This is a genomic window from Prosthecobacter sp. Pr1, from assembly GCF_057652315.1.
Window position 1 is genome coordinate 400,287 of record NZ_JBYFBS010000003.1, and the last position, 115,343, is coordinate 515,629.

Here is a 115,343-nt window from a genome sequence, read left to right on the forward strand (position 1 = left end):
TATTACAGCCTGAAAATCGGTGGCGTGCTGCACCAGCGGCTGTCGCGGTTTCATGTGTTTCCGAATGACTCCAACCGCTTGGACAACAGCACCGAGCAGCCGCTCTTCACGCAGAAGGATGAAGCGAGCAATCACAACGGCGGAGATCTCCACTTCGGCCCGGACGGGTATCTCTATGTGAGTGTGGGCGATGGCGGTGCTGGGGATGACAAGTTTGACAATGCCCGCTTCATCAACAAAGGCTTTCACGCGGCGATTCTGCGCATCGATGTGGACAAGAATGCTGGCAGCCTGCGGCCGAATCCGCATCCTGCCATCTCGCTCGACACGAATGGCGCGGCCTTTTACGCAGTGCCTGCGGACAATCCCTTCATCGGTCGCAGCAGCCACCACGGCGAAAGCATTGATCCCAAAACGGTGCGCACTGAAATTTGGGCCACGGGGCTGCGCAATCCCTGGCGCATTTCCTTTGACGGTCCCACCGGCCGCCTGTTCTGCGGTGATGTAGGCCAGAATCTCTATGAAGAGATCGACATCATCATCCGCGGTGGTGACTACGGCTGGAGCTACCGCGAGGCGCTGCACCCCTTCACAAGCGGTCCCGGTAAAGATCAAGAGCCGCCCGGTTTCCAACCCGTCGCGCCCATCTTTGAATACTCCCATCTCGTTGGCCTTTCTGTGACGGGGGGAATCGTGTATCGAGGAAAGAGTTTCCCGCAGCATGGCGGAAAATACTTCTTCGCCGACTACGTCTCAGGCCGTGTCATCGCACTTAAGGATGAGGGCAGGGCCATCTGGGCTGATGAAATCCTCGCCCAAGATCCTGGCATCGCGGGCATCGGTTTTGATCCACGCAATGGCGAGGTGCTGTTTGCCAATCTTGCCTCCGGCCAGATCAAACGTCTTCAGCAGAAGGCCGGTGCTGCTCCGTCCAATTGAAGGCTGTCAGATGCAGGCTAAGGCTTCCAGGCCTTGCTCCAGAGCACGTAGATTTCGTGCATGGCGCGCTGCTCCAGCGGGGTCCATTCGAGGGTGCGTTCCAGCAGGGTTTTGGCGCTGCCGAGGCGGGGGTCTTTTTCCACGGCGAGCTGGTAGTTCTCGATGGCCTTCTGGGTGTCGCCGGTGCCCCAGTAGGCGAGGACGAAGGAGTAGTAGTCATAATGAGCCTGAAAGCCGCTGAGTTTGCTGGAGATCTCAAATTCGCGCACGGCATCGGTGTAGTCGCCAAGATTGAAGTAAGCCCAGCCGGCGCGGTTGTGCATGGGGGCCTTGTCATTGAGAGAGAGCGCTTTTTTCAGATCGGCACGCGCCTCGTCTTTGCGTCCCAGCAGTGTCAGCACATACCCGCGATTGGAATAGGCCTGGGCGTTTTCGGCGTTTTCCGCGATCTGCTTGTTCAGGATTTCCAGCTTGGGCGTGGTCTTCACGGGAACTGGTGCATCTGCGGCAGCGGCGGACAGTGCCAGGGCGAGAAAAAGGAAGGCAAGGCGGGGGTGAGTCATGGGAGGGGCGTGTAAGGGGTGGAATCAAAGAACGTTCGAGATGCCGGGTACATTCCAGCGAACGAATCATGTGGGAGGGAGCGTTCTGGCTGAAGTGGCTGTTGTCATAGTGAATATTCATCTGCACGTATCCCCATGAGCTGGTTCCAACTCGACCCCCCAAGCATCGCCAAACGCGCCCGTGCGACAGGTTCTCCGGTGCCTTCACTCGGGGCTTCGCTCAAACGCGGCATCATTGGGTTCACGGTGGTCAGCGTGGCTGGATTTGTGCCGTGGGCGGTCTTTGGCAATTGGTTCCACAGGCAGGGAGGGGAAGCTGGCATGTATGCAGCCTGTGCGGTGGTGTTCCTCGCTTTGACTTCACCGCTGCTGCATCGTCTGATCATCGGGCCGGGTTCGATGTCGCGATTTTACAAGGTCTTCTGTCCGGCGTTTGCCGCATATTCGGTGGCGTGGATTGTGGGCTGGATGACGCTGCGCGGTCACCTCGGCAGCATCGCGGGTTTGGCCGCAGGTACGATGGTGATGGCCTGCATGCTGGTGGCCGCCTTTGATGCATTGCGGGTGGTGGTCAAAGTCTTCCTGGCGTTGTTCGTGTTGAACTCGATTGGTTATTTCGTCGGCGGCATTTCGGAGGCCGCGTTCATCAAGCAGTATCCGTTGTACGCGAAGCTGAGCTGGGGTGTCTTTTACGGCCTCGGTTTCGGTGCCGGTCTGGGGCTGGCCTTCCACATCTGCCAGGAGCGTGCGCGGAAGCTGCTGGCAGGCGGCTGATGGGGACGATTTTCTGCAGAGTGAATGGTTTTAATTATATATATGCCAATATGCGCAAATAGACGCACATCATTCGCCCGCATGCTTTTCCTCATCACCATCGCTGTTGTCGTCGTGGCTTATGCCAACGGAGCGAATTCCAATTTCAAAGGGGTGGCGTCGTTGTTCGGAAGCGGCTCAACGAGCTACCGAACGGCGGTGATCTGGGCGGCTGTCACCACCGCCGCAGGTTGTGTTGCGGCTATGTACTTGTCTGTGGGACTTCTGAAAACCTTCTCTGGCAAGGGCCTAGTGCCGGAGGCGCTGATCGCGCAGCCATTGTTTTTGTTCGCAGTGTCGGCGGGCGCGGGAGTCACGGGTCTTTTGGCGACCCGCTTTGGTTTCCCAGTCTCGACGACGCACGTGCTTACGGGGACATTGCTGGGAGCGGGATGGATCGCCGGAGAGGTGAATGTGGAGGCTCTCTGGGGGAGCTTTATCAAGCCGCTGCTGCTAAGCCCGGTGCTAGCGGTGATTGTGGGCGCGGTGATTTATCTGGTGCTGAAAATGCTTCGGCTCGCGCCGGATCATCGTACACGCACGCTGGATGCTCTGCACTTTCTGAGTGCGGGTGCCGTGTGTTTTGCGAGGGGCATGAATGACACGCCCAAGATGGCGGCGCTGCTGCTTGGCGTGGGCTGGCTGCATGGCAGCACTGGCATGATCTTGATCGCCGTGGCAATGGCGGCGGGTGGGTTGATCAGCGCGCGGCAGGTCGCTGAGACGCTGGCGCATAAAATCACCGACATGAATCCCGGACAGGGCTTCGCGGCGAATCTCGCCACGGCGCTGCTCGTGACGACGGCCAATGTGAGCGGCCTGCCGGTTTCGACCACGCACGTTTCCGTCGGCGCGCTGCTCGGTATCGGCATCACCACCCGTCAGGCGAAGTGGCATACAGTCATTCCAGTGCTCACAGCGTGGGTCATCACCCTTCCGCTCTCGGCGCTGGTCGCGGCGGTGCTTTTCCTCCTCGGTCGCTTCCTGTTCCCATGATCAACTACGTCTTCACCTTCTAATTTACGCACCCACCAACCACATGAAATCCATCCTCTCATTCGTCACTGTTGCCCTGCTGAGTTCAGCGGCACAGGCCGAGATCGGCCTCATCACATGCGCCGCAGCCAAGGCCTTGATTGAAAACGCTGACGCCTCCAAGCGACCCATCGTGCTCGACACACGCGGCGGCTACAAAGACTACTTCCGCGGCCACCTGCCCACGGCGCACCACATCAATTTCGACACGCTGCGCGGCACGAACGAAGCTGTGCCAGTCCAGTACCTGCCGGATGATCTCACACAGGCGCTGCTCATTCGTGCCGGTGTGGACAAAGACCGCCTGCAACTCATTTATGCCACCGGCGATGTGCTGCCGAACGATGAGATCCTCAGCAGCAGCATGGTTGTTTACGTGCTGGAGAAGTTCGGCGTTCAGAACATCAAGATCGTTGATGGAGGACTCGCGGAGTGGAAGAAGCAGGGCTTTGCGCCGGTTCAGGATTATTTCGGCAATCCCAAGGGAACGCTGCCGGAGAAATGCATCACCACCATCACGGCCAATGTCACTGAGGTGCAGGCACATGTGGGCAAGCCGGGCAACATTCTGGTAGATGCGCGGCCGATCAATGAATTCCGTGGTGAGGACGATGTCTGGCTGCGCAAAGGCCACATTCCCGGTGCGATCAGTTTTCACTGGGCACGCCTGATGGAGAAAGACAACACGCACAAGTTCAAGCCCTTCGCCGAAGTGAAGGCCGAGTTGGAGAAGGCCGGCATCACGCCGGACAAAAACATCATCGCCTACTGCGGCACCTCGCGTGAAGGCAGCCTGCTGCAGTTCTATCTCAAGCATGTGGCGGGTTATCAGAACGTGCGCCTCTACGAAGGGGCATGGAAGGAATACGTCTGGCTCAATGGAAAATCACTTCCTGCTGAGACGGGTGGTGATCCAGCGGGGACGAAGTAATTTTTGGTCAGGTTGAATACAGCGTCGTCGTCTGCGGGTGGCGGCGCTGTATGCTTTAGGGTTTGGCGGCCCGCCGAACCTCGATCTTGATGACTTGACGCACCCAGCGAGCGTGGCGCTTTTCCTTGGCCAGAATGATGCGCAGGGGGCCGATGGCGGCATCAAGGGGCCTGCCGTTTTTTTGATCTGCCAGGATCACCGGGCCTTCGTTGGCAAGCGGGTCAAGTTCAGGCAAGGCATAGACGGCCTGATAGCCGTCCGAGGCGATGACAACGATATATAAAGACAGTGCCGGGCCGCGCAGCTGCTCGCCCATGGGCACACCGGCGCTTTTGAGGATCTGGTATACTGGCACTCCGGTGTACTGCGCTTTTTCTCCCGAGTGCTCCACGACATCAACGGTTTGATGAGGGAGGAGTTCAAGTTCGGCGAGGGAGAGCTTGAGCGGCTTTTCCACCTCGCCGGAAACCTCCAGGGTTTGGGCGGTGAGCTGGGTGGCGAAGAAGAGGAGCAGAAGCAGACGCATGAAGAAGTGGGATTAGAATTTGATCTGCACGTTGGCGAACAGGGTCCGTCCGGCGAGATAGTAGCCTTCCGTGAGGGCGTAGTTGCGGTCGCAGAGGTTGTTGGCCCCAAGGCTCAGCGTGGTCTGGCCGGGGAGTCGGATGGCGATCTTGAGATTGAGCAGCGCATAAGCACCGACACCCTGCCCCGTGGTGAGCGACCAGCGGGAGCTGTTGTATTCGGCACTAGGAATGATGCTGAGCCATTCGACGGGGCGGATATCGGCCCAGCTGAACAGGGAATGACGTGGCGTATCAATGAGCTTCACATTCGGCTGGCTGATGTTTTTGCGGTCGAGGTAGGTGTAGTTGGTGCCGAACTCGATGGCGCTGTGCGGCTTGTAAGTGAAACCAAGCTCGGTGCCGAGATTGCGTGATTTGCCGATGTTTTGAAGCTGGAAGACTCCGGGTGTCACGTTGTCCACACGCTGGATGGTGTTATCAACAGTGGTGGCAAAGAGGCTGGCGTGGATGGAAAGTTTTTTGGTGAGATCGCCGTCGTAGCCGATGTCGTAATGGATCGCGTGTTCCGGCTGCAGGTTGGCATTGGGTATGGCAGCGCCGAGGCGGTAGGAGTAGCGGTCCTTGATGGTGGGGAAGCGGCTCTTGCGGGCGATGGTGGCGTGGAAGGTGCCATGCTCGGGCAGCTTGTAGAACAGGCCGATCTGAGGATTGAGGGCGGAGAAGGTCTTGCCGCCGAGTGCGGCACCGGTGTTGGTGTCCACGGCTTCGATGACGCTGCGGCGGTCATAACTGCCGCCGACTGTGGTACTGAAGCGGCTGGTGAACTGATGAGTGTCTTCGAGCCCGAGGGAATAGGTGGTGTCTTCAAAGGTGTAGTAGGGCGCTCCAGCGTTGTGTTCTTTGTGACGATCAAACTTGCCGTGCAGCGCGGCCTTCAGCGTGTTTTTGGTGCTCAGTTTTGTGCCGAATTCCACGCTGCCGCCGAGCGTGTAATCATTGTAGTAGCTTTGGAATCCTGCAGGCGGGTTCTGCGTGTTGTAACTGGCGTTGTTGTAGGCAAAGAGCGAGTTGATGAACTGGTCAAAGTACAGACGCTCTTTGATGTAGGTGTTCTCGGTGAGCTGGGTGTGGCCGATGAAGTAGATCGTCTGCTTGTCCCACTGCGGCCACTGCCAGAAACGACGTGGCTGCTGGGCGGCTGGCAGGGTGCCGGCATAGACGGGATTTCCCTTCTCACCGCGCTGGAAAATGTAACCGAGGGCGTATTCGTCCGTCTTGTTTGGCATGTAACCGAGCTTGGCGCTGATGCGCCAGTCCTGACGGTAGGCATTCTTACGCGAGCCGCCGTTCTCATTGGGAGTCGGCACAAAGTCCTTCGACATGGGGTAGCTGTGCACGCTGAGGAAGGAGCCGCCGAGCTGCAAATACCAGTGTTCGCTGCGGAAGCCGGCGTTCAAGGCGGACTGATAGCCGCCCTGCTGCATCCAGCCGCCGAGGAGATCGCCTTCGAAGGACTTCTCCGGCTTGCGTGTGACGATGTTGATGGCTCCGCCAAGGGTGTTGGCGCCGTAGGTGGCGGAACTGAAACCTTTGGAAACACGGATGCCTGCGACGTCTGCCGTGGTGAAGCGCGCCAGATCGACGTAGCCGTCATAGGGAACATAAACAGGAATGCCGTCGATGAAGACGGGCGTCTGGCGCAGGTCGAAGCCGCGCACATAGACACCGGATTCGTTGCGCGGTCCGTTGCTGTTGGTGACGACGCCGGGGCTGAGGCGCAGCGCGTCAGAAAGATCATTGCGCTCGAATTTGCGGATACTCCCCGCGCTGATGCGGCTGGCCATCGTGTCCGCCCCCGTTTCGGCGTTTGCAGTGATCACCACTTCGCCAAGTTCGAAAGCTTCAGGCTCTGCGGCATGCTGAGTCGAAACAAGGAGGACTGAAAAAATGAGCGGGAAGAGGGTGTGCTGAGACATGATAATGTCATAAACATGACATCATCATGTCACAAGCCAAAAACACAGACTCTGTATGCGGACGATTCATGAGTTTGATGAAAACCAATCCGCAATGATGGGGCTGTTGGAAGGCCTCGGGCGGTGTCAACCAACGGGGCGGAGGAGATAGCCGAGCACCTCACCCATCAATGCATTGATGCGGTCATACGCAGCAGGCTCCGCAGCACGAAGCGCGGCTTCGGATTGAACGAACGTGTCCTCGATCAATTCGTCCCTACAGTTTGTGATGATGGCGTCTGCGCTTGTGGGCGTGGTCTCCAGATGAAACTGGAGGCCCATGACGTTTGAGCCGATTTGAAATGCCTGATTCTCACACGCGGCGCTGCTGGCCAGCCTGATGGCATGATCCGGAAGATCGAAGGTTTCTCCGTGCCAGTGGAACACTCTTGTTGTGTGCGGGAATTGAAACGTGGGTTCAGGACTTGGGACTGCCGTAATGTCAAACCAACCGATCTCGCGCCGCCTGCCTGCATAAACGCGTGCCCCGAGTGCGCTGGCGATGAGTTGTGCACCGAGGCAGATGCCGAGCACGGGAATGCCTCGCTGGATGGCGTAGCGGATGAACTGCTTTTCATTCACCAGCCAGGGCAGCTCGGCTTCGTCGTTCACACTCATGGGCCCGCCCATGGCGATGACGAAGTCCACAGTGGCAATGTCCGGCAGGCTGCGCGACTCGAAAAAGCGGGTGCAGGTGATTCGCGAGCCGCTTGCCAGCAGCCATGGCTCCATGCTGCCAAGCCCTTCAAACGGGACATGCTGAAGAATGTGGACGTTCATGCGGGTTTTTACGCGAAGTTCGCGCTGCTGCAAAATCAGAGTTCTGAAGTTGGATGGTGCAAATATGAAGCGGGTCTCATGCTGGTTTGACTGTGCTGCTATTCCACCGCACTTTGACAGCATCATGTCACGAGCCCAATCTCAGCAGCATCCTGTGGCGGCGCGGCGCAAAGCTCTCGGCTGGTCGCAGGATGACCTGTCACTGCGGGCAGGGGTCCCGCGCAGTTCAGTCAGCGCGATCGAGGCCGGGCGGCTGACACCTTCCGTGACTGCGGCACTGGCCGTGGCGCAGGCGCTGGAATGCAGCGTGGAAGAGCTGTTTGGTCCGGGTGACAAGAAAGCGGAGACGGAGTGGTCATGGGCCTGGAGGCCGCAGGCGGATTCGGGTCGCTATTGGGAGGCCGAGGTCGGAGGTTGCAAGTGGCTGTATCCGGTGGAGACGTTGCCGGGCAGCACGTGGGCGCACGATGGCCTCTGCCGTGAGAAGGTGCTGCATGAACGCAGCGACTGGGAACCCAAGCAGACACTTGTGCTGGCAGGCTGTGATCCGGCGGCGGGGCTGCTTGCGGCAGAGTATGCGGCGGCATCGGGGTTTCGGCTGCTGGCTTTTCCACGCGGCGGGGGGGCTGCACTGGAACTATTGCAACAGGGACTGGTGCATGTGGCGGCGCTGCACCGCTCCACTGTGGAGCAGCCGGACCGCAATGCGGAGACGGTGCGCGAGAAACTTGGCGGCGGCTACCGTTTACTCCGCAGTGCGGACTGGGAGGAGGGTATAGCCCTGCCTGCGCAGGATCACACGCGGAGCATCGCGGCCTGCGCCCGGCAGGTGCGCCACTGGGCCATGCGTGAGCCAGGCTCGGCGGCGCGTGAGTGCCTGGATGAACTGCTGGGGAAGCCGCATGCTTCAAAGCGCATCCTGCTGAGCCACCAAGCTGTGGTGGAGGCCGTGCGTGGTGGCTGGGCGGAGGCAGGGGTGTGTGTGAGGCTCTGCGCCGAGGATGCCGGGCTGCGCTTTCTGTCCGTGCGCAATGAATCGCTCGATCTATGTTTCTCGGCCTCCATGGAGCGCGATCCGCGCATTCAGGCGCTGATTCGCCTGCTACGGAGCCGGGCGCACCGTAGGCTGATTGATGAACTGCCGGGGTATGACGCGAGCCATACTGGCGATTTAATCACGGTTTGACGGCTTCGGGAGCTGCGGCAGTCGGCTTCATGGAGACCAGGCGGGTGGTGACCTGCTGGTGCACGGGCATGGGCTTGCCCTCCACTTTGAGCTGAATCGCGGCGGAAAAGACTGCCAGGGAGATGGTTTTACGTTCCAGATCATAGAAGACGTGTCCGTTGACCTTGGAATTGTCCCCGAAGGTCACGGAGCGCTCGGTGTCGAGTTCGCGGCCAGTGCTGTCTTTGTCGGGTTTGGATTTCATGGTGCCTTCGAAGGCGATCTGGGCCTGACGGCGACCTTCGCGGTCAACGACGCCGTCGAATTTGGCGTTCAGCTTCACCTGAACCGTGCCGGCCTGGGGGAAGGGGACGAGCTCGTCGGAGATCCACTTGTCACCCGGGCGGACGGGGATTTTGGGCAGGCCCATTTCCAGCGAGCGGCGATAGAGCGTGGCCAGCTGACGGGCGGTGGCGATGGAGTTCAAGTCGGGTTCGACGTCACCTGTGACCATGGAGCCGATGTCTTTGGCATCGACGAAATTGTCCTTGGCATCATAGACGAGGGTGAAGCCTTTGCCTGCAGTCCCGCCGAGAGTTTGCTGCAGCTGGGGGCTGGATGAGCCGGGGTTTCTGGAATCAAAGACATAGCTTTTGCCTTCGAAGGTCATTTCTCCCAGAAGGGCTGCGATGAGCACTTTGGCTTCGGTCTGGTCTGCGGGCGTCTTGCTGACAGTGATGGAAGTGATCTGATGAAGGCGCATTTTCTGGTCGGTGGTTTTGCCGAGAGCCGTCAGAAAATTGGTCGTGTCGGTGTCTGATTCCTGGATGTAGGTCACACCGGGTTCCCAGTGCAGCTTCAGCTCCACAGGAGAATCCTGGGCGGGATAAGAGAGGGGAAGGCAGAGAAAAGAAGTGGCCAGAAGCGCAGCGGTGCGGAGCATGGCCCGAGGTAAGCGAAAGACCGTGGGTTTGCAATACGGCTCTCCTCTAAGAGCTGGTGGTTTCTGGCATGGGGAGGAAATCAATTGGGAAGTTGGCACGGTTTCGGCTTTAACCTATTTTCGCAAAAGATTGGGCCAGGAAATTTCATCTTCCCAAGGTTCTGATCGTTGCAATTCGTGAACCACACTACTAATTGCCGTTAACCATGAAAAAAGTCGAAGCGATCATCAAGCCGTTCAAACTGGAGGATGTCAAAGAAGCCCTCTCCGAAGTCGGAGTCGAAGGCATGACTGTTGTTGAGGTCAAGGGATTTGGCCGCCAAAAGGGCCACACCGAGATCTACCGTGGCAGTGAATACACCGTCGATTTCCTCCCGAAGGTAAAGATTGAGGTCGTCGTTGACGACAGCCGTGCTGACGCAGTGGTTGATGCCATCGTCAAGGCGGCAAACACGGGTAAAATCGGCGACGGCAAAGTCTTCGTCAGCGCCGTGCTTGACGCCATCCGCATTCGTACCGGCGAGCGTGGTGCCGATGCTGTTTCCAGCAGCTAGTTTTCCACCCCCCAAAACTGCCAATCATACATAGAACCCATCTGCGGCGTGCCGTTGGTGGGTTTTTTGTTGCCTTGGTTCAAGCAGCATTGTGACAGTTTCGTCACATAGTGGTGGTCTGGTTGCCTTGACAGCACCCATGCTGCTCGCTCTAAATGGCGGCCCCGTCCCACTGACGGGTTCTCCCAATGATTTCATTCCAAAAGATTTTCGGCAAATCGGATGTGTTTTACGATCTGCTCGAATCCAGCGCCAGTCACGCCCGGCAGAGCGTCCAGTCCCTGCACAAGCTGCTTTCAGACCCAGCCGCACCTCAGAATCTCGATGCCTTCATCGCCGCGCGCCGCGAGGACAAGAAGATCACGCAGCAGATCGACGAGGCCCTGTGCAAAACTTTTGTCACCGAGCTTGAGCGTGAGGACATCGAGTCGCTGGCCAATGCGCTGTACAAGATTCCCAAGACGGTCGAAAAAATCGCCGAGCGCCTCCTGATATGCTCGGAGCGCCTGGTTGGAGTGGATTTTTCCCGTCAGGTCAAACTGATGGACGCTGCCGCTGAGATCGTCCTCACCATGGTGGTCGAGCTGCGCAAAAAGATGCATCTCGAACGCGTGAAGGTTTTGAACGACAAGATCCAGCAGGTCGAGGGGGATGCGGACAAGCTCATGATCGAGTGCCTGCGGACGCTCTATACGGCCGAGAAAGACGCGGTGCTGGTCGTCATCCTCAAAGATCTCTACGACCTGATGGAAAAGGTCGTGGATCGCTGCCGTGACGCGGGCAACGTCGTGGCCCACATTGTCTTGAAGAACTCCTGACCGCCCGCCGCGCATGACCCTCGTTCTTACCGTGGTGCTGGTGGCGTTGATCTTTGAGTATATCAACGGTTTCCATGACACCGCCAATTCCATCGCGACCGTGGTGTCCACGAAGGTGCTCACGCCGCGCATGGCGATCGTCCTGGCCGCTGTGACGAACCTGGTGGGTGCGTTGTTTGGTACGGCGGTGGCTAAGACCATCTCCTCGGGGCTGGTGGATTCGGCATTTGTCACCACGCAGACCATCATTTGTGCGCTGCTGGGAGGCATCATCTGGAACCTGATCACCTGGTGGTTTGGCATGCCCTCGAGTTCGAGCCATGCTTTGGTCGGCGGGCTTACCGGGGCAACACTGGCGACAGCAAGCGGCAACTGGTCAGTGCTTATCTGGTCCAAGGCACCTGCAGCCGGGAAGCCATGGTTCGAAGGCGGAGGCCTGCTCTACAAGGTCGTGGTGCCGATGATCAGTTCACCGATTGCCGGACTGTTGCTCGGGTTCCTGGTGATGTCGTTTCTCTATCTGCTGATCTCGACCTTGAACCACCTGTTTGGTGTTCTCAAACCGCACATGGTCAGCGGCGTTTTTGGCAAGCTGCAGATCTTTAGTGCGGGCTTCATGGGTTTCAGCCATGGCTCGAACGACGCGCAGAAAACGATGGGCATCATCGCCCTGGCCTTGCTCGCTGGAACGAAGTCCGGGGATCTGGCCCAGATACCCGACTGGCTCGGCTTTTTGCGCATCGAGTCGCTGGGGGAGAAGAGCGATCAGATTCCCGCCTGGATCAAGGTGGCCTGTGCCCTGACCATGGCTGCCGGGACAGCTGCCGGGGGCTGGCGCATCATCAAGACGCTGGGGCACAAGCTGGTCAAACTGCAGCCCGTGCATGGTTTTGCGGCTGAGACGACCGCCGCCACCGTGCTGCTCACAGCGGCACATTTTGGCATGCCGGTTTCTACGACGCATGCCATCACGACCAGCATCATGGGGGTCGGTACGGCAAAGCGGTTAAACGCGATCAAGTGGAACGTGGTCACGCGGATTATCTGGGCCTGGGTGCTCACCATTCCGGCCACCGGGCTGATGGGTTATTTGCTCTTTAAGCTGTTCGGCACTCCGGTGTCGTGACTTCATCCAAGGCGGACCTCAGTGCACCCACCATGCGCTGGATTTCATCGAGCGTGATGCAGAGCGGCGGCATCAGGACGATGGTGTTGCCGATGGGGCGTGTTAGCAGGCCGTGTTTGCGGGCGGCGAGGCAGACTTTGGAGCCCAGGCTCAGATCGGGTGAGCCGATGGTCATCGCTGCGATCATGCCGCACTGGCGGTAGCCGGGAAGATCTGCCATGAGCGCGCCTAAACGGGCAATTTTGTCAGGCAGTTGCTCAAGCACGTGTTCGTCACGGAACACCTGCAAACTGGCGAGTGCAGCGGCGCAGCCGAGCTGGCTGCCGGCGAAGCTGTGACCGTAGAAGAAAGTGCGACCTTCGTGTGGCTCGCCCAAGAAGCCTTCAAAGACACGTTCCGTGGTCAGAGTGACGGCCAGGGGGAGGTAGCCACCGCTGAGCCCCTTCGCGAGGCAGAGGAAATCCGGCACGACGCCTTCATGCTCACAGGCAAACATTTTCCCCGTGCGGCCGAAGCCGGTCATCACTTCGTCGAGGACTAAAAATACATCCTTTTCGGCGCACCACTCATCCAGCTTTCTCAGCATGCCCTGCGGCCAGAGGCGCATGCCTGCGGCACCTTGAATGAGAGGTTCGATGATCACGGCGGCGATTCGGTTGCGGTCATCGAGGGGCAGGGAGTCCAGAGAGTCCAGACTGGGGACGGTGATAACACGGTAGCCAAAGTCGTTGCCGCTGCCTTTGAAGAGAGGGATACCACCCAGGCTGGCGGCACCGAGGGTGTCGCCATGGTAGGCACGGTCAAAGGCGATGAGGGTGTCACGCTCCGGCCTCCCGTTCTGCTTCCAGTACTGCAAGGCCATGCGCACGGCAGACTCGATGGCGGTGGAGCCGTTGTCGGTGAAAAAGGCGCGGTTGATTTTGCTGCCGGGCAGCAGATCGACGAGTTCCTTGGCCAGCCGGATCGCGGGTTCATGGGTAAAGCCAAGAAAGGAGGTATGGGCCACTTTGCCCAGTTGCTCAATAATGGCGGCATTGATGACCGGATGGGTGTGACCATGGGCGTTCGTCCAGATGGAGGCGTTGCCGTCGAGGTACTCATTGCCAAACTGGTCACGCAGGGTGCAGCCATGTCCTGCCACCAGCATCAGCGGAGTATGCTCCGGCGCACACCACTGCCGCATGGGGGTGAAAGGGTGCCAGAGATGTTGTTGATCGAGGCTGGTCAGGTCGGGAAGATGTGGCATGGGGTTTGCTTTCTTTTTATCTTACAATCCTTTCTTCATGAACTGGCGTTGTTAATTTTTGATTAAAGACTGCCCATGCCATGGCTGATCACAAAATGCAGGCAAGCAAATAGCATCAGGCACAGAGCCACCGTGCAAAAAACTGGCACCGAATGAAGTCTTGCCGGTTGAAACATTGCATGACCAACCAGGCGTGATCACGATCACTTCTTCATCAGCTTTTTCACCATCTCCGCGACTTCCTTTGCCCCTGCGGGATCATATCCGGACTTCACATACGCGACCTTGCCATCCGGGCCGATGACGACGGTGTGGGGAATGCCTTCGACACCGAAGTTCTGGCCGACGCGCTGATTGGCATCCAGGGCGACTTCGAATTTCCAGCCACGGGTTTCGAGAAAGGTTTTCACGGTCTCTTTGTCTTCGGCCTGATTGATGCCGATGAAGCGGACCTGTTTCGGATCAAAGGCCGACATGGCATCGATCATCTGCGGCAGTGATTTGATGCAGGGGCCGCACCAGGTGGCCCAGAAGTCGAGGACGATGACTTTGCCTTTCTCCTTCGTCAGATCAAAATCGTCACCGGCAAGCAGCGGCAGTTTGAACGGCTTGGCGTCCTGATTGAGCAGCGGCGAGCTTTGTCCGCCGGATTCGGGGAGCACGGGTTCGGGAGCGAACTTCAGTTTCCATTCACGCAGGGCCAGCATGGTGGCGCTCTCCGGTGGCGTGGTGGTGCGAATCACATAGATCTGCGGCAGCGGCACGCGGCAGTTGCCGAGGAGCGGGCTGGTGCCAAACACAGCATCTTCGGCAAAACGATCCACCTTCAAGCCAAGGCGTCCGCCATTGTTCAGCTGCAGCCAGTGCGTGATGACGGGCGGCACACCGGCTTTGTCCTGGGCTTCGAAAGCGGCGCTGACGGCGTCTGCCGGTTTGATCAACCACACGGCCGCCTTCACGCGGTCGCGTGGCACTTGAATCGTTTCCATGCCTGAGCGGATGGCAAAGTGATTGGCCGTGGCCGCTTCGATCACACCTCGCAGCAGATCACCGTTCGCGGCCAGCAGCGCGTGCCGTGGCGGATCCTCTTTGCGGAAGCGCGGGACGGTGAGCGCATTCTCCTTGGCCCGTGCATCCACCAGCGGCACTGCCACACGTCCGGGTGCGATGCGCGCGCTGAAGGCATTGATCTTGACCGCACGCTCGCCATTCCCCCACAGGCTGAAGGGCTCGATGATGATGCCGCTGCCGGAGCGCATTTTCGGAGTGAGCTGAATTTTGCGTGCGGAGACGCCTTTGAAAAAGACTTCGATGGAGTTCTCCCCGATGGCGATGCGGACGGGCATGGATTCGCTGGTGCGCAGGCGGAACTGCCGGTCCATCTGCTCATCGCTGGCTTCGAGGCCAAAGCACACCTCGCTGCCTATGTGGCCAAACAGGAGATTTGTGCTCGGTGCGGCGGGATTAACGCCATCGCAGTACAAACGCATTCGCAGTGCGGAGAAGCCGTTGTTGACCAGGGTGAAGTTGATTTCATTCACCTGCATGAAGGCCGGATGCCCCCAGGAGCCACCGGAGTTGAAAGCGATTTCCGCCTTGCCGTTGCGTTTCACCTGCTCGGCGTTGCCCCGCACACGCTGCCAGCCTGGATCTTCGAAACCATCGAGATTCAAGGAGGCGCCTCCGAACTGGATCGCCTGGATCTTGTCGGCGGGCAGGTGCTTCACCTCAGCCACGTCAGATTCCAGATCCACCTGTTTTGCGTCAATGGCCCGCAGCCTGCCGGGGAGCACATCACCATCTTGAAGATAAAACAACGCTTCGCTGCGCATGCCTGCCGGCTGGTCTGCCACCGCACGGGTGATGTCCATCTCGCCGGTGCTGGCCATGGCGACGGGCTTGAGAGCGCCGACCGGCTTCCAGCGCGGCTGGGCCTCGCCGCCCGCCGCGAGTGTGCCGTGCAGCACGTTGTTGTTGATGGAGAGTGTGTCGAGCGTTGCCAGGTCGATCTTCTTCTCAACGCTCTCGAAGCCTTTGAAGTCCAGGTGATGCAGCGTGGTGATCTTGAAATTCACCGGCGCCTCAGAAAAGGTGGTTTTGAACGCGGCCACTTCATTGCGGACCTGCATCAGCGTGCCATTCACCCATTCACCATCCGTGAACCAAATCTCCGTCAGCGGGGGCGCGGCTTGGAAAAACGGTGAAACCTCAGCGACCATCTCCACGGCAAGCACCTTGTCCCATGGCAGGCGGGTCTCGCTGCCATCCAGCATACGTAGCGTGAGAGAGGCGGCGTCGGCACTCACGGCTTTCGCTTTGAGATAGCGCCCGTCTGTCAGTTCAATGCGTGGCCGCACATTGGTGATGTCTGCAGGCAGTGAGCCATCCCATTCACGGATGCGCAGCGCCTCCAGGGTCAGATCGGGCCCTTTGTTGAGAAGCGTGAGGCCGGTGGGGCTGGATTCTTTAGCTTCACCGGCAGCATTCGCCTGCGCCTGCTTTACAGCCTCTGCCCGGACCTGCACCGCGCCTTGCACCACGCCCAGCAGCGCTCCAAAAAGACCGCCGCCGCCAGCGGCTCGCGCCGCCGGTTTTTTTTTCTCGGTCTTCACGTCTTTCGACGGCTCCGCTGAGTCCACCGGCGGTTTGGTTGTCTGGGCCAGCTTTTTGCCATCGGCACCATAGATCGAGCACAGGCCGGTTTTACGATTCCAGAATAATGTCAGCGTGACGCGCCGTGTCTCGTCGCCGAGCTTTTGCACGCTTTCAAACACGCGGCCTTGCAGTACGACGTCATCCGCCCAGGTCTCCACGATCACACGCTCGTCATCCGGCGCCTTGAGTTCGATTTTAAATTCCGGCCTGACAGTTGAGCTCAGGGTAAACTGCATTTCCACCTGCTCTGGTGCTTCGATGGGAAGAGTGGCTCGGTGATTCCAGCCCACCTGCTGCAAGGCCGCGCCCGGCACCATGCGCCAGAGCTTGCCATCGGTGGAAACGCTGCTGTTCGAACTGGATTCAATCCAGCCGCTGGTCCCTGCCAGGGCGGGGAGTGGCATGCCTTCAGCCTTCAGGCGCTGCACACTCACCACAGCTTCACGCAGCACCTGGATGCTGCCAAAGCGCGCGGATTTTACGCTCAAGGTCTTCGCATCCATTCCGGTGACCGTGCCATACAGGCGGCTGCCGTCTGCAAGACGAATGCTGAAAGCTTCCTCCGTTTTGGCATCCGTTTTGAACCGGTTCACGCGCTTCAGCACATCCATGCTGACTTTGAAATCTTCGCTGAACATGGGCGTGCGCCAGATCACATGACTGTCTTCGACGCCCACGAAGTGGCCACCGACCCACTCACCGTTCTGCCAGTGCAGCTCGGACGCACGGTTGCTGCTGCCCACCAGCATCAGCGCAATGATGAAGTGTCTAGCGTTCATAGATCGGCAGGAAGCGGTAGTTCAAAGCCAGGGCCAGCAGCGACATGCCGGTCTCATACGCACCCGTGCCAAAACTGCCGTCAGGAGCCTGGCTTTCGCCCAGCGCACGTGCGGTGGCGGTGTTCCATTTTTGCCAGGAGGCGTAGTCACCCTGAAACAAGGCCTGCGCCATGTAGTAGCGGAAGTACTCTTTGTAGCTGCCTTCGTTGTGCTCCAGACGCTCGGTGATGTGCTTGAGCGTGGCCTTGAACTCCTCGCTGTCCTTGTGCTTTGAAACGGCGGCCACCAGCGTGGCGATGGCGCTGCGGTTCATGGACTCGCCAAAGCCGCCGAACCCCCCTGCATAGGCCACGCTGCCATCCTTGCCGGTGCTGCGCCTCATGTAGTTCAGCGCATTGTCGATGACTTCATCGGAGACCGCCATGCCGGCGTTGCGTGCGGCGAGCAGTCCCATCAGCACCGCGCCGGTCACCGAAGTGTCCGCGTCAGTCGAGTTTGGCATGTACCGCCATCCGCCCCAGCGGTTCGCTTTCTGCGCGGTGCCGGCACAGCGGATCGCCAGTTCGAGCGCCTGCCCGATCGTGCGCACCGGCTTTCCGCCCTCCCACAGCAGGGATTCGTCCACCGCACCATAGGCTTCCGAAAGCGAGAGCATGGCAAAGCCATGATGATACATGCTGTTTGGAAGGTAGCCACTGGCCGCATCCTGGCTGCGGATGATCGCACGTAGTGCGCGGCGTATGTTGGGTGCATAACGTCCAAAGTTCGGATCTTCACCGCTCGCGAGAAAGGCCATGAGGCAGATGCCATCGATGCCGGCGCCATCGTGCCCGCCCTGCCAGTTTCCTGCATCGCTTTGCTTGGAGGCCAGCCACGCCAGGCCGCGCTCATACACGGTTTCAACTTCCTGCGGGATCGCGCCGCCGAAACGCAGGGCGGGATCCTGTGAAAAAGCATTTGTAGTGATCAGCAGGCAGGAGAGCAGGAAGGCCAATGCTCCGCCCAAACTGCGGCGGGCATCTGAGCCGCATGCAGCTGTCAGTGCGGTCTTCACCATGGATGGTTCGTTTTTCGTCATGTTCGTTTCGTCACTGATCAATCATGAGCCCGCCGTTGAAAAGGATCTGGGGTCCGTTGGCCTGCCCCCCCTGCTTCTTGCGCTGTTCGTGATTGTTCTTGATGCCCTCCCAGTACTGCATCGCGTCGGGCAGGTCGCGTTCCTTGCACAGCTTCCACTGCTCAGGAGTGAGGATGGCCTGCATCTCTTTTTCCGCCACGCCCGCCAGCGGGACCAGGGCGTAGTAGTATTGCAAAAACCACTGCGCGGACATGTAGCGTTCGATGTCCGGAAGGTACTCGGCCAGCACCTGTTGGACGGCGGTTTCGATTTTGGTGCTTTGATCGGGCGAGAGCTTACGGCGGCGGTCCAGTTCGGATGTGCACATCGCCGCCATGGCCTTCAGGCGGTAGTCCTGCCGCTCATCGGCCACGTGCTTGAGCTTTTTCAGCTGGGCTTCATTCAGGGTGGTTTGCAGCGCTGTTTTCCACAGTTCTGTGTTTTGCGGCTTGGTATCAGTACGGCTGAAGTTCGCGCGTGCGGTGCCTGCCAGCGTTTGCAGCAGGTTCTTGGGTGTCGCGGTCTGCACACTCTGGCGCACGAAGTTTTCAGTGAACTGGCGCCAGTATTCCAGGCTGGTCTCCACCGCTCCCTTTGCCGCCGTGGTGAGTTTTGCGACAGCGGGTTCGGGAAGGGACAGCAGGCGTGAGGCTTCCTCGACCTGCGGCATCATCGCCGCCATGGTCCTGCTCCGTTCCGCGACAAACATCTTGTAAAGGTGCTGCGAGATCGCCGCCTCCATGTCCGGCGCCTCGGGGAAGGTGCCGTTCATGTCGGGCATGATGTTGCGCGATGAATTGTTGGTGGAGACGATCAGTTCCTTCCAGTGTTTCAACTGCACATCGTCCAGAATGGCGCGCGCCATCTCCTCCTTCACTTTGCCTGCGTTTTGGAACAACTGGGTGACATTGTAGCTCCAGTACTGCTGACGACGCTGATCCATGAGCGGCTGCATCAGCTCAACCAGCAGCGGTTCCAGCTGCGTGCGCTGCTCCTGGGAGAGTGCAAGCATCTTGTCCATTTCGGCCAGGCAGATGCGCGAGATCGCCAAACTGTTGCGCTGCTCGCGCTCCTTGTTTTCCGTCGACATGCGTGTGCGCTCTTCTTCGGTCAGCAGCTTCTTGATCCCCTCTTTCCAGATGGGCAGCTTGATGGCCTGGAGGTCTTCGTTGACGCCAAAATACACGTTGCCGCGGATGCGCTTTCGCTCTGTGACCGAATAATTCCTTGCCTGCTGCAGCCAGCCCTTGCGCGCCTGTTTCAGCGATTCTTGAATCGCTTCCTTCGACAGCTGCTCCAGCGCCTTTTGCCGCTCCTTGTTCAAATTCAGCGCCATGACGATGCCGTCGATCTCCGTCCCCATGGTCAGCTCCATTTGCTGTTCCGCCTGCTGCTCGGAAGGCTTGATCATGTCGGCCACCTCGGATTCCGCCTTGCTGCGTTCTTCCTTGTCGGTCTTTTGCCATTGGGAGATCTGCACTGCTGGCAGCACACCGGCCACTGCTGCTTCCCAGGCCTTGTCCCAGGCTTCGCCACGTGGACGATCAAAGCGGATGTAGAAGTAGTTGCGGGCCATCATGGTCTCACGAGCAGCGGGCGGCAATGTGCGCAGCATGCTGGTGGCCCGTTTTCTCTCGGCGTTGCTGAGCCGGTCCAGCAGAGTTTCCGCCGCCTTGTTCAAGGCCGTGGTCTGCGCGTCCGAGAGTTCGAGCTTCTTCTTCATCAGCTCAATCTTGGCCCGCAGATCTTCATTCATCGGTCCGCGTGATTCACGCACCCAGCGTTCAAGATAGGCGGAGATCTCCTTGTCCACCTGCTGCCCGGCCTTCACATCTGCCGCATGCCAGGTGGCGTAGCGCGCTTCGCCGAGTGTTGCTTTCAATGCAGCAAGCCATGCCGCATCTTCATCGGGTGGCGTCCAGTCTTCGATGGGCTCGTTGGGGCCTGCCACGTCAGGCTTCCACATGCCGATGTGCCGGATCGCCGCTGAGTCAGAAGTGCGTGACAAATAGGTGCGCATCATCATCACGGCAAGCGGCTGCCAGGATTTCACCGTCGTCTCCACAGCTTTCTTGGACTCCGCCTGCAACTTTGTTTTTTCCTCCGGCGAAAGTTTGACCTCTGTGTCGATGGTTTTGACCACCTCCTCCATGTGGGCGGTGAGCTGCTTCTGTTTCTCAGGCACGCACGCTTGAACAAAGTCAGCCAGCACCTTCTCGACCGCTTCTGAAAGCGGTTTCTTCAGGTCGGCCCGCGATGGCGCCTGTGCCTGCGTCCCACCGGGACTGGTGAGAACAATTGCCAGCAGCATCAGCTTGATCATTTCGCCCCGCCTCCTGCTTCCAGTTTGTTGAAATACGCATCCAGCCCGGTCTTGAATTCTTCCGGCAGCTCACGCCCTGTCTTGCCGGTCGCCTGGCCCACCGGACGTGCGTTCACATTCGTTTCTGCGTCCGAGCCCGGTCCAAGATCCGAAAGCGCTGCTTCAGCGCTTTCTGCGCCTGCACCGCCACCACCCCCGGGATTTGAACCGCCTCCGCCGCCACCCTTGCCCTGACGTTTCGCCTGCAGCAGCAGTTCGATGGCTTCCGTCTCCGCAGCGATCGCTGGTGCTCCGGTGTCTGGTTTGTCGAGAATGCCCGCCGCCTCATCCATCACCGTCATCACCGCGCTGAGCAGCTTGAGTTCCTTGCCAAATTTTTCATTCCCCTGCGGCAGATGCAGGATGTCATCAAAGGCACCGCGCGTGTTGGCCTGGATGCCAAACTGCTTTGAGGCAAGCATGGCCGATTTTTTGCCATGCTCTCCCTCTTTGAGCGCGGCCTTCGAACTTTCCAGCTCACGTGTTTCGTCGCGCAGCTTCATCTCATCGCGCAGGGATTTCATGACCTTGAGCACGATCTCCGGCGGCAGGCTGTCTGCGCTGCAGCTGCTGCATGATTTACACTCACTTGCAGCGACCATCTCCTCCGCCCAGCGGTCCAGCGTGTCGGCCCAGAACTCCGCGCCGGCCATGCTGTTGCCGCTCAAGTTCACCGCCGCCTGATCTCCCAGATATGTCAGCATTTTCACCACCTGCGTGTCCTTCATCTGACCGATGATGTTCTTGAAGTGCATGTCCGGTTTGCGGGCGAAGTAGGCCTCCAGGTCGCTTTGGATCACGCGCACGGTTTCGCTCTGCGTCTTCTCGTGTTCAGCGATCGCCGCGGCATCCTTCACCGGCTTGCGCTCCAGACCGAAGGCGCTGAGAGTCTTCGTGTTCAAATCCTTTGCCACCACTAGCTGCTGGCGCGAGGCCGCCTTGAGCCGCTTCACAAACGTGCTGGCCTCCAGGCTGGCCAGGATCGTGCCCAGTTCATCCGAGACACGCGCAAACTCGGCCAGCAGCAGCTTCTGCTCATCAAGCGCATCCTGCATTTTTTTCTGTGCCTGTGATGCCGGCGGCTCCTGCGGCTTTTCTTCTGGTTTATCGTCTTTCTTTTGGCCCGGTGCCGCCGCCATCTGTGTCGTCGGCAGTTTCATCGTGCTGGGCTTGGGCGGCGAAGGCTTGGCATTGGGGTCGGCCGACTGCTGCTCCGCCTTGCTCATTGAGCCTTCTTTGTCGGTGATGCTCGGCATGTTGTCTTTCTTCTGCTCCTCTGTGGAGGACTTGCCGCCCTGCTTCGTTCCGGGAATGTCCGGCCCGTTGGCAATCTGAGGCGCGCTGGGCTTGTTCTGGCCCGCTTTGCCTTCACCCTGCTTGCCTTCCTTCGGAGGCTGCTGGGATGAATTCGAGGGCGGATTGGCGGCAGTGGGCTGACTTGGTTTGCCGCTCTGTGCATTCGAGCTCTGCTTCAACAAATCCGCCACGCTCGGCATCCGCTTGGCCGCAATGTCCTGCAGTGACTTCAGCATCGTCGCCCAGGATTCAAGACGCTTGGCATCAAACTCATCATTCCGCGTCGCCTGCTCCACCAGACTGCGCCCGCTTTGATTCAGCATGCCCAGCCGCGCCGCATTCGCATTCTCTGCACTCGCCTGCTGAGCGATCTTCCGCCGGTTTTCCGGGCGGTCCAGTTCAGCCGGAGTCAATGCGCGCAGTTCCTTGTTCGTCGCATGCAGCTGCTGCTCGCGCTCATAGCTCTCGCGGGCTGCCTCAAGCCATTTGCCGAACTGCTCCGTCAGCCACAGCGCGTGGTCTGACTTGTTCAGCACGTGCAGCAGGAATGCCGTGGAGTAGGCGCGCTTGCGCTGGGGCAGGTAATCTTCGGCCCAGGCGCGGATCTCCAGCGTCTGCGGTGCCACGCCGTCGCGGTCCGCACAAAAGGTTGCCTTGGCTGCCAGTGTCTTTTTCTCGGGCTCTCCTGCTGCCGCAATCTTGTCGCCTTTCGTCTTGTCGTCATTCACGCTGCGCCATTCGAGGCCCGTGCGCTGGATGCCGAAGTCATCCTGCACGTCCACATCGAACACGACGACTTCCGAATCGAGCACCACCTGCTCCTGCGTCTCGCGCCGTGCGGCCAGCCGTGGTGCTTCATCGTCGATCGCGTTGATCTTCAAAACCAGCGGCTCGCGCGGTGTCAGGCCGTCGCGGTCCTGCCACATCACATGCTTTTCAGCGTTGGCTGTGATTGGATGGAAAGGCGTTGTCACTTTGGTGCCCGAAACTTTTTCGGCTTCACCATCCACCTCTGCCAAGGCCAGTTCACGCGATGCCGTGGCTTCCAGCGAGGCCTGTGCTCCTTTCAGCACGCTTACCGAACCGCCACGCACTTCGGTCATCGGCTCCGTCTGGTACTTCAAATAGTCCGGGAGCCGTGTGCGCACAGAAAGCGCGGTCAATTCTGGCCGGGTGCGCGGCAGCACGTTCACTGTCTTGCGCACATCCCCGAGCGAGAGGGACAGTGCCGCATCTTCCTTTTGCGGCGGAAACGCCAGCGGATAGGCGCCCTGCTGCAGGCCGCTCACCACGGCGGGCTGATCGCTGATCTGGGCCTTGGCCGAAGCTGGAGACCAGAGTGTGTCCTTGTTGAGCAGCACCTTCAGATCAAACGGTTCCGCATAGGGCACCACGAGGCGGTTGGGGAGCTTCTCGATCTTCGCGAAGGTGAAGCGCTCCACATCACGCCATGGCGTCGCCCAGCGTGCCAGCGCATTCCATGCGGCGTCTGGAACCAAGGTCAGTGCCGTCACGGCAAGAAGAGCCGTCACACCTGCCGCCCAGCCCCACTGAAAATGTTTCGCCTCCGGCACGGCATGCGAGAAGTCCTTGTCCTTCACGGCCTCTGCGGCCTGATCCATCGCCGCTTGCACGAGGCGCTCGCTGCGACCTGCGGAACCCGCCTCCACATGCGCCAGCTCGACGATGCCGAGCAATTGATCCCCGAGCCGTGGAAAGGTGCGCTTCAGCAACCGTGCCGCATCCTCCAGACTGCGCTGACGCCACACCCAGCGGTGCCACTTCAGCGGCAGGCCGAGTCCTAGAACCGCTGCGCCAGAGATCAAGAGCGTGGCACGCAGCCACACCGGCGTCTCCATGACACGATCCAGCGCGAAGACCAGAATGTAGGAGAACACGATCCCGAATGCCGCTGCCAGCAGGCCCTCGGTGAGCTTGACGATCCAGACGCGCTTGCGAAAATCCGCGAGCTTTGATTCGAGGATGACAGGCAGTGCTGTTTTCATAATAGGCGAATGTTATCCTGATGAAACGTCTCTGACGAGCTTTTGATTGGGTGTTTAGAACGTCCCGGCGGCCTTTCTTCCGACCCAGAAAAGGCTCATCAGCAGCACCAGCAGCCCCGCCCAGGCGGGATGCGACCAGATTTGCAGCCGGCGCTCCTGCACCGCCGGCTCCGGCATGGCGGAGATCGCAGCGAGGATGGCGGCGGGGTTGCTGGCATCGAGCACTTCGCCTTTGGTGAACCGGGAGATCTCACGCATCACGTCGAGCCGCGCTGGCTGACCGCGTTTTTCCCGGCTGGTGCCTTGGATCGAAATCTTCGTTTCCAGCGTCGAGCCTGCCTCCGCGCAACTGAGTTGCACCACGTGCTCTCCCGGCTCCACGGGGCTGAAGACGCCGTTGAACAACCCCCAGGCTTCTTCCCCGGCGGGCATGAGGCGCACGCTGCTGACCTTGCCGCTGGGCGCGGCGATTTGGGCGATCACAACACCGTCGCGCAGGGGCTCACCGGTGAGGCTTACGACGTTCGCGTTCAGTGTCAGCACATCGCCGGTGCGCGGACGGTCGGGGGAGTAAAACAGGCGCATTTTGTCGCCGCTGCTCATGTTGCGCTGGTAGGCCATCCAGCGCACCACCTGGCCCCAGAATCGGTAGTGGTATTTGTCCTCCACGCCTTTGCGCCAGCGCCACGCGCCGTCGGTGCCCATGAAGAGGATTTTGCCCGCGCCATAGGTCTTCGTCACGATCAGCGGCACGCGGCCAAACTGATTGGATTCGGTGCCGTGCGTGGCCAGCACCTCGCTGCCAGCTTTGGCACGCAGGGCGGGGGCATACCACTGAAAGCCCGGCAGATTGCCCCACACACGGGCGCTGGCCTCGTCGCTGTCTTCGAGCTTGGTCAAAAGACTGTGCGTGCCTGCTTCGGTGAGTGCAAACTTGCCCGGCGAGGACGATCCCCAGCCGCGTGGCTGCGCGGCGTCCCAGATCACCGGCAGGAGTTCGGCCAGCGGTGTGTCCTGCAGGGTCGATTGGAAACCATGGAAGCCCGGCATGAAGACGAGGCCGCCCGCCTGATCACGCACCAGCTTTTGCAGTGAAATGCATTGGTCTGCAGTGAGCTGGCCTTTCGCCAGACCGACGTCGCCGAGAAACACCACGTCGTATTTCGTCAGCTCTTCATCCTTCGGAAACGCTTTCAAATAACCGCGCCCATCCCCCACTTTGCCGAGGCCGGGATGCAGCAGCAGGCAGCTCACGTCCACGCCCGGATCACGTTCCAGCGCATTGCGCAGGTAGCGATACTCCCAGCGCGGGAAGGACTCGATCACCAGCACTCGGAGCTGTTCCTTGCGGATCGAAAGCGGTGCCTCCTGTGAGTTGTTTTCAGGGTAGCGTTCACTCGATGTCTTGGGGATCGTGAGGGTGAGCTTCACCTCGCCGGGTTTGTCCGGTTTCCAGGCGATGGCGTCCTGAAAGCGGCTCATGGCAGGCAAAGTGACCTCTTTGGTGATGATCTCGCCGCTGGAGGACTTCATCTCCAGCACCACGACTTCATCACGTGGCAACGAACTTTCAATGGTGAAGGGAATGCGCAGGGGCTTGCCGGCCACCGCGAAGGTCGGCACGTCGAAGCTGCTGAGCTCGACATCCGGCAGCCGCGTCTCCGCACCCGTGGGCACGGCAAACACCGGCACCTCGCGCATCCGCAGACGCGTGGTGGCCTGCGATGGAGCGGCCCCCGTGTTCCAGTCGCCATCGCTGATCAGCACGACCGCCTTGAGGTTCGGCTGCTTCTCCAGCGCATTGGCCAGCGCCGCGTGGATATCAGTGCCTTCGGTGGGAGGTGTCTGCGCCGAAGAAAAGGGCTCGATCACCACATCCATGCGCTCTTTCAGTGGCTCCCACAGCTTGGCATCGATCAAAGGTTTGGCCATCTCTTCACGCGACTTTGGCTCCGCATTCGGCTGTGTCTTGTCGATGACATCCTTGGTCGTCATGCTGCCTGAGACATCATGCAGCACTGCGAGCGTCGGCTTCGTCTGCGGCTTGAAAGTCTCCAGCCACTCCGGCTGCAAGAGAGTGACCGCGATGCCGATGGCGATGATGAAGCGCAGGAACTCCAACCAGCCCACGATCACTCGATAGCCGCTGCGCCGCCATGCCATGAACGCGAGGCCGCCCATCGCCACGACAAACGCCACCCCGACACCGAAGGCGGCCGGCGTGGGATTGAAGACGAGCTGTGAGGTGGTGGGTGTCATCGGGCAGGAGAAACTTGGGGGGCACGCTTGGCCGGCATGCAAAGCAATGCCTCACCAAGAAGCGCGAGAGCCATCACGAAGAGGAAAGTGCGCCAGATTTCGCTGGCGAGGCTGGCGTCATTTTCCACCTGGTCTTCGATGACGTGGTAGTCGAGTCCGGCGAACAGCTCTGCGAGGGCCGCTTTGCCCAAAGCTTCGGGTTGGTCTTCCCGCAGCGGTCGATTGAGCGCGACGAGCCTGTCGCCGTTTTCGACGATGCCAGCCCGCAGTGGCTGCTCGGAGCTCAGCACGGTCTGGCCATGGCGTTTCCACGCACTCAGATCGCCGCTGCCCAGAGCACTGGCACCTGCTTCGCGCTGCTGCGCTTTGCCGAGGCTGCGTGCGCCTTCATTCAGCGCGCGATGCAGCATGGCAAACATCACCACGCCATCGCGGGCGAGGCTGGAGGAGCCGGAACCGGGCAGCGTGCCGAGGAACCAGGCATTGCCATCACCGGGAATATCGGCGCGCATGAGCAACGGCAGATTGCCCGTGAGACGGGCCAGCGGCGTGCCTTCGCCGAGGATGTCGCAGCGGCGGCTTACTTCCAGATCGCCCACAGGGAGAGCTGTGCCACTGCGGGTGTTGGCCAGCAGGCCTGTGTCATTGCGCCACCACTCCACGCTGGCCGGTTTGCTTTCGCTGCTCCATGAGCCCCAGTGCAGGCCACCGAAAGCTTCCGCGTTTGCGGAGTCCGTGGGCAGGAACAAGATGCTGCGGCCTGAGCTGAGATGATTCGTGAGCTGTTTGCCGATCAAGTCATCCGCCTTTGGCAGAGCCGCATGCCAGATGATGAGCGCGACATCATCCCAGGCAATCTCCGCTGCACGCGCCGGAGACAGCACTGTGGCGGCATACTTGCGCGTGGGATCGGCGGCGGCTTCCAGCGCCGCCTGCAGCGGTCCAGCCTCAGCTTCATCATCACTGACGATCACCGACTGCAGCACCGCCGGTTCATCAAATACGAAGTGGTACACATTGTCGGAAGGCGAAGCATCGGCCGGAAGTTCGACCCGGCCTGAGCCACGTTTGGTCGCTTTGTCGATGGGAATGGCGTGGCCTTGCAGCACAAGCTGGGAGTCCTTCATCTCCACCTTGATCGTGGTGTTCACATCATTAATAACAAACCGCAGCGGCAGTTCCAGTGGCTCGCGTGAGGACGCATCCCGTGTGACGCGCAAATCGAGCAGCAGTTCCGCTTTACCCGCAGTTTCGTTGCGCACGACACGTTGCACCGAGACGGCAAGGTTTTGCGCCGCAGGCTGCGCATAGCTCAGCAGATGCAGGCGCAGCCCCTTCAAGGTGGCGAAGGCACTGCGCAGTGCCTGCCAGCGTCCGCTGCCGGCATCCCAGTCGCTTTGGCGCAGATCACTCAGCACCCAGACATCAGTGCGGCCGGTTTGATTCGTGGTGATGTAATCCAGCGCGCCCTGCAGCAAAGCAGGCACATCCGCCGTGGTGTCCGTAGGTCCGGTGAGCGGCAGATCGATCAGCGACTCCGGCTTCTCCAGCAACTGCGGCTGCAAGTGCGCGTTTTCGATCAGCACCAGCTTTGATCGTGTGCCCACGGTATCACGCAAAGCCTGCGCTAGCTTTGAGATTCCCGCCGCACGCTTGCTCGTCCCAGTGGCAAGGTTCTGCTGCTCCATGCTGGCCGAGCGGTCCAGCAGCACAATCACCGTGTCCGGCACGCCTCCCGTTAGGCCAAGCAGACCGCCCGCCATCGGCCTTGTGATCACAAACAGAATCGCCGCCACCGCCAGCACGCGAAACGCCAGGATCAAAATCTGCCTCAGCCGCGAGAGTCCCTTGTTCATCCGCTGCGCCATCTGCAGGAACATCATCGCCGCCCACTTCACCTGGCGCCGGCGGTACAGGTGGATCAAATGAATGATCACCGGCAGCAGCGCGAGCGGCAGGGCGAAGAGGAGCGCTGGAGCGAGGAAGGTCATGGGCTGTCCAGATCTTGGAGGGAGGCTCGCAAGTGCTTGAGTTGCCGGCGAACTTTCCATTGAGCAAAGCCAGCGGCGAGAAATCCGAGGCTTATAAGCAGCTGAAGCCAGAAGTTCTGGGGCTCCACCTGGAATGCCAGGCTGAGAAGCCCAGAAACTCCTGCCAGCAGCATCAGCACCATGGCGGTCAAAAGATACTTGTTTGTATTTCCGACTTCAAGCCGGGCGCGGGCGAGGGCTTGAGCAGCCATCACTCTATCATCCGTGCCAGGGAGGGTTGATTCAAACACCGCGTCTCTTGTGGCCTGCTTCCGACGATGGATTTCCTCCACAATCATGAATGCTAACATTAAGACGACCAAGATAGACAATGTCATCGGCCACCGGGCCCCCTCTTCTTTAGTCCGCCACTTCAAAATGCCTTCGGCCAGGCTCGCAGAGCTCTGTACAAACATGAGAGGAAGCAAGGTAGAGCGCTGCGTTCCGTGTCTCCGCCAGATTAGGCATGCGCAAGCCATGCTGCCGATCAGAAGGAGCGCCCCACTCGGAATCCAACCCACAAGGTTTGGGTCGTCCCAGCTGAAGCGCATCGTCCATCCGCCAATAATAAACAAACTGATCGCCAATAGAGCCTCAAAAGCCTTAAACGCTATTTCTTGAGGGGAAATGAATGACGGTTTCTTTTCAGTCATCACCTTCCCCCTTTCTTCTGAATACGTGCCAGCAGAAACTTCGCGAGCACATCGTCATACTTCTCGTGCAGCTTCACGCGGTGGTAATCAATGGCGGTGGTGCGCACCAGTTCGTCGATCTCATGCATGTACTGCCGCACGGCTTCCCGGTAGTTGCGGGCGATGAGGCTGGGGTCGGCGAGGATGGCTTCGCCGCCTTCCATGTCGATGAAGCGTGCGGGGCGGTCGAAGTCGAAATCGAGCTCCTGCTGGTCGAGCAGATGGAAGACGGCGACGTCGTGCTTGCGGAAGCGCAAGTGCTGGATGGCAGACTTCAGCTCGGCGGGCGGCACGAAGAGATCAGAGAAGACGATGACGAGCGCGCGCTGGCGGATCTTTTCAGCAGCGTCATGCAGGGCCGTGAGCAGCGTGGTGCCGCCGACGGGTTGGATGCCGGACATTTGATCGAGCACGAGTCCGAGATGTGAGGCGCCGCGTTTGGCGGGGATTTCCACGGGTTTTTCCGCGAGGCTCCACAGGCCCACCGCATCGCCCTGCTGCGCGGCCACGTAACCGAGCGTGCCGGCGAGCTTGCGCGCGTAGTCGAAGCGTGTGCTGCCGACGGGGCCGTAGTTCATGCTGCCGCTGGTGTCCATGAGCAGGCAGAGACGCAGGTTCGTGTCGGCCTCGAATTCCTTGATGTAGAAGCGGTCACTGCGGCCCCAGGTGCGCCAGTCGAGACGGCGCGTGTCGTCGCCAGGGACGTATTTGCGGTATTGGGCGAATTCGAGGGAGGAGCCGCGCACGGGGCTGCGGTGCTTGCCGGACACGCCGCCGAGCATGGCGTGGCGCGCGTTCAATGGGAGCGCCATGAGGCGACTCAGCACCGCTGGCTCCAAGAATGATCGGGAAGACTCAGCCATGTTCGATGTGCCCTCCGTTCGTCCTCATTGCTGACGGCGCCGAGTTCATCGTGCCTCTAATGCTGGCACGATCGTGTTGATACACTTCGAGTTTCTCATGATCGAATTGGAAGCTGGCAGGCATGCGGGGCGATTTGATCGAAGTCGAGTAGGTGAACGAGAACGACTCTGAAAAGAACATCACCCAGCCTTCGCCAGTTCATCCACCAATCTCTTCGCCACATCCCGGCTGCTAATGCCATCGCTCTCCGCCGTGAACGTCGTCATCACACGATGACGTAGCACCGGCTCCGCGACTTCCATGATGTCCTCCATCCGCACCATGTAGCTTCCGTACAACGCTGCTCGCGCTTTCGCACCCAGGATCAAATACTGCACAGCACGCGGACCGGCACCCCAGCTGACCAAAGGTTTCAGCCATGCGGGCGCTTCGCTGCTGGCAGGCCGGGTCTTGCGCACAAGATCGACGGCAAACTCATAGATATGATCTGGCACCGGCACGCGACGGACAAGCTCCTGAAAGGCGATGACCTTCGGGCCGTGGAGGATGTGTTCGAGCTTCGGCAGGCTGGCGCCGGTGGTGGTTCTTGCGATGGCGATCTCTTCCGCGCGAGTCGGATAATCGACACCGATCATGAACATGAAGCGGTCGAGCTGTGCTTCAGGCAGCGGGTAGGTGCCTTCCTGCTCGATGGGATTCTGCGTGGCGAGGACGAAGAAAGGGCTGTCGAGCGTGTAGGTGCGACCGGCGACTGTGACTTTGTGCTCCTGCATCGCCTCCAGCATCGCCGCCTGCGTCTTGGCGGGTGCACGGTTGATTTCATCGGCGAGGACGATGTTGGCAAACACCGGGCCCTTGGCGAATTCGAAAGCGCGTTTGCCGCCGGGAAGCTCCTGCAAGATGTCCGTGCCGGTGATGTCCATGGGCATCAAGTCGGGGGTGAACTGAATTCGGCTGAAACTGAGCGACATCGTTTCGGCAAGCCGTGAGATGAGCAGCGTCTTGGCCAGGCCGGGCACGCCCATGAGCAGTGCATGACCGCGCGCAAAGAGGCAGATGGCAAGCTGCTCGACGACCTTCTCCTGGCCGACGATGATTTTCTTCAGCTCGTCGCAGAGCTGGACGTAAACTTTTCGAAGCTCATCAATGGCGGCGACGTCGTCTTGCGGAAGCGGAGAGTTGGACATAGGTGATTTTAGGAATGCTGATACATGCCACCAGAAAACGGGCGTCCTGACAAGGACGGCTTGTGTAAATAAACTGTCAACGCCGCAGAAACTTGGGTTTGTTTACCCAAGCAGCGTCTGCACATGATGCGTCACGGCGCTGGCGAGGCCCTGAATGTTGTAGCCGCCTTCCAAGATGGAGACGAGGCGGCTTTGGCAGTGGGTGTGGGCGGATTCGAGCAGGAGCTTGGTCAGAGCGACGAAATCATCATCCGTAAGGCGGAACTGGCCAAGGGGATCGTCGATGCGGGAGTCGAAGCCGGCGGAAATGAGAATCAGGTCCGGTTTGAAGGCGTCGATGGCGGGCAGCAGACGGTCGGTGAAAGCACCGCCGATGGCGCTCATGCCCGTGCGAGCGGGGAAGGGGAGGTTCAGCGTGGTTCCTTTCCCTTTGCCGCTGCCGGTTTCATGGGCATGTCCGGTGAAAGGGTAGAGCGGACTCTGGTGCGTGCTGCAAAACAGGACACTGCCATCCTCATAGAAGATGTCCTGCGTGCCGTTGCCGTGATGCACATCCCAATCGACGATGGCGACTTTTTGCGCGCCATGTTTCTGCTGCGCATGACGTGCGGCGATGGCGATGTTGTTGAACAGGCAGAAGCCCATGCCCTGGGCAGGTCGTGCATGGTGTCCGGGCGGTCGCACAGCGCAGAACGCGTTTTTCGCCTTTCCAGCGAACACGGCATCCACGGCATTCAAGACGCCGCCGACAGCCTGAACCGCCACATCATAGGATCTGGCGCAGATGGCGGTGTCTCCGGTGCTAAGATCATCAAGGCCCGATTCAACATCCTTTTTGGCTGTGGCGATGTAACCGCGATCATGGCAGAGCGCGAGTTCATCCAGCGTCGCCACTCGGGGCGCAATCGCCTGGGTTTTGCCAACGATGCCGGAATCCGTCAGCGCCTGCGTGATCGCCGCAAGGCGCTTGACGCTCTCAGGATGCCCCGGCCCCGGGTCATGCTGCTGGTAGATGGGATCGAGGAGAAGGGCAGTCATGCAGAGTTTACGGTGGTCGACTGTACTATACGATTGTTGACGCTGGTTTTGGCCAAACCATCGTCAACTACGGTCAACAACTGCAAACGACCGTCAACTCTTCCTCAGCGTTTGCCGAAGAATTCCGCCAGCTTTTGCAGGTCCTTGCCTTCTGCCGGTTTCATGGCGCTGGCGATGGCGGCGTCCTGAATGGCGATGAGCTCCTTGATGCCTTTGCGACCGTATTCGAGCATGGAATGCAGCTGCGCCTCGGTGAAGGTGGCTTCTTCGCCGCTTCCCTGGATTTCGACGAACTCGCCGTCTTCAGTAAGGACGATGTTGCTGTCCACATCAGCGGCGGCGTCTTCCTTGTAGCAGAGGTCGAGGAGAGTTTCTCCGTTGACGATACCCACGCTGACGGCGGCGATCTTCTTCTTGAGCGGCTGGCGGGTGATCTTGCCCTTTTCGAGCAGGCGGTTGAAAGCGATGGAGACGGCGATGCAGGCGCCGGTGATGGCGGCGGTGCGGGTGCCGCCATCGGCCTGCAGCACGTCACAGTCCACGCAGAGAGTGCGCTGGCCGAGTTTTTCAAGGTCAACGACGGCGCGCAGGCTGCGGCCGATGAGACGCTGGATTTCCGTGCTGCGGCCATCGGGTCTGCCACGTGAGCTTTCGCGGTCTTTACGCTCCAGCGTGGAGTAGGGGAGCATGGAGTACTCGGCGGTGAGCCAGCCACCCTTGACGTTTTGCACCTTCATCCAGCGTGGCACCTCTTCATTGATGCAGGCGGTGCAGATGACACGGGTGTTGCCAAAGGCGATGAGTACGGAGCCCGCGGCGTGCGGGGCGACGTCGAGGACATATTCGATTTTGCGGAGTTGGTCGGGAGTGCGGCCGTCGGTTCTGGGCATGACCGTGCTTAGCACGAAGCGAGGGTGCGCCAAAGCCTTTTATAAGGTTGTCATGATGCATTTGAACAAAGCGGCAAAGAGCGTCGTCCAAAGCTTTAACTTAACTGGCATTCGTTATGCTTAAGATAGCTGACAGTTCACAATTAATCTCCATGACGCGCTTTCCTCGCCCGGGCTGCTGGTTCCGTTTCACCCCAACGGATTGGAATTTCATTCGAGACACCCTGGCGCTGACCGAGCGCGGCAAGGAGGGCTTCAAGGCGATGATGGACGATCCGGACGCGGTCCCGATCATCCTCGACAACGACAAGCTCTTCGATGCGGCGGTCATATCACGCAAGGCGGCGATGCTCTCGCCGGAGTTGTTTTTCTTCCTCGTCGTGCGCCATTCACTGAAGGAGTTTGGCATCAAGGAAATGGCGGTGGCCGACTACATGGCCGTGGTGTGTGCGGACTTCGGTTGCTCGCCTACAAAGGGGCCGGAGGACATCAATCACAGCATCGACAGCCTTTACAGTGTCGATTACCTGGAGGCGATCGAGAACGCCAGCCGGCATCACAAGTTCTTCCTGCATGTGCAGTGCGCGAACCAGTTCCTGGTGCTGACCTGCTTGTATCCTGACTTCTTGCACCGTCGTGCCGCCAGGCGCGGCGCACCGGATGTGGACTACTACGAGCAGGTGGTGGTGAGTCACCTCGATGCCGCCCGCAAGCACGTGCTGGCAGACGAGTTTGCCATGGAGGAGACGTTCGAAAAAGTGGCGCAGTGCTTCCCGCCTGCGCGCCGGGCGATGAACCACACCGTGCGCGAATATTTGAGCTTGGGTCAGTGAGCGTGACTTTAGAGCGAGCCTAGCCTTGGCTGGTTCCTTGAATCCCATCTGCTGGCTGGGTGACCGCTTCTGCCTTCGCGCGTTGTTCCGCGAGCTTGGCGTGCAGTTTGGCCAGTTCTTCCTCCAGATCAGCAATCTTCTTTTCCAAAGACGCGCAGTACTTGGCAGGGTCCCGCTGCTGGAGGCGGTCGAGGAGATTGAACAGCAGCGCCAGCCGCCAGAGCCGCGTCCACAGCCCCCGGAGGCGGTAGGCTCTCAGCAGCTTGCCGGCGCGCAGCATGCGGGTGAAACGGAAGAGATTCAGCACCCGCAGGAAGGCGACGAGCGGCAGCAGGATGATGACGAGATTGATCCAGTTTTTGAGGCAGTAGGCCAGCTTGTTGGGAGCCGACGCGACCATCCACAGAAACTCCATGGTGAAGCCGATCCAGATGACGCAGGTGGTCAGATGCGTCGCCAGCGCCATGCGCGGATGATTGTCCAAAGTTTCGCCGCCGGTGAGTTCGGCGCCCAGAACTGGCAGCACCAGCAACGTGAGAATGACCATCGGCAGGGCCAGCTTTTGCTCGAGTTGTTCAGATGTTTCCTCGCCCACTGGCTTCCAGCCGATGCCGGGCAGCCAGAGCCAGCCGTGCGGCTTGCTGCTGGCGGTGATCATGCGCAGCGGAGGCAACAGAGAGGTGAGCAGCAGGCGTCTGAGGCGGGCAGGCCAGGGATCATTCGTGACAAACAATCCCGCGATGCCTTCGATGATCACCACGGCCCACAAGGCCATGATGAGCGGTCGAAAGACGGCATGCGCCATGAACCAGTCACGAAATGCTTCCCCGCTGTCGCCATGCGGCAGCACGAGCCCGATAACGGAGAGAAAAGCGATCGCAACGGCGAGCATGAGACCGTGGCGGAAGGTTCCACCTTGGGGTGCCGTGCCGGAAGTACTCGCAACGCTCATGTGGGGCAATTTAGAGCCAGACTGCAGAGATTGGCAATCATGGGATGAAGGGCGTCAACCACCACCGAGCGCATAACCCACGCCACGCACGGTGCGGATGAGCTTTTTATCGTGATCCTTGTCGATTTTGGCGCGCAGGCGCTGGATGTACACCTCCACGAGATTGGTCTCGGGGTCCATGTTGTAGCCCCAGACATGCTCATAGATCTGCATGCGGCCAAAAACGCGTCCCGGGCTGCGCATGAGGTGCTCCAGCAGTTCAAACTCGCGCGTGCTCAGCTCAATGTCCGCACCGGCGCGGCTGACTTTGCGCTCAAGGAGGTTGATGCAGAGATCATCCACACGCAGCAGATGACTGGAATCCCCTGCCTTGCGGCGCACCACGGTGTGCAGGCGTGCGGCCAGTTCCTCCACGAAGAAGGGCTTCGTCATGTAATCATCCGCGCCGAGGTTCAGACCTTCGATTTTTTCAGGAAGCGTGGAGCGCGCGGTGAGCAGGATGACCGGCACGTTGTTGCGCTTTTCCCGCAGGCCGCGCAGGATGCTCAGGCCGTCGCGACCCGGTACCATGATGTCGAGTACCAGAGCGTCGTAAGGTACCGTCGTGGCCATTTCCCAGGCTTCATCACCATCACTGATGGCGTCCACCTGAATGCCCTGCTCCTCCAGCCCCTTCTTGGCAAAGGAAAGCAGTTTGGCCTGGTCTTCGACGAGGAGAATGCGCATGCGGCGGACGATGCGATGAGATGGATGCTTGTCCACCAGCACCTGTTGAAATGAAGAATGAGTAAGTCCGAAGGTCGAAGGAATGACGAAGTCCGAATGGCCCAAAGATCAAGCTGGACGCTGGCTTGGCATCTGGGTTTATTTTGTCATTCGGGTTTAGTCATTCGTCATTTTTCTGTTACTCATCTCCTATGAGGCCTCTGCTGGCATTTCTGCATTTTTTCACGTTCTCGCCAGCGGCGGAGACGCTGCCAGTGCAGAGCATCCAGGCGGCGGCGGCCCATTCTGCTGCGCACGGCGGCCATGCCCTGCTGATCAAGCAGAACGGCAAAACTCTTTTCGAGTCCTACACAAACGGCCACACAAAGCACGAACCGCACCGCATCTACAGCGGCACGAAGGCGTTTTGGGGCCTCACCGCTTTTGCAGCGGAGAAGGATGGGCTGTTTTCCATGGATGAGCGCGTGGCAGACACCATCACCGAATGGCAGAAGGACCCGCGCAAGAAAAACATCACCGTGCGCCAGTTGCTCGATTTCAGCCATGGACTGGAGCCGATGTTTGGACTGCACGAAAACTCGTTCAAAGACCGTACCACCGCCGCGTTGAAGGCCGGAGCGGTGGCGGCACCGGGCAGGTCGTTCATCTACGGCCCCGCTGCTTTGCAGGTCTTTCACGAGCTGCTTGCGCGCAAGCTGCAGCGGAAACAGACGCCCACGCGCTACCTGGAGCGCAAGGTGCTCGGCCCGCTCGGCCTCGGCTCGCAGCGCTACCTGCCGGATCAGCATGGAGCGCCGCTGCTCGCCGCCGGCTTCATGCAGACCGCGCGCCAGTGGTCGGAGCTTGGCACATGGATGCTCAAGCACGAGGAAACGCTGATGAAACTCCAGGGCAGCAGCGCCAACGCCGCCTTTGCCTTCGGCTTCTGGAACAATCATGCGGCTGCATCCAAATCCGCCCGTGAGGTGGATGCGGAGGCCATGCTCGACAAAAAATGGCAGCAGCAGTCCTGGCGCAACGCCTGCCTCTCCCGCTCCGCACCCTCCGACCTCATCGCCTGCATCGGCTCCTACGGCCAGCGGTTGTACATCGTTCCATCAATGAAGCTCGTCATCGTGCGTCTGGCGAAGGATTCGAAACCGAACGATGCTGAGATGCTGAAGCTCTTGTTTTCAAAGACGCCTTAAAGCCGAATCATCTCTGCTGAGGTGCGCTCTGGACGGGGATGGCAGATGGTGGGGTGCCCGGCTGAGGTGCGGGTGTGACGGATGATTGAGCGCTCCCGGGTTGGGCAGGGATCGGACTGGTTGCGGCGGGCTTCTCCTCCACCACCGGGATCGCCTTGCGCACCATCATCTTGGACACGCCATAAATCAGCGTACTTTGCCCGGGCCGCCATTGGTAGCCGATGCCAAACGGGAGCACGGGGACTTCGGTGGTGCGATAGTATTCGGCGAGGTCGGGCTGATAGTGCTGTTTGAAGAGGGGGATTGGTCCCGGATACCAGCCGTAGGCTTTCACGTCCCAGGATTCACGCGGGAAGTCCTTCCACATGATGCCCGAGTCATCCTGCGTCATGGTATGGCAATGAGTGAGGAGGTAGTCACGGATGGTGTGAAACTCACTCATGTGCATAAGGTAGGAGGCGGACTTGGTGAAGCCGTTCATGACACCGAGTCCGTCGCAGAAGCGCAGGAAGGAGGCGTCCTGCTTGAGCGCCCAGCTCGCGATGTTTGTGGAGAAATAGTACAGCGTCTGCTGCTTGCCCTGCGCACCGAGGAAGGTGATGCGTGCCCCGGGAGTTTTGGTTTCCTTGTCGGTCAGGATTTTTCCTTCGGCATCCAGCCAGATGTTTTCCACTTTTTGGATGTGGCAGCCGCAGCGTGCCAGGAAGACGTACAGCACCGGCAGCGTGCCCGTGAGCTTGGTGGCCTGCAGATCCTTCTTCATGTCCGCCGTGATGAAGAAGCTGAAGCTCAGTGAGGCATTGAGCGTGTTGCGCAGATTGCGCAGCGATGAGCCGAGCTCACCTTCGCTGAGTTTTGTCACATCGGGCGGCAGGCCCACGGGTTCCACTGCGGCCAGTACGTAGGCGGAGGCATTCGGGAAAAACGTGTACGCATGCAGAAAATCGGGACCGCTGAAAACATAAAGCAGCGGCGAGGTGTCGCCGACAGCCTCCGGCAGGCCCAGCGGTGCCCAGGCGCGGATCGGGCCCAGCTGTCGCTCCTCCGCATCCGCCCAGGTGGCATCGAGTTCTTTGGCATGGGAATTGAATTCACCACGCTGTGCCAGTCCTGATAGAGAGGAGCCTTCCTGCGGCATGCCGGCGAGGAAGCGCGCCTGCTCATTGGGCGTGGGCGGTTCTGCGAAGGCGGCTTGAGCCAGAACAAGCAGTAGAACGATTGTTTTTTTCATGGGGTGCGTGGAGTACGCGGTGAGATGAAATAAATGATCCAACCCAGCAAAATTAACGCCATGCCGGCCAGTGTTTCGTCCGGATGTTTCTTCGCAACGAACACCATCATCCACAGGCTGATGCCGAGAAACAGGATCGGCGTCACCGGATAGCCCCAGCAGCGGTAGGGCCGCGGCAGGTCAGGCTGCCGGATGCGCAGCACGATCAAGCCCACCACCGTGGCAAACGAGCCGAGCTGAATGCTAAACTGCACGCAGGTGAGCACCGTTTCAAAACTGGCGGTGAGCAGCAGCGTCACGACGATGGAAAGCTGCACAAACAAACCGGTCACCGGCACGCCACGATCATCGCTCACCGCCAGCGGAGCGAGGATGCGCAAGTCCTGCCCCATCGTCTTCATCACCCGCGGTCCCACCCAGGTCATGGCACTGATGCTGGAAACGAGGCCCAGGCAGATCAGCCCCGACATGATCTTGCCGCCGGTCTCGCCGAAGATGTGGACCGCAGCGATGTGGCCGACATCCAGTTTGCCATTCAGCTCGCTCATGGGAGCCACATGAAGAAACACCGCGTTGAGCGCGAGATACAACCCCGCGACAAGCAGCGTGCCCAGCGCGATTGCCAGCGGCACGTTCTTCTGCGGGTCGCGGATGTCACCGACGATGTAAGTGGCGGCATTCCAGCCGGCATAGGCATACATCACATAGACGAGGCTGACCGCGAAGGGTGTGCTGCCCATCAAATTCAAATCACCGGACACGGGCAGAAAGTGCACCGGCTGGGCTTTGCCAAACCAAAAACCAGCACCGATGAAGACGAAGATCAGCGTGACCTTCAGCCACGTGGCGGTGTTTTGAAACTTGGCGGCCATATGGATGCCGCCCACGTGAATCAAGGTCACGATCCAGACCATCACGAGGGACCAGGTCGTCGCGGGTGCGTGGGGAAAGATGCCGGAGAAGTATTTGCCAAAGGCCATGGCCGCCAGCGCGATAGGGGCCGCAAAGCCCACCGTCACCGAAAGCCAGCCGGAAAGAAACCCCACGGCAGGATGAAAAATCTTCGAGAGAAAATGGTATTCACCACCAGAGCGTGGCAGTGCCGCCGCCAGCTCTCCATAGCACACGGCGCCGCAAAAGGCGCACACACCACCCACGACCCACAGCATCAGAAGGACAAATCCCGAGGGCAGGGAACCTACTTGAAAGCCCAGCGAAGTGAAGACTCCGGTGCCGATCATGTTTGCCACCACCACCGCCGTGGCTGTGATCAGCGAAATGCCCTGTTTGCGTGTGGTGCTCATAGGGGGCGATGGCTACGCTCACCACTGGATGACGTCAACATCACCCTTCGGGATGATGCAGGGATTCTGGAAGTCTGCAGTCCACTTAGGGTTGCCTTTTCGAGGTTTGGGACGTATGTTATATTTGTGAAGCCGAACTCACGCCATCCAATCGCTTTCGCCATCCTGGTTGAAAGCAGTGTGATCCATCCGCTTTGCCACCGACTGGCGGCAAGCCGAGCTTAAGCGGGCAGCCCCTGATTTGGGATTGCCCGCGCACCCAGCAGGTACCAGAGCCTGCGCCCATTCATCTCCAGCCCGCGTCTGCCTGACGTGCAGGCTTCACTCTGGTTATCGCTCCGGCGCATGCATCACGGTGTTTACCACACACACGGTGCGGTGTGCTGCCTGTCTGCGCGCACATGCGTCAGCCAGGCTTTTCCCTTGTTCAGACACATCTCAAACACTCTTTTTATGAAACTATTGGAACGACTTATCAACCAGGATGACAAACCCGTGCGCGTTGGCAGCGCTCTTCGCTATGAGCGGCCCACATGGCTGGTCACCTGTGTGTTCAAACGCCAGGAAATCTTCGGCAAGGTTTCCACCGAGGCCAGTTATGAAGTGGCGGCCCGCACCGAAGAGGAGGCACGGGAGTCCGTGCGATCCTTCGTACTCCGGACGCATCCTGAAAGCTGCATTCAGTCCCTTCAGGCCACGCGGCAGTGACGGTCTAGCGCCGCAGTCATCGTTGGAAAGGCTCCTGCCACTCTGGGCAGGAGCCGCTTCCGCCTGCCTTCGTGGCAGGCATTTCCCCATCCATGCTTTTCCCCTTTTTCTTCTTCTCTTCATGAACACTCTTTCGATACATCACTATGATCACGTCACCCTGCGTCCTCTCAATGAACTGGCGACGCTCCATGAGTTCGACATCACCATTCAGGTGGTGCCCGGATATGAGGCCGATGCTGACAGCGGCCGTATCTCGGAGGACGCACCCCTCGGCAGGGCGGTCTTGCGCCGCACTGCGGGTGAAAAAATCGACATTCAAGTCCAGGGTCGCAATCTCGCGATGCTGATCCTGTCCGTGGAAAAAGCAGGCGATGTCCACTCAGCACAGCGGGCATGATCCACTCAAAGCAGGGCTTGCAGGGCACAAAAAACGGAATTCATTTTTTGTCATGAAAACGACATCCTCAAAATTATTCAGGGGGGTGATGTTGATCACCGCCCTGCTGGTCCCCGCCACCACGTGGTGGGCAAGCGTCCGCTACTACAACGGGCGCAGGGAGGCTGAAAGTCAGCAGCAGCTGGCACGGCTTCAGGAAATCCGGGAAAAGTATGCCGGCACAGTGAAGGATAACGAACTGCTCAGAGAAGCGATCAAGAACGAGGACAGCCGCAGGGCGCTCTTCAAGAGCCTCTCTGAAGGCAGCGCCGAGTTTGTGCTGGAAACCAAGCAGCGCAGCACTTGGAACTGGCCAACAGATCCTGACCATGTCTGGCAGGACCAGCGCCGAAAGGCGCAGGAAATGCTGATCAGGCTCGATGCGACGGATCGGGAGCACTTCAATAAGGTGCCGCTTGATCGTATTCCTGCCCGGTAACGGCAAAAATAAACGCATATTCATCTTGGCCCCTGCCGTGGCGTTAACCGGCCGGGTTTCTATGGGGTGTGATTCAATCATCCACCACCATGAAACTCGCGTCTATTCCCGCTCAGATTCGCCACAACGGCCAGCCGCATGCCATGGAGCCTGCCATGGTCGCGGCTCCCGTTGTGGCCCCGCACGCCGAACTGGCGTCCTTCCATTTTCAAACCGTCACCTGGCAGGCTGACGGTTTTGGTTTTGACGCCACCAGCGGCGAGTTTTTCACCGCCAGCCCGACGGCGCTCATGGTCATGCAGGCCTTGAGCGAGGGCATGGCGCGCCCGCAGATCCTGGAGCGTCTCACCTCGCGCTTCGAAGTCGCCCGCAGCACGGCGGAGCGGGATCTGGAATCCTTCCTCGCCGAACTCGTCCACATCGGCCTGACCTCGGAATCAAACTGAGTTCCACCCCACCACGCATCTTCCTCCCATGAATGCTTCCCCAGTCATCGCCGTCACCGGGCTTCATCGCGGTGAGAATCCCCAGCCCGGTTCCGCCGTCATTCGCAGCCTGCGCCGTGTTTATCCAGAGCTGCGCATCATCGGCCTTGTTTACGATTCACTCGAGAGCGGTCTCTTCAGCGAAGAGGACGCCCCGGACGCCGCCTTCACCATGTCCTACCCCGGCGCGGGTGAAGAAGCCTTCTGGCAGCGTCTTGATGCGATCCGTGAGATTGAACGCTTCGATGTTTTGATTCCCTGCCTCGATGCAGAGATGGGGCCGCTGGTCGATGCCCCCGAAAAACTTATCGAGCGCGGCATTCACGTCTGCCTGCCAACTGCCGCAAGCTTCAAATGCCGCGACAAATCCAAGCTGGCCGAGCTCTGCGAGCGCACGCACTGCCGCGCACCGCAGACCATCGCCGTGAGTGATGTGAACTCACTCCATCAGGCGGCAGTGACCCTCGGCGGCAACGTCTTCGTCAAAGGCCGCTACTATGAGGCCCGGCACGCCATCACGCCTGCCGCACGCGAAGCAGCCTACTGGCACATGTTGGAGCAATGGGGCGCGCCCGTGCTCGTGCAGGAAAATGTGCTGGGAGAAGAATACAACGTCGTGGGTCTGGGCGATGGCCGTGGTCACATCCTCGGCTCCTGCTCCGTCCGCAAGATGCTCCGCACTGCCATGGGCAAAGGCTTCGGCGGCATGGTGGTGCGGGATCCGCAGCTCGATGCCGTTGCCCAATCGCTCATCGCCGAACTGCGCTGGAACGGCCCCTTCGAACTCGAGTTCGTCAAATCCGAAGGCCCCAAAGGCGAGTACTGCCTCATCGAGATCAATCCGCGCTTCCCCGCCTGGTGTGATTTCCCCTCCACGCTGAACTGCAATCTGCCCGCTGCTGCTCTGGAGCTCGCTCTGGGCTGGCAGCCGCGCGAACCGCTGCGCCACGCCAGCCCCGGAAAGTTCTTCATCCGCCATGCCATCGACATGACCGGAGACATTCGCGATCTCGCCGCTCTCACCACGAGCGGTCAGTTCTTCCGTCAGCCACGCGAAGTCATCCCCCACCCGGCCTCGTCCCGCAGTCTTTAATTTTCAACCTTCCACCGCATCCTCCCATGCAAACGCTCCAACCCTATTCCCCGCCGACGATCACTCGTCATCTCAGCGGCCAGAACAGCGCCGCCAATCGCAACCGCCATGCCCATGGCCTCAACAGCAACGTCTGCGAACGCATCGACGGTGTGCCCGTGGCGGATCTCGCCGCACGCTTCGGTTCGCCGCTCTTCGTGTTCTCCGAGCGCACGCTGCGTGAGAAAATCCAGCGCGCACGTGAAGCCTTCGAAAGCCGCTATCCAAACACACGCTTCGCCTGGAGTTATAAAACGAATTACCTCAACGCCATCTGCCGCGTCTTTCACAGCGAAGGCTCCATCGCGGAAGTGGTGAGCGAGTTCGAATATGAAAAAGCACGCCGCAATGGCGTGGCCGGGCGCGACATCATCTTCAACGGGCCGCATAAAACACGCGCCGGCCTCGAACTCGCCATCAGCGAAGGTGCGATGATTCAGGTCGACAACTGGGATGAACTCCTGCTGCTCGACACCATCGCGAAGGAGCAAAATCGCAGCGTCGACATCGCCATCCGCTGCTGGCTGGACGCCGGTATTCAGCCCGTGTGGAGCAAGTTTGGCTTTGGTGTCGAGCACGGCGAAGCCTGGCGTGCGATCCGGCGCATCGCGGAAAGCAAAGGCCGCCTTCGTTTGCAGGGGCTGCACACGCACATCGGCACCTACATCCTCGAACCCAACGCCTACAAGGTCGCTGCGGAGAAGCTCATCACTCTCATGGAGCGCTGCCGTGAGAGCTACGGCTGGTCCTTGCGCTATCTGAACCTCGGCGGCGGCTTCCCATCGCTCAGCACGCTGCACTACTCCTATCAGCCTGCCGAGCAGGTGGTCCCGCCGATCGAAAAATACGCCGAAGCCATCGCCAGTGCGTTGAACACCCTGCCACGTGATCGCCGTCCGCGTCTCTACTTGGAAAGTGGTCGCACCCTTGTCGATGAAGCTGGTTACCTCATCAGCAGCATTGTCGCCGTGAAGCAAATCGGCGCCTCAGGACCGATCACGCTCGCCGGCAAGGCGGCCAAGGCGCCCGCCTACATGCCAGAGTCGAATGGCGCCGCCTATGTCATTGACGCCGGCATCAACATTCTCTACAGCGGCAACTGGTATCGCTTCAATGTGAAGCCCGCCAAGGCTCAGCGCGAGAGCGCCCAGCAGCCCGTCAAACTCTACGGCTGCCTGTGCATGAACATCGACGTCATTCGTGAGCAGGTCTCCCTGCCGGCGATGACCACGGGCGATCACCTCGTCATGCATCCCGTGGGCGCCTACAACATCACGCAGAGCATGCAGTTCATCACCTATCGTCCGGCAGTGGTCATGATCGGTCTGGATGGCCGCGTCGATGTCATCCGCGAGCGCGAAGACCTCGATTACGTGCAGCGCCTTGAACGCGTGCCAGAACATCTGCTCAACCCATCGCGGCCATGAACTCAGAAGCCCCATCTACCCTCCCCGTGATGGCCATTCTTGAAGAGGCCTCAGGTCATTCGCCTTCTCTATGGAAGAGGAGCCTGCTGAGAGCGGCTGCCTGCACCAGATCGCTGCGCCCTCATCTTCAAACAGTCACGACGCCGCTGCTCGAAGTCGCACGCGCCGCCAGTTCCATCTTCCTTTGCAGCAGTTGGAAAACGGGTGCGCTGCTGTGCGCCACGCTGCTGTTCATGCCGCGTTACTTTGCCTTTGCTGTCAGCGCCTGTTTGCTCGGGAGCTTCATCGCAAAGCTCCTGCATCTGCCTGCAGCGATGCGAAAGGACGGCACGCTTCTCTACAATGTGTTCCTGAGCGCTCTCGTCGTCGCATGGATCACTCGCGGTTCCTTCCTCGCGGCACCTGCCATCTGGGCCATGCTGGCGGTCGTCACGGTTTACACGCTGCTGCTCTCCGCAGCATTGTGGCATTGGTTTCCGCTGCGCGCCGGTCTGCCGCCGCTCAGCGTCGCATTTGTCGTCGCCTTCGGCACGCTGCTGACATTTTTCCCGCACTGGGCGGCTGCCACCACCTTGCTCGACATGGGATTGCCAGAGGAGCCAGCCCTGCCGTTCGTAGTCACCGCATTCCTGCGCAGCATGGGCACGATTCTGTTCCTGCCAAACGTGTGGGCCGGCATGGCTGTAACACTGGCGATTCTCGTGTGGTCCCGCGTCGCCATGATCAATGCCGTCGCAGGTTACGCTGGCGGCGTCCTCATCGTGAAGCTGCTCGAAGCCTGCGGTCTGCACTGGCTCGGCTGGTTTGCCGGGCACAACTACCTGCTCGCTGGCATGGCGCTTGGCGCGATCTATTTCGTGCCGTCCTGGAGCAGCCTGGCTCTCGCCTTTGTTGCCGGTGCCGTCGCCGCATTGCACGTCGCGGCAGTGCAGCATTTTCTGCGTGGCTCCGGCTGGGAATACCTGCCGCTGCCCTACCTGCTCACCATCTGGAGCATGCTCTGCTGCCTGCGCCTGCGTGAGAAACCAGGTTCGCTGCTGCCTGCCACAGGCGTCTTCGACAATCCTGAAGCCGCTGCTGCTTCATTGGCTCTCGCAAACACTCGCTTTCCGCATCGCAATGAGACCCATGTGCTGCTTCCCACCGCACGCGAAGTCACCGTGACCCAGGGCTTTGACGACAAGCTCAGCCATCGCGGTGACTGGAAACACGCGCTCGATTTTGAAGTCCATGATGCTGCTGACCACGCCTGCCCTCCCGGCTGGGATGACGATCTGAGCCGCTACTACACGCAGGGCCTTGAAGTGCGTGCTCCCGGAACCGGCGAAATCATCCGCGTCATCGACGGCGTGGCCGACAATGCACCCGGCGGCTGCAACTTCGCCAACAACTGGGGCAACCACCTCATTCTGCGCCTCGATTACGGCGGCATCGTAAAGCTCGCACACTTCATGAAGAACGGCATCGTCGTGAAAACCGGCCAGCGTGTCGGTGCAGGCGACCTCCTGGGCTACTGCGGCAATTCTGGACGCAGCCCTGTGCCGCACCTTCATCTGCACAATCAAGCCACCAACGAGACCGGCGCACCCACCACGCCTTTCTGTCTCACGAACTTTTTCACGCGCACCTCCGAGGGGGTGCGCTGGAACTTTGCCAGTGTACCTCAAGTGGGTGACCGCATTGCCCCGGCGTCAGTCTCCACCACCGTGCTGGGCACGCTGGCCCATTTTGCCCCTGGCGTGGCCACCTACCGTGTTTGCACAGCGGGATCGACCTCGTTCGAAACGATCACCACCACACTGGATGAATCCGGCCGCTACCTTTTCCGCAGTGGCAAAGAATCACTCACGGCGGTGCTCGGTTTGCACGCCCTGCAGATCACGCAGAGCAGCCTCAGCGGTCATTCGCAGCTCCTGCGCTTCCTTTCGTTCGCCATGCTCACCGTGCCATTCGCCTATCAAAGCGGCATGATCTGGGAGGATAGTGTCGCTTTGCAGTCAAAGCAGCACGGTCGGGCATTGGCGGGCGTTTTCTCGCCTTATGTGGGGCACCCCACCCAGCGCGTCATCACCCGCCATTCGCTGCATCCCACCACGCAGCGCCTTCATCTCGCCACCACCATCGTAAATCCCACGGATGATCTCCCGCATGAGATCGACTTCACCCTCGAACCCTTGCGCGGTCTCTCCCAGCTCACCGCGCATTTCAAAACTCACGACAGCACCTTCACGCAAACCAGCTTCACGCCCACTCTGCCTAACGGCGATGCCGAATAAACCACTCTCCTCTCAACCATGAAAACACATCTCCTCATCCTCGCCTTCGCCTGCGTCACCGCTGCGAACGCCGCCGACAAGCTCCCCGCCATCGCCGAAGCCTGGCAGAAATCTCTTACCGAGGAATCCAACAATGATTATGCCGCTGCTATCGAGAGTGTCCTCGCCTTCAAAAGCGCTGGCGGTGAGACTTATCTGGCGGCGGTGCGCGCCGGCTGGCTCTCCTATCTCAACAAGGACTACGCCAAGGCCGCCCAGTATTACACCACTGCCGCCAAACAGGAACCACGCGCCCTCACCCCTCATCTCGGCATGATGAATGTGTATCAGGCACAGAACAAACCCGAGGATGTTCTCCGCGCAGCACGTGAAGTCCTGAAAATCGACCAGTTCCATCGACCGACGCTGCTCGTCGCCGGAGAGATTCTCTTCAATCAGCAGGACTACCGCAAAGCAGAAGTCTACTTGGAACGAGCTTACAAGCTTCAACCGGGAGACCCCATTGCCATGAGCTGGTTTGGCTGGTCGCAGATCAACCAGGGGCAGGCCCGGCTTGCCGCGCCCCTGTTTGAGAAACTCATGCAGATCAATCCGGAGGGCTACATGGTGCAGGACGGATTTGCCATCACACGTTCGGGACCTCCAGGCCATCCTCCGGGTCAGCGTTGATGATGGAGGGACTTCATGCACACGCCCTCCCAAATCCGCACCCGCAGCCGGCATCTCCACGCCGCGCTTGAAACTGCTTGGAACAGCACGGCCGATTTTCAAATCACCTTCGTCTCCAAGATTGCCGCGCCTTCAGGATCGCATAAAGTGCCTCTTGTGATTTCAGAACTTCCACTCGCCGCATGAAGCGTTTGCTCGACCACACTCTGCGTGGTTACGGGCAGATGCTCGTGGCGAACAGCCGCATCACCGGCGTATGCGTGCTCATCGGCTTGTTGGTCCTCTCGCTCGAAGCCGCGCTAATGAGCCTGGGCGGGGCATTGCTCATTTCCGCACTCGCCCAGTGGCGTGCGCAGGATGACACCGTGCTCAAAACCGGGCTCTTCAGCGTGAATGGCGCATTGCTCGGCGCCTTGTGGTATCTTTTTCCGCAGGTGCCGCTGTGGGTGCAGGCGCTCACCACCGCGCTTGGTTGTGCAGGCATGGCTTATTTCTTCGTGCCCGTGGCCGAGCGCATGCACGAGAAAAAATCGCCCTATGTCCTCTTCAGCCTGCCCTACGTCATTGCAGCGTGGACTGCGCTGACCGCGCTGATTTTCTTTGGCGTGCATGATGCCGAGCTCACGCGCGGCTGGCGTGCACTCCTCACCAACCGTTTTGAAAAAGCCGAGAAACATTTCCTCAACACCGAAGTCAGCACCGACATGGCGGAGGCCTATCGCTGTGCGGGTCTTGGTTGGAGTTTGTACCGCCGTGGAGATCAAACCGGCGCACAGACCGCGTTCTCACGCGTGCTCTCGCTCAAAATCGGCGTCGCAGATGCCTATGACGGACTTGGCTGGAGCCGCATCCGTCAGGGCCGCTATGACGATGCCGCGCTGGCGTTTCGCCGTGCCGTCGCATTGGATTCCTTTTTCGCCGACTCATGGGACGGCCTTGGCTGGTGCGCCCTGCAGGCTGGCCATCCTGATGAGGCACGGCACCACTTCACCACGGCAGCCTTGTGCGCTCCCTTGTTTGCGGATGCGTACACAGGCTTCGCAGCCACCCTGTCCGGAGGCACAGCTCAGGAGTACGCGCAGTCATGGGGAGGATTTCTTGGCAGTCATCTCAGCCTGACCGCGCAGTTCACCTCCACTCGTTTGCTGCTCTGTTGGGTCTGGTTCTTCATCGGCATTCTCTGGCATTCACGCACCAGCGCTCTCGTGGCTCTGTCAGCAGTCCTCATCTGCATTGCGGGTTCCGCATGGAAGCCGGTCTTTGGAGATCCCGCCTTCGCCATGAATGTCATCGTTCTCGCCCTGGCTCTCGGCGGTCATTACCTGCGGCTGAATGTGAAGACCGTCGCGTGGATGCTCTTGGTCACGCTGGCGATGGCCCTGCTGTGGGAACCGCTCTCGGAAGCCCTGCTGCGCCTGGCGCTGCTGCCGCTCTGCCTGCCATTCAATTTGGCCCTTCTCGGCAGCATCGCATTCTTTGGCTGGTTGCAGCGTCGGGGGCTGTGCGATGAGCGCATCCCCATTGACTGGGCTTCCAGCACGCCTGCGCAGATCCGCGTTTTCACTGCGCAAAAAGAGATCGCTGACGGCTGCTGGGACAAGCTCAAAAAGGCAGATCCTGAGCAGCCGCAACCGCTGACCGAACGCTCACTTCAGCTTCCGGCCAAAGTGAACCTCAAAGTAAACCCCGAGTGAATTCGCCAGCGCTCTGGCAAAGCGGCGCTGAGTTTCCGGCGTCTCACGCACATTGGTCCAAGGACACTCCACCTGGATGGCGCTCACCGTGCCGCCACTGCGTGAACCGTGCGCAGCCACGTCATAAACACCGCTGAAGTAGCCCGCCATGAAGGCCGGATTCGCTTTTGAAGGACTGGGCAGGCAGCGAAAGCCATTAAACTCCAGCAAACCGCCCAGGCTCTGCGGCCCACGCAGCAATTCTGCAAAGCTCTGCGGCGAGCGCTTGTCCAGATCACGGATGCTCGTGGAGGCGATCAGCGCCGCATCCGCGTTCAGTTCCGCGTCGGAGTGCTTCAGGATGTCTCCTTTCACCAGATAACCCAGTTCGACTCGTTGATCCAGATGGCGGTGTCCGTGAATGTCCAGCAGCAGACCCATGCCGCTTTTCTTCATCACACTCTCACAGGCTTTTTGGGCGCTGTCATGAAAGCGGTGCCAGGCGGCGATGGCGGTTGGATCACCCTGCGCGGCTTCTTCGAGCTCGCGGTTCGGATCCATTTTCGTGCGGCTCAAGCGGGAGATGATTGCGTGCGGCTTGCCGCCGTAACGCGTCTCCAGTTCTTGAATGATCATTCCAGCCAGCGGTATGGTGTTGGAATCAATGCCCGTCACACCGTAGCGCCGCGCCAGCACGTTGTCCGGCTTCAAGGTGCCGCCGTGAGGAACCGTGAGAATGAGGGGCAGTGTCCCGGAGCGCACCTCGATGTACGTTTCGAGCTCCGTAGTCTGGGCCTGCAATGCGGCGGCGAAAACAAATAGAAAAAACGGGATGCGCATGATCAATCCCAGTGAAAGACAGTTCCCGGCTGCATGCCACGTTTTTTCTCGCTCATGATTCACCGCATTCTACTCCCGCTTCTCGTTCTCGCTTCCGCCTCCCACGCCGGCAACTGGCCCGAATGGCGCGGCCCTTCGGCCCAAGGTCACGCCATCGCCTCCGGCCTGCCGGAAACGTGGAGCGAGACGAGCAATGTCGCCTGGAAGACAGAGCTTCCGGGCCGTGGCCATTCAACACCCGTCATGTGGGGCGATCAGATCTGGCTCACCACCGCCCTCGAAAAAGCAGCCACTCCCGAGGAAGCCAAACGCCGCCTGGAATCCAACACTGGTGACCAGCCTCTCACCGTGCTGGGTTCCGTGAGCCTGCACGCCCTCTGTGTGGATCGCACCAGCGGCAAAGTCCTCCATGACATCGAGCTGCTCAATGTGAAGGACCCGCAGTGGGCGCATCAGCTCAACAGCTATGCCTCACCCTCGCCCGTGCTGGCGGAGAGCCGGCTCTACGCGCACTTCGGTTCCTTTGGCACCGTCGCCCTTGACACAAAAACCTTGAAGGTGCTGTGGAAAAACGAGGAACTCCACGTCATGCACGAAAACGGCCCCGGCTCCACCGCCGTGCTGCATGGAGACAGACTGATCGCACATTTTGACGGCAGCGATCAGCAGTTCATCGCCGCCTTTGACACGAAGACCGGCAAGGTCGCATGGAAGACACCCCGTAGTGGCGACATGGATCCACGCCCGCAGCAGCGCAAAGCCTACGGCACACCGCTGGTCGTGACGATCAACGGCCAGCCGCAGGTTATCAGTTCCGCCGCCAACAACATCTATGGCTATGATCCCGTCACGGGTCAGGAGCTCTGGAAAATTCATTACGGCGAACTCGGCTTCTCCATGTCCACCGTTCCCGTGGCCGACGATCAGCAGATCTATTTCAGCACCGCCTTCGGCAAATCGGCGGTCATCGCTCTCAAATACGCCGGTTTGAAAACGCCCGAAGTCGCCTGGCGCAACAATAAGAACGCTCCCAAGATGTGCTCGCCCGTGCTGCACAACGGTCTGCTGTTTTACGTCGATGACGGTGGCATCGTCAGCTGCGTGGACACGAAAAACGGCGAGGCCTTTTACCGCGAGCGCATCGGCGGCAAGTTCAGCGCCTCGCCGATCATCGCAGATGGCAAACTCTACTTCTGCAGCCGCGAAGGCGTCGTCACGATCATCAACGCCGCCAAAGAATTCAAAATCCTCGCCCAGAACACCCTCGACGGCCCGATCATGGCCAGCCCCATCGCCGATGGCAGCGCCCTGTTCATCCGCACGGACAAGGCGCTGTACAAGATCGGTAAGTGAGCGGTCATGCAGGGCTTGCGTTACGCCTGGTGGTGAATAGTTTTAAGGTATGACGACTGTTGCCCAGATTGAGGACGCGATTGCTGCTCTCCCAGCGGACGGCTTTTTGGAATTGCTGGACTGGATGGAACGTCGCCATGATGAGGTTCTTGGGGAGGACGGCTATGAGTCGCCAGAGCTCGAAGCAGCGATGCTCAAGGCATTGGATAGTCCGCGCTATCCGCTGGATGAAGCCTTTCTTGATTCAATCCGAAAAGGCAGACCTTCCAACAGACCTTCCAATAAAGCCGTCATGGAATCTGCACCATGCCAGGTCTGACAATTCAACGCACTGAAGACGCCTCACTTGATATACGTCTTCAGTCGGACTGGTATGATGTGCATGCGGGTGCAGACATCTCTGAAAGGTATCTGATGTCTTTGGTCGAAACTCTCAAAGACCTGGCTGCACAGCCGGATCTTGGTCGCGTCCGTAAGTTCCGAAATCGACGTCTTGCGCGGCTGCGGTCCTTCCAGATTCAAGGCTCATTTCACAAGCACCTCATTTTTTACCGCATCGAGGACGACATGCTTGTTGTCTTCCGCGTGCTGCAAGGCATGCGTGACCTGCCCCGGCGATTGCTGGAACCGCCGGGGACCGAGTGAGGCGGGTTACTTCAGAGCCTTGCGCAGCACCGGCTCAAAGATTTCAGCCTGACGCAGGAATCCGAGGTCGGTGCCGTGGGAGGCATCGTTGGAGCCTTCGGCGTCGGTGCCGTAGAGCGCATCACCGCTGATGTAGTGGAGGTTGGCGACTTTCTCTTTCTTGAGCTGCTCGTAGGCGGCTTTGAGGGCGGCGTGGTTGTCGTCATGGAACTTGGCCTTGGCAGGGGTGATCCAGGAGTTCGTGAAGCGGCGGTCTTCGACGAGGATGATCGGCGTGGTGGCATGCTTGGAGCGCAGCTGCTTCACCAGTGGCACGCATTTGGCCGTGACGTCGGCGGGTTGCATATTGGGCAGGCAGTCGATGACGATGACGGCAGGATCGAGTTCATTGATAAGATCGCCCACTGCGGCGTCCATGCGACCATTGCCGGAGAAGCCGATGTTGATGACAGGGCGGTCCAGATGACGACCCAGGATGGCGGTGTGAACCATGCCGGGACGCGAGGCATTGGCACCGTGGGTGATGGACGTGCCGTAGAAAACGATGGGCTTTTCACGCGGCTTCAATCCTTCAAACTTCGCGCCCGCAGGCACGCCGATTTCCAGTTTTTCAATACCGTTGTAGAGCGGCAGGTAGGCGGCGAATTCATGCTCGCCGGGGGCCAGGCCGCTGATCAGCACAGCTTCGACATGCTGCTTGTCAGGTTTCGGGCATGCCACCCAGCGCCATTTGCCCTCGGCATCACGCGCATAAAGATCGAGGCCGCTCACACCCGTGGCAGGCATGGCTGGCATGGCCAGATTTGCTTTGAGGAGATCGTAGCGGCAGTAAATCGTGTTCGCGTTCGTCTTGAAGCGCACCATCATGCCTGCACTGTCGCGGCTGAGACCCCAAACCGCAGGTGTGACGGTTTTTTCCGCCTTCGCTGGCAGACGGTCAAACCAGCGCTTCCTCTCCTGATCTCCCCAGCCGCGTCCTTCCACACCCCAGCTCGTCACATCATGCCACTGCGCATCCGCAGGAATGGTCGGGCCTTTGGCTTTGGCCGCTGGCGCAGGTGCGGGCGCTTTGGGTGCGGCAGTTTGGGCGAGCAGCGAAGTGCTGACTAGTAGGGAGAGGAGAATGGCTGGTTTCATGAGGCGCATCAGTACGTTGCGCAGCGGCTCGTTCTCACTTCAATCGCGAGACTCTGCTGGAACCAACAAATGCAAAATCCCCAGGCGCATCTAGCCGCGCACTTTGGCGAGCGCCTTTTTGGTGGCCTCGTAGGCGGTCTTTTCCCAGGTCGGGAGGGAGGCACGGGCGGTAGGGTTTTTCAGCGGAGGCACCGGCCCCGGTGCCATGGCAAGACTGCTGGCGATGGCCTTGCCGCTGCGCGCATGGGCCAGGAAACCGACGCTGACACTCTGCTGCTTGAAGTCTGGGGTGGCCCAGACGCGTATGACGGCCTTGAGATGATTGGCAGCGGCGAATTTTCGGACCTCGCTGCGCTGGTTCGCAATGTTCAGGCTCTTCGGGGTCTGCTTCATCTGGGCAAAGGGCACATAGCTGAAGGCACGGCTGTCATCCAACGCACGCTCCACTCCGCGACGCACCGCTTGATGCACGCGCAGTTCCTCGGGAGTTTCAGATTTGAAATGGGTCAGCGGACGATCGCCCGGATGACTCCCGGTGGGCCCGATGCCGATGGCCCCCGTGCGCACATTTTGAAGACGGCCGAGATTGCCTTCCGTGCAGGAAGACAGAGCTGCTGCGGCGAGCAGACTGGCGAGGAGGAGGGCGACGCGTTGACGGATGAAAGACATGAGGCGTTATGCCACGAAGCCCCTGCTTTGTCATGCGGTAACGGTCCAGCTCAAGTCGTCATCCAGACACGAAGCGGCGTGCTTATCGGGCGAGAAGAAACTCTTTCGCATTCACCAGACTCCAGGTGATGTCCTCCAGCGCGAGTCGCCGGTCTTTGGCGGAGGCGAGAAGGGCTTCCATGACCTTGGCTTCGTCGGCGGTGGGCGCACGGGTCAGGAGGGCCCAGTAGAGATCGCGGGTGACGGCGCCGTTGTCGGGATTCTTGAGCAGCGAATAAAGGCGGTTGTATTTCTGCGAGACGACGTTGCTGACGATGGGGCCGCTGATGAACTGGAAAATCTGACCGATGGAGGTGTCCGCAGCGCGTTCGCATTCGCAGCTCAGTTCGCGTTTGGGGCGGCCAAATTGGGCGAGGAAGGCCTCTGGAGACGTGGGATTGGGACTCCCACGGCCATTGTCGGGGCCGGGAATCTGGCTGGCACGTGTGCCGCGGCCCCAGCCATTGAAATCTGGCGTGACACGCATCGAAGAGTAGAGCGAATCAATCAGCTGCTCGGCGCTGAGGCGGCGGGGCAGGTGGTGCGAGTAGTTGATGAGATCGACGGCGTTCGTCTCGTTCGGCGTGCTGTCCAGCTGGTAGGTGCGGCTCAGCATGATGGTGCGAATGAGGTGCCGCAGATCAAAACCGCTGCGGATGAAATCCTGGGCGAGTTCTTCGAGCAGCTGCGGATGGCTGGCGGGATTCGTGAGGCGCATGTCATCCACGGGATCGACCAGACCACGACCCATCAGATGATACCAGATGCGGTTGGCCTGTGCTTTGGCAAACAGAGGATGCTGCGCGCTCGTGAGCCAGTTGGCTGCGGCCTGCAGCTCGTCCTCCTTTTCGGCGAGCTTGGGCATGTCCGCACCTAGGAACCGGGCCTTGGCCTTGTCTCCGGTGCGCGGGTTTTCGATGTTCAGCTTGGCATTGAGAAAGACCACCTGCTCTCCGTTGAACTCATGTTTGTCGTTTTTATCACGAGGTTTGATGTCGCCGATGATCTTGTAGTCCACCTGCGCAAAGACGGCGGACCAGTTGTAGTAGTCGTCCTGCGTCCAGCGGTCAAAGGGGTGGTTGTGGCACTGCGCACACTGAAGGCGGGTGCCGAGAAACACCTGCGCCGCCGTGGTGGCACGCAGCTCCGGCGTACGGTTGGCTCGGTAAAAATTCGTCTCGGGCTCGTGATAGGTGCTGCCACGGGAGGCAAGCATGGCGCGGACCATTTCATTGATCGGGCGGTTTCGAGTGATGCCATCTCGAATCCAGTCGTGAAAGGCCTGCACCCCGGTTTTGTCCAGCGTGCGGGATTCGACCTTGAGGACATCGGACCACTTGAGCGTCCAGTAATCGGCGAACTCCGGCCGCACCATCAGGCGGTCAATCAAGCGCGCTCGCTTGTCGCGGTGCGTGTCGGCCTCAAAGGCGCGCGCTTCATCCGCAGGCGGGATCATGCCGCAAAGATCAAGCCAGGCACGGCGAATGAAGACCTCGTCACTGCATACCGCGCTGGGGTTCATGCGCAGGGTCTTGAGCTTGTTGAAGACGTGCGAGTCGATGTAGTTGTCACGGCGCGGCTTGCTCCACACAAAGGCCGGATTCGCTTTCACAAACGTCAGCCGCACGGGCACCGATTGATTCAGGAAGCGCACCAGCACTCCCGGTTCGCCAAACTGCAGGCGCTTCACCAGCCCGCTCTTGCTCACATCCACGAGTCCGTTTTGCAGCGGCTCATAGATCGCACGGTCAGTGATGTCGCGCTGCGTGCCGTCAGCAAAGGTCGCCTGCACTTTGATCTGCACCTTGTCTTGCGGCTCGTCCAAAACGAGCTCGGTCGGCGTGACGGTGAGCTTGGTGACTTTCGGTGCCGTGCTGTCATCACGCGGCAGACCCGCGGCGATCCAGCTTCGCAGCACCTGGTATTCCCAGGCCTTGGGATCCAGTTTCTTGCCGCCTTCGTGGGCGATCTGATTCGCACCTTTGACCAGGATCAGGCTGCGCTCCGGCGCGAAGACATCCACGCGGCGGCCGGAGGCGTCTCGGGCGAGCGCTTTGAAATCGAGATCAGGATCCTGTCCGCGCAGCGAAAGCTTGAAGCCGCCTTTGCCCGTCGCATTGCCATGGCAGGTGCCCAGGTTGCAGCCCGCTTTGGAAATGGCGGCCATCACCTCATTGCGAAAGGACACAGTCTCGGCGGCAGACGCCGCCGACAAAGCGACGGCGCTGAGCGCAAAAACCAAGCTGGAGACAGAGCAATTCACAGGGCCGCAAATAACGGCTCAGGAGCAGGTTCTCTTCCAATCAAGCAGGGCAAAACGCCGGCTTCATTTCTCAAAACGGAATGTCGTCGTCTTCCATGCCGTCGGTGATCGGGCCTTCACCGAAGTCATCGTTCTGCGGCGGCGGAGCTGGGCGCTGGGCCGGGCGTTGCTGCTGGGCAGGTGCTGGGCGCTGGGCCGGACGGGCTGCGGGACGGTTGTAACCGCCGCCACCACCTCCTCCTCCGCCACCGCCGGAGTAGCCGCCTTCGTCATCGCCACCACCGCCGGCTGGAGCACGGTCACCACCAGGGCTGCCGAGGAATTGCATCTGCTCGCCCACGACGCGCATGCGGGTGCGCTTCTGGCCGGTTTGCTTGTCTTCCCAGGAATCCATCTGCAGGCGGCCTTCGATGAAGACCGGGCGGCCTTTCTTCAGATACTTGCCGGCCAGCTCGGCCATCTTGGCCCAGAGGACGACGTCCACAAAAGTGACTTCCTCCACCTTCTCACCACTGTCGGAGGTGTACACACGGTTCACGGCGAGCCCGATGTCGCACACCGCGCTGCCTTTGGGCGTGTAGCGCACTTCGGGGTCGCGGGTCAGATTGCCGATGAGCATGACTTTGTTGTAGGAGGCCATAATGGGGCATCTTTGCCGCCCGCCGCCCCTGAGGGCAAGAATTTTGTCATTCTCGTGACGTGCAATTCCGTGCCACTCTAGACGCCGATGCTGGAACTTATCGATGGCTTCATCCTCCACCTGGCGACCGAGCGGGGTCTGTCCACGAACTATCAGCTCCTGGTGCGCCGGGTGCTGGAGGCCTTTGCCTCGTGGTTCAAGGCCAGGCACGACTCCGCCAGCGCGGCTGCCGTGACAACGGAGCACGTGAGCGGCTTTCTGGCCCAAAGAAAAAAAGACGGCATCGCAGCGTCCTCGGCCCGGGTCGAACTCATCGCCGTCAAAATCTTCTTCCGCTGGCTCACCGCGCGCAAACACATCCCCTCTGACCCTGCGGACCCGATTCTGCCTCCGCGCCAGGAAAAGCACCTGCCGGACTCCTTGAACGAGCAGGACGTGCGCAAGCTCGTCGAGTCTGTGAACGGCACAGCCCCGCTGGACCGGCGGGATCGGGCCATCCTGGAGCTGTTTTATGCCAGCGGTGTGCGGTTGTCGGAGCTGGCCGATGCCCGGCTGGAAAACCTCAGCCTCGAAGAGGGCTGGATTCGCGTCACGGGGAAGGGCTCCAAGACCCGTCTCTCACCCGTGGGCGGTGCAGCGCGCGAGGCCATTGCTGCCTACGTGGAGCATGCACGCCCTGAGCTGGTGGGGCCAAAATCCCAGAGCCACATCTTCATCTCACGCAACGGCACTCGACTGACCACCGCACGCATCCAGCAGATCGTGAAGGAACGCGCCGCGCTCTGCGGCATGGATCCTGCCCGTGTGCATCCGCATCTGCTGCGCCACAGCTTTGCCACGCATTTGCTGAACAACGGTGCCGACCTGCGCGTGATCCAGGAAATGCTCGGCCATGCGGACATCTCCACCACGCAGATTTACACCCACGTGGATCAGGCACGGCTCAAGGACGTGCACCGGCGCTTTCACCCGCGGGCGTGAGCCACCACATCGCCCATGCGGGCATAGACTTCGCGCCCAGCTTGGCTGTGCTTGATCAAATCGTCCGAAAACTGGATTTTACCCGGCTCAAAGATCGTGATGAAGCAGGAGCCTCCGAAGCGGAAGTAGCCTTTTTCAGCCCCTTTTTCGACGGCGGCACCCGGCGTATAAGTTTGCACGATGGAGCCCACGCAGGTGGCGCCGACTTCCAGTAGCAGCACATCCCCGAGGGCGGGAGTCCGCAGCACCGTAATCTCCCGCTTGTTTTCCCAGTGGATGCTGGCCCGGCTGCGCAGGGCGATGGGACTCACCGAATACAGCGGGCCATTGATCAGGCGGGCGGCTCCAGGAGTGCCGGCGCAGGGAAAATGAAAGCGGTGGTAGTCCACCGGGCACAGGCGGGAAATCAGCATGCTGCCGCGGGCAAAGCGCTCGGAGAGCGCGGCATCGCGCAGCAGGGCAGGGAGGTCAAAGCGGGTGCCTTTGATGAAAAAATCGGTGCAACGGGCGATGTCTGGCAGGACCAAATGGCGGCCGTCCGCAGGGAAAGTGATGACATCGTCGCCCGGAGCAACCGGCCGTGCCTGCGGCTTGAGCTTGCGGTAAAAAAAGTCGTTGAAGGTGCGGAAGGACTCCGGGGCATCGGCGAATTCGCTGACGTCCAGGCCATAGGTGGCCAGGAAAGGGGAGATTTTTGCCCGGCTGGCCGGGGCGTCCATGCGGCTGCCGTACCAGCGGGAAAAAGCCGCCCGTTTCACCAGCGCATGCAGCGGCAGGGCACCCAGAGGGCTCTCGTAGGTAAAGCGCAGAAAACCCTCCCCATACACGGCCTCCGTTTCGAGTTGGCCGGTGAGGCGATTGTAAAAAGTGATGGGTTCGGCTGGCATGGGACTTGTTCACATAATGCCATGCCAAGAAAACGCCACACGAACAAAACTGGCGACAAACACGATTCGAGGCATAGTCGCGGCCCCTTCCAGCCTGAAAAGTATGACCGAACCAGAAGCCAGCACCGACAACCAGACGCCAAAGCCAAGCGGCCTGGTTGACCTTTCCGATTTGAAACTGATGCCCGCATGGGTCGGCGAATTCGGCAAAGAAGATAAAATCAAACAACGCTATGCCGATGCAGAAGACCGTCCGCAGCGCGGTGGTCGTGATGACCGCCGTGGCGGTGGCGGCGGATTTGGCGGTCGTGATGATCGTCGCGGCCCGCCTCCGCGCCGTGATGGTCCTGGCGGCGCAGGCCCGCGTCCAGCAGGTGCCGGTGGCGGATTCCGTCCCGGTGGTCAGGGCGGCCCGCCACGTCGTGATGGCCCTGGTGATGACCGCCGTGGTCCACCGCGTCGTTTTGGTGATCGTGATCGCGCAGGCCCGCCACAGCGTGAGTGGGTCGAGATCCCGAAGGATGTGCAGGTCATCATTTTCCCAGAAGACAAGGCGGTGGATGCACTCGCCGCACACGTCCGCCAGACGGGCCACGCATTCAGCATGTTTGATGCCGCACGCCTCGTGCTCGCAGGGGGGGACCGCTTCATGGTGCGTTTCCGCTGCGCCGAAGAACGTCCCACGGGCTTCTACCATGTGCCTGCGGACGGCAGCCTCTTCCTCTCCCGTGATGAAGCTCTCAATCATGTGCTGCGCAGCGCCGCACTGGATGAGTTTTATCGTGTGGAAGAGATCGAACTCGAAGCGCCAAAGGGCGAGTTTGCCTCCGTGGCCGTCTGCGGCATGAGCGGCGAACTCATCGCTCCGCCGAGCCATCACAGCTATCAAACCGGTGTCATCAGGCTGCACCGTGAGCGCTTCTCGAACATGCCGCTCGAAGATTTCAAGCGTCGCATCCGTGTGGAGTCCAATCCGGAGCTCGTCGCGAAGTGGAAGGAAAACATGAGCAAGGGCCGCCGCTGGGTGTGCCTGAAGGGCGAAGTGCCCGAGGGCGGCGAGCCGCTCGCACTCAGCTCACGCGCCGACATGGAGGCGCACTTCCGCCGCACCTTTGCCAACGATGCCGTCATCGAAGTCCGTGACGCCACCGTGCCGGGCAACATCGACAAGCAGAAGCTTGCTCATATTTTCTTCATCATGATGCGCCAGTCTGTGGATGCGGCGCGCAAGCACCTCTTTGAAATCTCGCAGAAGCTCGGCGCTGGCCTGGAACGCCGTGGCATGAAATTGTTCAAGCGCCGCGCGGGCAAGCAGTTCGTCTGCCGCGTGAAGCCTCGCGCCATCGAGCCCAGCATGGTCTTCTCAGACCGCCTTGCGCAGGTCGTGGAAAAGCTCAAAGCCAACAACGGCATGCCCATGCAGAAGCTGGTGGAGTCGATCGTGCCCTCACCAGAAGCCCCCGAAGGCACCGCCCCGGATGCGCCGAAGCATCCCACGGAAGAGCAGATTGCCGTCATCAAGGACATCCGCTGGCTCGCGAACGAAGGCTACGTCATCGAATACAGCGACGGCATGGTCTTCCTCGGTGTGCAGGGTGAACCTGCCGCTGCAAAGAAGGAAGCTCCTGCTGCCAAGGCATCTGCGAAAGCCGCTGCCCCTGACGCAGAAACTGCGGTCGAAACAACTGCTGAATCCGAGCAGGAAGCATCTGAACCTTCGCTGACAGAAGCCCCGGTCGAAGAGTCGATGGCGGAAGCAGAATTGGCAGAGCAGGCTGAAGCTGCCCTGGCGGGTTCCCCAGAGGAAGCACCTGCGGCAGCAGCACCTGTTGAAGATGCTCCTGCTGAGGAAACTTCCCAGCCTGCTGAACCAGAACTGACAGAAGCCCCGGTCGAAGAATCCATGGCCGAAGCAGAGCTCGCAGAGCAGGCTGAAACCGCCCTCGCAGAATCCTCGGTGGAAGAGCCTGCCAAGGAAGAAGGCGCTGCCTGATTCCTCCATCGGCCAAGGATCACGCGTGCTTGCAGGATGGGTGTGGCGAAAGCCCGCCCGTCCATGAGCGTGTGGAGACGCCGTGTAGCTCGGCGCCTTCCAGCACGCCAAACCTCCCAACCTTCCACTCAGCGGCTCCCTTCAACCGCCCACAGCATCTTCACCGTCTGCACCGCGGCTTTGACGTGATGAACCCGAAAAATCTGCGCGCCACGCTGCATGCCTGCGGCGATGCAGGCCTGAGTGCCCGCATCGCGTTCCAAAGCGGGAATGCCGAGCACTTCGCCGATGACCGTCTTGCGTGACACCGGCAGCAGAATGGGCCGCTCGAAGCGGTGGAGTCGCTTCAGTTCTCGATAGATCACGAGATTGTCGTCCTTCTGTTTGGCAAAGTCGATCCCGGGATCAAGCACGATGTTTTCACGCGGCAGCCCCACGCTCTCCGCCAGCACCAGACGCTGCTCAAAGAAGTGGTCCAGCGTGTCCATGATGCTGTCATACTTCACATGCGTGTGCGGCACCTTCGGCTGACCGACGCTGTGCATGATGAGCAGCCCGGCGTTGTGCTCCGCACAGAGCTTGGCGTTGAACGCATCCGGCAGTCCGCTGATGTCATTGATGAGGTCGCCCCCATGCGGCAGCACTTCGGCGATGACGTCGCTGCGCCAGGTGTTGATGGAAAGCAGCGGCGCATGAAAGCGCGAGCTGAGCTCCGGCCACTTTTCGAGGAAAGGCAGCAGCCGGTCGATCTCCTCGGACACGCTGATCGCTTCGCGGTTGGTCCGTGCGCTCTCCGCACCGATGTCGATGATGTCCGCACCATCCTGAAGCTGCTGCTTTGCCTGCGCCAGCGCCTGGCCGGGATCCAGCGTGCCGTCGCCGCAGAAGGAGTCGTCATTGATGTTCACGATCCCCATCACCAGCGGACGGCGGGGAAATTCAATGCGGTGCAGTCGTGCCTGCCAGATCATGGCGCCCATGCCTCCGGCAGGGGGACCACCTTTCTCTGACGTTTCTCAAACCGAACGGTCGCCGTGTACCCCACGCTCCGCACCAGATCGAGCGCCTTGTTGAAATCCACACCGACATCCGTGGGCAGATGCGCGTCTGAATTGATCACGATGGGCACCTTCGCCGCGAAGGCCATCTCCAGCATCTCACGCGCAGGATAGATCTCGCGCACGTCCTTGCGCAGGCCGGCGGTGCTGACTTCGAGGATGCCGCTGGTGTCCACGAGCGCCTGGATCACCGGCTCGTAATAGGGCCGCAGATCACCCTCAGGCCGCAGTCCGAAGCGTTTGGCCAGGTCGGGGTGCGCATGGAAATCGAACTGCTTGGTGCGGATCATCTGCTCATAGAGCTTCCAGTACATGCCCCACATGTGCTCGATGTCAGACGCCGTCTTCCACCGTGAGACATGCTTCGGATCATCCACGGCGATGCCGTCATGGATGTAATGCACACTGCCGATGAGGTAGTCCCAGTCGGCGATGCCCGCCGTCTCATCGATCCACTTCTGATACCCTTCGATGTGGTCGCATTCCAGCGCGAGCCGGATCGGGTACCCCGGCAGCGCCGCACGCGCCTCTTCCACCAGCTCAAAGTAGCGCGGCAGGTCGGAGCGCAGCATGCGCCAGTCGTCATACTTCTCCGGCATCGGGTTGTGGTCAGACAGGCCGATCTCCCCAAGGCCGATGCTCTGCGCATGCCGCGCGTAATCGACGGGATTTCCCTCGGCATGCAGGCAAAGCGGCGTGTGCGTGTGGTAATCAGTGAGCATTAGAGTTTTTCGCTGCATTGGGCGCTCTGGCAAGTTGATCGCAGCGACATTTCGCGGCATGAAGGATTCATGCCCACCCTCAAAGCCTTCATTTTCGACCTCGACGGCACCTTGATTGACTCGCTCGCAGACATTGCCGAATCGATCAACCGGATGCTGGATGCCCGAGGGTATCCGCGCTGCGAAAAAGAAGTGTTCAAGCAGATGGTGGGGGACGGCATGGAAAAGCTCGTCGAGCGCGCATTGCCCCAGGCGGTGCGCAGCGAAGAGCTGATCAAAGTCTGCGTCGAGGAATATCGGGCGCAGTACGATCTGCTCTGGCAGGCCCAGACCCGGCCCTATGAAGGCATCGTGGAGATGCTCGCGGAATTGCAGCGCCGTGGCCTGAAACTGGGCGTGATTTCAAACAAGGCGCATCGCTTCACCGTGCCAATGACCGAGCATTTCTTTGGCACGGGAGTGTTTGACCACATCTTGGGGCAGCGCGCCGAAGTCCCGCGCAAGCCGGATGCCGCCGGCGCACATGAGATGGCGTCCTTCCTTGGCTTGCAGACCACTGAAATGGCCTATGTCGGAGATTCGGGCATCGACATGCAGTTTGCGAAGAACAGCGGCATGCGCGCCGTGGGAGTTCGCTGGGGCTTTCGCAGCGAGGTGGAGTTGATCGAGTGCGGCGCGGACCTGCTCATTTCACGTCCTGCAGAATTGTTCGATCTTTCCTGAAAATATTGTTTCCGCTGGTACTTGAGCGCGGGAAGCAGTTCCCTTAGGGTGAAACATCGTGAAATTGAAAAACTCCCTTCCTCCGCTGCGCGCCACATGGGTGCTTGGCATGCTGCTGCTGGCTGCTTCCTGCCAGTCTTCCCGTAAAAAGCCCGCCCCCCCACCGGAACCGGTGAAAGCCGAATGGAAGTATCCGGGTGAATGGACCGGTGGCAGCAAGCCCATCACTAGCATGGTCATGAATGTGGATGTGCAACGTGTGACCCTGTACAACGGCAGGGACGTTGTTGGCTGGACTTATTGTGCCAGCGGTATCCCCAGCTTCCCAACACCCACCGGCGAGTTCAAGATCTTGGAGAAAATTAAGGACAAGGTCTCGAATCTCTACGGCAAGGGCTTCGACAAGAACGGCAAGGTGGTGAACTCGGACTTCAAGCAGGGCCGGGATTTGCTACCGGAGGGTGGCCACTTTGAAGCCGCCAAGATGACCTACTTCATGCGCCTCACCGGCGACGGTGTCGGCATGCACATCGGGCCGATTCCAAAGCCCGGACGCCGGGCCTCGCATGGTTGCATCCGCCTTCCTTCCAAGATGGCACCGATTCTGTTCGAACACACCGCAGTCGGCACACCAGTGACGATCACGGGCAACGGACCTGACTATCAGACCTATCTCAAACAATCCGCTGAAAAGGCGAAGGCAAATGCCGCAAAGCTCGCAGCTTCGAAGAAGAAAGCCGCTGAAGCCGCCGCCGCAGCTACGGCCGTCACGACGCTGGCTCCTGATGATCCCAACGGTCCCAAGGGTGGAGTGACACCACCTGCGGAAACGACGCCTCCTGGCACAACTCCTCCGCTTGGAGCCCCTCCCGGCACCCCCGCTCCACCACCGCTCGAAGTGAAACCTGCGGAACCGGCCAACCCAGCGCCGTCAGCGAACAACTAAGCGAACGACAAGCTCAACAAACAAGAGGGGGCGGCAGGAATGCCGCCCTCTTTTTTGTGCTTAACTGTCCATCGAAAAACTTACTCGAGTGGATGCCAGAGCATGGCTCGCAAGGAGGAGGGGATCATCCTGATCCCCCTTTGGCATGAATAAACAAGGGCCAGCCTGAAGGGATCATGATGCCGCCACTTCAAGCACCGAGAAGAGCGTCATCTTGAACAATGGCTTGAGTCCAAGAATAAGGCCATGCCGGACGCAGGCGAGCATTGAATGGGAGTACATTTCTCCCCAGCCTTCAGGCAGCGTTTGCTCCCTGATTTCTTATTCCGGACCAATGAAAACCTGCTGGTCTCGATTCACCTCCTTCAGCAAGGCAGGCGCAAAACGCCTGCCTTGCCATGGAGATTGATGATGGGAACCGAAACGAAAACCTTTCGAATTCCGATTACTTCTTGCCGGCAGCCACGGTCGCAGCGGCGATGGCCTGCTGGGCTTTGAGCTGCTCGATCTGTGCATCCAGCACTTGGTGCTTGAGGCTGGTGCCGGTTTTCTTCGCATACCACAGCACCAGCGGGGAGGCGATGAAGATGGAGGAGTAGGTGCCGAGCAGCACGCCGATGGTGATCGGCATGGCGAACTCAAGCATGGCAGGATTGCCGAGGAAGAGCAGCACGATCATCGGCGCCAGGGCGGTTGGGCCGGTGAGGAGCGTACGGGAGAGGGTCTTGCAGATGGCCTCGTTCATCATGTCGCGCATGCTGCCGCCGGTGCCCTTCTGAATGGTTTCTCGGATGCGGTCAAACACCACGATGGTGTCATTGATGGAGTAACCGGCGATGGTGAGCAGCGCGCCCACGTGGATGATGCTGAGCTCTTGGCCAAACAGTACACACAGACCGGGCACCATGAGCACGTCATGGAAGAGAGCGACGATGGCGCCGACGGCGAAGGCAAACTCGTACCGCATGAGCAGATACAGGAAAATCGCGATCAGAGCAGCGAACATGGCCCACATGGATTGCTTGGCGAGTTCGGAGCCGATCACGGAGCCCACCGTTGCGATGCTGGTGCCGGCGACGGTGTCTTTGTTCCATTTGCCGGTGATCGCATGCTGGATCACCGCTCCGCTGTTCTCTTCGCAGCGGATGCTCAGGTTTTCTGTGCCGCCTGCGCTCTTGCGCTGGATATAGTAGCTGCCGAGGGGTTTGCCGTCGTCCTGCTTGAGTCCTTTGAAAAGGGCGTCGAAATCGGTGTCGGGGATGTCCTTGCCCTTGGCCAGCGTCACGTCGACACGGCTGCCACCGCGGAAGTCAATGCCGAAGCTTGCGCCACCCTTGTAAGCGAGAGTGCCAAACGAGATCGCGGTGACGACGAGTGAGGCAATGATGAATTTGGGAGCCGAGGACAGGATGTCGAAAACCTTGTCCGGGATGATTTTGGTCGTGTGAATCTTCTTCAGGATGTTCTTGTCCACCACCCACATGAAGATCACGCGGGTGACGATCAGCGCGCCGATCATCGAGGAGATCAGACCGATCATCAGCGTGACAGCGAAGCCTTTGACCAGACCGCCGGAAATGAGGAACAAAATCAGTGCTGAGATGAGCGTGGTGATGTTGGAGTCGGCAATGGCGGAAAAAGCCTTGTCATAGGCGGCTTCCAGCGCGGCGGCGAAAGTCTTGCCCGCCTCCATTTCCTCACGAAGTCGTTCATAGATCAGCACGTTAGCATCCACCGCCATGCCGATCGTCAGCACGACACCGGCAATACCAGGCATGGTGAGCGTAAAGCCAAACAACGCCATCGCGCCGAACAGGATCGCGATGTTGATGACCAGACCGACAATCGCCACGAGACCGGCGAGACGGTAGATGAACATCATGAAGCAGGTGGTGATGATCAGAGCGGCGACGCCGATCCACTTGCCCTGATCAATGGAAGACTGGCCGTAAGCAGAGGACACCGAGCTCTCAGACAGGATCTTCATCGGGTTCTGCAGCGGGTTGCTCAGCAGCGTGGCCAACGTGTCAGCCTCCTGTTGGGAAAAGCCCTTGCCGCCGCCACCAGAGATTTCCGCCCTGCCACCAAACTGTTTGGCTTGCAGCCGGGGTGCGGAGTGGATTTGGCCGTCCACGATGATGGCCATTTCTTTCTGATAATGCACTGCCGCCAGTTCATCAAACATCTTGGCTCCAGCACTGTCGAACTGGAGTGACACCTTGTTGCCTTCGGCATCGACGGTGCGGAAGGCCTTGGAAACATATTTTCCTTCGATATCAGCCGAATCGCGGACAAGTTCAGACCGGTTGATCACCGTGCCATCTTTACCCGTGATAGGAGTGCTGTAGAACATTTCGATCCAGCCCGGCTCCTTGATGCCGCCGCGCGCCTTGATCTGTTCCAGCTTGGCCTGGCTGTCTGGGTGAACCCGGCGGAACTCGAGGTGCGCCACGGTCTGAATCTTTTCGCGCACTTCCTTGATCTCCACTTCGGTGATGCCGGGCATCTGAATCACGATCCGGTCAGCTCCTTCAGGCTGCATGGTGAGATCCTTCGAGGCGTCAGCATTCAGACGTTTTTCAAGAATCGCGATCGCCTGCTGCACATCGCTGCTGGTCACTGCCTTGGGGCTGCCGTCATCATTCTTGCCTGGAGCAAGCTGAACGATGAACTCGCTGCCGCCCTGAAGGTCGATGCCCAGCTGGAGTTTCATCGCCTCGATCGTATAGATGGCCGAGAAGGCGGTGAGGATGATGAGGAGCGTGCCCACGCGCCGCTTGGTCGTATGCACGGCGGTGCCGACATAGACGAGCAGCATCATTAACAGGGAAGCACCGACAAAAAAGGTGGCGAAGGGATTCATGGACAGGTTGGCAGGTGGGTTGGGAAAATCAAAAGGGCCGCTTACGCTTCGGTCGCTTCAACGACGTCGGACTTTTTCGTCACGGCGGCGATCTTGACGCGCTCAAACTCGACTTTGACATTGTCGGCGATCTTGACCATCACAGTGCGGTCTTTCACGCTGGTGATAATGCCGTGCACGCCGCTTTCCATGATGACGTGGTCGCTCACGCCCACGCTGGCGATCAGCTTCTGGTGCTCCTTCATGCGCTTCTGCTGCGGACGGAAGATGACGAAATACATCACCACGATCATGAGGATCGGCAGCATCATCGGGCTGCCAAGGAGGCCGCCTTGGGCCCCAGCAGGTGCGGCCTGGGCCAGAAGAAGGGTGTTTTCGAGAGGGATGGAGATCATGATTCGGGAGCTGCGGTGGTGGACTTATATTTCGCGACGACCTCAGCCCGGAACTCGGCGAAACAACCCTGATCGATCGCTTGACGTGCCCTGGACGTGAGGGACGCGTAGAAATGCAGGTTATGCAGAGAAATCAACCGCAAACCCAGAATCTCCTGTGCCTGCACCAAATGGCGGATGTACGCCCTTGAAAAGCCCTGGCACAGCGGATGAGTGTCTTCGGAAATGGGGCGGAAGTCCTTGGCGTAGCAGGCATTCCGAAGGTTCATCAGCCCCTCATGGGTGAAGGCGGCGCCATTTCGCGCCAGCCGCGTAGGCAGCACACAGTCAAACATGTCGATCCCGCGTGCGATCAGCTCGATCACCTGCGGCGGCGTGCCCAGGCCCATCGCATAGCGGGCCTGATTCGCGGGAAGATGCGGCGTCACCCACTCGGCGATGCGCATCATGTCCTCCTCCGGCTCGCCCACGCTCAGTCCGCCTATGGCGTAGCCGTCAAAACCCATCGCCACCAGCTCCCGGGCAGATTTTTCGCGCAGTTCTTTGTAGACACTCCCCTGCACGATCCCGAAGTGCTGCTGTGCCCCTCCACCAGTCTGCGGCCGGTGTTCATCAATCCAGGTCCGGCAGCGTTTGGCCCAGCGCAGGGTCAGATCGAGGCTTTTTTCAGCCTCCTTGGCCTCACAGGGATACGGCGTGCATTCATCAAACAACATCGCCACGTCCGAGCCCAGCGTCGCCTGAATCTCCATCGAGGTCTCCGGGCCGATGAACATCGGCGTGCCGTCGAGGTGGTTTTGGAAGTGGCAGCCCTCCTCTTTGATTTTCCGCAGCTTCGCCAGCGAGAACACTTGGAATCCGCCGCTGTCCGTCAAAATCGGCCGGTCCCAGTTCGCGAACTTATGCAGCCCGCCGGCCGCCTGCATGATCTCCATGCCGGGGCGTACAAAGAGGTGGTAGGTGTTCCCCAGGATGATCTGCGAGTTCAGCGCCTTCAGCTCTTCCGGGTGCATGGCCTTTACCGTGCCCTGAGTCCCCACAGGCATGAACACCGGCGTCTCCACCACGCCATGGGGCGTCGTCAGCCGCCCGCGGCGGGCGTGGGACGAAGGATCGGTGGCAAGAAGCTCAAAAGACATGGTGGGACCACAAAAAGGGCGCGGACACTCGTCGATGTGGCGGAAAGAGCAAGCATGGTGCGTTGTTCGCCAAAAACTTCAGGAGGATCCCCATCAGTATTGACGCACAAACTTAGATTTTACCGAAATTTCGTTTTTGGTCTGTGTCTGGTTGTTTTTGGCTCTTCCGCATGGGCCCAGCAGATGGCCCCCGCTGTGGAGCAGACGATCCGTGAGGCGATGCGCCTCGGCACGCGTTCCGGCCAGGGGCAGGCGGCTCAACTCTCCTGCAGCCAGCAGCAACGCAGGAGCTATCACAAACATCAGCGCCGGTAACCTGCAGATTCAAAATACCTCCAGCACCGCAGGCGCGTCCCCGCCCCGATTAGTTCTACTGGGTTTGCAGCGCGAGCTTGCGCTCCTACCCGCATACCGCTAATCTCGCCGCCCTTATGCTCAGAGCCGGTATTGTAGGCCTTCCTAACGTTGGCAAATCCACCCTTTTTAACGCTGTCACCCGCACCCGCAAGGCGGAGGCAGCCAACTATCCATTCTGCACCATCGAGCCGAACACCGGCGTCGTCACCGTGCCGGATGAGCGCCTCGCCGTGCTCTCGAAGATCTCCGGGTCCTCGAAACTGGTGCCTGCCGCCATTGAGTTCGTGGACATTGCCGGTCTCGTCAAAGGCGCGAGCCAGGGCGAAGGCCTGGGCAACAAATTCCTCAGCCACATCCGCGAAGTGGACGCCATCGTCCATGTGGTGCGCTGCTTTGAAAATGGCGACATCACCCACGTCAGCGGCACGATTGACCCCGTGCGTGACATTGAAGTCATCAATACCGAACTCATCCTCGCCGACATGGACGCCATCCAGCGTCGCAAGGACAAGGCCGAAAAGAATGCGAAAAGAGGCGAAAAAGACGCGAAAGCCGAACTCGCCATCTGCGAAAGGCTGATCCCGCATTTCGACGCCGGCAAACCCGCCGTGACGCTCGAAATGACCGAGGAGGAGCGCAAGCTGGTGAAATCCTTCTTTCTGCTCAGCTCCAAGCCATGCATCTTCGCCTGCAACGTCGCCGAGAACGATCTCGCGACCGCTTCAAACGATCCTGACAACCATCCCTTCGTTGGCAAGGTGCGTGAATACGTAAAGCATGCTCACGAGGCCAGCGCCGTCGTCGTCAGCGCTGCCATCGAAAGCGAGTTGATCGACCTCAGCGACGAAGAAGCCAAAGCCTACCTCTCCGACATCGGCGTGACGGACAGCGGCGTCTCTCGCCTGATCAAAGGCGTCTATGACCTCCTTGGCCTGCAGACCTACCTGACCACCGGCGAGAAGGAAACTCGCGCCTGGACCATCGTCAAAGGCATGAAGGCTCCCCAGGCCGCCGGCGTCATCCATGGCGACTTCGAACGCGGCTTCATCGCCGGCGAGATCGTCCATTTCAACGACCTCGTCGAACTCGGCTCCAATGCGAAGGCAAAGGAAAAGGGCAAGTGGCGCATCGAAGGCAAAGAATACGTCATGCGCGACGGCGACGTCGTCGAATGGCGCTTCAACGTCTGAAGCGCTGTTGGCGTGCAGCCCGCAGCCCAGTTTTCTGCCTTACTCTGTCCAAGAGCGCCCCTGGCCTGTTCGGAAGGAGCGTTCCAGACTGCCATAGAGCGTATTCAATCGGGCTTCATCCTTGAGTACAAACTCGACAGTATGAGCGTGGGTGGACACTGGGTAGTTCTTCACCACTTTCGGGGTGACCAGATCGGGTGAGACGCGGCCGGCCGCCTGCTCAAATAGTCCCTTCGCCTTTTCCAAGGCTTGAGTCCCGGCACCCAGGGTGCTGCTGCCGGTATCCGGCTTGTAAGGCTCCAGAAAGTAAAAGCGCACGATTTGGGCGGAGTTGAGCGTCAGGTTGATCTCCACCACGCGGGCCACGCCGTCGGAGATGTACTCGTGTTTGGAAAGGGCGATGATTTGATTGGCACGCACGATGTAGTTGCCCCCCTTGAACTTCCCCTGCCACAGACCATCCTGCGTCGTGGTGTCCTGCTGAGGTGTCTGGCCGCTGGGAGTGGTGGTTTGCGCTTGCAGAGGAATCGTCAGAAGCAACGAAAGGAGGATGAAGAGTGCTTTCATGAGAATGGGAGGGGGGAAGACTAGCACGAGTGCCGCATGAAAGAACAACCCTTTCTTTGCTCGAATGTTTCTTCCGAACGTGGCTAGGGGGCCGGAAAGGCCCATCTTCGAAAGCGGCATCATCCATTCAGTTTCAGCCTCGGACTGCGTATTAGTAAGCAGTTCACCCCCCACGCGCACCATGTTCAAGTTCTCCGGCCAAGGCTCCATCACCAATTGCGACGGCATTTCGCGTCGAGATTTCCTGCAGGCAGGCGCCCTCGGCGCCATCGGGCTGACCATGCCCGGTTTCGCCAAATTGAAGGCCGAGGGCAAGGTGGACTCCAAAAAGAGCAACAAGGCCTGCATCATGATCTTCAATCTCGGTGCCCCGAGCCAGCAGGATCTCTGGGACATGAAGCCCGATGCGCCAAGCGAGATTCGCGGCCCGTTCAAACCCATCCGCACCAAGAGCAACGCCTTCGAAATTTCCGAGATCCTGCCTCTGCACGCCAAGATCGCGGACAAGTTCAGCCTCGTCCGCTCCTGCTACCACACCGCGGCCGCAGTGCATGACACCGGGCACCAGATGATGCAGACGGGCCGGCTTTTCACAGGCGGGGTCAATACTCCGCACGTCGGCAGCGCCCTCGAGTTCCTGCAAGGCCGCCGCAGCGATCTGCCCGCGCATGTCATTCTGCCGGAATCCATGGGGCCTACCGGTGGCAACATGCCGCACGGCCAGGACGCCGGATTCCTCGGCAAAGCCTACGATCCCTTCGTGCTGAACGCTGACCCTGCGGTCAAAGATTTCAAAGTGCCCGATCTCCTGCCACCGAAGGAAATCGGCGAGGTGCGCCTCGAACGCCGCCGCGAACTGCGTGAGCTGGTGGACAGCAGCGTGCGCAATTTTGAATACAGCGAGCAGGCCAAACTCATGGATTCCAATTTCGAATCCGCCTACCGCATCATGACCAGCACGCAGGCCCGCGAGGCCTTCGACCTTACCAAGGAGCCGCTCAAAGTCCGCGAGCGTTACGGCATGAACCGCTTCGGCCAGAGCTGCCTGCTGGCCCGCCGCCTCGTCGAGCGCGGCGTTCGCTTCGTCACCGTGAACACCTTCATCACCGTCTTTGGCGAGATCACCTGGGACATCCACGGCTCCAAGCCCTTCACCAGCATCGAAGGCATGCGCGACATCGTCGCCCCCATGTATGACCAGGGCTACAGCGCCCTTATCGAAGATCTGTTCCAGCGCGGCATGCTCGACGACACCATGGTCACCTGCCTCGCCGAATTCGGCCGCACGCCCAAGATCAATCCCGCCGGTGGCCGCGACCACTGGCCGAACTGCTGGACCGTCAATTTTGCCGGCGGCGGCATCAAAGGCGGCGAAGTCATCGGCAAATCCGATGACATCGGCGGCTACCCCACCGAGCGCCCCGTCGCCCCGAAAGAAATCGTCGCGACCATCTACCAGGCCCTCGGCATCGATCTCACCACCGAGCTTCCCGGACCACAAGGCAGGCCCTATCCCGTCGTCGATTTCGGCACGCAGGCCATCAAAGAGCTGTTTGCGTAGAACGAACGTCCGCATCCTGCCAACCCTCATCGCGTGTTATCCATGACGTTTCGTTCCTTCATCGCCTTCGCGGCTCTCGCATCGGCTGCTGCCGCCGAAGCCCAGTCCTTCCGCAACACCATCCAGCCCATCCTCACGCGCTACGGCTGCGCCATGGGCGCGTGTCACGGTGCCGCCGCAGGGCAGGGCGGCTTTCGTCTTTCCTTGCGCGGGTTCGATGACGAAGGGGATTGGATCTCCGTCACGCGCAGCGCAAACGGTCGCCGCCTTACCATGGAAGATCCGGCACGCAGCCTGTTTTTGCTCAAGGCTGTCAAAGCGGTGCCTCACAAAGGTGACAAGCGCTTCGAGGTAAACTCACCGGAATACAAAGCCATCGCCGACTGGATCGCCGCCGGTGCGCCGGGGCCCAAGGCCAGTGATCCGCTCATCGTCGCCCTCGATGTGGAGCCGAAGCAGCTGGTGACGAAACCCGGTGTCACGCTGCCGCTCAAAGTCACCGCGAAGTTCAGCGACGGCCATAGCGAGGACGTGACGCGCTGGGCCAAATACAACGGCGTCAACGCCAGCGTCGCCACCGTGGACGAGCATGGTGTCGTCAAAACCACCGGTCGGGGTGAAACAGTCATCAGCGCTTGGTATCTCAGCCGCCTCGCCGTCTCCACTCTGGTGGTACCGAGCGATGCTGCAGTTGATCAGGCGGCGTTTGCTCAGATGAAGCCGCGCAATTTCATCGACGAGCAGGTGCTGACAAAACTGCGCGCCTTGAATATCCCACCTTCCGGCCGCGCGGAAGATCACGAATTCCTGCGCCGTGCCTTTCTCGATACCATCGGCATTTTGCCCTCCCTGGAGGAAACCCGCGCATTCCTCGCGGACAAAGCCACGGACAAACGCGACCGCCTGATCGAAGCGCTGCTGCAGCGGCCTGAGTTCGTCGATTACTGGTCGCATCGCTGGAGCGATCTGCTGCTCGTCAATGGCGACAAGCTCATGCCGCAGTCCATGTGGGCCTACTACAACTGGATCCGCCGCAACGTCGCTGCGAACACCCCTTGGGATGTCATGGTGCGCGATCTCCTCACCGCCACCGGCAGCACGCTGGAAAACGGCGCAGGCAATTTTTTCATCCTTAACGACGAGCCCACCAAATGCGCCGAGACCATCAGCGTCGCTTTCCTCGGTACCTCCATCGCCTGCGCCAAGTGCCACAACCATCCCATGGAGAAGTGGACGAACAACGAGTACTTCGCCTTTGCCAACATGCTCTCCCGCGTTCGCACGAAAAACGGCGCGCAGGCCGATGAACGCGTCCTTTTCTCCGCCGCCGATGGCGAACTCGTGCAGCCGCTCACCGGTAAGCCGCAGGCTCCGCACCCGCTGGATGTCACGACGGCTGTCTCCATGACTTCCACCGAGGACCGCCGCGTGCCGCTCGCAAAATGGCTCACCAGCGCCGACAACAAACTCTTCCAGCGCGCCATCGTGAACCGCGTGTGGGCCAATTTCTTCGGCTCTGGCCTCGTCGAAGCCGTGGATGATCTGCGCGTGACCAATCCCGCCAGCAACGAGCCGCTCTTTGCCGCCGCATGTGAGCATCTAGTGAAGCAGAAATTCGATCTAAAGGCCCTCATGCGCACCATCCTGCAGAGCGAGACCTATCAGCGCAGCAGCATCACCCTGCCCGAAAACATCACCGATCTCCGCTACGGCTCGCACTACGTCCCACGCCGTCTCAAAGCCGAAGTCCTGCTGGACACCGTGTCCCAGGTCACCGCTGCGCCCACCACCTTCAAGATCGACAAACGCAACGCCAACAAAGGCACCAGCGAAAGCTATCCCATGGGCTTCCGCGCCCTGCAGCTGCCAGACAGCAACATCGCCAGCTACTTCTTGAAGAGCTTTGGTCGCGCCGACCGCGTCAACACCTGCGAATGCGAACGCACCAATGAACCCAGCATGGCCCAGGCCCTGCACATCTCCAACGGCGACACCCTCAACCAAAAGCTCGCCCAAAAAGACAACCGCCTCGATGCGCTGCTCGCCAGCAAGCTCAGCAACGAGAAGATCGTCGAAGAAGCCTACCTCATCTCCCTCGCCCGTCTCCCCACTGAGCGCGAAATCACCAAGACCACCGCGATGCTTGCCACCGCCAAACCCGAAGACCGCCGTACCACCCTGGAAGACATCTTCTGGAGCCTGATGGGCTCGAAGGAGTTTTTGTTCAATCACTGATTGCCTGGATCACGCTCGCTGAGCGTGCTCCTCAAATCCTCGGGATTTTTAGCTGTATGCCAAAGCAACGTCACCACCACCCAGTCATCCTGAATGCGAAAGTAGATCGCATACGGGAATGGTTTGGCGAAAACTCGGCTGAACTGTTTGTAAATCAGCCGATGGGTTCCTGTGAAACGGAGGATTTCAGGCAGCTGCGATCTGAAAGCAGCCACAAAACGACGGCTCAGATCACGCCCACCTACTCGATCATGCCAGGCAGCAGCATCGTCGATATCATCCCAGACTTCTGGAAGAATGCGGATCTGTTTCATCCATGTCTGGCTTTAACGAGTGCGTCAAACTGCTCCAGTGTCAGAGCCCGGGAAGGATCACGCTCAAACCGGGCCCAGCGGGAATCGAGTTCGCGCTTTTCAGGCTCACTGACTTGTGGCTCATTCATGGATTCACCGATGGACTGCCATAGTGCGTCCACCAGCAGCAGCTTCTCTCCAACTGGAAGTGCCTGGAGTTTGCGGAGTTCACTCTCACTCATGGCGGAAGTATCCCGGCCGGCCGCTATTTTGCAACCCCTCTCTCACCCCATTGATACCGCGCTATGAGCATGATTCGGCAGACTCTTTTTCTGATGGCTTTCATTATCACCGCCCACGCCCAGACCGTGGACTACACCAAGCAGATCGTCCCGCTCTGGGACACCTACTGCATCGACTGCCATGACGACACCGATGCAGATGGCGAGTTCCGCCTGGACACCTTCGCGAACTTGATGAAGGGCGGCAAGGAGGGCGTGGCCATCGTTGCGGGCAAAGCCAATGACAGCATGCTGGTCAAGTTTCTCGAAGGTCATTCGGGCCGCGGTGGCAAGAATGAATTCATGCCACCCGGCAAGCGCGAAAAACTGAAACCCGAGGAGATCGCCCTGATCAAAACTTGGATCGATACCGGTGCCAAGGGTCCGGTGATCGCCGATGCGAAGCCGATGCCGAGGGAGGTCATCACCCCGCAAATCATGCCAACGGTGCCGCTGAAACACGCGATCCAAGCCGTGGCATTTTCGCCGAAAGTACAGCTTATAGCAGTGGGCCGATACGGCGAGGTCGAGCTGCTCAATCCTGTCACTCGGGCCGTGGTGCGAAAGCTCACAGGCTTCAAGGGCAAGGCCAATGCGGTCGCATTTTCACCAGATGGCGCAACAGTCTATGCCGCTGGTGGCGAGGCGGGCATTGTGGGCATCGTGAAGAGCTGGAAGACCAGCGATGGCACTCCCTTGCAGTCATTCGAAGGTCATCTCGATGCTGCTTATGCTCTCGCTGTTTCGCCCGATGGTAAGATGATCGCCACAGGAGCCTACGATCAAAAGATCCGCCTGTGGGATGTTGTGACGGGCAAGGAACTCGCCCTGCTCAAAGGCCACAACGGCGCAGTCAATGGCCTCTCATTCCGCCCGGATGGCAAAGTGCTCGCGAGCGCCAGCGCCGACCGCACGGTGAAGCTTTGGAGCATTCCGGGTGGCCAGCGTCTCGACACGCTCTCGCAGCCTACGAAGGAGCAGACCAGCGTCGTCTTCAGCGCCGATGGCAAGCACCTCTTCGCCGCAGGCGGTGACAACCGCATCCGCCAATGGCAGATCAGCGCCGATGCCAAGGAGGGCACCAACAAGATCATCACCAGCCGGTTTGCCCATGAAGGTGGCATCCTGAATCTCGCGCTGTCCATCGACGGCCAGTTGCTCGCCTCCACCTCCACCGACAAGTCGCTCAAGATTTGGAATACCGCCGATCTCACGGAAAAGATCCCTTTGGAGAAACAGCCTGACTGGTCATCCGCACTCGCCTTCACCGACAAAGCACAACTCGTGGCCGGTCGCGTGGATGGCAGCCTCAGCGTCTATGAATCCACCACCGGCAAGACGGTGATGGCCCCTGCGCCTACGAAGCCTGCCATGGTCGCAAAGCCCGAACTCACTCGCGTCACCCCACGCGCCGCACACATTGGTGGCGAACTGTTGCTGACCTTTGCTGGCAAAGGCTTCACTCAAGATACGCAGGTCATGGCTTCGCATCCCGGACTGAAAGTGCAGCTCATCAAAACCTCGGTCAAACCCACCACGGCCCGCGTCAAAATCACCGCCAGCACCGAAGTGCCACGCGGCGCATACGAAGTCTGGCTCAAGAGCACAGCCGGAGAATCCGCACGGATGAAAATCTCTGCCGATGATCTTGCCCCCACCATCACGCAGGCGGCTGATTTCAAAGCGGCACCCGTTAGCGTCCTCTCACTGCCCACCAGCCTCTGGGGCACACTCACCGAGATCGGCCAGCATGACGCTTATCGTTTCAAAGCCAAAGCAGGCGAAGAGCTCGTCTTTGATCTCGCCGTCGCACAGATCGGCAGCATGGCGAAATCACCGGCGATCGAAATCATTGATGATAACCGCACCGTGCTCGCTGTGAATCGCGGTCTCGACAGCGGCAGCGATCCCTTCCTCGCATGGAAAGCGCCTGCGGATGGTGATTACATCGTGCTCGTGAGCAACACCACCATGGATGGCAGCGCTGATCACGCCTACCGCCTCACCCTCGGCGCAGTACCTTACGTGACCGCTTGGTCGCCGCTCTTTGCCCAGATTGGTAAAGCGACAAAAGTCACCCTCATCGGTCATCACCTCGCTGACAAAGCCACCGTGATGATGAAGCCCGACAAGGAAGGCCAGATGAATGTGCCGCTCGATGCCAAGGCCTTGCGCTTCCGCTCCATGCCCGCGCTGCGTGTGACCGCTCTGGCGCAAATCGAAGAAGTGGAAAGCAATGATGACATCTCCAAGGCACAAAACGTCACCGCGCCCATCACAGTGAATGCGCGCCTTGCTCAGGCGCAAGACAGCGATTGCTTCGCCTTCGAAGCAAAAAAAGGCCAGGAGTGGATCATCGAGACTCTGGCCGATCTGGCGGGTTCGCCAGCCGATACGAAACTGGAAGTCCTGCATGCCGACGGCAAACCCGTGCAGCGCATCCTGCTCCAAGCCGTGCGCGACAGCTACAACAACTTCCGCAGTGTCGATGCCAACAACCCCGACATTCGTTTGCAAAACTGGGAGGAGATGGAGCTGAACGAGTTCGCCTATTTCAATGGCGACGTGATGAAGATCATCCGCATGCCGCGCGGCCCGGATGGCGGCTGTTTCTTCTACACCACGGGTGGCAAACGCCGCGCCTACTTTGACACCACGGCGAATTCACACTCGCTCGACGAGCCCTGCTACATCGTCGAGCCCAAGCCCATCGGCAGCCAAATCGTGCCGAACGGCCTGCCTGTCTTCACTCTCAACTACACCAACGACGACAGCGGTGACCGCAAGCTCGGCAGCGACTCCTGCCTTACCTTCACCGCACCTGCGGATGGTCGTTACATCATCAAAGTCTCTGACACCCGCGCCTGGGGTGGTGAGCGCTATGTCTATGCTCTTTCCATCCGCCAGCCGATGCCGGACTTCAGCGTAAAGCTCGCCGGCATGAACCCCACCGTCATGCCCGGTGCCTCCGTCGGTTTCTCCTTCCGCGCAGATCGCACGGATGGTCACGATGATCCCATCCAGATCGAAGTCACCGGCCTGCCCGCCGGTTATTATGCCTCCTCACCGCTTCTGATCGAAGCCGGGCACGATCTGATCAGCGGCAGCCTCCACGCCGCGCCAGATGCCGCTGCAAACTCCGACTGGAGCAAACTCAAGATCACCGCGAAATCCAAAGCCCTCACACATGACGCCGGCACCTTGGGCAAAGTCACACTCGGTGCCGCACCGAAGTTCATCATCGTCATGGAGCCCGATGCAGGCGGCAAGCCCGTCATGCGCGAACTCAAAGACGAAACCAAGCCCCTCGAAATCACCCTCGCCCCCGGTCAAACCGTGAAAGCCTGGATTCGCGCCGTGCGCATGGGCAACGATGGCATCCTCAGCCTTGACGTGCATGGCCTGCCTCACGGCGTCATCGTCGATGACATCGGCCTCAACGGCGTGCAGATCCGCGAAAAAGAAAACGAGCGCCCCATCTTCTTCCGCGCCGCCAACTGGGTCAAAGACCAGGACAAACTCATCCACGCCGCCCTCAGCTCCGCCCGCAACGAACACGACAGCGCCGGATTGCAGACGAGCTTTCCGATCCTGATGAAGATCCGGAAGCCCGTGGGTGTGGCGGGGAGGTGACTAGCTCCATGAACAATATCATTGAGGCTGTTGATTGGAAAGAGGCCTGTTGCATGCGGGGTTAAATGGAGCACTTTTAAAAGTACCGTTCAGCAAGCCATGGTCACGACACTCACCCTTGATTCCTTCATTGCCGAAGCCATGCAATTCGGTCCCGACAGCCGTCTTGAACTAGCCGAACGTCTCGTGGCCAGCGTCCCGGCCGATGCCGAGATTGAATCCGCTCAGCTTGATGAGGTGCATTGGCGTATGGAGGAGGTTAATGCAGGTCGGATGGCTGTGATTGACGGTGAGGATGCGCTCCGGCAGGTTCGTGGAGCCGTTCTTGGAAGGGCATGAAATACGTTTTTACCTTGGCGGCTCTGACGGAGTATCATGAAGCCGCAGAATGGTATCGCGAAAGGAGTTTGTTTGCCGCCGACCGGTTTATTGGAGAGGTCGAGGTTGCAGTTGGTGACATTTGCAAAGATCCCCAGCGATACCAGCAGGTTCGTGGAGGCTTTCAGGTGTTTCGTCTGCGTCGATTTCCATTCAAGATCATCTATCACCATGCGGATGATCTGGTGACCATTTACGCCGTGTTTCATGAGCGCCGCCGCCCCGATGCCTGGCGTGATCGTTAGCGGGTCTGTGTTCTGGATGCGAGATGAGGTCAAAACTCCTCGTTTCTAAAGACTCATGAACCGCCGCCATTTCCTCCAGCAATCCCTCGCCGCCACCGCGTCCCTATCCGCGCCCGCCATCCTGAGCGCACGGTCCCCGAACTCCATGTTCCAGGTGGCCTCGATCGGCGTCGGCGGGATGGGAGCAGTGACAATGATGAGCGTGCTGCAGCACTCCAAAGTGCGGCTGGTGGGCATGTGCGATGTGGATGCGAAGACACTCGAACTCGCTCGCGGCGGCAATGCAACCCGGCGGAAAGAACTCCAAGACCCAGATGCCGCCAAGCGACTGGAAGGCGCGGCACCCTTTCGTGATTACCGCGAGATGATCGCCAAGCTGGGCGACAGCATCGACGCGGTGACGATCGGCACGCCGGACCACATGCATGCGGCCATGGCAGTGACGGCGCTGCGGGCCAAAAAACACGTCTACCTCCAGAAGCCGCTCACCCATCACATCCACGAGGCGCGGATTCTCGGTGCCGAGGCCACAAAGGCTGGAGTCACCACCCAGATGGGCACGCAGGGCCATTCCAGCATCGAAACCTCGCTCGCCGTCGATCTCATCAAGAGCGGTGCCATCGGCAAGGTGAAGGAAATCATCTGCTGGGAGAACAAAAAAGCCAATTGGTGGCCCAAAGTCACCGAACGCAAAGCGCAGGCCGATCCGGTGCCGACGAATCTTGATTGGAACCTGTGGCTTGGCGTGGCCGATGAAGTGCCATTTCTTGACGGCGCCTATCATCCCTCCATGTGGCGCTCATGGGTCGATTTCGGCGTCGGCATGATGGGCGACATGGGCTGCCATTATTTCGATGTCGTCTTTGCCTGCCTTGGCCTCGCCGCACCCACCCGCGTCCGTTGTCTCGATGCAGGCAGCAAGGGCGATCTCTATGCGCAGAAGCGCCATCTGGAACTCGAGTTCCCCGGCACACCCCTCACGGCGGGCGACAAGATCAAGATGACCTGGACCGACGGTGGCTATCCGTATGACCCCCGCGTCATCAAGCCCAGCGTGCTCACCAAAGACACCCCCAGCGGCATCTTCTTCATCGGCGAAAACGGCAGCATCTTCAAGCCGCACAGCCAGCGCCCTTGGCTGTTGCCAGAGGAAAAATTCACCGGCTTCGCTTATCCGAAAACCCGCATCGCCAACCATTACACCGATTGGGTGGATGCCTGCATCAAAGGCGAAAAAGCCGCCGCCGATCTGCCCACCTACGGCTGCCCCGTGACGGAGGCGGTGCTCCTCGGCGTCCTCGCTGAGCGCAATCCCGGCGGCTGGATCGAATGGGACGCCGCCGCTGGCCAGGTGACAAACCAGCCCGCACTCAATGCCCAGCTCACGCGCAAATACCGCGATGGCTGGAGCGTCGCCGGACTGGGCTGAGGGTGTCTGAACATCCTCAAAGCAAGCACAAAAAAGAGTGTAAGTTGTTTATCAGCGGCGTTGCACTCGGCCAATGTCGTCGTAGCATCGTAGAGTTATTTAATGAGCGCGCATGAGCACAAACCAGACTCACGTCTGAAGCAGGCCGAGAAGATCGCCACCCATCCGGAGCAGTACAAAGTCTGCGAAGGCTGTGGATCCATCGTGGTCACGCGCGCCATCACCTGCCCGAGCTGCCACGCCTACCTCTTTGACGCCACCTCCGTGCGCGTGATTGCGCAGGCCAAGGAGCTCGCGCTGCGTGCCGCGAATTCGGTGCTGGCCTCGGATTTGTCGTAAATCCGGCTCAGCGCTTGGGCATCGCATCCGTTGTCTCACCACGCAGCAGTTTGCCCAGCATGCCCGTGAGCCACAGATAGTGATCGTTCGGCAGCTGAGGCTCCGCGAGGAAGCGGCTTTCACCCACAGGCGGATGATTGTCGGTTTTGAAAATGGCCGTTCCTTCATCCAGTTCGTCAAACATGGCCACGTAGAGCATCTGCGCCCCGGCCCGCTTGGCCGCAGTCGCCTGTGACCAAAGGAACTGACCGCCAAGACGTGGGATCGCGTCAAACTTGGCTTCCTGATTGCGTGACTTCGAGAGGTTGGTCCAGCTAAAGCCCGGGAAGAGGACCGGCAGGAAATCAACCTTGTGCTCGGCACACCATGCGATGTCCGGCTTTAGAATTTTGTCCTCACGGCTGGTGGCGTCCTGCGGCGTGCCGTAGCGTCCCACCGCCCAGGGACTGACGATGTCGGCACGGGCGATGAGTGCATGCAGCTGAGGGGCTTTGATGCAGTCATGATCCAGCGTGCGCCAGTAGTAGGGCACGCCCAGCATGATGGCGCAGCCGCCGAATTCAGGATCATCACGCAGGAAGGAGATCAGGCGTGCCCACTCTTCGAGCATCGGCGCACGGTCATTAAACCCAAGGCCCCACAGTGCCACGAGGGGCTTGCCATGGTGTTTGAAATAGCTGGAGCCCTTGGAGTCCAGACGCTTCTCGGTGATGAGGCGCTTCCAGTCGTCGATCACCAGTTGAATGCCATCCTCCTTGATGCCGCTGAGGTCATACATCAGTGTCAGGCCGCGCCCGTTGGCCTGTGCCGCAGACTGACAGTGCGCGAGCACCTGATCCATCGGCTCACGGAAGCGTTTGTCGCGTGTGGTCGCGGCAAAGCGCTGCACAAAGGCCCCATCAATGCCGTAGTCGCGCATCCATTTGAAATGAAGCTGAACGACGGCTGGAGTGACCGAGCTGAAGACCTCGGCGGTGCTGCCATCGGCATGCTTGAACGGCGTCGTCACACGGGCCTCCTTTGGCAGTTCACTCACATCCGGCCACAGCTCGATGTGCGAGTGCCCCGGCTCGAAGGTTTTGCCTGCGGCGTAATGGTGCCAGCCATTGTTGCTGCCATCACTCTCACACCGGAACCAGCCCTGATAGCCGCAGACGACTTTGCCCGTGAGCGTGCTCGTATCCACGGTCTGGGCATGGGCGCTGAGGGCGAGGAGGGCGGGCAGAATGAGAAACCGGAGCATGCGGGATGTTTTCATTGACGTCAGCTGGGCGTCAAGGTGTGATGTAGGCCGCATGAAACGACGCGCCTTTGTGACTTCGCTGGCCGCATGGCCGATGGCTGCTGCGGCGGCCCCCACGTCCGAAGAGTCAAAGATCCGCGCCATCGCCGAAGCATTTCTGCGCGAGCACGGCATCCAAGGCATGAGCATCGCCTATGGCAAAGAAGGAAAAATCGACTTCGAGGCAGGCTATGGCTTTGCCGATACGGATGGCACCGAGGTCGTCACCCCGCAGCATCGCTTCCGCATCGCCAGCATCTCCAAACCGATCACGGCCACCGCAGTGATGATGTGCATCGAAAAAGGAATGCTGCAGCCCGACAGCAAGGTCTTCGGTCCTCAGGGCACCCTGGGTGGAGATTACAGCGGAGACGTGGCAGCGGTCACCGTGGATCACCTGCTCACCCACACCAGCGGCGGTTGGACGAACGACAAGAATGACCCCATGTTTAAAAATCCGCAGATGAAGCACTCGGAGCTCATCGCCTGGACGCTGGCGAACCAGAAACAAACCCACAGGCCGGGAGAACACTTCGCTTATTCAAACTTCGGCTACTGCGTCCTGGGCCGCGTGCTGGAAAAAGTACTGAAGCTGCCGTACGACAAACTGATCACGCAAGAACTGCTGACAAAATGTAGCATCACCAGCATGCAGATCGCCGGCAACACCTTGGCGGAGCGTCAGCCACAGGAGGTGATGTACCTCACGCCCAAACCGGGCGCGGCCTACAGCATGAATGTCACCCGCATGGATTCGCACGGCGGCTGGATCGCCACCGCCAGCGATCTGGTCCGCTTCGCCTCCCAGCTCCCGACGTTGCTCAAACAGGATTCAATTCGTGCCATGACAACGCATGGAATCAGCGAAGGCTACGCGCGCGGCTGGAATGTGAACAAGGTTCCCAACTGGTGGCACACCGGATCGCTTCCCGGCACCACCACCATCATGGTCCACACCGCCAAGGGCTTCTGCTGGGCCGGTTTGCTCAATGGTCGCGGCGAAGGCCTGGGCCTCGCTTTGGACAGGCTGATGTGGCAGATGGGCGGATTGGTGAGGGCATGACGGCTGTGATTGCAACTGTTTGCCAGTTTTCATTTTCCCAGTTCGTATTTTGCGTTCACTTCTCACCTCCATCATGACACCCCAGCAAAAAGCAGAATCCCTCGGTCTCGTTTTCACTAAGCAGCCACCCGCCTACCTGAACCTCTGCATCCGCAGCGGCAATCAACTCCTCACCTCCGGCCATGTGAGCGATCTCAAAGGCAAGCTCGGCGCCGGGGTCTCGACCGAAGACGGCTACAAGGCCGCCAAGAACTGCGCCGAAAAGGTGCTGCGCTCCGTGTGGGACACCCACGGCACGCTCGATGGCCTCAAAGTCCTCAAGGTGCTCGGCTGCGTGAACTCTACCCTGGAATACACCGACCAGCACCTCGTCATCAACGGCTGCTCCGACCTGCTGCATGAGATCTTCGGCAAGGAAGGCGACGGCTACCACGCCCGCAGCGCCTTGGGCTTCGCCCAGCTCCCCACCGGCGCGGCCGTGGAGGTCGAGGCGATCTTTGAGATCAAGGCCTGACCCGGCAGGGCCAAAGCGCCTTGAGGTTGTCTTTTGGCCGGGGTTGGGTATTCTCCCAACCCCCAATGCCACGCGTCCACATCAAAACCTACGGCTGCCAGATGAACGAACGCGACACCGAACAGGTGTCGCAGATGTTCGTCGAGCGCGGTTACACCATGACAGCGCGCGATGAGGACGCGGACGTGGTGCTCATCAACACCTGCTCCGTGCGCGATCAGGCGGAGCAGAAAGCGCTTGGCAAAATGGGCATGGTGCGGCGGCGGCGCACCCCCCTCGTCACCGGATTCATGGGCTGCATGGCGCAGAGCCGTGGCAGCGAGTTGGTGAACAAAGCGAACGTGGACCTCGTCGTCGGCACGCAGAAGTACCATCGCGTGGTGGACTACGTGGACGAGATCATCCGCGCCAAAGAAGCGAAGCAGATGGACGACGAGCGTTTCTCCATCGTCGACGTGGAGGAGGAAGCCGCCTCTCAGAACACCATCCGTGATCACACGCTGAAGGAAAAGCAGGCCAGCGCCTTCGTCAGCATCATGCAGGGCTGCAACATGAAGTGCACCTTCTGCATCGTGCCCTACACCCGCGGTGGCGAACGTGGCCGGCCCATCGCAGACATCGTTGAAGAAGTGAAACGCCTCGCGGATCGTGGCGTGAAAGAAGTCACCCTCCTCGGCCAGATCGTGAACCTCTACGGCAGGCATGAATTTCCTGCGGTGGACGGCAAAAGCCCCTTCGTGCAGCTTTTGGAAGCGGTGCATGAGGTCCCTGGCATCAAACGCATCCGTTTCACCAGCCCGCATCCGATTGGCTACAAAAAGGATCTCATCGAAGCCTTCACCTACCTGCCGAAACTCGCCGAGCACGTGCATCTGCCCGTGCAAAGCGGCAGCGATGCCATCCTGAAGCGCATGCACCGCCCTTACACCGCAGCCAAATTCACCGAACTCGTTCAGCGCATTCGCGAAGCGCGCTCAGACATCGCCGTGACAACGGATGTGATCGTAGGCTTCCCCGGCGAAACCGAAGAGAACTACTTGGAAACGCGGCAGATGTTTGAAACCATCGGCTTCGACAACGCCTTCGTGTTTCGTTATTCCAAACGCCGTGGCACACCCGCCGCAGAGATGGAGGAAGCCATTCAGGTGCCAGAACGCATCAAAGAGGAGCGCAATCAGGATCTGCTCGGTCTGGTAAATCGCATCGCCTTGCCGATGTATGACAAGCTCGTGGGCAAAGAGGTCGAAATCCTCTGCGAAGGCCCCAGCAAGACAAACGATCAGCGCCTCACCGGCCGCACGGGCTCCAACCGCATCGTGGTTTTCGACGGCAATCCCGAACGCCACACGGGCGAAATCTTCAAGGTCCGCATCGCTGAAGCCGGACACTTCACCTTGTTTGGCGATCCCGTGCTGCATGCATGAGCTCAGCGCTGCAAATCGCGCTGCGCCCGCTCACTCGTGAGCATGCGCCCGCGTTTTGCCAGTTGGTCATAGCTTTGGCGGAGTTCGAAAAGCTCCCACCTCCCGACGAGTCCGCGCAGGCGCGCCTTGTCGAGGATGCTCTGGGCGCAAAGCCGCGCATCGAAGTCTGGCTCGCGTTTGTGAACGAAAACGCGGCTCCCTGCGGCTACATGATTCTCGTGGAGACCTATTCAAGCTTTCTCGCGCTGCCGACCCTCTATCTCGAAGACCTCTTTGTCCTCCCCGAGCATCGCAAAGCCGGCGTGGGCGGCGCCTTGCTCAAAAAGGTGGTGAGCCTCGCGCATGAGCGCGGCTGCGGCCGCGTGGAGTGGACGGCGCTCGACTGGAACGTGAACGCCCAACAAGTCTATGAGCAGCGCATTGGCGCCAAACGCATGAGCGAGTGGCTGCTCTACCGCATGACGCGCGCAGACATGCAGCGCCTCATCGACCGCGACGCGTCCTAGAACGACATCGTCGGCACGTCGATCAGCGAATAAACCTCCACAGGATCAGGCTGCCCCTTCACCGGATGAATGCCGGCGTTTTGGTATAGCTGCAGACCTTCCGGCCAGCCATTGAGAAACGGCGCACCAGCGAGCACAGGCACCTGCAGCTTGCGCGTCAGGCTCTCGATACGAAAAGTCACATTCACGGCTTCACCCACGGCAGTGTTCACTCCACGGCCCATGGCGCCCAGAGCCACATCACCAATGTTCAGGCCGATGTGACAATGAACTTCCAGGTTCATGTTCTCCTTCAGCCACTTGCGCTTGGGAGATTCACTGGAATCCGGGCTGCTCAGGATTTTGGCGGCCTCGGTGGCCTTGATGCGGGAGCTGATGTCATCTCCCGGCCAGTAGGCAAAGACACCGTCACCGATGAACTTGTCGATGATGGCATCGCGGGTTTTTAGAACTTTTTCGCACTGCGCATACCACTCACGCAGCATCGCAGCCACTTCCTCAGCGCTGAGCTGGGAGGAAATGGTGGTGAAATTGCGCAAATCGCCCACGAGTAGAGTGGCGCGCACCGTCTTGACCGGCAGCGCGATGGTATGCAACGACTGCGTACTAACGTTGCCAGACTCGCTCGGCGGCCGTTCTTCGTCCTGGCTGTCAAAAATAAAGGTGCTGGTGCCAAACTGCACCCGATCCCCATGCCGCAGAGCCCTCGCCGTGGTCACGGCCACGTCGTTGACGAAACTGCCATTGGCGCTGCCAAGATCGGAAACCCAAAAAAGCTGCCCGTCCCGCCGGATCGTGGCGTGCTGGCGCGAGACACCACCGTCCACCAGCCTGATGCTGGCGTCAGGGCTGCGCCCGACCAGATTGAAGTCCTCGAGAGTGATCTCGAGTTCTTTCTCCAGTGATTTGAGTGTGGCGCCCATGTGAGTGGTTAAAGGAAATGCTCTTTTGAAGCAATTTACACGCCGCAAGTCAAGCGCGGTCGTCTTCCTGCCACAAGGTTTTTCGCAGGTTCTTTCGAAAGCGTTGCGGCATCTTGAAAATCAACTCTTAATTTCGGCCGGGTTTATGCCTTGGCGCGACGATATATTTGCCATTGCCGCAGGCACCTCCACCATGGCTGATGCATCGGTTTTTTAGCAGGCGAATCATGGGCGTCGTCTTCCTGACTTTTTGGGCGGTCGCCAGCATCGTACGTGCCCACGTGGTGCCTAATATGACAGTCGAGGCGGAATTCGACTCCGCAGGCGGCTGCACGCTGCGCATCAATGTCGATCCACGCACCTTTCTCGCCTCCGATCCCACCTCCCTGCCACCCGTTCCGGCCTCATGGTACCTGGAGCAGACGCCCGATCAGGTGGCCGCGACCCATGAAAAAGCGCGGGAATACCTCACCCGTTCACTGGGGTTGCTGTTTGATGGAAAAAAAGCCGTCCTGCCCGCCTGCAAAATTCGGGCCATGGACGGTGCTGACAACACCCCCCTCAAGGCAGACACCCAGGAAGTTCACATCCTCGCCACCGCCAGCAGGCGATTGCCGGCGAATTCCACCACCTTCCAGGTCGATTTTGCCAAAGATGCCAATACCAGCCTGATCCTGCTGCACTCCATGTCAGGAAAGACCGAACTTCGCCCCCAGGTGATATTCCCCGGAGAGACAAGCCGTCCCTTCCAGCTTCATTTGGCTGCAGCTCCTGACAGCCCACCCGGCGCCCCGGCATCCAAGGGCAATAACATCTATCTGATCATCGCGATCTCCGTGGCTTGCATCGTGATCATCACCGGCTGGCTGCTGCTCAGCCACTACCGCCACCACCACCGCGCGCATCGAAAGCCCGGAGCTGGAAAAATGTGAAAAACTACCTCTTTCAAGCCTTCGAAGCGGGGTTAATCCTGTCCCCCGCCGCATGTCAGATTCCTTCGTCCATCTCCATCTCCACACCGAATACTCGCTGCTAGACGGCGCTGTGCGCATCGATGCGCTCATGAAACGCGTGAAGGAGTTGAACATGCCTGCCGTGGCCATGACCGACCACGGCAACCTCTATGGCGCCATCGACTTTTACATGGCCGCCAAGAAGGCCAAGGTGAAGAGCATCATCGGCTGCGAAGCCTACCTCGCTCCCGGCTCCATGATGGACAAAAACGAAGTGCCAGGCCGCAAGCGCTCCTCGCATCTCACCCTGCTCGCCTCCAGCAATGAAGGCTTCGAAAATCTCTCCAAGCTGATCACCAAGGGCCACCTCGACGGCCAGTGGTACAAACCCCGCGTGGACAAAGACGCCCTGCGTGAGCACGCCAAGGGCCTCATCTGCCTCAGCGGCTGCATCAACGGCGAAATCAACGAACTCCTCCTCTCCGACCGCAAGGACGAGGCGGAAAAAAGCCTGCTGGAGTTCCGCGACATCTTCGGCCCCGAAAACTTCTACCTCGAAATCCAGGACCACAACATGGAGGCCCAGCGCAAAAGCGCCCGGCAGATGATCGAGTGGGGCAAGCAGTACGATCTGAAGACCGTCGCCACCAACGACGTCCACTTCCTCAATCGCAGCGATCACGAGTCCCACGACATCATGATCTGCATCGGCACGGGCGCGAGCATCTACGATCAGAACCGCATGACCTACTCCCCGGAGGTCTATTTCAAGACCGCCGAGGAAATGCGCGCCCTGTTCTCCGAGGTGCCCGAGGCCTGCGATGCCACGCTCGAAATCGCCGAGCGCTGCGATCTCAAGATCCACCTCGATTCCACCAGCATCGAGCGCTACCCGCAGTACCCCATGCCCGACGGCGGGGATCGCAATGAATACCTGCGCAAGCTGACCATGGATGGCCTGGAGGACCGCTATGGCCGCGACCGCGCGCTCAATGACGAGGTGCTCCACCATCGTATGGAGGTGGAGCTCGCCCTGCTGAAGGAGAAAAACTTCACCAGCTACTTCCTCATTGTCTGGGACTTCATCAACTGGGCTCGCGAGCACGACATCCCCGTCGGCCCCGGTCGTGGTTCCGCCGCTGGTTCGCTCGTCGCCTTCTGCCTCGGCATTACGGACATCGATCCGCTCCGCTTCGAACTCGTGTTCGAACGATTCCTCAATCCCGAGCGTGTCAGCCCTCCCGATATCGATATCGACTTCTGCCAGACGCGTCGTCCTGAGGTCATTCAGTACGTCCGCGAAAAATACGGCGACCTCAGCGTCTGCCATATCATCACCTTCGGCACCATGGGGGCCAAGTCGGTCATTCGTGACGTCGGTCGTGTCATGGGCTGGAGCTACGGCGACAGCGACGCGCTGTCGAAGATGATTCCGAATGAGTTGAACATCGACCTGGAGGAGTCGGTGAAGAAAAACCCCGATCTCGCCGCGAAGCTCGAGGCCGACGGCAATGCGCAGGAACTCTGGCGGCATGCCACCTTCCTCGAAGGTCTCACGCGCGGCACAGGCGTTCACGCCGCCGGTGTCGTCATCGGTGATCGCCGTCTCGACAATTTCATCGCCCTCACGCGCGACAAGGAAGACGCCATCCTCTCGCAGTACGCGATGAAGCCGCTCACTGAGCTCGGCATGCTCAAGATGGACTTCCTCGGCCTCAAAACGCTGACGGTGATCCACGAAGCCGAGTACTGGATCCACAAGCGCGTTCCCGGCTTCAGAGTGGCCAATGCACCCCTCGAAGACACCAAGACCTTCGATCTCATCAAACGCGGCGAAACGGTCGCCGTCTTCCAGATGGAATCCGGTGGCATGGTCAACACCTGCAAGCAGCTCGGTCCTGACACCATCGAAGAAATCATCGCTATTCTGGCGCTGTATCGCCCCGGCCCGATGCAGTTTATTCCAGACTACATCAAGCGTAAGAAGGGTGAGGAGAAGGTGGACTATCCACATCCGCTGCTGGAAAAAATCTCCAAGGAGACCTACGGCATTCTGGTCTATCAGGAGCAGGTTATGCAGGCCGCGAACTTGCTCGCCGGCTTCTCCCTCGGTCAAGCTGACTTGCTCCGCCGAGCGATGGGTAAAAAGGACGCCGCCGAGATGGCCCGCCAGCGTCTCATCTTCGTGGAAGGCTGCCTCAAGACGAACGACATCCAGGCCAAGCTCGCGAACTCCATCTTCGACTTGCTCGAAAAATTCGCGCAATACGGCTTCAACAAGTCGCACTCCGCCGCCTACGGAATCGTCACGTACCGCACCGCCTACCTGAAGGCAAACTACCCCGTCGAGTTCATGGCGGCGGTGCTCAGCTATGAAATCAGCAATCCCGACAAGATCGCCAACTTCGTCAGCGAGTGCTTCGAAATGGGCATCAAGGTGCTGCCGCCGGACGTCAACAAGTCCTCCCTCAAGTTTGCTCCTGAACGGTTCGAAACCGAAGAGGCGGAGCCAAATGCCATCCGCTACGGCCTCAGCGCCATCAAGAACGTCGGTGAAGGCGCCATGGAGGCCGCCATTGCCGAGCGTGAAAAGAACGGCCTCTACACCAGTCTTGAAGACTTCGCCGCACGCCTCGACAACCGCGCGGTGAACAAGAAGCTCATGGAGTCCCTCGTCAAAGCGGGCGCTTTTGACTTCACCAAAGAGCCGCGCGCCGTGATGTTCGCCAAGCTCGAGCAGGTGCTCGCTTCCGCAGCCTCCATGCAGAAGGACAAAAAAGCAGGCCAGGGCGGCCTCTTTGATGACTTCGAACTCGCGCAGCCCAAATCCAAGAAAAACGAAGCCTCGGCGCCCTCCATCGTGTGGAGTGCGGATGAGGTTCTCGCCTTTGAAAAAGAACTTCTCGGCTTCTACGTCAGCGGCCATCCGCTGGACAGCTACCGCGGCCATTTCGATTCGCCCAAGATCATCAAAATCGCCTCCATTGCGGACATCGATACCAAGGAAAAAGCGAGCTCGCACTCCATCGCCGGCATCCTCAGCCAGCTCGAAGTGCGCTACTCCAAGAAGGACAACCGCCCCTTCGCCACCTTCAAGTTTGAAGACTTCACCGGCCAGATCGAGATGATGTGCTGGAGCGATGACTACGAAAAAACGAAGGATGTTCTGGCCAATGGCGCCGTGCTCGGTCTCCGCATTCGTGTCAGCAAAGATCAAAAGACCGACGGCAACCGCGTCACCATGAACAGTGCCACGCCGCTCAAGCCCAAGGCTGCGAAACCGCGCAACGCCGGTGACCCCGATCCTTCCGAGCCACCACCCCCGAAGCCGCCTGCTCCGCCGAAACCGTATGTCTTGAGGCTCAACACCAAGCAGCATGACGTCACCGACCTCGAACGCATTCAGGAAGTGCTTCTCGCCTATCCCGGCACACTGCCTGTTTTCCTCGAAATCTCCCAGAACGGCCACAAAGCCCGCCTCGAACTCGATGAAAGCTTCCGCGTCACTCCCAGTCCCGATCTGCGTCGTGCGCTCACGGTCTGGTTGTGATTTAGCGCTCCGCAAAACTCTTTTCCCGTTCGACCGAGACAGCTCCATTTGGAGTGCGGTTGCGTAGCGAGGAACGAGCGCAGCTACCGCTTTCGCCGGTCTCGGTGACTCACCCCTGCCGGAAAATCTTCGAATGCGGGAGCCTGTGAGCCTTCACAAGCTCCACAGCTCATACCATGAGCCATTGAAACCGGGTCTGCATGCGCGGCGCGTGCAGCAGGGCTGGTAGGGCCCCGCTGTGTCGGGACCGAAGTTTCGGGTCTGCGGCGTCGCAGGCGTTGAAAAAGGTGCGCCGTCCTTGGAATGTCGAAAGAGGGGGCGGGCCTCGATGGAGTTCAGGCGCATTTCACCACAGCGCTCCCAGACTCCTTTTCAACTGTTGATGGCATCACTCACACCACGAGACACGCGAAAAACAGCAGCACTTCGCAGCCGCCACAAAACGCTGCGCAGAAGCTCTGCGAACGCGTCAGCGCTCTGGAGGAGAGGGATCGTCCCGATCCCTCACGCTCTCACAACGTCCAGCGTGTACGAACATCTCAAGCGCACCGGGTGGCGATCAAGATGATCATCCCTCCATCAGCAGACCAGCCTTTGCTGGGTCATGGTATTATTCCAACGGCACGCTCACCTTCTCACCGAGAAACCTCGGCTGGGTGCCGAGCACATTCACATCCAGCACCGCTTTGACGCAGGCCAGCTTCTCCCGCAAAAAAGTCTTCACAGAAAGTGTCACGGGCACATCCTTGGCATCCATGCCGTAAGCTTCGATTCCAAACGCCTGCGCCAGATAAATGGCCCGCGCATTGTGAAATCGCTGTGAAACAAAAATCACGCGCTGCTGACCAAAGACCTCTTTGGCCCGCACCACCGAATCCAGCGTGCGGAATCCGGCATAGTCGCACACCACCTTCTCCGCCGGCACTCCCATCTGCATCAGCACTCGCTTCATGTCCGTGGGCTCATCATAGCCTTGTGCACCGTTGTCACCGCTAACGATCAGTGCCTTCACCCTGCCTGCTTTAAACAAAGCCGCCGCAGCCTCCATGCGTGGGAGAAAGAAGAGATTGGCCCTGCCGTCAGCAAGTCTTGCTGACGTGCCCAGCACCACCGCCACAGGCGCAGAGGGCACCCCCTCCACCGCATCAAAGCACCGGCCTTCCGCGCTTCCCTCGACCCACCACTCGCAGCCAAACACGAAGCCAAGCCCCGCCACGGCCAAAACAGCGAGCCACACCCACCAGCGCTTGAGGATTGTCTTCATGCCAAACTCCTCCCGCCAGTTCACACAGCCTGCAAGCTGCCGCTTCTATCATTTTGCCAAACCCCCATTCACGGCACACTATCGGGAAACACATGCGCCCCAACCGTCCCGAACAACCCGTCGCCCGCCAGAACCGCCACTCCCGTTCTGACAACCACGTGCGTGTCTATGAAGAAGGAGACATTCCCGCCATTCTCGAAGGCAAGACCAGCCCCCTCGTCCTGATCCTCGACTGCGTTCAGGACCCGCACAATCTCGGCGCCTGCCTTCGCACTGCTGATGCCGCAGGTGTCTGCGCCGTGATCATGCCCAAGGACAAAACCGCACCCATCACCGAGACCGTCGTCCGCGTGGCCTGTGGCGGTGCGGAAAACATCCCCCTCATCCGCGTCACCAACCTCGTCCGCGCCATGGACAAGCTCAAAGAGCTCGGCATCTGGCTCGTCGGTACCGCCGATGAGGCCACGAAGAGCCTCTACGATCTCGATCTCAAAGGCGGCATCGGCATCGTCATGGGCGCCGAAGGCCCCGGCATGCGCCGCCTCACCAGCGAACACTGCGACTTCCTCGTCAAGATTCCCATGGGCGGCAAAGTCGAATGCCTCAATGTTTCCGTCGCCACCGGCGTGTGTCTGTTTGAATGCGTCCGGCAGCGTCAGCCGAAAAAATGAGTGCGGAGCGAAACATCGTCGTGCTCACCGGCGCGGGCATGTCCGCCGAATCCGGTGTGCCGACGTTTCGCGGAGCAGATGGACTTTGGGAAGGTCATCGTATTGAGGAGGTTGCCTCCCCCGAAGGTTTCGCACGCGATCCCGAACTCGTTCATCACTTTTACAACCTGCGTCGTGCCGCGTTGAGCACTGTGGAGCCCAATGCAGGTCATCTCGCTCTCGCCCGGCTGGAGCGCGAATGGCAGGGCCGGTTTCTCCTCGTCACCCAAAACGTGGACGATCTGCACGAACGCGCGGGCAGTGAAAAACTCATCCACATGCACGGCGAGCTCCTCAAGGCCCGCTGCGAACTCTGCGGCGCAGTGTTGTCCTGGACCAAAGACTTGTCATCCGGCACACGCTGCCGTGCCTGTGGCGAGATCGGCGGCATGCGCCCGCACATCGTCTGGTTTGGCGAGTTCCCATTCGAGATGGAGACCATCATGAACGCCTTGAAGAGCGCAGATATTTTTCTCTGCATCGGCACATCCGGCTTGGTCTATCCCGCCGCTGGCTTTGCACAGATAGCTGCGCAAAACCGTTCCTGCCGCCTCGTGGAATTCAACATCGAAAGCACCGAGATCTCACGCCAGTTCCGTGAGCGCGTCATCGGCCCTGTGTCTGTTGAGCTGCCCAAGTTCGTTGACCAGCTTCTGTCGGACACGCACAGGCAGGCCTGGTTAGAACGGTGATGGGCCCAGGACCAGATCTTGGATATCCCGATCACCCATTGCCGCACTTTCACGACGGCGCGGAGGTGGCCCTCCCGGACCTCCGGGACCACGACCTCGTTGATCCGGCTCTTCGGGCGTGTGACCAATCACAATGTCCCAGGTGGCGGCGAGTTCCCTGCTCTCGGCGCTCATGGGTTTGAACTCGCGAATGACGGAGAGACGCTGCTGCTCCGTGCCCATGCTGCGCAGAATGCCGTCTCGGTCATTCTGCGGAATGCCTGCGATGAACAGCTGCGTGGTCAGCATGCTTTTTTCGTTCTGCTTCACGCGGACGTGGTAGTGCAGCGTGCGGCCCGTGTACAGGCCGGGCAGAATGGTCCGGAAGCGATATTCACCCTTGGTGTTCGTTTCGATTTTCCCATAGCCCTGAAACTGCGGATCGCGCTCCTTGCCTTGCTGCGTGCCCCGGCTGTGAATGTAGCAGCCGTTGTTGTCAGACTGCCAGAGTTCGATCACCGCATCTTCAATCGGCTTGCCATCCACATTCAGCAGCCGTCCACCGAACTCTGTCACGACCCCGCTCGCAGGGGCTTTACCGCCGATTATCATCGTGAGATCATTGTCCTGATCCAGTGGCAGGTGGTCAGGATAATACGGCCCTTCCGTCGCGCGCGGCGTCAATGTGAGCGCCTCGGCATACACGCTGCCTGTAATGATGCCGCCGGTGGTCAGCAGCAGGCTGTGCAGCAGTTTGCGACGGCTGAGAGGGATGTGAAAGGGGCGAATCGTGGTGTTCATGAGCTGGGTTTTGTTTCCCGTCAAACCCACCCATCCCGTGTTGGTTGCGCGTGGAAAAAAGATTCAGCGCGAATCAGTGCTGACCGCAGCTACGAGAATCTGCACCGCGATGTTCTCGGTGCTTTTTTCACCAGGTCGGCTTGGCAATGACCGGCTTCCGGCCTGTCGCCTGCACTTCATACCAGCCGGGGAAGCCGCGCCATTTCACCTTGCCTTTGGCATTCGTTTTCAAGGTGACTTCAGTGTGCCATTTGCGGCCAATCCATTCCTCCAGCACTTCGCCGCGCTTGCGGATGCTCCAGTCCTTGTTCCAGGACGCGGCCGCAGGTTTCCAGTGTGAGCCTTCCCAAAAACCCCAGAGCAGAAAACTGGTGTAAGCCGGATGGCTGAACACCGCGATGAGCACATCCCGCGTGTAATCAGCCGCCAGCTCCTCATCCTCCGTGGTCACAATGTCATATTCGGTGATGCACTGATGCGGCACCACCTCGGCAAAGCGATCCGTCACCGCCAGCAAATGCTCAGGCGAAGGCATGTAGCTTTCATCAAAATGCGCCTGATTGCCCAGTCCATAGACTGTGAGCCCCGCTTTGTTCAGTGCCTCAATGTAAGTGAAAGTGTCATCACATTGCGGCCCCGGACGGAACACCTGATCCTCATTCACACAAAAAGGCAGCTTGGTCAGGGATCTTGCCAGCTTGAAGACGTCACGGTCAAGCTGCTCCAGCCCGGGGCGCTTGTTCAGCATGTCCGCACCGTTCCAGGCGATGGGGTGGTTGATCACATCCCACTCGATGACGCGGTCTTTCACAAACTCCAGCCGCTCCTTCACACTGGCGAGCGTCCGCTCGCGAATGAGCGTACTGTCTTTGATGTCATGCAGATTGAACGGCGTGGCCACCTGCATCAGGTAATGCCCCCGCACAGGAATGTGGCGCTCTGCCAGCCACGCAAAGGCCTGGTCCAGCTCCGCATTCCGTTGAGCTTTGCGTTTCTCATCCAAATCCGGCGACCAGTTGCCATCCTTCAAATCATTCTCAAACACGACGATGCTGAAAAGCCGGTCAATGATTTCGCGGTAGCGCTTGTTGTCCTCGCTTTCACCGCTGAAACGCTTGGCCACCACCGCTGTTCCAAACTCAAATGCATGACGATGCAGCGTGAGTTTCACCTCCGTGTTTGCCGCCGGTTTGCCGTCATCACCCGTGACAATCATGGAGAGATCCGCCTTGCGGTGCCGTTCGATGCGTTCCAGTGCCGCCTTGCGCCATGGCGCATCCGGTTCACGGCCAGGATAGCTTCGCTTGGTCATCTTGGCCCGAGGAAAACGGCTGACATCGGTGCTGGCCGGATACTTGAGCACGCGAATGCTTTCGACCTCGATGCTCTGCTCCTTGTGTCCGCACAGCAGCACGACGGCAGCCGTGCCAGCCTGAATCGCATCGCTGGAAACAAAAGTCACCGGCTGCTCCGTCCACTCACGATGGATGTCCACGCCGACACTGTCGCCAAACGAAGTGTAAGGTTCTTTACGCAACTGCAACTTCGTCTGAACCTCCCCTGATACCGCATTGCCGACGACCCGCGCCTTGATGATCGCCAGCACCCGCTCGTCTTTCGCGATTCCCTCGGCCACGGACGCCGTAAACTGCGCCGCGTAGGCCTTGGACGCATCCGGCTGCGTAATGACGATGCGCTTTCCGAGCGCCAGATCCTCCACTTTTCCAACTGCCGCAGATGCAGATGCCTCCAGAGCAGATTCGTCCCGCACATCCGTCCCTCCAGGCGGAATCTCCAGCGCATGCAGTCGGCAGACCGTGGTGAGAAAGAAGACCGTCAGGAAGCTCAGGCGTTTCATGGTGGAGGCGCACCTAGCTCTGATCGTGCACTATTCAAGCCGGGAGCCGTCTGTCGTGCCCACCTGCTACTTTTTGGATTTCTTATGCTCCGGCGTCATGGCGCCTTCTTTGCCATCCGGCCAGTTGGCGCCTTCGGTGATCCATTGGCGAATGAGGTTCACTTCATCCTTTGGAATGCGATGTCCGGTGGCCGGCATGGCCTTTACGTCTTTCGGTGGCAGGGTCAGCACGAGATACAGCATGCTTTTTTCTGCATTCTTCGGCACAATCACCGGCCCGGCTTTGCGTTTTTTGAAAGCTAGTGCACGTGTTTGCAAATTGAGCTCTCCCAGCAGTGTCTCCGAGTTGTGACACTCGACGCAACGATCAGCCAGGATTGGTTTGATCTGTGTCACAAAATCCACCGGAGCATCTCCGGCGGCTTGAAGGGTGGTGCAGGCGGCGAGGCAGGCGACGAGCGCGAGTTGGCGGTGAATATTCATATGGATGAGCATCTACAATCTACGTCGCGGTGTCCAGCACGTCTTGCGACTGAATGAGCGCATCTTGTCGCCTTCCCGGTTGCTCCTGCGTGCGCGTGCCTGCATCATGCTGCATGAGCATCGAACAAATCACCGCCCGCATCTGTGCGTTTCGCGACGCCCGGGACTGGATGCAGTTTCACAGCCCAAAAGAGCTAGCCATCGCCATCACTGCGGAGGCGGGGGAGCTGCTGCAGCACTTTGTCTGGCAGCAGCCGGAGCAGATTGAGCAGAGGGTTCAGGACAAAATGCCGGAACTGAAGGACGAAATGGCCGATGTGGCCATCCTGCTTTTTGAACTCGCGCACAATCTCGGCGTGGATCTCGGTCAGGCGATGCTCGACAAGATCGAGCGCAATGAAACACGCTATCCCGTGGCAAAGGCACGTGGATCGAACGCCAAGTACAACGAGCTGTGAGCGAAGCCGAAGTTCCAACACCGCATCGCCGTCGCCCGCGTTATTCTGGCAAGAATCCGCGACGTTTTGAAGACAAGTACAAGGAGCTCAATCCTGAGCGCTATGCCGAGACCATCGCAAAGGTGCGCGCCTCCGGGAAAACGCCTGCAGGTCAGCATGTGCCCATCTTGCTGAACGAGATCATGCTCATCCTTGCCCCCCAGCCCGGTGAACGAGCGGTGGACTGCACGCTGGGCTATGGCGGTCATGCCGGTGCTTTGCTCAAAGCCGTGCAACCGGGTGGCACCCTGCTCGCGCTCGATCAAGACCCTTTGGAAATTGTACGCACTGAGGCGCGCCTGCGTGCCAGCGGTTGCGAAGAATCGGCCCTTGTCGTGAAGCGCATGAACTTCGCCGGGCTGCCCCGCGCTCTTGGCGAAGTCGGCTGGAGCGATGGCGCGGACGTGCTGCTCGCCGATCTGGGCTGCTCCTCCATGCAGTTCGACAATCCCGCCCGTGGGTTCAGCTTCAAGCACGACGGCCCGCTCGACATGCGCATGAATCCGCAACGCGGTGTCTCTGCGCGCGAGTTTCTGCAAAAACTCAGCGCTGAAAAGTTCACTGCCATTCTCAGCGACAATGCGGATGAGCCACACGCGAAACTGATCGCGCAGGCTCTGGCTGAAACGGATCACGCCACCACGCGGTCACTGGCTGAAGGGGTGCGCCGTGCGCTGCCGCACCGGGTGAATGAGGAGGACCGTGACGCCACTGTGCGCCGCGTTTTCCAGGCCCTGCGCATTGCCGTGAACGAGGAATTTACCGCGCTTGACACTTTTTTGCGTCAATTGCCCACCTGTTTGCGCAGTGGTGCCCGTGTTTGCATTCTCACCTTCCACTCGGGTGAGGACCGCCGGGTGAAGCATCTTTTCCGTGAAGGACTGCGCAGTGGTATTTTCAGCGCCACCAACGATGAAGTGATTCGTCCCACTTCGCAGGAGACCCGTGACAATCCACGTGCAGCCCCTGCAAAGCTGCGGTGGGCGGTGAAGGCGTGAATTGAAGTGCACTCATGATGCGTATGAGTGAGCCATGTTCCAATCCGTTCGCTTTCTTCTCCTGTTAGGACTTTGCTTTCCATGGGTTGCGCATTCTGCGCTGCAGGAAACCTGGGAGACTGGTTATGCCAAAGAAGACGCCACGGGACCTCATGTGCTGGGATTTTGGAAATTTGATGAAGAGTCCAAGGATGTGACGCTGCATGGGGCGGTCTTGAATCCCAAAGGAAAGTTTGGCGGGGCTTTGGAGTCGTTCCCGGGTTTTCCGGTTGAGGATCAACGACATGCGGCGGTGGTGGCGGTGAAGCCTGTCAAAGGGGCGTTTACGCTGGAGATGTGGATCAAGCCGAAGGCGGCGTTTGAGCCGAGGCTGCGCTGCTTCCTGCTGGACAAGAAGTATGTCGATCACACGGACTACCAGTGGCAGATTGGTGATGCAGATAAGGGCGGATTGAGGCGAATGTGGGTAACGCTTGGATTTGGGGCGGAGTCGAAGACGATTTACTCGCTGCCGTTCAAGCTGGAGACGGACGTGTGGCAGCATGTGGCATTTACGTATGATGGTGTCGGCGATGGAAAATTTTATCGGAATGGCGTGGCTGCGGGGGGCGCGAAGCTGGCAGGTTTTGGCAATGTGATGCAGGGAATGAAACCGTTGAGCATTGGGGACCGGCTGGGGAGCAATTATGGCGGGTTTCCGGGGTTGATCGACGAGGTACGTGTTTGTGAGGGGGTGCTGAGTTTTGAACGCATCTCGATGCAGATTGTGGCAGGGCGCAGTGTGTGGAGGCGCATGGAGACGGCGAAGCCGGTGGAGATTGTTTGCACCAATTTGCAACGAGAGGTGCTGAAGGCGGCGCGGCTCAAGGTGAGTCTGGGTGGAACAACGGAGGAGTTTCTTGTGTCGGATTTGGCAATGGGAAAGAGTTTTACGGCCAAATATTTGTTCAACACGGCGCTCAAGGTGGATGACTATGAATTGCGGGCGCGGTTTGAGACGGGTGATTATGCGACTGAACAATCGACGGCTTTGAAAATCGTGGCGCGAGTGCCGGAGCGGATGCCGGTGATCATGTGGGGGGGCAGTGGTGAGGAGATGGAGCGGGTGAAGGATCTTGGCTTCACGCACTTTATTGGACTGGGCGCGGACTACAGTGAGATGTGGCACCAGAAGAAGATCGTGCCGCCGGCGAAGCCGGAGGTGATCGCGAAGAACCGGGCGATGCTTGATCAGGCGCTGGCGAATGGGCTGGAGGTCATTGCGAGTTTGTCGCCGGCTGCGGCGCTGGAGAAGGAGGAGAAGAATCTGCGGGTGGGGCGTGATGGGAAGGCTTATGCGCGGCAGGACATCTGTGCGTCGTTGCCGGACTTTGCTTCCTTTTTTCAAGTGGTGGGGATGAGTGTGGCGAAGGCTTATGGGGATCATCCGGCGTTCACGACGGCGTTGATTGATTCGGAGGTGAGGGACAACACGCAGGTGAGTTTTAATTCGGTGGATGTGGAGGGGTATCGGAAGTTTGCGGGTGCGGAGATTCCTGCGGAGGTGTCGGCGAAGTGGGGGGTGGACTGGACGAAGATGAAGGACTTTCCGGTGGATCGTGTGATCGCGGATGATCATGCTGTTTTGAAATACCTGCGCTGGTTCTGGACGGTTGGGGATGGGTGGAATGGACTGCATACGGCGCTGCACAAGGGGGTGAAGAGCAGCCGGGTGTGGACGTTCTTTGATCCGGCGGTGCGGCAGCCGAGCATCGGTGGGGCGGGTGGTGGTGTGGATGTGATCTCGCACTGGACTTATACTTATCCTGATCCGCTGAAGATCGGGATGTGTGCGGATCAGTTGTTTGCGATGAGTGCGGCGACGGGAAGGAACCAACGGGTGATGAAGATGACGCAGTTGATCTGGTATCGGTCGCAGACGGCGCCGATTGGAAGCAAAGCACCGGGGGATGTGGTGGCGTGGCAGGATCATGATCCGGAGGCGGCGTATATCACCATTGCGCCGATGCATTTGAAGGAGGCGCTGTGGACGAAGATCGCGCGGCCGATTCAGGGCATCATGTATCACGGGTGGCAGTCGCTGGTATCCACGGACAGTCCGGGGGGGTATCGCTTTACGAATTCAAACACGGCGCCGGTACTCAAGCAATTGGTGCATGATGTGATTGAGCCGCTGGGGCCGTCGCTGATGGCGATTCCGGATGAGCGGAGTGAGGTGGCGTTTTTGGAGAGTTTTACGTCGCAGATGTTTGCGCATCGCGGCAGCTACGGGAACAACACGGACTGGGCGGCGGATGTGTGGCTGGCGCTGCAGCATGCGCATGTGCAGACGGACATCCTGTATGAGGAGACGCTGCTCAAGAGTGGGCTCAGTGGTCGCAAGGTGCTCATCATGCCTTATTGCGATGTGCTGACGAAGGGCGTGGTGACGCGGATTCAGGACTGGCAGAAGAAGGGTGGCAAGATTGTGGCGGATGAGTTTCTGTGTCCGGCGCTGAAGGCGGATTTCCTATTGCCGAGTTTCAAGCGGGTGAAGAAGGCGGATGAGGACAAGGCGAAGGTGCTGGAAATGGCGAAGACCGTGGGGGGCTTTGCGCTGCCGCAGAAAGCGATGTGCGACAATCCGGAGATTATTGTGCGCACGCGGAAGTTTGGGGATGCGACCTATGTGTTTGTGGTGAACGACAAACGCGAGTTCGGCAACTACGTGGGCCAGCATGGGCTGGTGATGGAGAACGGGGTGCCATCGAGCGGGGTGGTGAGCTTGAAGGTGGAATCGGCGAATGTGTATGAACTGACGGGCACGCAGTTCATCGTGCCGAAGCGTGGGGCCGATGGCTTGATGAGCTGGCCGGTCGATCTGGGGCCCTGTGACGGGCGCATCTTCATGGTGCTGCCGAAGCCGCTGCTGGGTTTGAAGCTGGAGGTGCCGGAGAACGCGGTGGTGGGCAACAGCGCGAAGATTGCGGTCAGCATCACCACCACGCAGGAGGCACCGACCAAGGCGGTGATTCCGGTGCGTGTGGATGTTCGTGATGCGAGCGGGAAAGCTGCGGAAGGGAGCGGGTTTTATGCCGCTGAGAATGGCATCGTGGAAATCAAACTGGACCTGGCGCCGAATGAAGACCCGGGCACGTGGGAAGTGCGGGTGAAGGAACTGGCGAGCGGGATGGAAGCGCGGAAGTGGATGCGAGTGAAGCGGGAATGACGAATGAACCGGTCTTGGGAGAGCACTCGGTGGGGCACCGAAGGACAGAATTGTGGTAAAATAATTGGGGGTAGAATCATTTCAGAGGCTGGATCTTTAGAGGTGCCTTATCCGCTGTAAGGATGTCCTGATTTGACGCCGCAGATGAAGTGAGAGGGATGGGAAGGTTTGGACGGTTTTTGTTTCGGCAAAGGAATGGCGGGCAAAGGAATGGATTCTGAGGGGAGTCCTGAGTTGACGCACCGCAGAGATGGGAACGACGCAGAGATTTTTCAGAAATGATCTGTGGGGTGGTCAAGCCTTGCGGTTCAAAGCTGGGGGCTCAGGAGATGTGCATGAATCACCGTGTGTTGCTTATGATGGGCATCCCGTCTGATGCGGTTTCTTCTGTCTGGGCCTCGTTGAGGCGGAAGATGGTGCGCGGAGAGGGATTCGAACCCCCGACCAACTCGGTGTAAACGAGCCGCTCTACCACTGAGCTATCCACGCGGTGCTGCTTATCCAGAGCTGTGTATGGCGAAAAATTGGCGCTGTCAAATCCTGTTGATCCTGCTTTGGCATGCTCGTATCCCTCGGCACACCCGCAGGGGGATCGTTAAAAGGCGACTGGATGGGATCAACGTTTATCTTTCAAACTCGCTCATGCCGGTCTGTGCACCATATACTCCTTCGAGAATCATGGTGTCGATCAGATCAAGGCATTTCACACCCCAATCGGTTCTTTGGTACTGTTGGTATACGCGGAAAACCAATTTGCTCATGGTGCTAGAGTCGCCCGAGCGGCCAGTGCTTATATCTCGCGCTTTCTCGCTAAAACGTGCCAGAAACTTCTGACAGACGTTCCAGGTCACTGCCGGAAGCCTATATTTCGACTCATCCAGCACATGCAGAATCCAGAATGAGTCTTCCTGATAAGCTTTGCTGTCACAGAATGCCTGGATCAGCTCTTCGTAAGGAGTGACAGGCCCATCCTTGAGGTAACTGAAGCAATGTGCAGCAGATCTACGCACATTTGGGTCATCATCATTGAAAAATCGCTTGAGCAGAGGCTCGCACCATGAGCGACAGTCGTCATGGGTAAAATTGCTTGCAACAACTTTGGCAATCCCAAGCCGATGTGCGGTAGTTCCATCGAGTGCTTTTTTGATCAAGTCGTTCACTGGATGTCCCCATAGCGCAGCAAGACTTGCAAATCGTCCTCCCGCTTCGGCTGCTTTAGGTAATTCCGAGTGCAGCAATGCTTCAACTTGAGATTTGAGTATTGGAAAGTAATCTTTGATTCCTTGGTAAATAAATTGATCCGCATAAGCGGTGGAGAGAAATTGAGGATTGTGATCGCTTAAACTAATGAACAATTGAAGCGCAAACTCTTCATCGTGATTTGCCGCAGCCAATACTGCCTTTGCGACACATGCACGGACAGACAGGCTGTTGTCTTGCGCCAGCATTTTCAGTGTGGCGGAGAATCGTTCCAAGTAATCGGAATGATGCCAGATCAGGCTGGCAATCGCCTCGGCGGCTCTCCCACGAACTGTGTTGATACCGGCCATTAAAATGTCCCCACCGTAGTATGGCACGCCTCCACCTGCATCCGCCAACCACGATTCCTCCTCAGGATCAGGATGATCAGTGGCCATCCAATGCAGCATTTTCACGAATTCGTCGTCCAGCGGTTCCACAATGTCACCCAGCAGATCAACAATGGCTTTACCACAGGTAATCCGATTTTCCGTGAAAGCCTTGCGACAGAGATCTAATTTCAAGGATGTAGGGCATGCCGATGTTCTGATTCCTGCCAACACTCTGTCCAGATAACACGAATTAGTGGATGTCGGAAAGCGCATTGCCAGTCTTGCAAATCGTTCTGGATCTGCCTTGGTATGATCTTCAAGTGAGCGGGCTAGTTGCCACGCTCCGCCTTTGAGAAAGTCACGAAATCTATCTTTTCTTTCTTCTGTATCATACTTGGCAATCGCTCGTAGCCACTGATCATCGTTCATTCGATCCGCGGCCTCTTTTTTAATCGGAGATCTCACAGCTCCGAAAACAATTCCTCTCGGCTTTTCTACAGAAGCACCGAACTTGCGAGTTAGTTCAGCGAATCGCTTGTTTCCAGCAGGGCTTCTCAAATTCTGAGGTAATCCTGTTAGAATGGTATGAGCGGCTCTTCCAATCCAGCGGTGTCCCGACTCAGATTTTTCCCAATGTGGTATGTAATTGAGAATGGCAGACTCCAGAGCGATCAAGTCGTGCGAGGTACAGAATGGCGCAATGGCAGAAACCATTTCACGGGCAATCCAATATGAACTGTCACTATAGCCGCAATGAAGCCGCCAAGGCTGAGTGCAAACGCAAGAAACAGCCCTGCTCGCATAATGAACAGCTCCATCAGTAAAAATGCCTAACAACAACACATTTGAAAAATGTGTTGTTCGCACAACAAGGTCTTCAATATTGACTTCAACTTCTGGGGATTTTTTTGCTGCAAGTGCACCCAAGGCTTCACGGAGAGCCACCTGACAGGCTTGGTCCATGGAAAAATGTTCTGTGGGATAGATGTGGTGCCATACGCGATCATACCGAGGAGGGTCGCCGGTTTCCTTTGCGGAGGCTTCTGAAAGATCAATCGCCACAGGAAGAAACTCCCGCACAAAGATGCCAGGATGGAGCTTGGCCGCGTCACCGATATGTTTGGAACCAAAATCATCGTGCCCAAATAACTCATTCCAAGGAATCTGACCGTTATCATCCTTGCGATCCTGAAGAAGTTTCAGGCGACGACGCAGCCAGTGAGAAAGGACCTCCGGTGTCCACTCGGGCTTGTTCGTGCAAAGACCATAGAGCATGCTCCAAAAGGTGCCGTTCGTAGCAAAGCGATCACGCGCTTCGTCCAAGACTCCATTGTCGATTAGACGCAGAAAGAGATCGAAGAAACGACGGCTGTTTTCATGGTCGACCCACTCCATGCAAAAACGTAGTCGTTGTGGCCATTCTCCGTCCGTGTCTGCATAAGGCCCCAACAAGAGGGCAACCTTGTCACCGTTTTGACGCTGATGAAACCTCAGGTATTGAATTGCTACATTGTTTGTCAGATCATTGGACGTTTTAAGCCATTCTTCTGTGAGCTTGCGGGCGTTAGTTGCAAGAAACCACGCTTGTGAAACAAAGAAGTGCCGCCAGACAAGCAGAGACAATTTTTCCGAATTTCTGCCAGAGTCAGCAATTTTACCCATGTGTTCCTGAATCCATGGTTCCAACATGGACCATTCATCAGGATGCACTTCGACCACATTGGCCAGTAAAGACAAAGCTAGGTCTTTGATATGCGTGCGAACCACCCCACTGCGCAGTAGCGAGTCAAATTCCCGGCAGTAACGCTCCATGTCGGCATCTCGAAGATAGGCTAAAACCTGCCTGACCTGTGCACGGCGAAACAAATGCTGCTCTGAAGCGATGAGCGTTGCAGTCAATGCGGCACCTGCCCTGATAAAACGACGGGCAAAACAGTAGTCGAAAAAGCTCTCGTGACCGAAGCCGTAGCGGAGACCATCGAAGGACAGGACCCCCTCGGAAACCATCTGATTCAAGTAGGTGGGTGAGACAGAATCTAAAAACTCACGAGGAACCGACAATTGTTGTGTCGCGGTCATTCGACCCGCGAGAAGATCGGTGATTTGTGACCAGGCATCGGGGTCGGGTGCGGCTCTTTGATTCACTGCCTCTCGTTTGTTTGTCCAGTAAGCATCAAACAAATCCTTGGTTGATCCAAAGCCACCTAACTTATCCCAAGCAGCAGGGCATTGGACAAACAGCGCCAGATTTTGCGGAGTCTGTAGAAGTTCCCATTGTTTTGTGGTCAACTGCTTCGAGCTAAAGCCTGCCGTTTGCAGGATGGATTCTACCTCCATTTTGTCGAAATCACCGAGAGAGATTTTTGGGTCTGTCTCAGATATGAGTTTGCGCAAACGGTGATCGTTCTCCCAGTCGAATTGCCGACACACCAGCACCAAATGGATCTGATAACGGCATCGTAAGCCACGCACTTCATCGACGAGGCACTCCACAGCATCGAGGAAGTCCGCATTACGCCCTGATGCGGTAGATACAGCATCGAGCTGATCAATGACTAAAACCGCAGGCTTCCCCTCTGCAATAGACGCTAAAACATGGACTGGAGATTCCTCCAAACCTAACTGGCGACCAATATCGTAACCATTAGCAACAGGATCCAGACGATCCAATCGGATCGCAAGAACAGGAAAACTATTATTCTGGAGCAACTCCACAAACTGTAAAATGCAGGCGCTTTTGCCTGTGCCAGCTTTCCCGGTCAGCACTGTATCTGAACCATGAACGTTGGATGTAATTCGGATCAAGAGATCTGCAGCTGCTTTTCGTGCCACGAGTTTTTGCCCAATTAGGTGACGTCTAAGGCCCGTCAGGTAAGTCGTGGTGATCGTTTCAATTGCTGGCAATGCCGATTGCCCGGCAGTGATCGTTCGGAGCTTGAAGCCTTTGACTGCCAGATTTGTCAATAATTGCTCTCTGCTAAGCACCTCGGCCACTCGGTCTGCTGTAATAACTCTCAGTTCAGCGACAATATCAGTGACCGAAGTGAAAAATACTGCGCGTAGCTGTGAGGACACTAATTGAATCAAAACCTGTTCATCGCTGGTTCGAACATGAATTCTTTTTAGTACATCATGCGCTCTGGGTTCGTCTTTCTCATTCCATATTCGGAGGAGCTTATCGAATGCGGTGCGCTGAACATTTGCGTTAAGGAACAGGGAGCTAAATTCCTCAAAAGAAGCTGCGTCCCTTGACCGATCTGCTAGCTCGCGAAGTTCAGGTGCGTCACTGCCTGACACAAAGACAAACTTGCGCTGATTGCCGACAAGTTGGCGGTGAATGGCCTGCAGCAGCTGGTTCTGTGAATTGCCCAACTCTGAAAGCGACCATTTGCCGTCATGGTGAGATCTCTTGGCTTGGTGAAGTTCCTCGCCGTGCGTTGTTTGAAGAACGAATTCAGCCTTCTCAACTCCAGGGTCCTCGATTCGGATCGACAACGCTTCCCCGAGAATCATGCGAACGAGTTGATGGACCGTCCACCAACTTTCGTATCGGTTTCCGAGCTTATCAGTCTGACCTCCAGGAAGCATAAGGGTGTAAACGAGCCGCTCTACCACTGAGCTATCCACGCGCTGGTGAGCAGGCATGTTTGCAGGCAATGAAGCATTTCGCAAGCGTGCTGTTGCGATCGGGATTGATTTGGGGACTGTGGAGGGATGAAAACCGCTGTTTGGGCTGCTGCCTTTTTCATTTGGGTGAACGTGTTGGCTGCTTTTGCTGGCGAGGGGGAGGTGCTGCCGCCGCCGGTGGCGAATCTGCCGTGGGAGCATGGGGACACGGGGTTGCGGCTGCCGGGTGAACTGGCGAAGTTGACGGCGGAGCAGGTGTTTCGGTATGAGACGGCGGCGCTGGGATATTCGGTGCGGTATTCGGACCGCCAGGCACGGATGCGCGGGGATGTGTATGTGTACCCTTCTCCGAAACCGGCGGCGACGGCGGCGGAGATTAAGCAGGCGCTGCGTGAGAGTGCGGGGAGTGCGCTGTGGGAGGTGGAGGAGATGCAGCGGCGGGGGCACTACCTGAAGCTGAAGATCGGGGAGGCTGAGTACCAGCCGTTTGACCTGATTCCTGAGACTGCGTGTGTGAGTGGTTTGCTATCTCTGCGGATGAACTACACGATCCTGGAGCGGGATGATGCGGGGAACAATGAGACGGCGGTGGGCAGTTTTCTGGGGCTGATGATGCTGAAGGATTTTCTGGTGAAGGTGCGCGTGACGTATCCGGCGGATGGTGATGCGAAGGAGCAGGAGAAGGTGGAGCAGCGGGTGATGGACTTTGTGAATGGGGCGCGGCGTTGTGTGCTGGACCCGGGCCTGCGCGGGCAGGTGGCGGCGCAGATTGAGACGTACCGGCGTGATCCGCTTTCCAAGGCGGGGCATGATCTGGCGGGTGGGATCCTTGCCTATGCGGAAGCGACGCCGCTGATCGCGCTGACGATTGATGAGACGATCAGCACTCTGGGGGAGGATTTGGAGAAGGAGCAGCCGGGGGCTTCGCTGGAGCTGCTGCGGGCTTTCATTGTGGGGGCGGTGGCGGAGTCGCTGAAGAAGCCGGGCAAGGAGGCTGCGGATCTGCCGCAGGCGGGTGCGGCGGAGGTGGTGAGGGTTTTTGGGGTGATGCAGAAGGCGAAGCCGGGGCTGTTTAGCGCGCGGTTGGTGGAGCTGGGGAATGCGGTGAAGGGGAAGAGGGCGGGGGCGAGGGGGCGAGGGGGCGAGGGGGGATTGCGGGGGAACTGGTCGACAGACAGGAGTGTCTGTCGTACTGCCGGAGGTGTGGTGGAGGGGAAGATGTGGGGTGAAATGCGCCTGAGAGCCATCGAGCGCCGCTTCTGGCTTTCGGCATTGTGTGGACGGCGAACCTTTTTGAGCGCCCGCGACGCTGAAGACCCGAAACTTCGGCCCCGACGCAGCGGGGCCCTACCAACTCTGCTGCATGCGAGGTGTATGCAGACGCGGGTTCGATTGTGTGGGGTATGGGCGGACTGCGGTGGGATTGCGGGGGCGAAGGGGGATTGCGGGGGCGCTGGCCGACAGACAGGAGTGTCTGTCGTACTGCCGGAGATGTGATGGAGGGAGAGAGGGCGACTACCTATCGCGGCTATTTGTTTCCCTGATCCGTGGCGTAGGGGGCGGATTCGATGAGGATGATGTGTCTCACAAAATCAGGGCCAAAAATGGGGTCGTGAAGATCGATTTGGACGTGCATTCCAGCGCGCAGAGCCTGAGGGGAGGCGTCGGGGGCGCCGTGCCAGAATCTTGCCTGGTGGGCGTAGACGAAGTGGCGAATTTGCTTCCCGTCGCTCTGCTCGAAAGTGATTGAGCGAGTGGAGTGATCGACGCTGGTGACAGTGCCTGTCATGGTGGTGCCGCTTGGCTGAATGGCGGAGGCGGTGATGGGGAAATGCGATGCGGCGAAAAGGATGAGGAATGCGAGAGAAAGGTGTTTCATGAGGATGATGGTTTGAGGGTGTGCGGAAGGTGGCGGAGGGGCTGTTTGAGAGGCGGGCAAGGGCGGAGGTGTGCAGGGGAAGATGAAGCCTGGCGGCCGAGAGGCATGGCCGGGGCGCGATCCACCGCAGGCGGGTGGCATCGCGGGAAGAAAGGGTCAGCGCCCTGTCTTCAACACTGCAGCAGGGTCTTGCCCGCTTTGAGCTGTACGCCCGGAGACCACACTGGGGCCTGTTCACGGGGAACCCTACGTTCGCGCCTTGGTGCGGCGGGCTGATTTACCCGAAGGTACTGCAAGGCTGGCGCGGGGATGCTCGTGACCGCTGAGAGCATGTCGCGCTCTGTGGGACGGCCGAGATCTTCGATCGACTGGAAGGCGAGTATGTGGTCGGACTGCTGAGAAGTGGCTGCTTGAGCAAAGACCATCATCAGCGTGGTCAGGCGGCTGTGTACATGTACTGCCTGCGACGCATCCATGCCCTCATGGGAAAGCACGACCCGCACCTTGCCTTCGGAGGAGTTGCCGACTTTCACGTGGTGGCAGCGATCCAAGTTTGCGGCAAGGAGGGTTAAAGCTGGGACAACTCCATTCGACGACAGCAGCCAGCCAAGCAGCAACAACACATTCACCATCCGGGTCAACGGAGATGAGGTGTGTTCATTGCGTCGGGCGGTCATTGGATGATGGAGGTTAAAGCAGTCAACGTGGGGCGCCAGCGTAAAAGATGTGCCGCATTTGCGCCGCGAGAGGGGAAGCTGACGGCGGAGCATGGGGAGACGGGGCTTAGACTGCGGACGTAGCTGGCAAAGAGGACGGGGGAGCTAACGGGGGCTGGTGAGGGCTTCCGGAAAATTGGTCGGACAGGGCCTATGGGGCTGATGATGGGGCGCGGCTGTCCAGGCAAGCAGATATACCACGTTCTGGTATTAAAGTAGTTGGAGCCTTGACGGTGTTCCTTCTGCGCCGGGTCAGGAAGCGTGGTGTGTTGGACGGGTTGTGACGGCAACGAAGCTGAGGGGCCTGCGGAAAGCGGTAGCTGCGCTCGTTCCTCGCTTCGCGACCGCACTCCAAATAGTGCTGCTACGCATTGGCGCGGAGCCAGGTGAAGCTGCGTTCGGCTTCGCCTTTTTGGTAGGCGATTTCGGCGTCTTTTTTGGCGGGGCCGTCGGGGGCTTTGAAGGTGTCGATTTTTTTGCCGCGTTTGGCCATGTCGAGCCAGGCTTTGAACATGGGGGTGTCGCGGTGGTTGGGGAAGATGTTCCAGAACTCGTCTTTCTTCCAGGAGAAGGGGCGGGCGAAGCCGGAGATGGTTTCGACCTGGAGGGGGACGCCGGGGGCGAGCTCGGCGAAGCGTTTGGCGTAGGCTTTGAAATCGACGAGGCCTTCGCCGACGGCGGTCCACTGGACGACGGCGCCGTTTTCGTCTTCCCAGAGCATGCTGTCGCGCACGCTGCTGCAGATGGTGAGGGGGCCGAGGGCTTCGAGGTGGAGCATGGGTTCTTCGAGGGCCCAGACGGCGTTGCCGGGGTCGATGTTGGCGCCGACATAGCCTTTGCCGGCGGCTTCAATGAGGGCTTTGAGTTCGTGGGACTGCATGTCGCCGGCGTGATTTTCGACGGCAATTTTGATGCCTTCGCCTTCGGCTTTGGACTGGCAGGCTTTGATGGTTTTGACGACTTCCTCGATGTGCTTCTGGATGCCGCCGTCGGTGCTGCGGTCTTTTTGATTGCCGAGGTAGCAGCGTGCGACGGGGGAGCCGAGGGTTTTGGCGATGCGGATGGTGAGGCTGAGATGCTCCTCAGGCGTGCCGTAGATGTCCTTCCAGGTGTTGGAGGTTTTGCAGACGCTGCCGGTGCCGACGTAGAGTTTCAGTCCGGCGCGATCGGCCTGTTCTTTGAGGCTTTTGAGGTAGGCTTCTTCGAAGTTCTCGAACACGTGGAGTTCGGAGATGAACATGGTGTCGAGCTTCAAGGAGGCGGCGTAGTCGATGAACTGCGCGGCTTTCCAGCCGGTGGCGCGGACAGCGAAGTGATCGAGGCCGAGGGCGAGTTTGGAGCCGGTGGCGGCCTGGGAGAGGGAGGCGGCGGCTGTGGCGGCGAGGGATTGCGCGAGGAAGGAGCGGCGGTTCATGCGGCGCATGCTAGCGGAGGCGTGGGGGCTGTCGATGGGGAATCGTGGAGGTGCGGGGGCCTTTTTACTGCGGAGCAGGAGGAACCCCGGAACGGGCTGAAGCCCGAACTACGAACGGAGAGGCTGGCGCAGGGGCGGAGGTGGGGTGAAGCATTTTTAAACTATTCGTGCCGACACCAAGCTAATCCCCTCACCCCGGCCCTTTGACTTCGTCTATCTCCGCTGCGCTCCGGTTCCCCGAAGAAAAGGATTGGGTGTCGTCGTCTGACAGGGGCGGGGAGAGGGAGAACCGCTTTAGCTGCCCTCGATTTATCGGACACGAAAACACCTAAACGCTCTAACTTGAAACTCTGCTCTGTGATTGAGAACGAGGACGATTTTAGGAGCCGGTGGTGTCAGCGGATGATCAACTTAACGGCGCCCTGGCCCTGGCGGTCGTCGGCGGAGGAGACGAGGATTTGGGCGAGGTGGTGGCCGGTGCGCCAGGGGGCGCCGTTGATGGGCTTGACCTGGAGGAGGTAGGCGCCGGTGCCGACGTTGCGGAAGGAGGTGATGTTGTTGCTGAAGGGGGCCTGCTGGCCGGGGACTTCGAAGTACTCCATCAGGGTGAAGTGATCTTTGGTGAGATCGGTAACGGGCCAGCCGCTGCTGCTGACGAGGACGAGGATGTTGGCGGGATGGGAGTTGCCATTGGCGGCGGCACCGGCGGAGGCCTGGGCGGCGATGGTCAGGGCCACGGCACCGCCTGCGCCTGATTTCATGACCAGCTTGGAAGCGGGTGCGGGGGATGGGGCTGCGGGCTTCGGTTCGGGTGCTTCAAAGACGGGTTTGAAGACGGGGGCGGGCTCCGCTTTTTTGACGGGGGCTGCCGGCGCTGGCTTGTCGGCGGCCTTGGGTTTCACCACTTCTGCTTTCTTTTTGGCCGGGGCTGCTTTCTTCATCGGTACAGGCTTCTTTTTTGCCACGACCGGCTTTTTGGATGCGGCAGGCTTTTTAGCAGGTGCCTTCTTGGTAGCAGGTTTTTTAGCCATAGTGGTGCGTGGGTCAGAATTGTTTCAATTTCCGCGAGGCTAGCAATACCGCCGCCCCTCTGTCGAGATTCCTCTTGGGACGGAGATGTAAATATTAAGGCGTCGAAAAAAGTATGAGGTGGTTTTCAAGTGGGGCGGGTGAAGGCTGTTGTTGAGACACAACGATCCACTGGCCATTTCCATTTGAGGGTATCTCTAAAACCTCTAGTTGCTCGAATGAACAGTATTATCATCATTCTATAAGAAGATGAAAATTCTGAAAATAGACGATTGCCAAGAATGAGGTCTGTCGATTATAAGGACTGGTTAGAATTTTAGGTTTACGACTTTTCTGTCACGTTTCGAACAATCGACAGCATTGCCCTTCCGCTTCTTTGATGAACGCGCTCTCAACAACAGGTTTCCCTTTGTCGCGACTCTTCCCTCGGCCAGTCCGACGGGAGCGGTCGTTCGTGAGGGAATGGTTTGCTGGGATTTCCAGACTGATTGAATTTACTCAAGTGGGCGGATGGGCTTGGTTCGGTGCCACGGACGCCATGGATGACCTGATGCCTTGGGGGCGTGGCACGCTGGTGACACGCCAAGGCGCTGGGGGAGGGGGGGATGCACCAGAACCGACTCCATCTGAAGCCGCTGTGAGAAATCTGCCTTTTTACCATGCCCCTGTGCTGCTGGCTGAGGTGGTGGCCATGCTGCAGCCCGCCCCGGGTAAGCTTTTTTTCGATGGCACCTTGGGTGGCGGCGGACATTCCGAGGCGCTGCTCCAGCATGGAGCGCGAGTGGTGGCGATGGACCAGGATCAGAATGCGCTGAAACACGCGACGGAACGGCTGAAGCCTTATGCGGCCCAGTTTTGCGCCCTGCGCGGCAACTTCCGCTACTTCCCGCAGATCGTGGATGAGACCGGGGTCTCGGGTTTTGACGGGATGCTGGTCGATATCGGGGTTTCCAGCCATCAGCTTGATGATGCGGCACGCGGCTTCTCTTTCATGAGAGACGGCCCACTGGACCTGCGCATGGACACGGAATCGCCACGCACGGCTGCAGACCTGGTGAACACCGAGGATGAGGCGGAACTCATGCGCATCTTCTTTGAGTATGGCGAGGAGCCCAACGCCCGGCGCATTGCGCGGGCGATTGTCAAAGCGCGCACGGCGAAGCCCATTCGTACGACCTTCCAACTGGCTGAGATTGTTTCCATCGCGGCACCGAAGCGTGGGAAGCGGCATCCGGCGACGCTGGTGTTTCAGGCACTGCGCATCGCGGTGAATGATGAGCTGGCCGCTCTGCACGATTTTCTTGCCGCAGCGCCGCGCTGGCTGAAGCCCGGTGGCAGGCTGGCTGTTATTTCCTTTCACTCGCTGGAGGACCGCATCGTCAAACAGACGCTGCAGCACCTTTCAGCGCCGTTCATTGACCGGCCTGAGTGGCCGGAAGCACGCAAAAACCCGGACTGCGTGCTGAAACTTATCACGCGGAAGCCTGTGCAGGCGACGCCGCAAGAGATCGAACTGAACCCACGTGCGCGCAGCGCGGTGCTGCGCGTCGCCGAACGACTCCCCGAATGAAACCACGCCAGCGCAACCGCTACCGCAACAGCCTTGGTCTTTCCACGATCACGGCGATCTTGATTGTTGTCGCATCGCTCGCACTGGTGGGCCTGGGCATCGTGGTGAGCAAGAACCGGGTGCGTGCGATCGGTGAGGAGCAGCGCAAGGTGGAAGCCGAGATGCGCCTGCTGAATGCGGAGATTCTCGCTTTGAACAACCGCATTGAGACGATGCTGACACGCGACCGTGTGCAGCCGCGCCTCACCAATGCGGGGACCCTGCTGCGTCCGATCACGAAGCATGGAATTCTTCTTCTCAAACCCCTGCCTGAAACGCCGGCGAAAGCCGCTGCAACGGCTGCGGATCCATCTGTCGCCCAAATCATGCCCAAGGCCCCGTGAGTCAGCCCCTGCCAAATCAAATTCAGCTCCGCCGTGATCGTCCGGTGTGCCGCCGCATGCTGCTGCTGCTGTTTGTGCTGCTGGCGGGCTTTTCGCTGGTGACGTGGCGTCTTGCAGTCATCCAGATCAAGGAATCGCCGCGTCTGGTGGGACTGGCGGCGAGAAAGTATCAGCGGCACATCGTGCTGCCTGCGCATCGTGGTGCCATCAAGGATCTGAGCGGTGAATACCTGGCGCATGATGAAGATGTGCGTGAGCTGTACACGGACCGCACGCATCTGCGTGAGCTGATCACGGTGCGGCATCAGCTGGCGGCAATCCGCGGTGTGAAGGCCGTGGAGCTGCGTGCACAGCTGAGCGAGGCGGAAACGATTGCCGCCTACCATGAGCATGTGGCCAAGGTGCTGGCGGGCATCCTCCCGCAGTCCGAGAAGGAAATCCGCAGCCAGATTGACTCAGACAAACCGGAAGTTGTCCTCGCGAAACTGGTGGATGAAGATACGGCGAAGCAGTGGAGCAAGCTGTTCAAGGATGAGCATGTTTTCGGCATCTACACGCGCCCGACGGTGGCACGCCGTTTCCCGGCCCAGGATCGCCTGTCGCTGGTGCTGGGCGACACCGACGTCAACAACAAGGGGCGCTGGGGAGTCGAAAAGCTCATGGATGCCAAGCTCACCGGTATTCCCGGCGAGCAGTTGATCGAGCGTGACAAGTCGGGGCACGAACTTCCTTCTTATCGCACGCAAGTCATTGAACCACAAAACGGTAGCGATGCGCATCTCACCATCGACATGCAGCTACAGGACAACGTTGAGGCGATTTGTGAGCGGGCCTGGAAGGCCAACAAAGCCCGCCGGGTGGTGATCGTCGTGACCGAGCCGTCCACGGGCACCGTACTGGCCATGGCGGCGCGGCCACACCGTGATCTGAGCAACCCGGATGTCAGCACCTGGACCAACCACGTCATCGCAGGTTCTTATGAGCCGGGTTCCATTTTCAAGGTCGTCACTCTGGCGGCGGCACTGGACAACCGCAAAGTCAGCCCGGGGGAGATGATCGACTGCGGCAACATGCACTTTGAAGACCCGGTGAGGAAGGTGAAACTCAGTGATGACGAACCTTTGGGGATGCAAACTGTCAAGGGGGTGCTGGTCCATTCCAGCAACATTGGCATGTACAAAATCAGCAAACGTGTTGGACAGGACATGATGCTCGACTATGCCACAAGGTTTGGATTTGGTGCTCCCACCGGAATCGGACTCGTCGGCGAAGAAGCTGGCCGCCTTAATACCGGCAAGTGGAGCAACACCACCTATTCACGCATGCCTATTGGATATGAAGTATCAGTCACCCCGCTGCAGATGTGCATGGCCTATGGAGCCATTGCCAACGGCGGCGTGCTCATGAAACCGCGGCTCATCGACCGCATCGTCAAGCCGAACGGCGACACTGAAATCATGCCGCCGCAGCCTGTCTGGCAGGTTTGCACGGCAAAGACCGCCGCCACCCTGCGCGATTTCCTCGAAGGTGTCGTCACTGAAGGCACCGGCAAGCGCGCGGCGCTGCCTGAGGTGCGCGTTGGTGGTAAAACGGGCACCACCCGCCGCTACGATCCTGAGAAGAAACGCTACATCGACGGAACCTATTTGACCTCCTTTGTTGGAATGGCCCCGATCGACAACCCCAAGCTCGTTTGTCTCGTGATGCTCGACGACCCGAAAGCCGAAAGCTCCGCGATGGTGCGTGGCGGCCGCATCGCGGCGCCCATTTTTGCTGAAGTGGTGCGGGAGACGCTGGATCATCTGGCCATCCGCAACGAACGCCCCGTCAAGGTGGCAGCCAAAGGAGGCGTTCAATGATACTTCGCGACATTATTCCCTATCTCGACAAGCCGGCGGTTTCCGGCAGTCTCGACACTGACATCACCGGCTTCGCGTACGACTCGCGTCTGGTTGGTCCGGGCATTGCCTTCGTCGCCATTCGTGGCACGCATGTGGATGGTCACGCCTTCATTGGCAAGGCGATCGAACTCGGTGCTGCGGCGATCATTGCCGAGCAGGCTCCGGCGGATGACTGCACGGTGCCGTGGGTGCATGTGCGGCAGTCGCGCATCGCTCTTGCGCAGGCTGCTGCGACGCTGAACGGCTTCCCGGCCAAAGGGCTCACCATTGCCGGGATCACTGGCACGAATGGCAAGACCACCACGGCGTTTCTGCTGCACCATCTGTTCAATTCTGCGCAGATGCGCAGCGGATTGCTGGGCACGGTGTTTTATGACCTCGGTGACGGTGAGCACGTGCCTGCCTCACACACCACGCCGGAATCCCTCGAAATTCAGGGATTGCTGGCAGGCATGCGTGGCAACGGCTGCCGCGCCTGCGTCATGGAAGTGTCCTCCCACGCGCTGGATCAGGACCGCATCTATGGCCTGCCGTTTGCGGCCGCCATTTTCACCAACCTGACGCAGGACCATCTGGACTACCACGGTACGATGGAGAAGTACTTCGAGGCCAAGGTGAAGCTGTTTCAGATCACCG

General features: G+C 59.3%; 97 protein-coding genes and 1 tRNA gene (2 of these 98 cut by a window edge). 51 read left to right on the forward strand and 47 right to left on the reverse strand.

Going from position 1 to position 115,343, the window contains the following annotated elements; genetic code table 11:
• Positions 1-939: the 3' portion of a PQQ-dependent sugar dehydrogenase gene (locus AC24GY_RS06965; protein ID WP_487681481.1), read on the forward strand. Its footprint begins 384 nt before the window's first position; the window shows 939 of its 1,323 coding nt (coding positions 385-1,323); the start codon falls outside the window, past its left edge; its stop codon occupies positions 937-939.
• 17 nt (positions 940-956) lie between these two features.
• Here AC24GY_RS06965 and AC24GY_RS06970 read toward each other — a convergent pair whose 3' ends face one another.
• Positions 957-1,502 carry a tetratricopeptide repeat protein gene (locus AC24GY_RS06970; RefSeq protein WP_487681483.1) on the reverse strand — a complete coding sequence of 182 codons (546 nt, stop codon included), beginning with the start codon at positions 1,500-1,502 and terminating at the stop codon, positions 957-959.
• 135 nt (positions 1,503-1,637) lie between these two features.
• Between AC24GY_RS06970 and AC24GY_RS06975 the strand changes: the two genes are divergently transcribed.
• From AC24GY_RS06975 to AC24GY_RS06985, 3 genes are all read left to right on the forward strand, one after another.
• Positions 1,638-2,276, forward strand: a complete 639-nt coding sequence (locus AC24GY_RS06975; RefSeq protein WP_487681485.1) for a hypothetical protein — start codon at positions 1,638-1,640, stop codon at positions 2,274-2,276.
• 81 nt (positions 2,277-2,357) lie between these two features.
• Positions 2,358-3,311, forward strand: a complete 954-nt coding sequence (locus tag AC24GY_RS06980; RefSeq protein ID WP_487681487.1) for an anion permease — start codon at positions 2,358-2,360, stop codon at positions 3,309-3,311.
• A gap of 43 nt (positions 3,312-3,354) precedes the next feature.
• On the forward strand, positions 3,355-4,281 hold the full coding sequence (locus tag AC24GY_RS06985; RefSeq protein WP_487681489.1) for a sulfurtransferase: 927 nt from the start codon (positions 3,355-3,357) through the stop codon (positions 4,279-4,281).
• A 55-nt stretch (positions 4,282-4,336) separates the two neighbouring features.
• On the opposite strand, the gene AC24GY_RS06990 is transcribed toward AC24GY_RS06985, so the two are convergent.
• The 3 genes from AC24GY_RS06990 to AC24GY_RS07000 form a co-directional block, all read right to left on the reverse strand.
• On the reverse strand, positions 4,337-4,807 hold the full coding sequence (locus tag AC24GY_RS06990) for a molybdopterin-dependent oxidoreductase (RefSeq protein ID WP_487681491.1): 471 nt from the start codon (positions 4,805-4,807) through the stop codon (positions 4,337-4,339).
• A 12-nt stretch (positions 4,808-4,819) separates the two neighbouring features.
• Positions 4,820-6,784 (reverse strand): TonB-dependent receptor plug domain-containing protein, encoded by a 1,965-nt coding sequence (locus AC24GY_RS06995; RefSeq protein ID WP_487681492.1) that lies wholly within the window; start codon positions 6,782-6,784, stop codon positions 4,820-4,822.
• A gap of 126 nt (positions 6,785-6,910) precedes the next feature.
• Entirely contained in the window at positions 6,911-7,603 is a 693-nt protein-coding gene (locus AC24GY_RS07000; protein ID WP_422322726.1) for a type 1 glutamine amidotransferase, read from the reverse strand.
• A 124-nt stretch (positions 7,604-7,727) separates the two neighbouring features.
• On the opposite strand from AC24GY_RS07000, the gene AC24GY_RS07005 reads away from it, so the two are divergent.
• Positions 7,728-8,789, forward strand: coding sequence for an XRE family transcriptional regulator (locus tag AC24GY_RS07005; protein ID WP_487681495.1), 1,062 nt, complete (start codon positions 7,728-7,730; stop codon positions 8,787-8,789).
• Here the strand turns inward: AC24GY_RS07005 and AC24GY_RS07010 are convergent.
• On the reverse strand, positions 8,779-9,711 hold the full coding sequence (locus AC24GY_RS07010) for a hypothetical protein (RefSeq protein WP_487681497.1): 933 nt from the start codon (positions 9,709-9,711) through the stop codon (positions 8,779-8,781). The two genes, AC24GY_RS07005 and AC24GY_RS07010, sit on opposite strands and share 11 nt — an antisense overlap.
• Before the next feature lie 206 nt (positions 9,712-9,917).
• Between AC24GY_RS07010 and AC24GY_RS07015 the strand changes: the two genes are divergently transcribed.
• The 3 genes from AC24GY_RS07015 to AC24GY_RS07025 all read left to right on the forward strand — a co-directional run bounded on the left by AC24GY_RS07015 (position 9,918) and on the right by AC24GY_RS07025 (position 12,209).
• Entirely contained in the window at positions 9,918-10,265 is a 348-nt protein-coding gene (locus tag AC24GY_RS07015) for a P-II family nitrogen regulator (RefSeq protein ID WP_184344828.1), read from the forward strand.
• Between the two features lie 188 nt (positions 10,266-10,453).
• Positions 10,454-11,083, forward strand: a complete 630-nt coding sequence (locus tag AC24GY_RS07020; RefSeq protein WP_422322719.1) for a DUF47 domain-containing protein — start codon at positions 10,454-10,456, stop codon at positions 11,081-11,083.
• 13 nt (positions 11,084-11,096) lie between these two features.
• Positions 11,097-12,209: an inorganic phosphate transporter gene (locus AC24GY_RS07025; RefSeq protein WP_422322717.1), complete on the forward strand. Its 1,113-nt coding sequence runs from the start codon at positions 11,097-11,099 to the stop codon at positions 12,207-12,209.
• Here AC24GY_RS07025 and bioA read toward each other — a convergent pair.
• The 12 genes from bioA to rph form a co-directional block, all read right to left on the reverse strand.
• Positions 12,181-13,455 (reverse strand): adenosylmethionine--8-amino-7-oxononanoate transaminase, encoded by a 1,275-nt coding sequence (gene bioA, locus AC24GY_RS07030; protein WP_487681500.1) that lies wholly within the window; start codon positions 13,453-13,455, stop codon positions 12,181-12,183. The genes AC24GY_RS07025 and bioA overlap by 29 nt on opposite strands.
• Positions 13,456-13,658: 203 nt before the next feature.
• Positions 13,659-16,889 carry a TlpA family protein disulfide reductase gene (locus AC24GY_RS07035; RefSeq protein ID WP_487681502.1) on the reverse strand — a complete coding sequence of 1,077 codons (3,231 nt, stop codon included), beginning with the start codon at positions 16,887-16,889 and terminating at the stop codon, positions 13,659-13,661.
• On the reverse strand, positions 16,879-17,967 hold the full coding sequence (locus tag AC24GY_RS07040; protein ID WP_487681504.1) for a squalene--hopene cyclase: 1,089 nt from the start codon (positions 17,965-17,967) through the stop codon (positions 16,879-16,881). Before AC24GY_RS07040 ends, AC24GY_RS07035 begins: the two co-directional genes overlap by 11 nt.
• A 10-nt stretch (positions 17,968-17,977) precedes the next feature.
• Positions 17,978-20,329 (reverse strand): hypothetical protein, encoded by a 2,352-nt coding sequence (locus AC24GY_RS07045; protein WP_487681506.1) that lies wholly within the window; start codon positions 20,327-20,329, stop codon positions 17,978-17,980.
• A complete protein-coding gene (locus AC24GY_RS07050; protein WP_487681508.1) occupies positions 20,326-23,670 on the reverse strand; it encodes a proline-rich domain-containing protein in 3,345 nt (1,114 codons plus the stop codon). Before AC24GY_RS07050 ends, AC24GY_RS07045 begins: the two co-directional genes overlap by 4 nt.
• A gap of 54 nt (positions 23,671-23,724) precedes the next feature.
• Positions 23,725-25,929 carry a hypothetical protein gene (locus AC24GY_RS07055; RefSeq protein ID WP_487681510.1) on the reverse strand — a complete coding sequence of 735 codons (2,205 nt, stop codon included), beginning with the start codon at positions 25,927-25,929 and terminating at the stop codon, positions 23,725-23,727.
• Positions 25,926-27,920: a BatA domain-containing protein gene (locus AC24GY_RS07060; protein ID WP_487681512.1), complete on the reverse strand. Its 1,995-nt coding sequence runs from the start codon at positions 27,918-27,920 to the stop codon at positions 25,926-25,928. The genes AC24GY_RS07055 and AC24GY_RS07060 overlap by 4 nt, the downstream gene beginning before the upstream one ends.
• The gene (locus AC24GY_RS07065; protein ID WP_487681514.1) at positions 27,917-28,612 is read right to left on the reverse strand and encodes a hypothetical protein; all 696 of its coding nucleotides are present in this window, start codon (positions 28,610-28,612) and stop codon (positions 27,917-27,919) included. Before AC24GY_RS07065 ends, AC24GY_RS07060 begins: the two co-directional genes overlap by 4 nt.
• Entirely contained in the window at positions 28,612-29,463 is an 852-nt protein-coding gene (locus AC24GY_RS07070) for a DUF58 domain-containing protein (RefSeq protein ID WP_487681516.1), read from the reverse strand. The genes AC24GY_RS07065 and AC24GY_RS07070 overlap by 1 nt, the downstream gene beginning before the upstream one ends.
• Before the next feature lie 231 nt (positions 29,464-29,694).
• Positions 29,695-30,702: an AAA family ATPase gene (locus tag AC24GY_RS07075; RefSeq protein ID WP_487681518.1), complete on the reverse strand. Its 1,008-nt coding sequence runs from the start codon at positions 30,700-30,702 to the stop codon at positions 29,695-29,697.
• Between the two features lie 102 nt (positions 30,703-30,804).
• Entirely contained in the window at positions 30,805-31,740 is a 936-nt protein-coding gene (locus AC24GY_RS07080) for a histone deacetylase family protein (protein ID WP_487681520.1), read from the reverse strand.
• 104 nt (positions 31,741-31,844) lie between these two features.
• The gene (gene rph, locus AC24GY_RS07085) at positions 31,845-32,630 is read right to left on the reverse strand and encodes a ribonuclease PH (protein ID WP_487681522.1); all 786 of its coding nucleotides are present in this window, start codon (positions 32,628-32,630) and stop codon (positions 31,845-31,847) included.
• A 152-nt stretch (positions 32,631-32,782) separates the two neighbouring features.
• Between rph and AC24GY_RS07090 the strand changes: the two genes are divergently transcribed.
• Positions 32,783-33,463, forward strand: coding sequence for a hypothetical protein (locus AC24GY_RS07090; RefSeq protein ID WP_397381823.1), 681 nt, complete (start codon positions 32,783-32,785; stop codon positions 33,461-33,463).
• Positions 33,464-33,482: 19 nt separating this feature from the next.
• On the opposite strand, the gene AC24GY_RS07095 is transcribed toward AC24GY_RS07090, so the two are convergent.
• The gene (locus tag AC24GY_RS07095; RefSeq protein WP_487681525.1) at positions 33,483-34,415 is read right to left on the reverse strand and encodes a potassium channel protein - like protein; all 933 of its coding nucleotides are present in this window, start codon (positions 34,413-34,415) and stop codon (positions 33,483-33,485) included.
• A gap of 54 nt (positions 34,416-34,469) precedes the next feature.
• Complete coding sequence (locus AC24GY_RS07100) at positions 34,470-35,141, reverse strand: response regulator transcription factor (RefSeq protein ID WP_397381825.1); 672 nt, start codon at positions 35,139-35,141, stop codon at positions 34,470-34,472.
• A 191-nt stretch (positions 35,142-35,332) separates the two neighbouring features.
• On the opposite strand from AC24GY_RS07100, the gene AC24GY_RS07105 reads away from it, so the two are divergent.
• Positions 35,333-36,328 carry a serine hydrolase domain-containing protein gene (locus AC24GY_RS07105; protein WP_487681527.1) on the forward strand — a complete coding sequence of 332 codons (996 nt, stop codon included), beginning with the start codon at positions 35,333-35,335 and terminating at the stop codon, positions 36,326-36,328.
• A gap of 7 nt (positions 36,329-36,335) precedes the next feature.
• On the opposite strand, the gene AC24GY_RS07110 is transcribed toward AC24GY_RS07105, so the two are convergent.
• Together AC24GY_RS07110 and AC24GY_RS07115 are read right to left on the reverse strand one after the other, a co-directional pair.
• On the reverse strand, positions 36,336-37,559 hold the full coding sequence (locus AC24GY_RS07110) for a hypothetical protein (protein WP_487681529.1): 1,224 nt from the start codon (positions 37,557-37,559) through the stop codon (positions 36,336-36,338).
• Positions 37,556-38,863 (reverse strand): APC family permease, encoded by a 1,308-nt coding sequence (locus AC24GY_RS07115; protein WP_487681531.1) that lies wholly within the window; start codon positions 38,861-38,863, stop codon positions 37,556-37,558. The genes AC24GY_RS07110 and AC24GY_RS07115 overlap by 4 nt, the downstream gene beginning before the upstream one ends.
• Positions 38,864-39,316: 453 nt before the next feature.
• Between AC24GY_RS07115 and AC24GY_RS07120 the strand changes: the two genes are divergently transcribed.
• From AC24GY_RS07120 to AC24GY_RS07160, 9 genes are all read left to right on the forward strand, one after another.
• Positions 39,317-39,571, forward strand: a complete 255-nt coding sequence (locus AC24GY_RS07120; protein WP_487681533.1) for a hypothetical protein — start codon at positions 39,317-39,319, stop codon at positions 39,569-39,571.
• Positions 39,572-39,692: 121 nt separating this feature from the next.
• On the forward strand, positions 39,693-39,971 hold the full coding sequence (locus tag AC24GY_RS07125; RefSeq protein WP_487681535.1) for a GreA/GreB family elongation factor: 279 nt from the start codon (positions 39,693-39,695) through the stop codon (positions 39,969-39,971).
• 52 nt (positions 39,972-40,023) lie between these two features.
• Positions 40,024-40,449: a hypothetical protein gene (locus tag AC24GY_RS07130; protein ID WP_487681537.1), complete on the forward strand. Its 426-nt coding sequence runs from the start codon at positions 40,024-40,026 to the stop codon at positions 40,447-40,449.
• Positions 40,450-40,538: 89 nt separating this feature from the next.
• Complete coding sequence (locus AC24GY_RS07135; RefSeq protein ID WP_487681539.1) at positions 40,539-40,895, forward strand: PqqD family protein; 357 nt, start codon at positions 40,539-40,541, stop codon at positions 40,893-40,895.
• Positions 40,896-40,923: 28 nt separating this feature from the next.
• Entirely contained in the window at positions 40,924-42,027 is a 1,104-nt protein-coding gene (locus AC24GY_RS07140; RefSeq protein WP_487681541.1) for an ATP-grasp domain-containing protein, read from the forward strand.
• Between the two features lie 26 nt (positions 42,028-42,053).
• Positions 42,054-43,493: a diaminopimelate decarboxylase gene (locus tag AC24GY_RS07145; RefSeq protein WP_487681543.1), complete on the forward strand. Its 1,440-nt coding sequence runs from the start codon at positions 42,054-42,056 to the stop codon at positions 43,491-43,493.
• Entirely contained in the window at positions 43,490-45,769 is a 2,280-nt protein-coding gene (locus tag AC24GY_RS07150; protein WP_487681544.1) for an urea transporter, read from the forward strand. Before AC24GY_RS07145 ends, AC24GY_RS07150 begins: the two co-directional genes overlap by 4 nt.
• An 18-nt stretch (positions 45,770-45,787) precedes the next feature.
• Positions 45,788-46,438 (forward strand): tetratricopeptide repeat protein, encoded by a 651-nt coding sequence (locus AC24GY_RS07155; RefSeq protein WP_487681546.1) that lies wholly within the window; start codon positions 45,788-45,790, stop codon positions 46,436-46,438.
• Between the two features lie 182 nt (positions 46,439-46,620).
• The gene (locus tag AC24GY_RS07160) at positions 46,621-48,132 is read left to right on the forward strand and encodes an urea transporter (RefSeq protein WP_487681548.1); all 1,512 of its coding nucleotides are present in this window, start codon (positions 46,621-46,623) and stop codon (positions 48,130-48,132) included.
• Here AC24GY_RS07160 and AC24GY_RS07165 read toward each other — a convergent pair.
• Complete coding sequence (locus AC24GY_RS07165) at positions 48,085-48,951, reverse strand: hypothetical protein (RefSeq protein WP_487681550.1); 867 nt, start codon at positions 48,949-48,951, stop codon at positions 48,085-48,087. The genes AC24GY_RS07160 and AC24GY_RS07165 overlap by 48 nt on opposite strands.
• 33 nt (positions 48,952-48,984) lie before the next feature.
• On the opposite strand from AC24GY_RS07165, the gene AC24GY_RS07170 reads away from it, so the two are divergent.
• From AC24GY_RS07170 to AC24GY_RS07180, 3 genes are read left to right on the forward strand one after another with little or no spacing between them, the layout of a single operon-like run.
• Positions 48,985-50,304: an outer membrane protein assembly factor BamB family protein gene (locus AC24GY_RS07170; RefSeq protein WP_487681552.1), complete on the forward strand. Its 1,320-nt coding sequence runs from the start codon at positions 48,985-48,987 to the stop codon at positions 50,302-50,304.
• 49 nt (positions 50,305-50,353) lie between these two features.
• Positions 50,354-50,623 carry a hypothetical protein gene (locus tag AC24GY_RS07175; protein WP_487681554.1) on the forward strand — a complete coding sequence of 90 codons (270 nt, stop codon included), beginning with the start codon at positions 50,354-50,356 and terminating at the stop codon, positions 50,621-50,623.
• Positions 50,611-50,949 carry a type II toxin-antitoxin system RelE/ParE family toxin gene (locus AC24GY_RS07180; RefSeq protein WP_487681556.1) on the forward strand — a complete coding sequence of 113 codons (339 nt, stop codon included), beginning with the start codon at positions 50,611-50,613 and terminating at the stop codon, positions 50,947-50,949. The genes AC24GY_RS07175 and AC24GY_RS07180 overlap by 13 nt, the downstream gene beginning before the upstream one ends.
• 6 nt (positions 50,950-50,955) lie before the next feature.
• On the opposite strand, the gene AC24GY_RS07185 is transcribed toward AC24GY_RS07180, so the two are convergent.
• From AC24GY_RS07185 to AC24GY_RS07200, 4 genes are all read right to left on the reverse strand, one after another.
• Positions 50,956-52,086 (reverse strand): SGNH/GDSL hydrolase family protein, encoded by a 1,131-nt coding sequence (locus AC24GY_RS07185; protein ID WP_487681559.1) that lies wholly within the window; start codon positions 52,084-52,086, stop codon positions 50,956-50,958.
• 90 nt (positions 52,087-52,176) lie between these two features.
• Positions 52,177-52,755 (reverse strand): hypothetical protein, encoded by a 579-nt coding sequence (locus AC24GY_RS07190; protein WP_422317529.1) that lies wholly within the window; start codon positions 52,753-52,755, stop codon positions 52,177-52,179.
• 82 nt (positions 52,756-52,837) lie between these two features.
• Positions 52,838-55,036, reverse strand: coding sequence for a DUF1549 and DUF1553 domain-containing protein (locus tag AC24GY_RS07195; protein ID WP_487681561.1), 2,199 nt, complete (start codon positions 55,034-55,036; stop codon positions 52,838-52,840).
• A 91-nt stretch (positions 55,037-55,127) separates the two neighbouring features.
• A complete protein-coding gene (locus tag AC24GY_RS07200) occupies positions 55,128-55,697 on the reverse strand; it encodes a single-stranded DNA-binding protein (RefSeq protein ID WP_487681562.1) in 570 nt (189 codons plus the stop codon).
• Positions 55,698-55,784: 87 nt separating this feature from the next.
• On the opposite strand from AC24GY_RS07200, the gene AC24GY_RS07205 reads away from it, so the two are divergent.
• Positions 55,785-56,678 carry a tyrosine recombinase gene (locus tag AC24GY_RS07205; RefSeq protein ID WP_422317523.1) on the forward strand — a complete coding sequence of 298 codons (894 nt, stop codon included), beginning with the start codon at positions 55,785-55,787 and terminating at the stop codon, positions 56,676-56,678.
• On the opposite strand, the gene AC24GY_RS07210 is transcribed toward AC24GY_RS07205, so the two are convergent.
• Positions 56,663-57,565 (reverse strand): phosphatidylserine decarboxylase, encoded by a 903-nt coding sequence (locus tag AC24GY_RS07210; RefSeq protein ID WP_487681564.1) that lies wholly within the window; start codon positions 57,563-57,565, stop codon positions 56,663-56,665. The two genes, AC24GY_RS07205 and AC24GY_RS07210, sit on opposite strands and share 16 nt — an antisense overlap.
• Before the next feature lie 103 nt (positions 57,566-57,668).
• Here AC24GY_RS07210 and AC24GY_RS07215 point away from each other — a divergent pair, with 103 nt between their 5' ends.
• A complete protein-coding gene (locus AC24GY_RS07215; RefSeq protein WP_487681566.1) occupies positions 57,669-59,558 on the forward strand; it encodes a hypothetical protein in 1,890 nt (629 codons plus the stop codon).
• A 128-nt stretch (positions 59,559-59,686) separates the two neighbouring features.
• Here the strand turns inward: AC24GY_RS07215 and folP are convergent, their stop codons facing one another.
• Both folP and AC24GY_RS07225 read right to left on the reverse strand, forming a co-directional pair.
• Entirely contained in the window at positions 59,687-60,538 is an 852-nt protein-coding gene (folP, locus tag AC24GY_RS07220) for a dihydropteroate synthase (RefSeq protein WP_487681568.1), read from the reverse strand.
• The gene (locus AC24GY_RS07225) at positions 60,526-61,338 is read right to left on the reverse strand and encodes a histidinol-phosphatase HisJ family protein (RefSeq protein WP_487681570.1); all 813 of its coding nucleotides are present in this window, start codon (positions 61,336-61,338) and stop codon (positions 60,526-60,528) included. The genes folP and AC24GY_RS07225 overlap by 13 nt, the downstream gene beginning before the upstream one ends.
• Positions 61,339-61,407: 69 nt before the next feature.
• Here AC24GY_RS07225 and AC24GY_RS07230 point away from each other — a divergent pair, with 69 nt between their 5' ends.
• Positions 61,408-62,061, forward strand: coding sequence for an HAD family hydrolase (locus AC24GY_RS07230; RefSeq protein ID WP_487681572.1), 654 nt, complete (start codon positions 61,408-61,410; stop codon positions 62,059-62,061).
• Between the two features lie 58 nt (positions 62,062-62,119).
• A complete protein-coding gene (locus tag AC24GY_RS07235; protein ID WP_487681574.1) occupies positions 62,120-63,007 on the forward strand; it encodes a L,D-transpeptidase family protein in 888 nt (295 codons plus the stop codon).
• 445 nt (positions 63,008-63,452) lie between these two features.
• Here the strand turns inward: AC24GY_RS07235 and secD are convergent, their stop codons facing one another.
• The 3 genes from secD to tgt are packed head-to-tail and all read right to left on the reverse strand — an operon-like array spanning position 63,453 to position 67,404.
• Complete coding sequence (gene secD / locus AC24GY_RS07240) at positions 63,453-65,870, reverse strand: protein translocase subunit SecD (protein ID WP_487681576.1); 2,418 nt, start codon at positions 65,868-65,870, stop codon at positions 63,453-63,455.
• 41 nt (positions 65,871-65,911) lie between these two features.
• A complete protein-coding gene (yajC, locus tag AC24GY_RS07245) occupies positions 65,912-66,265 on the reverse strand; it encodes a preprotein translocase subunit YajC (RefSeq protein ID WP_422317507.1) in 354 nt (117 codons plus the stop codon).
• Positions 66,262-67,404, reverse strand: coding sequence for a tRNA guanosine(34) transglycosylase Tgt (gene tgt / locus AC24GY_RS07250; RefSeq protein WP_422317505.1), 1,143 nt, complete (start codon positions 67,402-67,404; stop codon positions 66,262-66,264). Before tgt ends, yajC begins: the two co-directional genes overlap by 4 nt.
• Before the next feature lie 431 nt (positions 67,405-67,835).
• Here tgt and ychF point away from each other — a divergent pair, with 431 nt between their 5' ends.
• Complete coding sequence (gene ychF, locus AC24GY_RS07255; RefSeq protein ID WP_487681578.1) at positions 67,836-68,951, forward strand: redox-regulated ATPase YchF; 1,116 nt, start codon at positions 67,836-67,838, stop codon at positions 68,949-68,951.
• Positions 68,952-68,990: 39 nt separating this feature from the next.
• Here ychF and AC24GY_RS07260 read toward each other — a convergent pair whose 3' ends face one another.
• A complete protein-coding gene (locus AC24GY_RS07260; RefSeq protein ID WP_422317501.1) occupies positions 68,991-69,518 on the reverse strand; it encodes a hypothetical protein in 528 nt (175 codons plus the stop codon).
• A 181-nt stretch (positions 69,519-69,699) separates the two neighbouring features.
• Here AC24GY_RS07260 and AC24GY_RS07265 point away from each other — a divergent pair, with 181 nt between their 5' ends.
• Together AC24GY_RS07265 and AC24GY_RS07270 are read left to right on the forward strand one after the other, a co-directional pair.
• Positions 69,700-71,079, forward strand: a complete 1,380-nt coding sequence (locus AC24GY_RS07265) for a DUF1501 domain-containing protein (RefSeq protein ID WP_397381966.1) — start codon at positions 69,700-69,702, stop codon at positions 71,077-71,079.
• A 42-nt stretch (positions 71,080-71,121) separates the two neighbouring features.
• Positions 71,122-73,314: a DUF1549 domain-containing protein gene (locus tag AC24GY_RS07270; RefSeq protein WP_487681581.1), complete on the forward strand. Its 2,193-nt coding sequence runs from the start codon at positions 71,122-71,124 to the stop codon at positions 73,312-73,314.
• Here the strand turns inward: AC24GY_RS07270 and AC24GY_RS07275 are convergent.
• Positions 73,308-73,628, reverse strand: coding sequence for a type II toxin-antitoxin system RelE/ParE family toxin (locus tag AC24GY_RS07275; RefSeq protein WP_422317495.1), 321 nt, complete (start codon positions 73,626-73,628; stop codon positions 73,308-73,310). The genes AC24GY_RS07270 and AC24GY_RS07275 overlap by 7 nt on opposite strands.
• Positions 73,625-73,849: an addiction module protein gene (locus AC24GY_RS07280; protein ID WP_422317493.1), complete on the reverse strand. Its 225-nt coding sequence runs from the start codon at positions 73,847-73,849 to the stop codon at positions 73,625-73,627. Before AC24GY_RS07280 ends, AC24GY_RS07275 begins: the two co-directional genes overlap by 4 nt.
• A gap of 93 nt (positions 73,850-73,942) precedes the next feature.
• On the opposite strand from AC24GY_RS07280, the gene AC24GY_RS07285 reads away from it, so the two are divergent.
• From AC24GY_RS07285 to AC24GY_RS07305, 5 genes are all read left to right on the forward strand, one after another.
• Entirely contained in the window at positions 73,943-77,521 is a 3,579-nt protein-coding gene (locus AC24GY_RS07285; RefSeq protein ID WP_422317491.1) for a c-type cytochrome domain-containing protein, read from the forward strand.
• A 99-nt stretch (positions 77,522-77,620) separates the two neighbouring features.
• Complete coding sequence (locus AC24GY_RS07290) at positions 77,621-77,860, forward strand: addiction module protein (RefSeq protein WP_422317489.1); 240 nt, start codon at positions 77,621-77,623, stop codon at positions 77,858-77,860.
• A complete protein-coding gene (locus AC24GY_RS07295; RefSeq protein ID WP_422317487.1) occupies positions 77,857-78,144 on the forward strand; it encodes a type II toxin-antitoxin system RelE/ParE family toxin in 288 nt (95 codons plus the stop codon). The genes AC24GY_RS07290 and AC24GY_RS07295 overlap by 4 nt, the downstream gene beginning before the upstream one ends.
• A 55-nt stretch (positions 78,145-78,199) precedes the next feature.
• Positions 78,200-79,573, forward strand: a complete 1,374-nt coding sequence (locus tag AC24GY_RS07300; RefSeq protein ID WP_422317485.1) for a Gfo/Idh/MocA family protein — start codon at positions 78,200-78,202, stop codon at positions 79,571-79,573.
• Between the two features lie 102 nt (positions 79,574-79,675).
• A complete protein-coding gene (locus tag AC24GY_RS07305) occupies positions 79,676-79,912 on the forward strand; it encodes a hypothetical protein (protein ID WP_294398876.1) in 237 nt (78 codons plus the stop codon).
• A gap of 7 nt (positions 79,913-79,919) precedes the next feature.
• On the opposite strand, the gene AC24GY_RS07310 is transcribed toward AC24GY_RS07305, so the two are convergent.
• The gene (locus AC24GY_RS07310; protein ID WP_422317483.1) at positions 79,920-81,155 is read right to left on the reverse strand and encodes a glycoside hydrolase family 99 protein; all 1,236 of its coding nucleotides are present in this window, start codon (positions 81,153-81,155) and stop codon (positions 79,920-79,922) included.
• Positions 81,156-81,207: 52 nt separating this feature from the next.
• On the opposite strand from AC24GY_RS07310, the gene AC24GY_RS07315 reads away from it, so the two are divergent.
• The 4 genes from AC24GY_RS07315 to AC24GY_RS07330 all read left to right on the forward strand — a co-directional run bounded on the left by AC24GY_RS07315 (position 81,208) and on the right by AC24GY_RS07330 (position 84,701).
• The gene (locus tag AC24GY_RS07315) at positions 81,208-82,257 is read left to right on the forward strand and encodes a serine hydrolase domain-containing protein (protein ID WP_487681586.1); all 1,050 of its coding nucleotides are present in this window, start codon (positions 81,208-81,210) and stop codon (positions 82,255-82,257) included.
• 73 nt (positions 82,258-82,330) lie between these two features.
• Entirely contained in the window at positions 82,331-82,771 is a 441-nt protein-coding gene (locus AC24GY_RS07320) for a RidA family protein (protein WP_294398867.1), read from the forward strand.
• A gap of 65 nt (positions 82,772-82,836) precedes the next feature.
• Positions 82,837-84,195 (forward strand): tRNA (N6-isopentenyl adenosine(37)-C2)-methylthiotransferase MiaB, encoded by a 1,359-nt coding sequence (miaB, locus tag AC24GY_RS07325; RefSeq protein ID WP_487681588.1) that lies wholly within the window; start codon positions 82,837-82,839, stop codon positions 84,193-84,195.
• The gene (locus tag AC24GY_RS07330) at positions 84,192-84,701 is read left to right on the forward strand and encodes a GNAT family N-acetyltransferase (protein ID WP_487681590.1); all 510 of its coding nucleotides are present in this window, start codon (positions 84,192-84,194) and stop codon (positions 84,699-84,701) included. The genes miaB and AC24GY_RS07330 overlap by 4 nt, the downstream gene beginning before the upstream one ends.
• Here the strand turns inward: AC24GY_RS07330 and AC24GY_RS07335 are convergent.
• A complete protein-coding gene (locus tag AC24GY_RS07335; protein WP_422317473.1) occupies positions 84,698-85,624 on the reverse strand; it encodes an FHA domain-containing protein in 927 nt (308 codons plus the stop codon). The genes AC24GY_RS07330 and AC24GY_RS07335 overlap by 4 nt on opposite strands.
• 25 nt (positions 85,625-85,649) lie before the next feature.
• Here AC24GY_RS07335 and AC24GY_RS07340 point away from each other — a divergent pair, with 25 nt between their 5' ends.
• From AC24GY_RS07340 to dnaE, 3 genes are read left to right on the forward strand one after another with little or no spacing between them, the layout of a single operon-like run.
• Positions 85,650-85,841 (forward strand): hypothetical protein, encoded by a 192-nt coding sequence (locus AC24GY_RS07340; protein WP_487681592.1) that lies wholly within the window; start codon positions 85,650-85,652, stop codon positions 85,839-85,841.
• Between the two features lie 10 nt (positions 85,842-85,851).
• The gene (locus AC24GY_RS07345; protein ID WP_487681594.1) at positions 85,852-86,556 is read left to right on the forward strand and encodes a hypothetical protein; all 705 of its coding nucleotides are present in this window, start codon (positions 85,852-85,854) and stop codon (positions 86,554-86,556) included.
• 52 nt (positions 86,557-86,608) lie between these two features.
• Entirely contained in the window at positions 86,609-90,127 is a 3,519-nt protein-coding gene (gene dnaE, locus AC24GY_RS07350; RefSeq protein WP_487681596.1) for a DNA polymerase III subunit alpha, read from the forward strand.
• 610 nt (positions 90,128-90,737) lie between these two features.
• Here dnaE and AC24GY_RS07355 read toward each other — a convergent pair.
• The gene (locus tag AC24GY_RS07355) at positions 90,738-91,391 is read right to left on the reverse strand and encodes a SanA/YdcF family protein (protein WP_487681598.1); all 654 of its coding nucleotides are present in this window, start codon (positions 91,389-91,391) and stop codon (positions 90,738-90,740) included.
• A gap of 92 nt (positions 91,392-91,483) precedes the next feature.
• Between AC24GY_RS07355 and rlmB the strand changes: the two genes are divergently transcribed.
• Positions 91,484-92,062 carry a 23S rRNA (guanosine(2251)-2'-O)-methyltransferase RlmB gene (rlmB, locus tag AC24GY_RS07360; protein WP_422317465.1) on the forward strand — a complete coding sequence of 193 codons (579 nt, stop codon included), beginning with the start codon at positions 91,484-91,486 and terminating at the stop codon, positions 92,060-92,062.
• Positions 92,059-92,793, forward strand: a complete 735-nt coding sequence (locus AC24GY_RS07365; RefSeq protein WP_487681600.1) for an NAD-dependent deacylase — start codon at positions 92,059-92,061, stop codon at positions 92,791-92,793. The genes rlmB and AC24GY_RS07365 overlap by 4 nt, the downstream gene beginning before the upstream one ends.
• On the opposite strand, the gene AC24GY_RS07370 is transcribed toward AC24GY_RS07365, so the two are convergent.
• From AC24GY_RS07370 to AC24GY_RS07380, 3 genes are all read right to left on the reverse strand, one after another.
• Entirely contained in the window at positions 92,782-93,573 is a 792-nt protein-coding gene (locus AC24GY_RS07370) for a dioxygenase family protein (RefSeq protein ID WP_487681602.1), read from the reverse strand. The two genes, AC24GY_RS07365 and AC24GY_RS07370, sit on opposite strands and share 12 nt — an antisense overlap.
• A gap of 127 nt (positions 93,574-93,700) precedes the next feature.
• Positions 93,701-95,431 carry an endo-1,4-beta-xylanase gene (locus AC24GY_RS07375; protein WP_487681604.1) on the reverse strand — a complete coding sequence of 577 codons (1,731 nt, stop codon included), beginning with the start codon at positions 95,429-95,431 and terminating at the stop codon, positions 93,701-93,703.
• 66 nt (positions 95,432-95,497) lie between these two features.
• Positions 95,498-95,914, reverse strand: a complete 417-nt coding sequence (locus AC24GY_RS07380) for a c-type cytochrome domain-containing protein (protein WP_487681606.1) — start codon at positions 95,912-95,914, stop codon at positions 95,498-95,500.
• Positions 95,915-96,027: 113 nt separating this feature from the next.
• Between AC24GY_RS07380 and AC24GY_RS07385 the strand changes: the two genes are divergently transcribed.
• Genes AC24GY_RS07385 through AC24GY_RS07395 form a run of 3 tightly spaced genes read left to right on the forward strand, consistent with a single transcriptional unit; the run spans position 96,028 to position 100,617 of the window.
• Complete coding sequence (locus tag AC24GY_RS07385; RefSeq protein ID WP_487681608.1) at positions 96,028-96,372, forward strand: nucleotide pyrophosphohydrolase; 345 nt, start codon at positions 96,028-96,030, stop codon at positions 96,370-96,372.
• Positions 96,369-97,409, forward strand: coding sequence for a 16S rRNA (cytosine(1402)-N(4))-methyltransferase RsmH (gene rsmH / locus AC24GY_RS07390; protein ID WP_487681610.1), 1,041 nt, complete (start codon positions 96,369-96,371; stop codon positions 97,407-97,409). The genes AC24GY_RS07385 and rsmH (AC24GY_RS07390) overlap by 4 nt, the downstream gene beginning before the upstream one ends.
• Positions 97,410-97,443: 34 nt before the next feature.
• Positions 97,444-100,617: a LamG domain-containing protein gene (locus tag AC24GY_RS07395; protein WP_487681612.1), complete on the forward strand. Its 3,174-nt coding sequence runs from the start codon at positions 97,444-97,446 to the stop codon at positions 100,615-100,617.
• 414 nt (positions 100,618-101,031) lie between these two features.
• On the opposite strand, the gene AC24GY_RS07400 is transcribed toward AC24GY_RS07395, so the two are convergent.
• A tRNA-Val gene (locus tag AC24GY_RS07400) sits at positions 101,032-101,106 on the reverse strand.
• Between the two features lie 134 nt (positions 101,107-101,240).
• Positions 101,241-105,701 (reverse strand): NACHT domain-containing protein, encoded by a 4,461-nt coding sequence (locus tag AC24GY_RS07405; protein ID WP_487681614.1) that lies wholly within the window; start codon positions 105,699-105,701, stop codon positions 101,241-101,243.
• A gap of 201 nt (positions 105,702-105,902) precedes the next feature.
• Between AC24GY_RS07405 and AC24GY_RS07410 the strand changes: the two genes are divergently transcribed.
• Positions 105,903-107,312 carry a hypothetical protein gene (locus AC24GY_RS07410; protein ID WP_487681616.1) on the forward strand — a complete coding sequence of 470 codons (1,410 nt, stop codon included), beginning with the start codon at positions 105,903-105,905 and terminating at the stop codon, positions 107,310-107,312.
• Between the two features lie 31 nt (positions 107,313-107,343).
• On the opposite strand, the gene AC24GY_RS07415 is transcribed toward AC24GY_RS07410, so the two are convergent.
• The 4 genes from AC24GY_RS07415 to AC24GY_RS07430 form a co-directional block, all read right to left on the reverse strand.
• Positions 107,344-107,694 (reverse strand): hypothetical protein, encoded by a 351-nt coding sequence (locus AC24GY_RS07415; RefSeq protein ID WP_487681618.1) that lies wholly within the window; start codon positions 107,692-107,694, stop codon positions 107,344-107,346.
• Between the two features lie 170 nt (positions 107,695-107,864).
• Complete coding sequence (locus tag AC24GY_RS07420) at positions 107,865-108,371, reverse strand: hypothetical protein (protein WP_487681620.1); 507 nt, start codon at positions 108,369-108,371, stop codon at positions 107,865-107,867.
• Between the two features lie 403 nt (positions 108,372-108,774).
• Complete coding sequence (locus tag AC24GY_RS07425) at positions 108,775-109,824, reverse strand: sugar phosphate isomerase/epimerase family protein (RefSeq protein ID WP_487681622.1); 1,050 nt, start codon at positions 109,822-109,824, stop codon at positions 108,775-108,777.
• A gap of 395 nt (positions 109,825-110,219) precedes the next feature.
• Positions 110,220-110,855, reverse strand: coding sequence for a hypothetical protein (locus AC24GY_RS07430; protein ID WP_487681624.1), 636 nt, complete (start codon positions 110,853-110,855; stop codon positions 110,220-110,222).
• A 635-nt stretch (positions 110,856-111,490) separates the two neighbouring features.
• Here AC24GY_RS07430 and rsmH (AC24GY_RS07435) point away from each other — a divergent pair.
• The 4 genes in view from rsmH (AC24GY_RS07435) to AC24GY_RS07450 are tightly spaced (each overlapping or abutting the next) and all read left to right on the forward strand, a layout consistent with a single transcriptional unit that may run on beyond the window.
• Entirely contained in the window at positions 111,491-112,423 is a 933-nt protein-coding gene (rsmH, locus tag AC24GY_RS07435; protein ID WP_487681625.1) for a 16S rRNA (cytosine(1402)-N(4))-methyltransferase RsmH, read from the forward strand.
• A complete protein-coding gene (locus AC24GY_RS07440; RefSeq protein ID WP_487681627.1) occupies positions 112,420-112,806 on the forward strand; it encodes a hypothetical protein in 387 nt (128 codons plus the stop codon). Before rsmH (AC24GY_RS07435) ends, AC24GY_RS07440 begins: the two co-directional genes overlap by 4 nt.
• The gene (locus AC24GY_RS07445; RefSeq protein ID WP_487681629.1) at positions 112,803-114,665 is read left to right on the forward strand and encodes a peptidoglycan D,D-transpeptidase FtsI family protein; all 1,863 of its coding nucleotides are present in this window, start codon (positions 112,803-112,805) and stop codon (positions 114,663-114,665) included. The genes AC24GY_RS07440 and AC24GY_RS07445 overlap by 4 nt, the downstream gene beginning before the upstream one ends.
• Positions 114,662-115,343, forward strand: partial view of a UDP-N-acetylmuramoyl-L-alanyl-D-glutamate--2,6-diaminopimelate ligase gene (locus AC24GY_RS07450; RefSeq protein ID WP_487681631.1) — the start only. It continues 902 nt past the right edge of the window; 682 of the gene's 1,584 nt are visible here — the first part of the coding sequence; its start codon is at positions 114,662-114,664; the stop codon falls past the right edge of the window. The genes AC24GY_RS07445 and AC24GY_RS07450 overlap by 4 nt, the downstream gene beginning before the upstream one ends.

Excerpts from the sequence above, each read along its gene's own strand:
- AC24GY_RS07260 (WP_422317501.1), bottom strand. The coding sequence starts at position 69,518 with ATGAAAGCACTCTTCATCCTCCTTTCGTTGCTTCTGACGATTCCTCTG.
- folP (WP_487681568.1), bottom strand. The coding sequence starts at position 60,538 with ATGGGCGCCATGATCTGGCAGGCACGACTGCACCGCATTGAATTTCCC.
- AC24GY_RS07290 (WP_422317489.1), top strand. The coding sequence starts at position 77,621 with ATGGTCACGACACTCACCCTTGATTCCTTCATTGCCGAAGCCATGCAA.
- AC24GY_RS07075 (WP_487681518.1), bottom strand. The coding sequence starts at position 30,702 with ATGTCCAACTCTCCGCTTCCGCAAGACGACGTCGCCGCCATTGATGAG.
- AC24GY_RS07175 (WP_487681554.1), top strand. The coding sequence starts at position 50,354 with ATGACGACTGTTGCCCAGATTGAGGACGCGATTGCTGCTCTCCCAGCG.
- AC24GY_RS07165 (WP_487681550.1), bottom strand. The coding sequence starts at position 48,951 with ATGCGCATCCCGTTTTTTCTATTTGTTTTCGCCGCCGCATTGCAGGCC.
- AC24GY_RS07270 (WP_487681581.1), top strand. The coding sequence starts at position 71,122 with ATGACGTTTCGTTCCTTCATCGCCTTCGCGGCTCTCGCATCGGCTGCT.
- AC24GY_RS07345 (WP_487681594.1), top strand. The coding sequence starts at position 85,852 with ATGGGCGTCGTCTTCCTGACTTTTTGGGCGGTCGCCAGCATCGTACGT.
- tgt (WP_422317505.1), bottom strand. The coding sequence starts at position 67,404 with ATGTCTTTTGAGCTTCTTGCCACCGATCCTTCGTCCCACGCCCGCCGC.
- AC24GY_RS06990 (WP_487681491.1), bottom strand. The coding sequence starts at position 4,807 with ATGCGTCTGCTTCTGCTCCTCTTCTTCGCCACCCAGCTCACCGCCCAA.
- AC24GY_RS07050 (WP_487681508.1), bottom strand. The coding sequence starts at position 23,670 with ATGAAAACAGCACTGCCTGTCATCCTCGAATCAAAGCTCGCGGATTTT.
- AC24GY_RS07385 (WP_487681608.1), top strand. The coding sequence starts at position 96,028 with ATGAGCATCGAACAAATCACCGCCCGCATCTGTGCGTTTCGCGACGCC.
- AC24GY_RS07370 (WP_487681602.1), bottom strand. The coding sequence starts at position 93,573 with ATGAACACCACGATTCGCCCCTTTCACATCCCTCTCAGCCGTCGCAAA.
- AC24GY_RS07285 (WP_422317491.1), top strand. The coding sequence starts at position 73,943 with ATGGCTTTCATTATCACCGCCCACGCCCAGACCGTGGACTACACCAAG.
- AC24GY_RS06985 (WP_487681489.1), top strand. The coding sequence starts at position 3,355 with ATGAAATCCATCCTCTCATTCGTCACTGTTGCCCTGCTGAGTTCAGCG.
- AC24GY_RS07010 (WP_487681497.1), bottom strand. The coding sequence starts at position 9,711 with ATGCTCCGCACCGCTGCGCTTCTGGCCACTTCTTTTCTCTGCCTTCCC.
- AC24GY_RS07170 (WP_487681552.1), top strand. The coding sequence starts at position 48,985 with ATGCCACGTTTTTTCTCGCTCATGATTCACCGCATTCTACTCCCGCTT.
- AC24GY_RS06995 (WP_487681492.1), bottom strand. The coding sequence starts at position 6,784 with ATGTCTCAGCACACCCTCTTCCCGCTCATTTTTTCAGTCCTCCTTGTT.
- AC24GY_RS07070 (WP_487681516.1), bottom strand. The coding sequence starts at position 29,463 with ATGGCGCTCCCATTGAACGCGCGCCACGCCATGCTCGGCGGCGTGTCC.
- AC24GY_RS07205 (WP_422317523.1), top strand. The coding sequence starts at position 55,785 with ATGCTGGAACTTATCGATGGCTTCATCCTCCACCTGGCGACCGAGCGG.
- AC24GY_RS07115 (WP_487681531.1), bottom strand. The coding sequence starts at position 38,863 with ATGAGCACCACACGCAAACAGGGCATTTCGCTGATCACAGCCACGGCG.
- ychF (WP_487681578.1), top strand. The coding sequence starts at position 67,836 with ATGCTCAGAGCCGGTATTGTAGGCCTTCCTAACGTTGGCAAATCCACC.
- AC24GY_RS07045 (WP_487681506.1), bottom strand. The coding sequence starts at position 20,329 with ATGATCAAGCTGATGCTGCTGGCAATTGTTCTCACCAGTCCCGGTGGG.
- AC24GY_RS06980 (WP_487681487.1), top strand. The coding sequence starts at position 2,358 with ATGCTTTTCCTCATCACCATCGCTGTTGTCGTCGTGGCTTATGCCAAC.
- AC24GY_RS07330 (WP_487681590.1), top strand. The coding sequence starts at position 84,192 with ATGAGCTCAGCGCTGCAAATCGCGCTGCGCCCGCTCACTCGTGAGCAT.
- AC24GY_RS07200 (WP_487681562.1), bottom strand. The coding sequence starts at position 55,697 with ATGGCCTCCTACAACAAAGTCATGCTCATCGGCAATCTGACCCGCGAC.
- AC24GY_RS07315 (WP_487681586.1), top strand. The coding sequence starts at position 81,208 with ATGAAACGACGCGCCTTTGTGACTTCGCTGGCCGCATGGCCGATGGCT.
- AC24GY_RS07420 (WP_487681620.1), bottom strand. The coding sequence starts at position 108,371 with ATGACCGCCCGACGCAATGAACACACCTCATCTCCGTTGACCCGGATG.
- AC24GY_RS07355 (WP_487681598.1), bottom strand. The coding sequence starts at position 91,391 with ATGAAGACAATCCTCAAGCGCTGGTGGGTGTGGCTCGCTGTTTTGGCC.
- AC24GY_RS07265 (WP_397381966.1), top strand. The coding sequence starts at position 69,700 with ATGTTCAAGTTCTCCGGCCAAGGCTCCATCACCAATTGCGACGGCATT.
- AC24GY_RS07055 (WP_487681510.1), bottom strand. The coding sequence starts at position 25,929 with ATGACACCCACCACCTCACAGCTCGTCTTCAATCCCACGCCGGCCGCC.
- dnaE (WP_487681596.1), top strand. The coding sequence starts at position 86,609 with ATGTCAGATTCCTTCGTCCATCTCCATCTCCACACCGAATACTCGCTG.
- AC24GY_RS07065 (WP_487681514.1), bottom strand. The coding sequence starts at position 28,612 with ATGACTGAAAAGAAACCGTCATTCATTTCCCCTCAAGAAATAGCGTTT.
- AC24GY_RS07440 (WP_487681627.1), top strand. The coding sequence starts at position 112,420 with ATGAAACCACGCCAGCGCAACCGCTACCGCAACAGCCTTGGTCTTTCC.
- AC24GY_RS07005 (WP_487681495.1), top strand. The coding sequence starts at position 7,728 with ATGTCACGAGCCCAATCTCAGCAGCATCCTGTGGCGGCGCGGCGCAAA.
- AC24GY_RS07225 (WP_487681570.1), bottom strand. The coding sequence starts at position 61,338 with ATGCTCACTGATTACCACACGCACACGCCGCTTTGCCTGCATGCCGAG.
- AC24GY_RS06975 (WP_487681485.1), top strand. The coding sequence starts at position 1,638 with ATGAGCTGGTTCCAACTCGACCCCCCAAGCATCGCCAAACGCGCCCGT.
- rlmB (WP_422317465.1), top strand. The coding sequence starts at position 91,484 with ATGCGCCCCAACCGTCCCGAACAACCCGTCGCCCGCCAGAACCGCCAC.
- AC24GY_RS07090 (WP_397381823.1), top strand. The coding sequence starts at position 32,783 with ATGACGCGCTTTCCTCGCCCGGGCTGCTGGTTCCGTTTCACCCCAACG.
- rph (WP_487681522.1), bottom strand. The coding sequence starts at position 32,630 with ATGCCCAGAACCGACGGCCGCACTCCCGACCAACTCCGCAAAATCGAA.
- AC24GY_RS07395 (WP_487681612.1), top strand. The coding sequence starts at position 97,444 with ATGTTCCAATCCGTTCGCTTTCTTCTCCTGTTAGGACTTTGCTTTCCA.
- AC24GY_RS07305 (WP_294398876.1), top strand. The coding sequence starts at position 79,676 with ATGAGCGCGCATGAGCACAAACCAGACTCACGTCTGAAGCAGGCCGAG.
- AC24GY_RS07190 (WP_422317529.1), bottom strand. The coding sequence starts at position 52,755 with ATGTCTTTCATCCGTCAACGCGTCGCCCTCCTCCTCGCCAGTCTGCTC.
- AC24GY_RS07230 (WP_487681572.1), top strand. The coding sequence starts at position 61,408 with ATGCCCACCCTCAAAGCCTTCATTTTCGACCTCGACGGCACCTTGATT.
- AC24GY_RS06970 (WP_487681483.1), bottom strand. The coding sequence starts at position 1,502 with ATGACTCACCCCCGCCTTGCCTTCCTTTTTCTCGCCCTGGCACTGTCC.
- AC24GY_RS07080 (WP_487681520.1), bottom strand. The coding sequence starts at position 31,740 with ATGACTGCCCTTCTCCTCGATCCCATCTACCAGCAGCATGACCCGGGG.
- secD (WP_487681576.1), bottom strand. The coding sequence starts at position 65,870 with ATGAATCCCTTCGCCACCTTTTTTGTCGGTGCTTCCCTGTTAATGATG.
- AC24GY_RS07375 (WP_487681604.1), bottom strand. The coding sequence starts at position 95,431 with ATGAAACGCCTGAGCTTCCTGACGGTCTTCTTTCTCACCACGGTCTGC.
- bioA (WP_487681500.1), bottom strand. The coding sequence starts at position 13,455 with ATGCCACATCTTCCCGACCTGACCAGCCTCGATCAACAACATCTCTGG.
- AC24GY_RS07185 (WP_487681559.1), bottom strand. The coding sequence starts at position 52,086 with ATGAAACCAGCCATTCTCCTCTCCCTACTAGTCAGCACTTCGCTGCTC.
- AC24GY_RS07125 (WP_487681535.1), top strand. The coding sequence starts at position 39,693 with ATGAACACTCTTTCGATACATCACTATGATCACGTCACCCTGCGTCCT.
- AC24GY_RS07035 (WP_487681502.1), bottom strand. The coding sequence starts at position 16,889 with ATGAACGCTAGACACTTCATCATTGCGCTGATGCTGGTGGGCAGCAGC.
- AC24GY_RS07410 (WP_487681616.1), top strand. The coding sequence starts at position 105,903 with ATGAAAACCGCTGTTTGGGCTGCTGCCTTTTTCATTTGGGTGAACGTG.
- AC24GY_RS07365 (WP_487681600.1), top strand. The coding sequence starts at position 92,059 with ATGAGTGCGGAGCGAAACATCGTCGTGCTCACCGGCGCGGGCATGTCC.
- AC24GY_RS07120 (WP_487681533.1), top strand. The coding sequence starts at position 39,317 with ATGAAACTATTGGAACGACTTATCAACCAGGATGACAAACCCGTGCGC.
- AC24GY_RS07430 (WP_487681624.1), bottom strand. The coding sequence starts at position 110,855 with ATGGCTAAAAAACCTGCTACCAAGAAGGCACCTGCTAAAAAGCCTGCC.
- AC24GY_RS07130 (WP_487681537.1), top strand. The coding sequence starts at position 40,024 with ATGAAAACGACATCCTCAAAATTATTCAGGGGGGTGATGTTGATCACC.
- AC24GY_RS07210 (WP_487681564.1), bottom strand. The coding sequence starts at position 57,565 with ATGCCAGCCGAACCCATCACTTTTTACAATCGCCTCACCGGCCAACTC.
- AC24GY_RS07020 (WP_422322719.1), top strand. The coding sequence starts at position 10,454 with ATGATTTCATTCCAAAAGATTTTCGGCAAATCGGATGTGTTTTACGAT.
- AC24GY_RS07320 (WP_294398867.1), top strand. The coding sequence starts at position 82,331 with ATGACACCCCAGCAAAAAGCAGAATCCCTCGGTCTCGTTTTCACTAAG.
- AC24GY_RS07000 (WP_422322726.1), bottom strand. The coding sequence starts at position 7,603 with ATGAACGTCCACATTCTTCAGCATGTCCCGTTTGAAGGGCTTGGCAGC.
- miaB (WP_487681588.1), top strand. The coding sequence starts at position 82,837 with ATGCCACGCGTCCACATCAAAACCTACGGCTGCCAGATGAACGAACGC.
- AC24GY_RS07145 (WP_487681543.1), top strand. The coding sequence starts at position 42,054 with ATGCAAACGCTCCAACCCTATTCCCCGCCGACGATCACTCGTCATCTC.
- AC24GY_RS07015 (WP_184344828.1), top strand. The coding sequence starts at position 9,918 with ATGAAAAAAGTCGAAGCGATCATCAAGCCGTTCAAACTGGAGGATGTC.
- AC24GY_RS07280 (WP_422317493.1), bottom strand. The coding sequence starts at position 73,849 with ATGAGTGAGAGTGAACTCCGCAAACTCCAGGCACTTCCAGTTGGAGAG.
- AC24GY_RS07040 (WP_487681504.1), bottom strand. The coding sequence starts at position 17,967 with ATGACGAAAAACGAACCATCCATGGTGAAGACCGCACTGACAGCTGCA.
- AC24GY_RS07310 (WP_422317483.1), bottom strand. The coding sequence starts at position 81,155 with ATGCTCCGGTTTCTCATTCTGCCCGCCCTCCTCGCCCTCAGCGCCCAT.
- AC24GY_RS07215 (WP_487681566.1), top strand. The coding sequence starts at position 57,669 with ATGACCGAACCAGAAGCCAGCACCGACAACCAGACGCCAAAGCCAAGC.
- AC24GY_RS07025 (WP_422322717.1), top strand. The coding sequence starts at position 11,097 with ATGACCCTCGTTCTTACCGTGGTGCTGGTGGCGTTGATCTTTGAGTAT.
- AC24GY_RS07060 (WP_487681512.1), bottom strand. The coding sequence starts at position 27,920 with ATGACCTTCCTCGCTCCAGCGCTCCTCTTCGCCCTGCCGCTCGCGCTG.
- AC24GY_RS07180 (WP_487681556.1), top strand. The coding sequence starts at position 50,611 with ATGCCAGGTCTGACAATTCAACGCACTGAAGACGCCTCACTTGATATA.
- AC24GY_RS07140 (WP_487681541.1), top strand. The coding sequence starts at position 40,924 with ATGAATGCTTCCCCAGTCATCGCCGTCACCGGGCTTCATCGCGGTGAG.
- AC24GY_RS07295 (WP_422317487.1), top strand. The coding sequence starts at position 77,857 with ATGAAATACGTTTTTACCTTGGCGGCTCTGACGGAGTATCATGAAGCC.
- AC24GY_RS07105 (WP_487681527.1), top strand. The coding sequence starts at position 35,333 with ATGAGGCCTCTGCTGGCATTTCTGCATTTTTTCACGTTCTCGCCAGCG.
- AC24GY_RS07095 (WP_487681525.1), bottom strand. The coding sequence starts at position 34,415 with ATGAGCGTTGCGAGTACTTCCGGCACGGCACCCCAAGGTGGAACCTTC.
- AC24GY_RS07405 (WP_487681614.1), bottom strand. The coding sequence starts at position 105,701 with ATGATTCTCGGGGAAGCGTTGTCGATCCGAATCGAGGACCCTGGAGTT.
- AC24GY_RS07155 (WP_487681546.1), top strand. The coding sequence starts at position 45,788 with ATGAAAACACATCTCCTCATCCTCGCCTTCGCCTGCGTCACCGCTGCG.
- AC24GY_RS07135 (WP_487681539.1), top strand. The coding sequence starts at position 40,539 with ATGAAACTCGCGTCTATTCCCGCTCAGATTCGCCACAACGGCCAGCCG.
- AC24GY_RS07335 (WP_422317473.1), bottom strand. The coding sequence starts at position 85,624 with ATGGGCGCCACACTCAAATCACTGGAGAAAGAACTCGAGATCACTCTC.
- AC24GY_RS07425 (WP_487681622.1), bottom strand. The coding sequence starts at position 109,824 with ATGAACCGCCGCTCCTTCCTCGCGCAATCCCTCGCCGCCACAGCCGCC.
- AC24GY_RS07415 (WP_487681618.1), bottom strand. The coding sequence starts at position 107,694 with ATGAAACACCTTTCTCTCGCATTCCTCATCCTTTTCGCCGCATCGCAT.
- AC24GY_RS07110 (WP_487681529.1), bottom strand. The coding sequence starts at position 37,559 with ATGAAAAAAACAATCGTTCTACTGCTTGTTCTGGCTCAAGCCGCCTTC.
- AC24GY_RS07160 (WP_487681548.1), top strand. The coding sequence starts at position 46,621 with ATGAAGCGTTTGCTCGACCACACTCTGCGTGGTTACGGGCAGATGCTC.
- AC24GY_RS07150 (WP_487681544.1), top strand. The coding sequence starts at position 43,490 with ATGAACTCAGAAGCCCCATCTACCCTCCCCGTGATGGCCATTCTTGAA.
- yajC (WP_422317507.1), bottom strand. The coding sequence starts at position 66,265 with ATGATCTCCATCCCTCTCGAAAACACCCTTCTTCTGGCCCAGGCCGCA.
- AC24GY_RS07275 (WP_422317495.1), bottom strand. The coding sequence starts at position 73,628 with ATGAAACAGATCCGCATTCTTCCAGAAGTCTGGGATGATATCGACGAT.
- AC24GY_RS07380 (WP_487681606.1), bottom strand. The coding sequence starts at position 95,914 with ATGAATATTCACCGCCAACTCGCGCTCGTCGCCTGCCTCGCCGCCTGC.
- AC24GY_RS07300 (WP_422317485.1), top strand. The coding sequence starts at position 78,200 with ATGAACCGCCGCCATTTCCTCCAGCAATCCCTCGCCGCCACCGCGTCC.
- AC24GY_RS07100 (WP_397381825.1), bottom strand. The coding sequence starts at position 35,141 with ATGCGCATTCTCCTCGTCGAAGACCAGGCCAAACTGCTTTCCTTTGCC.